Here is a 115,343-nt window from a genome sequence, read left to right as displayed (position 1 = left end):
GACGATTTCCATCTCTATTCCCCAGACTTTACCGGTATTCTCATCATTCTGATACTGTATTGTAGGAAACTCGGGATAAGTAGCTGCCAGTCCGTCTGTTTTTAAATTGAATACCCTGACCAATTGGTTATCAATTTGTTTTCCAAATACCGAGAAAGCCAGTACTTCGCCTGAATTCGGAAACCATTCCCATCTGAAATCCAGGTTTTTCGTATGCTGATTCACCAGCTTTGGATTTCCGATCACGAGTCCCATTTGAAAGGCATCAAATTCAAAAACATTGGTAATTTCTCTCAGTTCCGGCCTTGCTAAAGTCGTATTAAAGGCCGCTCTGAAATTCATATTCTTATGAAGGGAATAGTTTAAGTTCAGGGAGTAATAAGGTTTATAATTGACATTGTGAACAGAGTTTGGCTCCACCAGGATCAATGGAATCTTTGACCCTTCTGCTGTAGGTGCAGACAATGCAGGATCCAGAAAGACATTCGAGGTATCGACCACCGATCCTATGCTCGTCATTTCAAAGCGGACTCCCCCTGCAAGTCTGATCTTTTCCGAAAGGCGGACATCCAGCATGGTATATACCGCATTTGTTTCATAATATCCTTTATAGTTGTTTGGCGATTTCTGGCTGTTGTATAAAAAGCCACCCATAGGCATCATTCCCTCCCCTTGTCCAGACAAGGGAGCATGAACGCCGATCACCTCATTGCTCACCAAACGGTCCAGGTCGCCTTCCACATCATACAGCGGCAATGCCCCGTATTTGGTGAAATTTGAACCCGGCAATAACAAATGGTTCTCTGTAAAACTTCTTTCCCGGAAGAGGTAATTGACCCCTGTTTTAAATTCCTGTTTTTGTCCGAAGAGGTTAAACGGAATGCTTAAGTCGGCTTTATAATTGTAATTCTTTTCCTCCAGTTTACGCCATCTCCGTCCGTTTGGCTCTGCCTGAATAATGCCATAGGCACCAAATCCATTTACATATCCGGAGCTAAGTGCATATAAATGCTTGGAATAAGTTTTTATACCGCCAATACTTGTCTCCCCAATCTGGGGCCTCATGTACCAGCCACCACCTGTTGGCGTATAATTGGCAAGGGTTACAAAACGATAATCCGGTTCATTCTGACTGGAATTTGAAGAAGCGATATTGTAGCTTAGCTGTGGTGCATTTGCTCCTTTAGTAATTTTATGCTCTCCCTGGATGTTAAAGATATTTAAGGTCCGGTAAGATTGTTTAATCGAATAGATATCGCTGGATACCGTTCCCGGTAGTCCTGAATATTGATATCCACCCGCTAAATTTGTCGCCGTACTTTCGCCACCCCAGCTACCCATATACTGTGCACTGATTTCATGCCGTTCATTGAAGCGGTAAGCCAGGCCTCCAAGCACCCCATAGTTTAAAATTTCAGCACCGGTATTCTCTTTATAAGTCTGATATTTACCCATGTACAAACCGTTTGGGGTTACATAGTTGGGGATATTCCGAAAGCTATATACATCCTTATTACCGGTAATTACCCCCTGGTAAATGCTGTATTGGGTTAAATCTCCCTGATAAGTGTCGGTAATGCGACGGTAATAATTCCCTCCGAGGATCAATCCGATTTTGTGTTTTTTAAAGACCTTAAAATTATTGCCATACGTCATGGAATACAATTGATTCAAGGGTGCTTTTTTATACCCCGTTTTTAAAGCAGGATCGAAGCTCTGCATAATGGAATTAATACGGTTTACTTCTTTCTGAGTTTCCAGACTATAATTGGTATTGGCAATCAGCTTCTGGATTGAGCCCAATCCGTCGGGATATTTTTCAGAAAGTGCCAGGAAATCAGGTCTCAGATTTTTATCGTTTATTTTGGTTCCCAAAATCCCCAGATCACTATTGTAGAAACTATTGTAGTTCCCACGATAACCGACATTGGAATTGAATCCTGACTGCGCAACCACCTCAAATGTCTGAGACTCGGGGATAGATTTAGTCTTTAATTCAATAATTCCGGATGCTGCATCTGCCGGCTTATCCGGAGTTACGGTTTTATAGACGGTAATGTTATCCAGCAATGATGCCGGAACAAGGTCTAAAGGAATAGAGGTACGATCCGGATCCGAAGATGCCAATCGCACGCCATTCAGCTGTGCGATGACACTTCGTTCACCTAATCCCCTGATTGCTACAAACTTTTCATCTGTTACCGTTACCCCTGTGACCCTTTGCAGGGCCTGCGTAGTCGTGATACTTGCTGTTCTTTCTATTTGTTGCGCAGAAATCGCATCCTGTACAATACCAGATAATCTTCTTTCATCCAGGACCGCAGCTTCCGTGTTCGCCTTTCTCCTTGCATGTACCGTTACTTCTTTTAAAGCGGTACTCAAAATTTTCAGACCTACATTTTGTACAGATCTGGCATCATCTACACGTACCTCTGCAGACTGGTAGCCTATCGATTGAAATTGCAGGGTTACCCCATAACCCGGAATCTTCAAAGAAAAATTGCCTTGATTGTCAGTGAATGTCGACGCCTGCGCCCCTTTGATCCGTACGGAGACTCCAATTAATGATTCTTTCGTTTTTTCATCGATTACTCTTCCTGTAACCAGAAATTGCGCAGATCTGGTCACGACAGAAACAAAGCCGTTCAGCTCCACATAGGTAAGCGGCGTACCCGACAATACCTGTTCTAAAGCATGTCTGACGGTAATTTTTGGAGAAGAGATGGTTAACTTCTTTTCATAACCTTTGATGAGGTCATCTCTCATTAAAAAGCGAATCCCACTTTCCTTTTCAATTGCAAGTATGCTCTCTTTCATACCCGCATTTTTAACAGATAGCCTGATCGTCTGATCTAAACCCTGGCTATGCCCTTCACGGGCAAACAAGAGACTTACAAATATTAATGTCGTTACCGTTAAAACAAATGAAAATCTCATTAGAAACTTGATTCTATCATTTTTAATTAAAAAAAATCTTACGGATGGATAAGGAATAAATCCTTTTTGCATACTTTTATAGAATTAGAAGGTTACTCTCGGATTTCCGAAAGAATCTGTTAATTAAATAACCAATGTGACGTCCAAATCTTTTGGTTATTGACCCATTTGAAATCGTTCTCCTTAGATGGAGGGCGATTTTTGCGTTTAGTGTAGCATTTTTACATAGTTTTCTGGTTTTAGGTTAATAGATCGTAATTACCTTGTCTTTTACTTTATAGTTGAACCCAAACGAAGCGCTTAAGCCATCCAGGAATTGATAAACCGGCATGTTACCATCCAATGTTACCGTAATAGGAATTTGCTTTAATGTTTCTGAGTTGATGTTTATGGATACATTATACCACCTGCTGATCTGGTTGGTGAGCTCTAAAAGTGGGGTCCCATCAAAAACCAGGTGACCTTGCTTCCAGTTCTTTACATTTTCAATATTGAAACTGGATTTTTGTACTCCGGAATGCTGGTGATAGGATACTTGTTCGCCAGGATTCAGGATGGCCAATTCCTGGGTGTCCTCCTCAGTAAGCCGGTCGACCCTTACTTTACCACTGGTTACAGAAACCAAAATCGGGCTTCCCTGAAATGAGCTGACCTTAAAGGTCGTCCCCAATACCTGGGTTCTTAAATTTTCAGTATAAATCATGAACGGCTTTTCCCTATTCTTTGTGACTTCAAAATAGGCTTCACCTTTCAAGATCACTTCTCTTTTATTTCCGGAGAAATCTGCAGAATAAGATAGCGCACTGCCAGGGCCAAGATAAACTTTGGTTCCATCGGCCAGGCTGAAACTGGAGCGGCGGCCCAAAGGATTGCTTTGAACCAAGTCAAGGGACGTTGGTTGAGTTGATTTATTTTTCCTGGTGGAAATGCTATAAATTCCAACACCTAAAACTAAAGCCGTAAGGACAGCAGCATAACGCAATATCACATTTAGCTTTGTTATTTTCCTTCCGGTATTGATGGGATCACTTTCTATAGGAACAGCTTCGGATGCTGTGCTGAACTTTGAACTCCATTCCTTTTTCCATTCCGAGAGTTTAACCGGATCAACCTCTCCCTGGCTGGCAAAGTCCAAATGTTCATTCAGCAGCTCATCCAATAAATGTTGTCCCATAGCAGTCTTCAGGAATTCATTGATCCTTAAAGATTCTTCACTGGAACATTTTCCATTTAAAAATTGTAATAACTCGGTTTTGTTGATAGGTTGCTCCATTTTTCCTTAAATGTCCGGTGGTGTAATAAGCTAAACACCTATTTAAAGAAGTAGTACTATCGATGATGAAAATATTTTTTATTAACCATTATTTTAGCCATAGACGAAGATGGCAATGTCAGGTCAGGGCAAAGGCAGCTGCATATACAATTTCAAAACCATGATATTCAGATTTCAATTTAATACACAACCCTTTTTCGAAGTTTTCACTGATCAGATTTGCTGCAATACCATATAAATCCAGTCCGGGCGGTTTCACAATCAACGTTAACTGATAACTCAGGATCTCGTCATTCTTTTCCGGCACAGGATAGGTTTCCAGCTTGCTATCCTTAATATAGACTCCAGCCTTATTCAGTGCATCGTTGATCAGATACATCAGGTTATCGTCCCAGGTCACATCTAAATTTGAAGGACCATTATATTCACAAAGTATAGAAACAGGGAATTCTACCCTGATTTCAATTGCCTGTTCGTATAGAACATTGATTTCAAATTTCTTCATCCTCGACAGAGCGGGCCCAGCTTTTCGTTTTCATGATCGCTTTAACTTCATCATAAGATAGCGGATAAAAGTCGTGTGCATCCACGCCGACATCAAAAGAAAGCCGATGAGCCAGGTCAGGCAGATTTCCATGAGAATGTCCATATAGATGCCATGTACCCCTTGAATCCCCTCTCCATACTCTCATGGCATAATGAAAAAGAACAATCCTTTGAACCCCGTTTCCACGTTCCTCGTCTTTGATCTTAACTTCATGATATTCTTTTATCCACTTGAATCTTTTCCGGTATCCTAAAGCCGAACCTTCGTGATTTCCAACGATAAGGTAAATAATGCCGTTTAGTCTGCTGACTATATTTTGAAAATCTTCTGGTGTGGTAATTCCAAAGTCACCAAGATGATAGACCTCATCATTGGGTCCAATCTTCTCGTTCCATCTTGCAATCATGACTTCATTCATCTCTTCCACATTTAAAAATGGCCGATTGCTAAACTTAATAATGTTTGTATGTCCGAAATGATGGTCTGAAGTAAAAAAGATATTGCTCATTAATTAATTACATTAGTATATACAGCTATTTGGCTGCTTCATAAAAAACAGGGCATACAAATCTTGCCTGATCTTAAACTAAGATAGGTTTCTTTAGGAAGAAGCCATAATTTCCATCGGTCATCAACCCGGTTTCCCCGGAAGATTTTCCAGTTTATACTTCAGCACCTCGTATTCCCTTTCCAAATTCCGGAAGGCTTTGGTATTGACGGGATTTCCGTCATTATCTGCCATTTGTTTTAAATAATCGGCTTCCAGTACATCAAACCGCTGCTTTACCAGCGCATATTTCTGTTTTTCCTGCTGTTTTTCCTTACTTTCTACTGCTCCGTTCAAATTTCCAATATAAGCACTGTCTGAAATGGCCTTGCCATTGGCGGATTTAAAGCAGATATAAGCCTCAATCGGTTCCTCAACCCGCTGCTCGTACAAATCGATAAAATAACTCCCGGCATCTCTCCTGCAGGCATTAATCACAGACATTGCCGTTTTTTCCAGCGGGTGATAAAGAAGAATCATCACCGTGTCGTTGTACTGACCACTCGGATCCCAGCTCACCAATACTCCTTTTTCCTTCTTTTCGATTTTAAGATCATTTGCACCTGGTAAATTACCATTGCTGAGTATGACCTTACTATAATCCACAGAAATATTAGGGTATTCCCCCTTTAAAGCGTGTTTTTTAATATAAGAAGTCGCGAGGTTATGGGCATTTCGAACCGTTCCTCTTGCTTCCAGCTCAAAGCTGACATTGGTAAACTCAGAGATCCTGCTCACCATTTCCATAGTCACGGACATCGCCTGACGGTTAGCCAGCTGATTCCTGCTTGGTTTACCCGGATCGCCGATCATACGAACAACAGGCTGTCCGTTCAGCATGTAAAAAACCAGGTTGTGTAATTTTCCATTTAAGGCCCCCAGAGGGCCATTTGGTGCTTTTGCCATATTTAACAGGTTAATTATTCAGTGACATCAGTTAATAAGTTTTATATCAACAATACCAATATAAGCAATAAATTTTATTAAAGTGAATAATAAGCGTACATCAAGTTACCAATTGCTTTTATTTTACAAATAATTTTCACGTGAGAAGAACAAGGGTTGATGGGGCTACAGGCCCTCATAGGCCCTAGCAACCTACCCTCAATAAAGAAACAAAATAGGCGCAACTGGAAGCTTAGTATAGGCCCTTCCAGGATGACGATACCAGTCGGACATGACCAAATGTCTTTTTTACTATAGGATAACAGGTTGTAACAAAACATTTAAAGTTTTTCCTATCTTCAGATTCTCAACAATAACAAATAGGGACGGATATATTTATTATAATGAAACCAAGGGAATTAATCATCAACAGCATTGAGCAGACCTTAGTTGAACCACTAAGTAAACTGGGATTTACGTTTTCAAAAAGTACACTCACGTTTAAACGGAAACTTAAGGAATTCGTTCAGACCATCAGTTTTCAATTGAACAGGCACAATGAAGAAAATACATGTGCTGAATTCTGGACCTCCTACAGCGTTTCCTCAAAGGAATATTCCCGCTGGCACAAAGCAGAATTCGGAACAGGAGACACCAATGATCATTTGAGCACTGAAATGGACTGGAACATCAAAGGCATGACATTTCCTGTCATTGACAACATGCAAGAGTTACATTTTCAGATCATCGCAGAATCACATCGTGAAAGAGTGATGAGTATTTTAAAAGAAAACGTAATTAACGTAGGCATTCCTTATCTGAATCGTCTTTCTGACTGGGAAAATGCAGCGCAGGACCTGGTGGACAAAGATTGGTTTCATGATAAGGCCGCTGATTTCTTCCTGATTGCAAGCAATAAGGAGAAAGCACGATGGGCATTGCAGCAAGGGCTTGATTACTGGGACCGAAATCCAAAAGCTTCTTTCCCTGAAAGTAAAGATGAGCTTCATAAAAGGATTGTCAAATACTTTTCATAGGATTGTCGTAGCTGGCACAATTATTTCTTATCTTTAAGTTGGATAAAACAATTGACCATCATTAAAAAATGCTTTTACCTACTGTCGGTATTGAACAAATTTTCAATCTTCCTTATACCAGGGAGGACTTTAAAGTAGTTCATCACCAACCAATCAACATGCCTTCTATTCCCCATGCCCATAAGCATGATTTTTATATGATTTTACTCATCGAAAAGGGAAGCGGTACACATACCATAGATTTTAAAGCGCATGAAGTAAAGGATAAAATGGTGTTTTTTCTTGCTCCCGGGCAGGCACATCAATGGGAACTTTCAAAAGATACCTCAGGCTATCAGCTGATGTTTTCCCTGAAATTTCTCTTGCCGGGAAGTCAGCGTTTCCCTTATTTCAACCTATCGGCTTCCCCATTTCTTCCCCTCACAGACGACCAATACTTTTCGCTGATCCAGGAACTTGAAAAAATGGAAAAGGAGGTCCTTCATTCTGAAGACTTATATATTGATGTACTTCAATCCCGTTTACAGGTGGCTTTGTTATTGATCAAAAGATGGTACAGCGATAATTTTTCAGTGCAGGAATTCGCTCCGGATCACCGCATTATCAACAGTTTCCTAACGCTTCTGGAAACACATTATGCCACACATAGTGAAGTTTCCTTTTATGCCAATGAGATGAGTGTCACCGCAAATTACCTGAACCAGGTGTGCAGAAAAAAATCGGGGATCACGGCCGGGGATTACATCAGGGAGCGGATTTTACTGGAGGCCAAGCGAATGCTCACCTTCAGCACGCTTGACATTAAAGAGATCGCCTATACACTGGGTTTTAATGATACTTCTTACTTTTCCCGCTTTTTCAGGAAATATACCAACAGCAGTCCACAGGAATTTCGCAAAATGAATAATTAGTACCCTTGATGTGCTAAACAGTCCTACTCCGGTATTTTAGGGAAATATACATTTGCATATGAATTACCGCATTACCTATTTAGTGGCTTTGCTGATCTTCAGCCTATGCACTTTAACCGCATGTTCACAAGAAAAAACCATGGAACCTACGAAAACCGGAGTCTTCGATATCATCGCAGCACAAAACCCAACGAAACTTAAAGAATGGATTTCCAGTCATAAAGACCTGGAGGTACGAAATGAAAAAGGAGAAACGCTACTGATGGCGGCAACCTATTTAAACCAGCTCCCAATGGCCCGTCTATTGATTGAGGCGGGAGCAAACGTAAATGCGCAGGACAAGATGCTAAACAGTCCTTTCCTTTATGCCGGAGCTTCCGGTTACCTGGATATTGTTAAACTTTGCTTAGCAGCAGGCGCAGATTATAAAATCTTTAACCGATACAACGGTACCGCATTGATTCCTGCCTGTGAAAAAGGACATGTGGCCGTCGTTGCCGAATTGTTAAAGGACAAGACCTTTCCTATAGATCACATTAACAGGTTAGGCTGGACTGCGCTGTTGGAAGCGGTGATCTTAGCCGATGGCAACAGCAAACAGGTCCAGATTGTACAAATGCTGGTAGATGCCGGAGCTGATGTAAATATTGCCGACAAGGATGGTGTGACCTCTTTGATGCATGCACGTCAGAAAAACTTCAAAGAAATCGTCAGTATCCTGGAAAAAGCAGGTTCAAAAAAATAATAGATTACAGATGAAAAAAATAACATTTCTATTGCTTGGCCTGTTCTCCATTCAGGTATCATTTGCCCAGAAGAAAGCAGCAGACCTCTTGATTAAGTCGGCCACAATTATTGACGTAAACACAGGGAAAATTATCCCTAAACAGATGATCGCCATTAAAAACGGGCTGATCACCGCTGTTTTACCGGAAAGCCAGCTTGCGAAATATACTGCAGCAAAGACCCTGGATGCCCGGGGTAAATATGTGATGCCCGGCCTTTGGGATATGCACATGCATTTTGGCGGCGGAACGGAAATCATTGAAGAAAACAAGAACCTTCTTCCTTTATACCTTGCTTATGGAATTACCACCATTCGCGATGCAGCAGCCGATATTAGTCCGAGTGTATTGCAATGGAGAGCAGAGATTGAAGCAGGAAAGCTTCAAGGGCCAACAATTTTCACTTCAGGGCCTAAACTGGAGGGCTATAAATCGGTCTGGAAAGGAGACATTGAGGTAGGCAATACTCAGGAGATCAGCCAGGCACTCGATTCTCTGCAAAAGATGAAAGTCGACTTTGTGAAGATCACAGACAATACCCTGAGTCCGGAGCTTTTCTTAGAAAGCATCAGAATGGCCCGCCAGCGTGGGTATCCCGTATCGGCACACATCCCGAATGCGCTGACCATGGAACAGATCGCAGCGGCAGGGCTAAGTTCCGTAGAACACCTTGGTTATGCCCTTAAAGCAGGATCTAAAGTGGAGCAGGAGATTTCCGCAGCAGTGGCAGCAGGGACTTTAAAAGGCAAGGCATTTAACCAAAAGGTGATGGATACTTTTGATGAAACCGCAGCAATGGCGACCTACAGCAATATGGCACAACATGGCATGTACATTACCCCGACCTTATCGCTAAATTACATTCTGACTTATTTCGAGAAAGACAACCATAAGCATGATACTTACCTTCAATACATTGGAAAAGGGCTTCAAAAAACTTACGAAGGAAGGGTAAAAAGAGTAGAACAGGATGATGCTGCAGCCATTGAATTCAGGCATCAGCTATTTGAGAAAACCGTTAAAACCTTGCCATTATTGCAAAAAGCAGGCGTAAAAATAATGGCAGGAACAGATGCAGGATACCTGAATTCTTATGCCTATCCTGGCATCGGTTTACACAAAGAGCTGGAGTTATTGGTAAAATACGGATTAACACCACTTCAGGCATTACAGGCATCCGTAGTCAATTCTCCGGCCTTTCTGAATAAGAAAGCTTATGGGAGCCTGAGTACAGGAAAAAGAGCAGATCTCTTGCTATTGAATGAAAATCCGCTAAAAAACATCAGTGCTACCCAAAAAATATACGCGGTGATTACAAAAGGAGAATTACTGAACAGAGCTACACTGGATCAGATGCTGGAGCATGTTAAAAAGAAAAACAATTTATAACCATAAAACAACTTCGATTAAGTAATTTAGAGATTAATTAACGGTTAACTCAACCCTATGAAGGTCTCGATAATTCTTGCAGATGATCATCCGGCGATTCTGGAAGGCATACAAGCTTACCTTGGCAAAGATGATCAGTTTAACATCGTTGACAGCGTATACAATGGCCTGGCCCTTTTACAATCCGAAGCCATCCACCGGGCAGATTTGATCTTACTTGACTTGAATATGCCTGGTTTGGACGGATTAAAGACACTTGATGAGCTGAAAAACAGGTCACTGAAAGCAAAGATTATCATCATGACCAATTACAATTCTCCGGAGCTGATTAAAGATTGTAAGTCAAAGGGAGCAAGTGGATATGTGGTTAAATCAGGGAAACTGGAGCTGCTTTCAGGAATCATTTTGCAGGTATTGGCGGGTAAACCCTATTTCCCCATCCTTGGGGAAGACCAAAACGAGCAGGGTTCTTTTTCCTATTTTGATGACTTTCTGAAAAAACATAAGCTCACAAAACGTGAGGTGGAAATCATCAGACTGGTTTGCCAGAATCTGAGAACCAGGGAAATTGCGGAACGGTTATACCTTTCTGAATTCACGATTCATACCCACAGAAAAAACATCATGCGGAAATTGGAGATCGGAGATTCTACCGTTGCGCTTTATGATTTCGCGATCAAGAATAAACTCATTATGAACGCATAAAAAAGCCTGCCGGTTTTTCCGGCAGGCTTTATAGCTATACCAGCTTAATACCCCGGATTCTGAGGTCTCAGATTTAAATTGTTTTTAATCTCCACACTTGGCAGTGGGAATAACAGGTGTTTTTCTGCAAGTTTGGTGGATGGACTACCAGCAAATGCATGTCCGACAAAGTTATCAAAGCCATTGGTGGTTTCATTGTACACTTTTCTTAGGCGCACCATGTCAAACCAGGTAATGCCTTCATAACATAGCTCATGCCAGCGTTCGCGCCATACGGCTTCTTCAAATGCCGTCTGGGAAAGACCTGAAAGCTCTGGCAACAGGGCACGTCTTCTGATCTTATTCACCGCTTCATAGGCAGCAGCGTTTGGCGATCCGTCTGCTCGGTTCTGTGCTTCAGCATAAACTAACAGCACCTCTGCAAATCGGATTTGAGGCCAGTTTAAATCACTTTGTGTTGTTCCTTTCGTGCCGAATGTTCCATTGGCAACGATATCAAAGTGTTTAAAAATATAAGGGGCATTTAACGGTTTCAATGCGCCATCTCCACCAGTATAATAGGAGGTGTAGAAGAAACCTTCTCTATCTTTGGCCCTTAAATCTCCCGGTTCAAAAGATTGATAAAACTCGTTTGTCGGAACGGTACTTCCCATTTCATCACTATAGGCAGAAACATCTTTAAAATTTGGCAATAGTAACTGTTGCATTGGATTGCCAGTAACCGATGCCAGGTATTGAATTTCAAAAATATGTTCCCCTTTATTTTCCTGACTTAGACTATGGAGGTCTGCATAAGAGGAAAAAAGGCCATAACCACTACTGGTCATTACTTCCAGAGATTTATCTGCTGCAAGTTTATAATAAGCTGCTCCTTTGTTTAAAGGTTGCCCCGCCATAGTCAGGTATACTTTAGCCAATAGAGACTTTACGGCTCCTTTACTCACCCTGCCACTTGCATCCTGCCATGGAAGTCCAGCCGCTTCAGCAGCAATCAGATCATCAGTAATCTGTTTATAAATTTGCTCTGTAGCTGTTCTTGTCGGATAAAAATCTTTAGAACCCGCACTTTGAGGAGTTGTAATTAATGGAACATCTCCATACAACCTTACCAGGTAAAAGTAAGCCCAGGCACGCAAAAACTTTGCTTCACCGATAATCTGTGCCTTCCGCGTCCCGTCCATAGGTTCAATTCCAGGTACCCTTTCCGTCACCAAATTGGTTTGTGCGATGACATTATATAAACCTGCCCACCAATTTCTAACCAACAGATTTTCCCCGTTAAAAGACAAGCCAAGCAGGTTGTTCAAATCTGAATTCTGTCCGGTCTCCGTTCTTGCTGTTCCTGTCACCAATTCCAGCATAGAAAAATTTGCGGCAAAAATACCTGCGCCACTTCCAATAAAACGGGTTTGTGCATAAGCGGCAGCGACGGCAGCTTCTGCATGTTCCGGAATGGTATAATAGGTTTCCGGGGTTAAGTTGGAGGGATCGCTTTCACTAAGGAATTTTTTACATCCCGCTCCAAGTACCACTAAGGCAACAAGGAGAATTTTTCCGGTATATTTTATATTTAATTTCATAATATCTTTAATTAATGTAGACAACTATTACAACTATAAACCGACATTTAAGCCCAGCATATAGGTTGTTGGCTTAGGATAATCGAAAAAGGTTTGTCCCTGTGCAAAAGCGTTGGAATAAGTAGTTACTTCAGGATCATTTCCGGAGAACTTAGTGGCCAGGAAGAAATTCTGCACACTTGAATAGACCCTAAGTCTGCTTAATTTCAGCTTTTTCGTGATCTTTTCAGGGAAGTTATAACCTAATAAAAGGTTTCTGCCGCGAATGAAAGATCCGTCCTCTACCCAACGGGTATCCACGTTTGTCACATATCCGGCTCTGGTATCACGGATTGCTGCGATCGGTGTATTCTGATTTTGAGGCGTCCAGGCATTTAACACAGAACTGTAGCTATTGGCCAGTCCAACACGATCTTCGGCAGAGTGCTTCGTCATATTGAGCACATCATTACCCGCAGAATACTGAAGCTCTACGGTCAGGTCTACATTTTTGTATTTAAAGGTATTGGAAAATGATCCCCAGGCTTTTGGGCTACCATTTCCGATGATCATACGATCGGCATCATTGATCTGATAATCGCCATTTACGTCCAAATATTTAACATCGCCTGGTAATATCGTTTTTCCTCTGTAGTTGTATTTTGCTGCTTCGGCACGTTCGCTTTCACTCCATGTTCCAAGACGGGTTAATCCCCAGAAAGAGCCTACTGGTTCGCCAACGCGGATAATTCCGGTTTCATTTGTAAAACCAGGGTTTCCTACGCCAAAAATGTCTGCCGGAGTCGCCAGTGAAAGCACTTTATTTCTGTTCATGGAAATATTGAACATGGTATTCCAGGTAAAGTTCTCCGTACGGATGTTCACCGTATTGATGGCAAACTCCAGTCCTTTATTTACCATGCTCCCGATATTCCTCGTAATAGTACCATATCCGCTGGTCAATGGCACTGGTGCATCCAATAACATATCGGTAGTTTTACGGTAGTATACATCCGCCTCGATGTTTATCCTATTGTTAAACAATCCCAATTCTACACCAATATCAGATTGACCTGTTTTCTCCCATTTGAGATCAGGATTCCCGAGTCTGTTCGTTCCCACGCCGGCAAATCTTGTATTGTTGAAAATCGCCGCATATCCGGTTCCTAAAACTCCTAGTGAAGAAAAGCTCGGTATTTCAGAATTCCCGGTTAAACCGTAACTGGCACGAAGTTTCAGGTTAGACACCACCGGACTCCCTTTAAGAAACTCTTCTTCGGAAACTTTCCATGCCACTGCTCCTGAAGGGAAAAACGCATATTTATTGTTTGATCCGAATTTGGAAGAACCGTCCATACGTCCGGTTGCTGTAAACAGATATTTATCTTTAAAGCTATAATTTAAACGTCCGAAGTAAGAGTTAAACGCAAAACGATCCGCTCTGGAACTTCCCGGAATCGGCTTACTCGCCGCTCCCAAATTGTTATACAACAGGTAGTCCGTTGAAAAATTTTCCCCGCCTACTGCGAAGCCAAAAATATTGGTTTCCTGCCATGACAAGCCCAACAATGCGGTGATCGCATGGTCCTTGGCAAAACGCTTGTTATAGGTCAGGTAATTTTCAAAAGACCAATAAGTTTCCCTGTTATTGTCTAAAGTAACACTTCCTTTCTGATCAAAAGAGATGCCATACAAACCACGTCCGTTGTATTCTGAACGACCTCTGGTCACAATATTTGCCCCAAGAACACTGCGGAATTCCAATCCCTCGGCGAGGTTAATATTGGCATAAGCATTTCCAAGTGTATTTTGTGTTTGCAAGATATATTTACGGTCTGTCAGGATATGAACCGGATTGGATCCTCCTTCAGCGCCTGGATAATTCTGATTATCTGCCCAGGATCCATTAGGATATTTAACCGGTAAAAAAGGGAAACTTTCCGTGATCATCCTTACAGAGTTTAATCCTCCTGTGCCTATATCCACCAGGTTTTCTGATTGATTGGTATAGTTTAAGCTTCCACCCACTTTCATCCATTTCTTGATCTGGCTATCCATTGTAAATCTTCCCGAGTAGCGTTTCAGGTAAGAGTTTTTTAACAAACCATTGTCATCGCGGTAATTCAAGAACAAACCATAACTGTTCTCCGCATTACCGCCTGTAAATCCAAGCTGATGATTTTGGGAAAGTTTGTTCTGTGTTGCTTCTTTAAACCAATCCGTATCGTACAAAGGATTGCCATTGGAATCAAAAAGCAGCGGCAGGGTTTTTCTTTTAATTCTTGGGTCGACATATTTTCCTGCGGCAAAGCCTTCAGGATCGTAGATTTTGGAATTTTCGAAAGCCAGGTTTTCTACTTCGATAAATTCTTTGGCATTGAGCATTTCTACTCTTTTTGGTCCAATGGTCGGCACACTAAAATCAACATCATAACTGATTTTACCACCCGTCGTAGACCCTTTTTTGGTGGTTACTAAAATAACCCCATTTGCACCCCTTGCTCCATAGATCGCAACCGAAGAAGCATCTTTAAGCACTTCTACAGAGGCAATATCCCCTGGGTTTAAAAAGTCTATCGCATTGCTGTTCTGTGTTTGTGAACCTACCGGAAGAATAACACCATCGATAACGTACAATGGGTTATTGGTGGTTTTGATGGAACTGAAACCACGGATCCTGATATTGGTCTGACCACCCGGGCGACCAGAATTTGAATTCACCTGTACTCCTGAAATACGTCCGGACAAGGCCTGGTTTAAAGAAGCTGCAGGGCGTTCCTTCAGTTGTTCTTCTTTTACAGATCCTACTGCACCGGTAACATCAGATTTCCTTCTTGTTCCGTAACCTACCACGACCACGTCGTCCAGGTTTACACCTTCAGCAGGCACCAGTTTGATGCTCAAAGGTGTTGCACCAGATCCCGCAGCACGGGTCTGTGTTGTATAACCGATATAACTGAAAGATAGTTGCTCCGCAGCACTTTCTACTTCAATGCTGAAACGGCCTGAAGCATCTGTTACGGTTGATTTATTTGTTTTTAAGGCTTTAATTCCCACACCCGGGACAGGCTGAGACTTTTCATCCAGCACTATTCCGCTGATGGTTATTTTTTGTGATACCCCCTGAAAGAAAAAAGAAGCATGTGAATTGGCACCGGAACTGCTTCCCGCTGCCATCGCAGCAAAGGATCCAATTCCCGTTAGGCAGAACATAGGAAGTCCTGCCAGAACTAAGTGTTTAATTTTCATTTTTGTTGTTTTTAGGTTAGTAAATTATGGGTTGGGCATTTGGGAATGCCTGCTGCTTCAACATCAATGGTTCATGATGGCGGATGCCGAAGCAGGGATTGGTATTGAATGATACTAAACCGTTTTAATAATTTAATATCAATGTTGAGTTGGCTTATTTATTCATGGGCTTTGCGTTAGGGGTGAATACTCGGGTTGATTATTTGGCAAATAGTAATACGTTTTATCAATTCCTCCAAAAAAAGAGTTTGGAGTCAGGTATGCGATTAATTCCAGAAATGCCGGTTGAATTGGATTGCCCATACGTCGGCACTCCTTTGAAGATAAAAGGCTATAAATTGCTGAAAACTAAAGGCTAATACGTTTTATAATTTCGCTAAGGGTATTCTATTAGAAATAGTAAAGACATTCATATTTGGTTATATTTAGGTTAGCTAATAATTTCGGTAAAGCATCAGGCTCGAACTAATACGTTTTACTAAACCAATATTAAAGAATAAATCCTAAATTTCAAACAATATCTGAAACTAAATGTAATTCAGGGTTTTGGTGGATTTAAAGCCCTTTGAGGAAGCGCATGATGAGCTTCGCTGTTCTTTCTGAGGCACCTGCGGTTCCCATTTTACCGGATAATTCGGCATAATCCTGTAGCATTTGCCCGCGTTCGGCACCTTCCAGCAGATTTTTCAGGTTCGTACTGATCTGTAAAGTATTACAATCCTCCTGAATAAGTTCTGTAACGACTTTCCTATCCATGATCAGGTTCACAAGGGAAATAAAACGAATCTTGACCAGCATTCTGGCGATTGCAACAGAGATTGCTCCTCCCCTATAGACCACAACCTGCGGCACATGAAACAGCGCAGTTTCCAGAGTCGCCGTACCTGAGGCCACCACAGCGGCTTTTGCGACATGGAGCAGCTGATAAGTTTGTCCGAAAACAAGGGTCACGTTTGCAGCGTTGATAAACTGCCGGTAATAGGCTTCCTCGAAGCTTGGCGCTGCTGCCACTACAAATTGCTGTTCAGGGAAATCCGCGGTGACGCTTAACATATCCGGCAGCAGGCGTTCGATCTCCTGTTTCCTGCTTCCCGGCAAGAGCGCGATGATGTCTTTATCAAGCTGGTATTTGCTGCGAAAATCCAGATCAGGAACAAATTGTGCGATCTCATCCAATAATGGATTTCCCACATAATCGACCTCCATTCCCCAGGTCTTGTAAAAGTCTACTTCGAAAGGCAGAATGCAGAATAGCTTGTCCACAATTCTTTTTATTTTAAGCACTCTTTTCTGATTCCAGGCCCATACTTTGGGAGAAATATAATAACATACTTTAAGGCCATTTGCTTTCGCAAATTCTGCAATTTTAAGGTTAAAACCAGGAAAATCAATCAGGATCAATACATCAGGATGGTAAGCAAGGACATCCGCTTTACATGCCTTCATGTTCTTGAAGATCGTACGAATGTTGAGCAATACTTCGGTAAAGCCCATAAAGGCCATTTCTGAGTAATGCTTTTTCAATTCCCCGCCTTCTGCCTGCATCTTGTCTCCACCATAGTAACGAAAATCAGCAGACTCGTCTTCCGCTTTAATGGCCTTCATTAAATTAGCGCCGTGCAGATCTCCGGAAGCCTCTCCCGCTACTAGGTAGTATTTCATAATTTATTGGTTAATTTTATAGAAAAAGAACACAAAAGCCCATATGAATGTGGCACTGATAATGCCTCTTCCAAGGTTTTCTTTATTCAATTTAAAGAAATAATGGAGTAATCCTGCATTTACCGCAATACAGGCAATCAGCAGCAGATCTGCTTTCGCAAGGAAAGGGTAACGGTGCATGAGAAACCAGACGATGCTGCCCAGAATTCCGGGGACCATAATTCCGATCCCCAGACCTATAAATACCGAATCTTTAATCTTTTTTAACATCAAATGTCCAGGAGTTTAAAATAGGGATGGCATGGTGTGCAGTCAGGTCAAACTGTACCGGAACAACGGATACAAAGCCATTTTCCAAAGCCCAGACATCCGTATCCTCTCCTTTATCATTGTTCTGGAATACGCCTGTTAACCAGTAGTACGGGCGTTGATATGGATCTTTACGTTCATCAAATTCTTCTGCCCATTTTGCATTTGCCTGTCTGCATATTTTGATCCCTTTCAGCTCTGCTCCTCTTGGAAAGTTGACATTCAATAGCGTCGCCTGTGGCAAACCATGTTTCAGCACCTCTTCAGAAATAGATTTAATGAATTTTTTGCAATGGCTAAAGTCTGCACCTTCAGAAAAATCATCCAGAGAGAAACCGATAGAAGGAATTCCTTCAATCGCTCCTTCCACCGCAGCAGACATCGTTCCTGAATAGATCACATTGATCGAATTGTTCAGGCCATGGTTAATTCCGGAGACACATAAATCAGGCTTTTTGCCTTTAAAAATTTTATTTACTGCCAGCTTTACACAATCTACCGGAGTGCCGGAGCATTTGTACATTTCTACGCCTTCGTAAAGATCAACGTGATCAAAACGCAATGGTTTTCCGATGGTAATGGCATGCCCCATTCCGGATTGCGGGCCATCAGGAGCAACAACAACCACGTTGCCCAGCTCTTTCATCACATCAATCAGGTTTTTAATTCCCGGTGCAGTGATTCCATCATCATTTACCACTAAAATATTAGGTTTAGACTTTTGCTTCATCATGTCTGTAAAAATACAAGATTTCGAGAGAATGTTCAGGAATAATGCACATTCCAAGTATATTTGAATTATAACTTATTAAACATGAAGAAGAAATTATTACTGTTCGCCTGCTTTTTGATTGCAGGAACGAGCATGATGGCTCAATCCGGGTTCCAATGGAAAACGGCCAGTTCGGGCGGGTATACGTATAAATATGTAACCAATGACCCTACTCAATCTCGTTTTTACACCTTAAAAAATGGATTGACGGTTATTTTATCCGCAAACACAAAAGAACCAAAGATTGAATACCGCATGAGTGTCAGAGCGGGTAGTAATACAGATCCCCGTACTGCAACAGGACTGGCACATTATCTGGAACACCTTCTTTTTAAAGGAACCGATAAGTTCGGAACTTTAGATTTTGCAAAGGAAAAACCTTTGTTGGATAAAATTGACGGCCTTTATGAGCAGTATAACAAAACGACTGATCCTGCTAAACGTAAAGCCATCTATGCGCAGATTGACAAAACTTCCGGTGAAGCTTCGAATTATTCTATCGCCAACGAGTACGATAAAATGATGAAAGCGATTGGTGGTCAATCTACCAATGCCCATACCTGGTATGAAGAAACCGTTTACAATGAAGATTTCCCTTCCAATGCAACAGATAAGTTTCTGGCTTTGCAGGCAGAACGTTTCCGCAACCCAATTTTCCGTATTTTCCATACAGAATTAGAAGCTGTTTATGAAGAAAAGAACCGCGGACTGGATGAGGATGCCTGGAAAGTAGAAGAAAAAACAGCAGAGCTGCTTTTCCCTACTCATAATTATGGTCAACAGACCACGATCGGTACCGTAGAGCACCTTAAAAATCCTTCACTGGTAGAAATCAGAAAATATTACAATAAATACTATGTTCCGAACAATATGGCATTGGCCATGGCGGGAGATTTTAATCCGGATGAAATGATTAAGAAAGTAGACCAGTCTTTTTCTTTCATGCAGAATAAACCGGTTGTACTTTATAACCCTGCTCCGGAAAAACCTTTGACAAAAATTCAGAAACTGGACATCTATGGTCCAAGTGCGGAAAGTGTCAGATTATCTTACAGGGGATACGCGGAGAACAGCAGCCAAAGTTTACTATTGGACCTGATCTCCAGCATCCTTGCCAATGGTAAAGCTGGTTTAATCGACATCAACCTGAACAAACAGCAAAAAGTGCTTCGTGCAGGTGCAGGTTATCAGCAAATGAAAGATTATGGGGTCTTTACTTTAAATGCCCAGCCTAAACAAGGACAGACTTTAGAACAGGCGAAACAATTGCTGTTAGACCAGCTCAATATCCTTAAAAAAGGAGAATTTGATGAAAGTCTGATTAAAGCTACTGTGGCCAATCAAAAGTTAAGCTTATTGCAATCTTTTGATAACAATGGCTTCCGTGTAGAGGCGGTAACGAATGAATTTATCCTGAACCGTGCCAATAAATGGGACAAATCTCTAAGCGGTCAGGATGCGATGGCAAAGCTGACTAAAAAGCAGGTAACAGACTTCGCCAATCAATTCTTCAAAGACAATTATGTGGTTACTTACAAGCATAAAGGAGAAGACAAGAGCATTGCGAAAGTGGAGAAACCAACCATCACCCCGGTAAAGACCAATGCGACGGAAACTTCCCCTTTTGCAAAAAACCTATTGGAAATGCCTTCCTCAGAGATTGCACCCAAATTCCTGGATTACCAGAAAGATCTTTCTTTCGGCAAAGCAGGAATCGCTGATGTAATTGAAGTGCAAAATAAAGAAAACCCTATTTTCCGTTTGTCTTACCGCTTTGAAATGGGCGCATGGAACAACAAACTCATGCCTTATGCAGCGCAATACCTTGCATTCCTGGCTACAGATAAATATACTGCAGAAGAGATCAGCAAGGAGTTTTACAACATTGCCTGTAACTATACCTTCACGGTAAGTAACGAGGTGGCTACCATCAATATCAGCGGATTGCAGGAAAATTTCGATAAGGCGGTGACGCTGGTAGAGCACATCTTAGCGAACTGTAAGCCTAACGAAACCGCTTTAGCAGGACTGAAAAGCAGAATTCTGAAGTCCAGAGAAAACAATAAGTTAAATAAAGCGATGATTCTGAATGGATTAATGAGCTATGCACAATATGGCGCCAGTAATCCTTCGAACTATACCCTGACCAATAATGAGGTGAACAACATCACTTCAGCAGATTTACTGGCCATTCTTCACAATGTGAATAACTACGAGCATACGATTACGTATTATGGTCCGCAAAGCTTGCCTGAATTTACCGCAAACATCAGCAAGCTGCATAAACTTCCGGCTACGTTCACACCTGAGCCTCCGGTAAAAAAGTTTGTTTATACCAACAACGCAACAAACCAGGTTTATTTTGCCGATTATGATATGGTGCAGTCGGAAATCAGATGGGTAAGAAATGCCGGCAAATATGAAGCAGACCTTGCGGGTAAAGTAAACCTTTTCAATAGCTATTTTGGCGGCGGTATGGGTTCTATCGTTTTCCAGACCATCAGAGAATCCAAAGCATTGGCATACTCTACTTTTGCCGTTTATTCCGCACCAGACAGAGCAGATAAACAATATGCAATGGTAGCTTACGTAGGTAGTCAGGCTGATAAAATGAACGATGCCGTAAAAGGAATGAATGAATTGTTAAATGATCTTCCTGAATCTGCAAAATCATTCGAAGCCTCTAAGTACAATGCAATGAATGCGATTGAAACCGACAGAATCACCAAAGATGACATCATTGCCAGCTACTTTGCCAATAAAAAACTAGGATTGGATCATGATTCAAGAATTGATGAATACAAGGAGCTGAAGCCTTTAACCTTTACAGATATCAAAGCTTTCCATACCAATAATGTGGCCAATAAGCCCTACAATTATTGTATTGTTGCTTCCGAGAAAAATGTAAAATCAGAGGACATGCAGAAATTTGGAACAGTGAACAAATTGACCCTAGAACAGATATTTGGTTATTAAAAACTGATTTCAGAGGTCTGGTGATGACCTTTAACGAAAAAGCCCTTGCTTGAAAAACCCCCAAAAAGTTAGATACTTATTGGGGGCTTTTTTATTCCATTATTACAATGATTTGATCCAGGTGACCAGTTCATCACGGGTCTTCCCGGTTTTCTGTTGTAACTTTCCATACAACTCCTCATCTTTCCCCTCTTCATATTTCAAATCATCATCGGTAAGATCCGCATAAGCTTGTTTTACTTTACCCTTGATCTCATTCCATTTTCCTTTTAATTCTAACTTATCCATGATCCGTTTTTTTAATGTTTAACAATAAATAGATACCATAATAACAGGTTTTGAAAATATTTGTTTGATTTCATGTAACCTTTGGCCTGTTTTGTTCATCTGGTATATAGGGGACATTCCGATTTTCAACCCATAAAAACCAATAGAACTGATATGAAAAAACTATTTTACGCCTCCCTTATTTTACTTTCCTTGTCTCAAAGTTCCTGCACCATGATGGTCAAGGGTCTGGTCAAAGCAGTAGTGAAAGGATACAATGACCATACCGACATGAACGTTTCTTCTTTTCAGCTAATGGATCAGCAAGGAAAGAAACATACTTTTGCCAGTTTATACGAAGGTAAGACGGTCTATTTCTATGTATGGACCAGTCCGTCAAATCGCCCTCCTGGAGAAAAGGATAAGGATTATACCGCTTTAAAGAAACGTTTTGAAAAGTACCCTGATGTCGTGTTTGCCGATTTCTTTATCGGGACAGATCAGGCAGCCTGGACTGCTGATGATCAAAAAACCAGTGGTCAAAACAATTATTTTCTCGTTCATGACGAAGCATCCAAAAAATTCCTTTCTGCACTAAAAGAATCCACTATGGTTCCCTTTATTGTTGGAAAAGATGGAACCATGCTCGCTTTTAAGGGGCCAAAGCCTTATGACCATACCCTGGTTGATTATGTACTTTATGAAGCGAGAAATGGCATAGACGGGACTGCTTCTGCAAAAGCATTGGTCAGAGGGGTAAACAGCAATGAGAAATTTAAGACACAGCTATTAAAGGACTGGTACCAGGGGCAGTTCAACAAGAATCCTGACAAGGTTAATTTCAGCGTCTCTTCTACGCAGTAAAAAACCTGAATATCCTGATTAATCCCAAAAAAACGGGCCTAATCCATAAAAGAGGCCCCTGTTCTTTTTGAATATTGAAATGCCCCTAATAAGTCTGTTTATTAGGGGCATTTCGCATTAAGGGTTTCTTTCTGAACTACGAAAAAAACTTATTTCTGAGATTTCTCGATGATTTCTTCTACTACAGCGGGATCTAATAAAGTAGTGATGTCTCCAAGATTTGAAGTATCTCCTTCTGCAATTTTTCTTAAAATACGTCTCATAATTTTACCGGAACGTGTTTTAGGCAATCCCGTAACAAAAAGAATTTTATCCGGTTTAGCGATGGCACCGATTACACGGGTTACCGTTTGCAGGATATCTTTGCGGGTAAGTTCTGCATCCTCATGGTGGTTCGGGAAGATGACAAATGCATAGATACCCTGGCCTTTTACTTCATGAGGGAAACCGACCACTGCGCTTTCCACCACTCCGGCGTGCATGTTAATGGCATTTTCCACTTCAGCAGTACCAATCCGGTGTCCGGATACATTGATCACATCATCTACCCTACCGGTGATTCTGTAATAACCATCCTCATCTCTCAAACAACCATCACCGGTAAAGTAAAGGTTTTCGTAAGTAGAGAAATAGGTTTGTTTACAACGTTCATGGTCTCCATAAGTTGTACGGATCATTCCCGGCCATGGAAACTTAATACAAAGGTTTCCGTTTACGCCATTTCCTTCAATCTCATTTCCGTTTTCATCGACCAGGATCGGTTGAATACCGGGCAATGGTAAAGTCGCATAACTAGGCTTGGTAGGCGTTACAAAAGCGATCGGGGAAATCATGATTCCACCCGTTTCCGTTTGCCACCAGGTATCTACAATCGGACATTTACTTTTTCCGATGTTTTCATCGAACCAATGCCATGCTTCTTCATTGATCGGTTCACCAACAGAGCCCAGTACGCGAAGGGAACTCATGTCTATGCCATTTAAAGGCTCTTCTCCGAAGCTCATTAAAGAGCGGATGGCCGTTGGTGCAGTATATAAGATGTTTACTTTATGTTTCTCTACCACCTGCCACATTCTGGAAGCATCCGGATAAGTTGGAATTCCTTCGAACATCAGGGTTGTTGCGCCCTGAGAAAGCGGACCGTATACGATATAAGAATGTCCGGTGATCCAGCCGATATCAGCCGTGCAGAAAAACACTTCGTCTTTCTGGTAGTTAAATACGTTAGAAAAGGTATATCCTGCATAGACCATATAACCACCAATGGTATGTACTACACCTTTAGGTTTGCCGGTAGAACCGGAAGTATATAATATAAACAACAGATCTTCGGCATCCATCTCTTCTGCCGGACAGTTGGTATCTACTAATTTTATTTCATCCTCCCACCAGATATCACGGCCTTTAAGCATGGATACCGGTGTACGGGTATGGGTCAGGACGATTACACGCTCCACTGTCGGGCATCCGATCAGGGCGTCGTCAATCACTTCTTTCAATTGAATTTGTTTATTTCCTCTGAAGGCACCATCGGCAGTGATGACGACCTTACATTCGGCATCATTGATCCTGTCGGCAATAGATTTGGCGGAAAATCCACCGAAAACAACGGAGTGGACGGCGCCAATCCTTGCGCAAGCCAATACAGCTACAGCAAGTTCCGGAACCATAGGCATATATATACATACCCGATCTCCTTTTCTAACGCCGTTTTTCTTTAGCACATTGGCAAACCGGCATACCTGTTCATGTAAAATTTTATAGCTTAAAGTGATGCTATCCTTCTGAGGATCATTAGGCTCCCAGATAATAGCCGGTTTATCTCCATTTTCTGCAAGGTGACGATCAAGGCAGTTCTCGGTAATGTTTAACTTTGCCCCTTCAAACCATTTAATGTTCGGTTCGGAGAAATTCCAGGACAATACTTTGTCCCATTTCTTTCTCCACAAAAATTTGTCTGCTATACCAGCCCAGAATTGTTCGGGCTGCTCAACGCTCAGTTTATACGTTTCCTGATACTCTTCAAAAGAATTAATTTGCATGATTTGGTTTAGGTCAATAACTAAAACTCAAATATACCTTTATTAAAAAGCTAACAAAATTTTAATGACAGGTTTTGGGTGCTTTCCTGAATTTCTTTTTAAACCAAATGCACTCCTGGATTGTCTATTGTTTAACCTCAAACACCGACTTATGAGTAAACAACTATTCGACCAGATTTCCGAAACGCTAAGGCGTGCTGAGCTGGCCAACCAGCATTACCGTACAGATTCTTTAAAATGGAACCTGGATACCCATAAGGCTCAGCATCAACACCTCCGCTCTTTACTCAAGGAGATTTACGAGCTGCTCCTTCCCATTACTATTGTTTCGATGATGAAGGCCATTTCCCTGCCGGGGATTTCGGAGCTGGAGTTACATGAGGTCTTACATCCGCAGCTGAAAACGCCGCATAAGGCTTATGGGGTAACGGCTACGTTGTATCATTTACAAACACATAAACAGGTCTGGCTACAGCAATTGAGCCAGGAAGAAAGGCCGGAACTGGTGCATTATATTAACGAAGCGAGGCGTTATGTGCTGCAATTTGAGAATCTTTTAGGTGATTTGGAAGAGGCAGTGGTCGTTTAATCCGTTTAAATGTTGTATATTGCGCCCCGGGAGCGTCCTCAACAGGAATCTAAGCTACAGTTCGCAACGTGCTGTAAATAAATTGAAAATATTTTAGATACCTACTTGATGATTACAAATATTTTATTGATATTTGCACACTCTTAAAAAATTAAGAAAGAACAATTAACACACTATATTTAAAGGCATGTCTAGAGTTTGTGATTTAACCGGAAAAATGGCAATGACAGGTTTTAATGTTTCTCACTCAAACGTTAAAACTAAGCGTAAGTTTTATCCCAACTTACAACTTCAGAAATTTTATATTCCTGATGAGGATCGTTGGATAACACTGAAAGTTTCTACTTCAGCTATCAAAACCATTAATAAAATTGGTATTACTGAGGCGATTAATCGCTTCATGAAAAAAGGATATTTGTAAATAACAATGGTTGATGTGAATCGACCTTAAGATTAATAAAATGGCAAAAAAAGGTAACAGAGTACAAGTTATTTTAGAGTGTACGGAGCATAAAACTAGTGGCATGCCTGGTATGTCTAGATATATCTCTACTAAAAACCGTAAAAACACTACTGAGAGATTAGAATTGAAAAAATTCAATCCAGTTTTGAAAAAGGTAACTGTACATAAAGAAATTAAGTAATACATTTAGTATTTAACTAAATACAATCTATTTAGATCATGGCAAAAAAGGTAGTTGCAACCCTTAAAACGGGAAAAGGAAAAGAATATTCAAAAGTTATTACAATGACTAAATCACCAAAAGGTGCTTATTCTTTCAAAGAAGTTATTGTTCACAACGATCACGTTCAAGATGCTATTTCTGCATCTAAAAAATAATTTTAATATTTAATTATATTAAAGCCGTCCCTTTTAAATGGGAGGGCTTTTTTTGTTTAGTTATACATTCGTATGGGTTTATTCGATTTTTTCAAGAAAAAGGAAACCGCTCCGGAAGCGCAGGAAGCTCTAGACAAGGGATTAGAGAAAACTAAAGAGGGCTTTTTGAGTAAGATCACCAAAGCAGTTGCCGGTAAGTCGACTGTGGATGATGATGTACTCGATAATCTGGAAGAAGTTTTGGTTACTTCCGATGTTGGAGTAAGTACTACCTTAAAAATTATCGACCGGATTCAGAGCCGTGTAGCTAAGGACAAGTATTTATCAACATCAGAATTGCACCGCCTTTTGCGCGATGAGATTCAATTGATGCTTTCCGAAAACAACAGCAATGATTTCCGTAAATTTGAATACGGACAACATAAGCCATATGTAATTATGGTGGTTGGCGTAAACGGTGTTGGTAAAACGACGACGATCGGAAAGCTGGCGCATAAGCTGAAGGCAGAAAACCTGAAGGTAGTTTTAGGTGCAGCAGATACGTTCAGAGCGGCCGCTGTAGAACAGATTAAACTCTGGGGTGAGCGTGTTGGGGTACGTGTGGTTGCACAGGCCATGGGTTCAGACCCGGCTTCTGTAGCTTTCGATACTTTACAGTCTGCGGTAGCCAATGGCGAGGATGTCGTGATTATCGATACTGCCGGACGTCTGCACAATAAGATCGGTCTGATGAATGAATTGGGCAAGATCAAAAATGTGATGGAAAAGGTAATCCCTAATGCACCACATGAAATATTATTGGTACTAGATGGTTCAACCGGGCAAAATGCCTTTGAACAATGCAAACAATTTACAGAGGCGACCGATGTAAATGCATTGGCCATTACCAAACTGGATGGCACTGCCAAAGGCGGTGTGGTGATCGGAATTTCTGATCAGTTTAAAATTCCGGTAAAATACATAGGCGTTGGCGAAAGCGTAAACGACCTGCAATTATTTGACAAAAAAGCTTTTGTGGACAGTTTATTTAATTAAACATTATTTAAAGATCCGCTTCAAGATAAAAAACACACATGAATACAAAAACCACATCTAAGATTATCCCTGTTAAAAAACCTAAAATCAATGTAATTACTTTGGGTTGTTCCAAGAACCTATACGATTCAGAAGTTTTAATGGGTCAGCTTCGCGGCAATAGCATGGATGTGGTTCATGAGTCTGATAAAATGGGTAAGGATGATATTGTAGTCATCAATACCTGCGGTTTTATTGACAATGCCAAACAGGAATCTATCGATACGATCCTGCAATACAGCGAACTTAAAGAGGCTGGAAAAATAGGAAAAGTAATCGTGACCGGCTGTTTGTCTGAAAGGTACAAACCAGAGCTGGAAGCAGAGATTACCAATGTAGATGCTTTCTTTGGTACCAACGATTTAAATAACATCTTACATTCCTTAGGTGCGAATTATAAACACGAACTGATCGGGGAAAGGTTATTGACCACTCCTTCTCATTTCGCGTATTTCAAAATCGCAGAAGGCTGTAACCGCCCTTGTTCTTTCTGTGCCATTCCGTTAATGCGTGGAAAACACGTTTCCCGCGACATGCAGGAGTTGGTGAACGAAGCAAAGATCCTCGCAGCTAACGGAACAAAAGAATTGATCCTTATCGCTCAGGACCTGACCTATTACGGTTTGGATATTTATGGAAAACGTAACCTTGATGAATTGTTAAGACGTCTTTCTGATGTTCCGGGAATTGAATGGATCAGGTTACAATATGCCTACCCTTCCGGCTTCCCTATGGAGATCCTGGATGCGATGAACGAACGTGAGAACATCTGTAAATATCTGGATATGCCTTTACAGCACATCACAGATAACATGTTAAAGTCGATGCGTCGTGGGATCACGAAACAGAAAACGATAGACATTGTGAACCAGATCAGGGATAAAGTACCTAATATCGCCATGCGTACCACTTTAATTTGTGGATATCCTGGTGAAACGGAACAGGATTTTGAAGAAATGCTGAGCTGGGTAGAAGAAACAAGATTCGACAGGTTGGGATGTTTCACTTATTCTCATGAAGAAAAAACACATGCTCATAATCTGGTAGATGATGTACCGGATGAAGTGAAACAAGAACGTGTGGATGCGATCATGGAATTACAACAAGGAATTTCATTTGACATCAATCAGGAAAAAGTAGGAAATACCTATAAAGTTCTGGTCGATAGAAAAGAAGGGGATTTCTTTATCGGACGTACAGAATTTGACTCTCCGGAGGTTGATAATGAGGTTTTAATTGATGCTGCAACGGGTTATGCCGCCAATGGAAGCTTTGTTAATGTGAAGATTGACAGGGCCGAAGACTTCGATCTATATGGACAAATTGTAAAATAAAAGCGGGATGTAAGGAGTTCTGGTTTATTAACTTAAATTCGTGGCAATGCAGGCCAAATACATCTCTTACCAGGAAACAAATGCCTTCTCCTCCGCTGTATTGGATTACATCAGTGGGAAGGATCAGTTAAGTGCTTTTTATAAGTATACACCGGATTTTGAAGGCTTTGCAAAGGCCATCGCCAACCGTAACTTTAAAGGAAACAGGTCTACATTGACCCAGGTTCTCCAAAAGCAATATTCAACTATTGAGCCCTCGGCTTTAGTAGCACAAAACATTAACCTTCTGGCTGATGACCGGACTTTTACCATTACGACCGGTCATCAGCTCAATATATTTACCGGACCCCTTTATTTTATTTATAAGATCGTTACTGCCATCAATCTTGCAAAGGAGCTGAAGGAGAAATTTCCGGATTATAATTTTGTGCCCGTGTACTGGATGGCGACCGAAGATCATGATTTTGAAGAAATCAATCATGTGAAGATCGAAGACAGAATGCTGACCTGGAATAAGAAGGCAGCAGGTGCTACCGGAAGATTGAGCACAAAGGACATCACGGAAGTGTTGATCGCTTATAAAGGTTATCTCGGCATTACTGAAAATGGCTTACAGCTTTCTGAAATTGTAGATCATGCTTATACTCATCATGAAAAACTTTCTGATGCAACACGCGAGCTGGTGGATGCTTTATTTGGAAAGTACGGATTGGTTTGCGTAGATGCAGACGAACATGAGCTTAAAAAGCAATTTGCGTCTGTTATTGAAGCCGATATTATCGGGCAACACAGCTTTAAGCATATTTCTTCCAGCAATGCTTTACTGGAAGAAAGAGGATATAAAACACAGGTCAATCCCAGAGAAATCAATTTCTTTTATATGACCGATCAGCTTCGCGAAAGGATCACTGAAGAAGACCAGGTTTATAAGGTGATGAATACGGACATCCGTTTTACGGAAGCGGAGCTGCGACAGGAGATCCTTGATTTTCCAGAGCGGTTTAGTCCGAATGTAGTGATGCGTCCGGTATATCAGGAAATCATCCTTCCCAACCTTGCGTATATCGGAGGTGGTGCCGAACTCACTTATTGGTTACAATTGAAAGCCAATTTCGATTATTATCAAATAGATTTTCCGGTATTGCTGCTTCGTAATTCGGCCCTGGTGATTGATAAACGCAGTCAGACAAGGATGCAAATTCTGGGAATTAACCATACCAATCTGTTTAAAGATCCTTTGACGCTGAAGAATGACTGGATAAAAGCCCATGTCACTTTACAGTTGTCGCTGGACGATGAACAGCGTGCCATCAGCGCCGTTTTTGATCAGATCAAGCTCAATGCTTATAAAATTGACAAGACGCTGTCTCAATCCGCCGATGCGGCTAAAACAAGAGCCTTAAAGCTCATCGCCAATCTGGAGAAAAAAATGCTGAGGGCAGAAAAGCGCAAGCATGATACTTCACTCACACAGATTGACAATTTAAAAGAAAAGTTATTCCCTACCGGAGTTTTACAGGAACGTGTATTGAACATTGCTCCTATGTATGTACAGTATGGAGATGACTTTATCAATTCGCTGATTCTTAATTTTAAACCACTGGACCATCAGTTTACGGTTCTCTTTGCTACATCATAATGATTTTTCACACTTTTACCGAACAAAAACTACGTCAGTTTACAGAAAGTGTATTCCTGAAAATGGGATGCCCTGTTACTGATGCACGACTGGCTGCAGATGTCTTGTTAAAATCTGACCTGAGGGGAATAGATTCCCATGGGGTAGCCCGTCTGAGTGGCTATGTGAGGTTATGGGAAAAAGAACGGATCAATGCGATACCAGAGGTCAGGATAGTCCATGAGACAGCTACTACCGCTACCGTAGACGGAGATGCAGGACTAGGTTTAGTAGTTGCTCCCTTTGCAATGAAGGTAGCGATTGAAAAGGCAAAAATTTATGGAAGCGGATGGGTGGCCGTTAAAAATTCCAATCATTTTGGGATTGCCGGGTATCATGCCTTAATGGCGGTAGAGCAGGACATGATCGGGATCAGCATGACCAATGCAAGTCCGCTTGTAGCCCCTACTTATGCCAATGAAAGGTTGTTGGGAACCAATCCGATGTGTTATGCTTTTCCTGCAGGGAAGTATCCTCCACTAGTGGTAGATATGGCAACCGCAGCGGCAGCAAATGGGAAACTGGAAATCGCCCAAAGGGCAAACCAACCTATTCCTGAGGGTTGGGTACAGGATAAAGATGGAAATTCTTCAACGAGTGCACATCAGTTAAAAGATGGAGGTTCCCTCCTACCCTTAGGTAGTGATAAAGACCATGGAAGTCATAAGGGTTATGGTTTGAGTGCGACAGTTGACATTTTATCAGCAGTGCTATCCGGTGCCAATTATGGACCCTGGGTACCACCGTTTGTTGCCTTTCTGGAACCTTCGGCAAATCCTGTTGGGGAAGGTATCGGCCATTTCTTTGGTGCCATGCGGATAGATGGTTTCCGTCCGGCGGATGATTTCAAGCAACACCTGGACAACTGGATTGAGCGGTTTAAGTCTGCTAAGACGGTTGATCCGGATAAAAAGGTGATCATTCCAGGTGAGCCGGAATATGCTTTTGAACAGGAACGGAAAATTCAGGGCATTCCTTTGATCGATGTCGTAGTGAATGACCTGAATGAACTTGCTGTAAAGCTTGGGATTGAAGGACTTTAATTCTTACTTGTCCAATTCGAGATTTTCATCCCCTTCTTCATATTTAAGAAAGACCATCAGCATGGTCATCATCTCATCTGTTGTTTTCATGTCGTTGGCAGAAAACACCATTTTTGGAGGGTGATTGGGATTGTTGGGATTCTCTTTGGTATTGTCGTAAAGTGCTTCGATAGTTAAAATTGATCCTTTTGGAATCTTTATCAGTTTTTTATACCTGTAAATTTCCTGCCATTTGAAATCCCATGAAGGAATAGAAACCAATTTAATGGTATCGCCCTGCGGGGTTACCGCATACGCTTTAAAAGTCTTACCCAGCAAATGCATGTGTGGCCATACGTATAACAGAGATTGATCCTGAGGCGTTACAATTTTAAGGTTAAAGGCTTTCGTCGTATCCGCAGGAATCATAAAATAAGGCTCAATGGAGCTTTCTCCAACTCCTGCTGAACCCAGGCTAATCACATCGACCTTTCTTTTAACCGGGGATTTGGTGAAGAAAAAGTTGATGCCAGACATTTCCTCTTCATCTTTACCTGTAGGGGCATAGTGAATGGTTAGTAAGATCACACCACGTTTGGGCATTATCCAGCCAAAATCTTTAGGATAGGACTCAAATGAAGTTCCGGGAATCCAGCCTCCATAATAATCCATTTTCTTTTTGAAAGGCAGGTATTGATCGTATTGGCTCCGGTCTGATCCACTGAGGTCAACATAATCTGCTCCCTGAAGAATGTCCACATCGTTTTCCACAGGATGAACGGCAAAGTTTGCATGGTGGATTACTTTTTTATTACTCGAAACAAACTCCACTGCCTCTACATTTTGATCCTTAGCCAGGTCAAAAGGGATTTTAAAGACCAGGAATCTTTCTTCATTATCGCCCTTAATAAAAAACGGTTTAGTTACTTTCAGTACTGTATCTGGCTTTCTATGGTATTGTGTCCCACTAATAAAAGCCGTTGCTGAGGTTTCTTTCGCTGTTTTTTTTGCAGATCCTTCGGGCATTTTACTGTCTACCCACTTTACAATCAATTCCTTTTCTGCTTTACTCAGAGAGCGGTCATTATGGAATGTTCTGTAATTGTTGTCTGGTTTCCAGGGTGGCATATAGCCAGACTGTACGACGTCCTTAATAAAGGTTCCTCTTTTAGCCACATCCTGATAGGTTAGCAAGGAAAAAGGTGCGGCTTCTCCAGGTCTGTGACAGGGCGCGCATTTTTGCTGAATAATAGGGGCAATATGCGTCGAAAAGGTGATTTTTTGAGCGACGATTTGATTGCAAAAAAAGAAGGAAAGAAAAGTAAAAATCAGGGTTCTCATAGCTATAAGAAATGTAGGAATTATATGTCGTTTATCAAACAGCCTATGGGCTTGGTTTGTGAGGTGGTGGGGATTCTTTGGTTTAAAACATCTTCGATGGCATTTTCAAGAAATTTCTCGGTAGTGATCTTTCTTTTTTGCCCCAGGCCGCTTGCCCAGTTGTCGATCAGTCCTCTATAGGGGATGGCACCCTGTTTAGAGATGAGGATACTTTCGGGTGTTGTCGTGGCTTTTAAATAATGCGTCAGTTCTTTTTTTCTGTCGATAAGCAGGTTAAAGCTGACCTTATATTCCTTTTGAAAATCATTGATCTGCTTTGCAGTATAGGCAGTGCCGGGGAATATTCCGCAGACCCGTACCTCTGCGTATTTTTTTTGAAGGGCATTGAGCACCTGGATATAGTTTCGGCAAAGCGGACATTCCGGAGATAAAAACACCAGCACAGTTAGTTTTGTCGGAGGTATCGTTTCATTTTTCCCGTGATCATTTTGCAAGGTGATGCTGTTTATTTTTTTCCAGGAAACAGTTTTTAACTGCCCTTTTACGGAGACCGATAAGAGTAGCAGGAGCAGCAGGTTTAAGTAATATGATTTCATGTCCGTATAGCTCTTTAATAAATAAGGGTGCCACAATGGGCACCCTTAATATAATTATTATAATGTTATTTTTTATCCCACCATACGCGGCCGAAGATATCACTTGGACCCTGTCCGAAGTCAGGATCTTTTTTCATATCATTATAAGCATCCATGATATTTTTATAATTCAGGTTTGAAACTGTAGGGAAAGGTAAAGCAGCTCTTCTTGGAATTGCCTGTTCTGTACCCTGAGCGATCAATTTCTCTAAAGGAAGTACGCTTGTGGCATTTGGATAACCTGTTCTTTTATACAAAGCCCAAGCTTCACTTGGTTGCTTAAAGAAGTGCAGGTAAGCCTGGCAAGCGATCTGGTCTATTCCTTTCGCAGGATCGTAAGCCACTGAAGGCATAGCCAGATAGGCTGTAATTTCCGAAGGCGTAGCCGCTACATAGTTACTTTTGTTTTCTCTATCTACAATTTTAGCTCTTAGCGCCATATCATCATACATCATGATTGAAGCGGTAATTCCTTTATCATACCAACCTTTTGCTGATTCGCCTGTTACTCCACGTGCGGCTAGTTCAGCTCTCATGAAACAGAAATCAGCATACGTAACCATTGGGAAAAAGTTAACACCTGTCCCACTATTTTCACCTGCAGCGAATAATTTAGGCTGAAGATTGGAAAGTGTATCCAGAACAAGAGTTCCTGGAAGACCGTTGGCCTGTGTGACGTTAATAGTTACACTATTGAAAAATTTCGCAAAAGCAGGAGCTGCAGAAGCGTCAGGACTAGTTGCTACACCATAATAGCGTTTAGCATCGTATACTGAATTTGCAGGAATTTTCCCTTGTGCTTTAGCAGCGTCAAAATTGGCTTGAGAAAAGTAGTTTGGCTGATAAAAAAATCTGATCCTTGGATCCGCATTGGTGTACATGAAATCCACTACCGGTCTCGGTGCTCTGATGCTTAATACTGACCAGTCGCCGCCTTCAGCCATATTTGAATTTGTTTCAAATGTCCAGCTATCTGCATTTTCAACCATAAGGTTAGCAGGAGTAGCTAATATTTCCTGAACCTTTGTTGTCATTTTAGTTGGATTTCTTTTCATGAGGCGCATCGCCATTCTCAAACGGATTGCATTTGCCGTTTTTACCCATTTCATGCTCGATCCTTTAAAGAATAAATCTTGAGCTCCATAGGAGGTCTGACCAGCTTCCGGGGTACTGGTTAGCTTCTGAATTGCTTCTTTTAACTGTCCATCTAATACATCAAATAATACTTCCTGAGTATCATATTTAGGCGTAAACGTACCTCCATATTTACCTTGGAAAGCCTCTGTATAAGCAATACTTCCATTGATATCAGAAACATAAAATGCATAATATGATTTAATAATTGATGCAATTGCAACCTGATGTACACGTTTAGCCTGTTCTTCAGCTGACATTTGTGAAATGATATGCACCACATCTGTGAAAGAAGCCCCTATTCCAGGATAAAACATATTGTATCTTGTGTTCTTCAGGTTACCTGACTCCGTCACAAAGGATACACCATTTCCGTTTAGCGGTGTCGCCATCTGCATCCACGGCATTATCCCACGAACATTGTCATAATACCATTCTGAACGTTCGTTGTTCATCCTGATAGAAGCATTCATGAACTGTTGTTCAGGAGTAATTTTATCAAGTAAGGACGGATCATTATTCAGATCTACAAATTTCTCCTTCTTACAGGATGATATTGAGATGCACGCAAAGGCTACTAAACCTATCCATGCTTTATATTTTGTTTTCATCTTAATTTCTTTTTAAAAATATTTTACAAACTCCGGTTCTATAGACTTGCTTTAAGTGATAGCGCAAATGTGCGGGTATATGGAGCTCCTCCATATTCAGCAAATGCTCCCGGGCTATTTGAGAATAACGATTCCGGATTGATATGATCTGGAAGGCTGTTATAAATGTAGGTTAGGTTTCTTGCAATAAAGCTCAGATTAACTCGGTTGAATTTCATTTTATCTGTAAATCTTTTTGGCAAGGTATACCCTACTGAAACTTCTCTTAATGCCACCCAGTTATTCTCGAATGTAGAGTACTCTCTGATTCCTGTAGCCCACTGCGTTAATCTTGCATAGTGAACACGTGCACTAACTGGTTGAATTAGTCCTTTACCAACCGCATCAGCAAATGTGGTACCACCAACATTTACATTATTGATGATTGTTCCGTCAGCAAAAATACCTTCAGGAATAACACCATCATTAAATGTATTTCCAGCAGCATCTTTTCTTACTACTCCTCCATGATCTGCTGAACGGCCAGGTAGCGTGCTTTCAAACACCCCAAAGTTTGAGCCATACTGATGAGTTCCGGAAGCCATCAAGCCACCTACTTTTGCATCAATCTGGAAACCAAAGTTAAAGTCTTTATACCTGAAGCTATTGATGGAACTGGCAGTGAATTTCTCCATCATACTACCTAATTTTTTATTCCCCTGACCTGCATCACCACTTCTCCAGTAGCTGCCATTGGCTTTTAACATCTTTTGTCCATTACGCGGATCATCAATATTATTCCCCTGTGCATCTTTGGCCTGGTAAGCAGCAAAACCATATCCTGTGTAAATGGTACCATATTCTTCTCCTTCAATAGCTACAGAAGACATATCTGCACCAAAAGCGTTCGCTAATGTTACGCTCGTCACACCCGGCGCAAGTTTGATGACCTTATTTCTGTTGCGGGCAAAATTCAACGTACTGTTCCACTCAAAATCTTTGGTTTTAATAGGTGAACCATTGATTAAAAGTTCAATACCCTGATTCTGTATATTTCCGGCATTAATTAATTGTCTGTCTACACCACTTTCTCCAGGAACCTGTAGAGCCAGGATCTGATTGTAAGTATTTTTTCTGTAGAATGAAGCGTCAATACCGATACGGTCATTCAGGAAACGCATTTCTGTACCAATTTCAAATTCTTTGGTCAGCTCATTTTTAAGATTGCCATTTCCTTTAATGAATTCCGGATATCCATAACGTGGCATTTCAATATCCTTCTCATTTTTATAAGTACCAAGGAATTTATATATACCTCTACTCGTTTCGAAAGGGCTAGTTCCAAGGCCGGTATGGCCATAGTTGGCCCTAAGCTTTCCATAAGAAAGGAATCCTAATCCCGGTACATTTTTCAATGACTCAGAGAAGATATAGGCCAAACCTACTGATGGATAAAGGTAGCTATAGTCGCCAGTACCATTTGGATAGGTCAAAGTTGAAGACCAATCGTTACGAAGACTGACATTCAATGTCAACATATTCTTATAAGAAATGTCCCCATACGCATATATCGCGTCTGTACGCTGACTACCATCAAGCGTGTTGTTGGTTATTAGCGTCTTTACAGAATTACCCAAGAAGAATTTACCTGGATCTTTCAGACCACCATCGGTTCTGGTATAAGTTGTGTTCTTTCCGAAATCACTTGTTGTTTCTCCACCCAAACTAAGATTAAAATCAAAATTATCATTGATTTTACGGCTTGCATTCAACAAAAATTGTAATCTGGTGCTTCTCTGATCAGATTGTCCTATCCCGTATTCTCCACCTACAAATCCTACTCCATCTCCGATATTTTTTACCTCGTTTATGATGTTCACCTGGTTAAGTGTTCCTCTAACCATTGCATTCAACCAAGGTGTAATGTTAGCCGTAACCTCTACATTTCCCCTGAAATTGTTTTCTTTTTGTCTGTTCTTTTTAGTGTATAAATCATACCAGAAAGACGATAGTCCATAAGCATCCGCATCATCTCTTAAACGACCACCATTTACTTCATCTCTATAATGGTTCATCCAATATTTGGTATCATAGCTTCTAGGATTTGCATAAGTTAAAGCAAACAAAGGACTGCTGTTATTAGACTGGTTAATTGGATTTAGCACATTACTAACGGTATAGTTTACCCCTGCATCAACAGTAAAAATCTTCCCGATTTTTCTTGATCCTCTAAAATCTACCGCATCACGGTCAAACTTATTGTTAGGCAAGACTCCTTTGTTCAACATCTTTGTATAAGACAATCTAAAGTTTCCATCTTCATTAGCACCTTGAAATGCAAGATTTGAATTGCTATAGATTCCATTATTATAAGCATCTAAAATATTATTAGGCTGCGCATTCCATTTAATGATACGTCCATCGATATCCCTAACTTCAGATCCATCATATTTTGGACCAAAACTCCAGAAATAATTGGCTTTATCAACTTCCTGCATTCCATTTGCATCCTTGGTAAAAGTCGGAGCTAAACCTCCACCAAATTCATTTTGAAGATCGAAAGTACGGTAAACTTCCTCTACAGTTTGTGTGTGAGAAAAGGAAATACCCAGGCCTTGTCCTGATTTACCCTTCTTCGAAGTAATTAAAAGCACACCATTTTGAGCTTTTGAACCATACAATGAACTTGCCGCGGCACCTTTTAATACGGTAATGCTTTCATAATCATCCGCATTTAAGTTTTTCATGATGTTACCAAAATCCTGAGGGCTGTTTCCATAAGAATCCGCACCTGTAACTCCAGGTTGGATTAAAACCCCATCAATCACTACTAATGGCTGAGTATTGCTACTTAACGATGCATTTCCTCTGATCCTGATTCTTGAAGAAGATTGAGGTCCACCTGCTCCTATGTTAATCACCACACCTGCAACCTTACCATTTATCGCATTTACCAAATTCGGCTCATTTGCACGGGTAAGATCATCACCTTTAACTTCCTGAATAGAATAACTTAGTTTTCTCGTTTGTTTTCTAACACCAAAACCCGTTGTTACTACAACTTCATTTAAGGTTTGGTTGTCTTCTTCTAAAGTAACACTGATACTTTTCTTATCTCCAATGGTAATTTCCTGAGTAACATAACCGATCAGGGATATTCTTAAAACACTTGCAGGTCCCACAGAAATAGAGAAATTTCCGATTTCATTAGTTGCGGTTCCATTTTTGGTACCTTTTTCATTCACAGAGACCCCTGGCAATGCCTGTCCCCGATTGTCTTTCACAGTCCCCGTAAAAGATTTTTGTGCGTAAGACCCTATTGCAGAACAAGTCAGCAACAGCATCCAAAAACACTTCAGGTAAAATTGTTTCATCTTTTTTGATTTAATTGTTAGAATTTAAGTTAATTGATTGGTTTGCGTGTATTCTTTAAAAGGTTTTAGCTTATCCCTAGACTAAAACACTTTTCTATATTTTAATTAAAATTACAGTTCTCTACGACCAGTGTTGCTGCCCCTAACAGCCCTGATTCTGTTGATATTTCCGAGACCTGAATATCTGTGTACTCTGCCAGTCTTGGAATACAAAACTCATTGATTGCCTGCTGTATAGGGGCCATTAATATTTTCCCTGCAGTGGCTCCCCTGCCACTTAACACAATTAGTTTTGGATTAATGATGTGGATCAAGGTCGCCAGTCCTTTTCCAATCAGAAAAGCAGCATCTGCGAGAATTGAAACCGCTAAAGGATCCCCCGCCTTGGCTGCTTCGAGAAAATGATCACCCGGCAACTTTGTTTCATCAAGGAACAGGTGCTCAAGACTTGAGCTTACCCCTGAAGCAATTTGCGATTTTGCCCTCTCGACCAAAATCAACAAGGAAGTATCTACCTCCAGACAGCCTCTTTTACCACAAGAGCACAATTTGTTACTTTGAGAAAGTGGTATATGGCTAAATTCACCCGCATATCCACTATGGCCTCTGAACAAACTCCCATTGATTACCATTCCAAGTCCAATTCCCCAGCCAATATTGACAACCATTACATCTTTCAGCCCTTTTCCTGCACCAAATTTCAACTCGGCTAAGGCTATAATACTGGAATCATTGTCTATAAATACCGGAAGGCCAAGTTCCTTGGTCAGGTGATTTTTCAGATTCCCCTCTCCTTTTATCTTAAAAAAGGTATGGTTGATTCCATGTTCAGCATTGACGAAGCCAGGCATTCCTATGCCGACCCCAAGTATTTCCTCGTTTGAAATGCCAGAACTTAAAATATATCCCTTTAAGAATTCCACCAGAGCTTTTGTACTTTCCTGATCATCCCTAAGTGATAGTCTTCGGATTTCAGGCTCTGTTTTCACCTGATTCAGCAAGTCATATATCACCACCTGAGTCACCAGTTGATCCATTGCGACTGCGATTATGTATCTTTGTTTTTGTTGATTTAAAAGGAAAGTAAGCGCCCTTCGACCTCCTGTGGAAGGGGCAAGACCGTGCTCAAGGACATAGCCTTCAGCCATCAGGTCGTTTACGGTCGTCGTCACTAAAGGAAGGCTCTTATGAGTGAGCTTACTTAACTCCATTAAGGTGAGCATGTCATTATAATACAGATGCTTAATCACCTCTCTTCGGAGTTGATGGTATTTTTTCTTTGTGGCGGTCACATGATTAGGTTTGTTAATCAAACTTAAAATATTTTTATGACAAATGCGAGTAACTTATTAATTTTTTTTTTAAGTATACCAAAGAAACATTAAATAATAAAAATCAAAGTATACCAAAAAGAGGCTTAAGAACCCCGGATCGCATATTTTGGATCCGGGGTTTTTAAGATTATACTAAGGCATCCAGTACACCTTATTTAGCGCCTGGGCATTTTGATCCGCGCCACCAGTTGCATTTTTCCAGTTTGCGTTGTTATTCACGCTTTCTTCATTTGGGTATGGAAGTTTATTCACTTTGAATGTAGGATTAAACGAAGGATCTTTTGGTGTCAGGCCCGTCCGTCTTACAATCGACCAAGCCTCTGCAGGCTGGAACATTGTGGCCAACCAGGCTTGTGTTGCAATTTTAGTCAATGCATCATTATCATTTGCACCATTATAAAGCACCGCAGGGTTGGTTAAAAAGGCCGTCATTTGCAGGGCTGTTGGTGGTACAGGTTTGATCAGCCATGCTTTAGAATTATTTGCGTAAGCATACCAGAAATTAACGGAAGAAGTAATTCCTGCTTCATACTCTGTTTTAGCCAAAGCAATATTTTTGCCTACCCCCATTCCTCTTTGATAAATTTCCGCTTTCAGGAAGTGGACATCAGCTTCCGTAATGATCAGATAAGGAAAATAGACCTGATCATATATCGTAAAGAAATTAAAGCTCGCAAATTTATTCCCAGGATCAGATCCAATTGGCCTTCGGCTCGGACTTCCGTCATTTTTGTAAGGTTCACCGCCTTCACTTTCAGAACCATTTTGAAGCTGCGGAACCCACTGATCTGCATTATTGGTTTGAAAGAAAATAAAACATCTCGGATCATAAATTCCTGCTCCGGACGGCGCATCAGAACTTGACATTCGACTCCAAACATTTTTACTCATCCGGATATTGGAAACAGAAGTTTCTCTGAAAGTATACCACTGACGCTCTGTTGATACTCCCGGAGAAACAGATCCCGGCCAGAAACCAAAATTGCTTTTCTCCAGTTTAGTGAGGTCCTGATTGTTAGGCAAAGGTTGGTTTCCGCCGATGATATCATTAATAACCTCAGAAGCCAGGGCCTGTTCTTTATTATAAAGGCGAACAGCGTAGCGTAATCTCAATGAATTTCCGAATTTCTTCCAGGCATCAAAATCACTGTTTAAAAAAGATTCAGAGGCACCAATACTTGTTTGGCCCCCGCTGCTATTCATTCCATTTACCGCAGTCTTCAGATCTGCGAGGACACTTGTATAAATATCCGCCTCTTTGTCGTACGCAGGACGATAGAATTCTATACCTGTATCTCCCAGACCCGCTTGAGTATAGGGAATACTTCCGTAATAGTCGAGCATGTGTAAAGTCTTTGAAGCGATCAGAATGGTCGCCATGTGTTTCACATTATCAAATTCTGCCGGATTAGCTTCCTGAGTAATCCTTTTTAGCAAAGAGCGATAATTTTTTAAACTTGGATAGTATTTATTCCAGAAGCTGGAGCTATAATTCAAATACGGTGTATTTTTATTTTGCACCGCCTGCTGGTTCGTTGAGGAGTAAAATAAACTGATGTAAAGTGTATTGTCCTCATCAGTTACTGATTTCGCCAGTCCATTAAAGAGCCCCGCAACAGTTTGGGTTTCAACACCAGCCTCATTATATGGCCTGTTGATTTCTTCAAATCCTTTTTTGCAGGCCAGGTTACCAGTGATCGTCCAGAAAACCAGCATACCATATATTATTTTTTGATTAAGTTTCATTTTGAATAAGTTTAAGACTAGAATGATGATTTAACAGATAATCCAAATGACCGCACGCGTGGAATAGATGAAAATTCGATCCCCTGCATGTTACCAATACCATTTACGCCTTCGGGATTTAATCCTTTAGGGATGCTGGTATAGATATACAATAAATCACGACCGATTAACGAGACACTCAGGTTCTGAATAAACTTTGTTTTTTGAATCAATGTCTTTGGCACCTGATAGGTTAGCGCCACTTCCCTCAATTTTACCCAGGTATTTTCAAACACTGAGGCTGAACGCGGGACTCCCAGATGATTCCATGAAGCATAGGTGCCTAAATAATACCATGCCGGATTAACCACATTTGTATTTGGTGTTCCATTGGCATATACGCCTCCAAAGCTAATACCGGTATTGGCGGTTGTGCCATCCGGATAAGTCAATGGCAGCCCCCCGCCATTACGTTCTTTTACCGTCTCTTCGAGCAATCCATTTCCCATCGCTGCAGCATAGGTTCCAAAAAAAGTATCCCCACCAATTTTTGCGTCAATCATAGCATACAAGGAAAGGTTTTTATAACGGAATGTGTTGCTGATCCCGCCAGTTAAAAAGGCCTGAGAATTGCCGATCGGAACTTCGTCAGGGGTTAAAACCCATTGCGTTCCTGCTACTCTTTCCACCCCGTTTACCGTATAAGTCAGCACCTGTCCATTTGCCCCCACTGCATCTTTAACTACTTTTTGTCCATCCCTATAGGTAAAGTCTTTACCATAGAGCGTTCCATAATTATCTCCGACATTCACCCTTTGAGAGATCCCATTTCCACCAAAAAAGGTACCCAATTGGAGGTTGTCATTTCCCGGATCCAGGGCCAGCACTTTAGTTCTTGAATGTGCTCCGTTCATAGCTATGCTCCAGGAGAAATCCCTGTTAGCGATAGGCCTGGCATTGATGATGAATTCCAGTCCTTTATTACCCAATGAACCTCTATTGATCTGAACCTCATTAAATCCTGAAGAAATAGGAAGGGAATTGGTTAAGATCTGATTAAAGGTCTTCATACTGTAAGCAGAAAGCTCTACATTAATCCGGTTCTTCAAGAAACCTAAATTTAAGCCCAATTCATATGCTCTCGAACGTTGGGGTTCAATGTTATTCGCTTTTAATTTCAATGGATAGGTTTGTGCAGCCTGCCCGTTATAGGCTTCAGTAGTGATGATATTATGAATGGAATAAGGATCCGTATCGCTTCCGGTCTCCGCATAAGAGAAGGTGATTTTCCCCAGACTCAACCAAGGTGCTGAAGTATCCAAGCCTTTAATGCCCTCTGAGAAGACATAGCTTAAATTTGCAGAAGGATAAAAGTAAGAGTTTGAGCCATTCTGAAGTGTCGAAGACCAGTCATTACGGCCCGTTACCTGCAAGAAAAGATAATCCTTATAGGAAAGATCAAGGAAACCAAATGCAGAATTTATTTTTCTTTTGTACCGTAGCTCAGGGACATAACCGTCAAAATTCTCGAATTTAGATCCATTGTTGATCGCAAAAACAAAAGGTTTAATAAAATCCCCATTTGTACGACTACTGACCATATAATCATTTCTGTAGTAAGATTCAACTCCTCCGGTTAAACTTCCATTGATAGATTTATCGAATAAGTTCTCCTTATGCAATCTGAAAAGCGCGCTTAAATTCCTGTTTAGACTTTTGGCCATGGATTCTTTATACGCCCCAACTGTACCCTGAATGTTCTTTGGATACTCCCTAATCTCTGTTACATCATTAGAGTTGTCTAATCCCCCCTGAGCAGTAAGGTTAAGCCAATCCGTAAGATCAGCCGTTACCTTAATTCCCCCTGTTAACTGGTTTCTATTAAAATTGGTATTGTTCTTATAAATGTTCCAGAAGGAATTGGCCATATAAGAATAATAAGGATATTGAACAGTACTTCCTGGAAAATTAGCTTTAGAATTCACGTCTCTCTGAGAGCCGTTTAATGCAAAATTATTCATTTCTTCCACGTCCGATCTGAAATCACGGGTAGCTGCGTAAGAAAATCCTGCAAGATAATTACCGGAGCCTACCGGGGGTGTATTCAAGCGTTCAAAATTCACATAACTACCAGTAACCTCCGCAGAGACTTTTTTACTCACCTTTATGGTTGAACCGATATTAAACGTATTTGATCCGAAATTACTATTCAGGATATTTGCTTTGGTATAATCACGGGTATAGGAGAAACGAGCGGTTCCAAAATCCCCGCCACCTGATAAAGCCACATTATGTTGTGAGACATTTCCATCTGGAAAATAAGGCTTCCAGTTGTCCGGTTGCGCAGAGTAAGGCCTCAGCACGCCGTCATACCACAAAATTGGCTGATTATCAAACTTTGGTCCCCATGACAATCCGCTAGGAAAAGAAAACAAGTCCCATGCTTGTACACTATTGTTGTATGGTAGCATTCCATATGCTCCTGTCTTATAATCCCCTGCTGCATAGGTTCCGGTGTAAGTTCCGATCTGATAACGCTGTCCGGCTCCATTGGTTGGAAATTGTTTTCCCTGATCAGCGGTCCACAATGAACCCACCAGACCAGAACCATATTCGTTCTGAAAATTCAGAAATTCATAGGCTTTAGTTGACCTTACCGCATAAGAATAATCTACTCCAAGTCCATCTCTCTTTTCCCCTTTTTTTCTGGTGATGAGGATCACGCCATTGGCCCCCCTTGCACCGTAAAGCGCCGCCGCTGCCGGTCCTTTCAAAACGGTAATGTCTTCGATATCTTCAGGATTAATAAAATTCATTCCAGTACCCCAGTCGTTATAAGCAGCTACATCCGAACCTTGTTTCGTTCCCGAAGCGCCACCTCCTCCATTATTCGGACCACTGTTGAGCGGATCATTATTAATCGCAACTCCATCCACAATGATTAAAGCACGGTTTTCTCCGGTAAGCGATGTATTTCCACGAACAACGATTCTTGAGGAACCGCCTTCGACGCCTCCAGAAGCCTGGCTAATGTTTAGACCAGCTACTTTACCCATTAAACCCTGTGCGATAGTTGGCGCCTGAGCAACGGTCAGATCTTTGCCCTTTACACTCTGCGCAGAATAGCCCAGAGATTTCTTATCTTTTTTTAGTCCTAATGCGGTCGTAATGGTGACCTCTGTCAGCGTAGTCTCGTCATTTGCGAGTGTCACGGTTACCACTCCTGAGCTACCTATAGTGATTTGTTTCGTCACCAGCCCTATTGAACTGAAGCTTAATACTTCTCCAGCGCTGGCAGCAATCGCGAAATTACCACCTGCATCTGTAGAAGTTCTGACCTGAGTTCCTTTGACAGTAACGGTTACCCCTGGTAGGGGTTGGCCCTGCTGATCCATTACCTTACCGGTAATCTTAGTCTGGGCATAAGTTGTTGCTGCCATGAGGCAACACAACAAAATGCAGAAGCATTTTAAGTACAATTGTTTCATAATGGTTTAGGTTAGTTGAAAGACTGCGTTCTAAATAGTTGATACTTTATGTTATTAATTGAATTCACAATTTTCTAAATACAAGCACACCGACCTGTCGGCAACATTTCCTCAAACTCCACACATTAATGCTTGTAGTTCCCTTAATCTGTTCAATGTGGTAAGCATCAGCGTCCTACCTTCCCCAGAAAAAGATGAGATTCCCGTTTCTCATCTTAACATTGTAACACGATTGTAATATTTGGTTATATAAACTTAATTTTAATTTTTCAAAAAAAATAGAACTTTTTAATTTTATTTTTAAGTTTAACCAACTTTTATTTTAAAAAACCAAATAATAGCCATTTTATATAGTGATAATGAAGTTATTCACTAAAATTTTCATCAAAAAAAAGCGGATGATGCAACTGCATCATCCGCTTTTAACCTGATAATTAAGGGTTAATGTATTCCTTTAAGCAATCTGTTCCACCTGATTTTACTGAAGAAAGAGCCATTAGTATCATAACTCATCCAGATGAATAAAGCTTTTCCAACAATATGATCTTCAGGAACGAAGCCCCAATAGCGTGAATCCGCTGATTTATGGCGGTTATCTCCCATCATCCAATAGTAGTTCATTTTAAAGGTATAGCTATCGGCAGGAACGCCATTAATCAACCAGCCTTTACCTGACTTCTCTACTTTATTTCCTTCGTAAATGCGGATACTTCTTTCGTAAAGTGGCATCGTTGCACTATCCAGCTTCACTGTCCAACCTTTCTTAGGAAGAATGATCGGACCAAAGTTATCTACATTCCAGTTTCTATTCGGATCATAAGGAAAAATATCTCCATCTCTTTTTTGATCAACTTCCGTCAATTCTTTTACAGATTGAACAAAGTCCAGTTTGCGAACTTTTTCCATCATCGGTTCTGTACCTGTAAACTGGTAAGAATTCTGACTCATAGGAGCGATATCTTCAGAAACATTAAAACCGATCTCCTCAAAGACGCCAAAATTAACATCCTGAGTTTTAAATACAACTTCATAACCGATCTGTCCGGTATTTTTTAACTTTTCTGGTTTTCCATTCAGGTACACCAATCCGTTTTTCATACTGACCGTATCACCTGCGATTCCGATGCATCGCTTAATATAATTCTCTCTTTTATCCACCGGGCGACTAACAATGGTAAACTGACTGTTTACCTGCTTCCAGCCTAACGATCTAACCATTTGGTAATAATCCTGATCCTGATATTCCAGTGCTACTGTATCTCCCTGGGGATAGTTGAACACAACAACATCATTTCTTTTAATATCGGATAATCCTGGTAGCCTGCGGTATTTCCATTCAATGCCATCCCAATAAGCTTTTGTGCCGGTGATTGGCATGGTATGGTGCGCAAAAGGAAAAGCAACCGGAGTCATAGGAATTCTCGCTCCATAGTTCACTTTACTGACAAACAAAAAGTCGCCCACCAATAACGACCGTTCCATGGAAGCGGTAGGGATGGTATAGGCTTCAATAAAAAACACCCTGATGATCGTGGCAGCTATTACCGCAAATAAGATGGCATCAAACCACTCACGGCTTTTAGTTTTTTTCTTTCTTGGCTTGGCATCATTGTTTTTTTGCCAGAATTTCCAATTCATAATCTTTATTTAAAATTAAATATATCGGCTATGTTATAAAAGCCTTGTTTATTTTGCAACCACTCCGCTGCAACTATAGCACCCAAAGCAAAACCCGCACGACTATGTGCGGTATGTTTCAATTCGATATCATCTACCTCAGAACTATACACTACGGTATGCGTTCCAGGGACATTCTCAATCCGGTGTGACTCGATCAACACCTGTTCTTTTTTAATAACATCTTCAAAAGGACTTCCGACCAATTCGTTCACCCATTCTGTCTTACCATCCAGCTCTTCTATGATTCCTTCTGCAATTGTCATTGCGGTTCCACTTGGAGAATCCAGTTTTTGTGTATGGTGAATTTCCTCCACCTGCACATCATAAGCAGGAAAGTTGCTCATCAATTTTGCCAACACTTTATTCACATGAAAAAAGATATTCACCCCTATGCTAAAGTTTGATCCATATAGCAAGGTATTGTTACTGCTCAAGCATTGGTCTTTTACTTCCTGTAATTGTCCATACCAACCTGTAGTTCCTACGACAATTGGAAGGTTAGCCTCAAAACAAGCGTAAATATTACTTATAGCTGCATCAGGAGCACTAAAGTCAATCGCAACATCAGCCTTAGATAGATTAGCCTTGTTCAGATCATCCAGGTTATCTGCATTAATTTTTAAAACCACTTCGTGGCCTCTTTCCAGTGCAAAACGTTCAATAATTTGCCCCATTTTACCATAACCCAATAATGCTACTTTCATCGTTGCTTCTATTTGTATTTTCGTCTTTATTTTATAAAATCTTTTTTTAAAAACTAAGGGTAACCTTGAATCCCGGTGCAGGTGTATTTAGACCATACATCGTATTGGTATTCATATTGATCACCGTTGGTGAAAATTTAACCGCCACATCCCCAACATCAAAATATTTTAACCGTGCATCAATATACGCTTCCACAACATTTAGGAGGTATAAGCCGGCAAAAGAGAAGATGATGATTTGCTTGTTTCTCTTAAATAGATCTTTGGCACTCACCATTCCTTGTTCTTCTACTGATCTATAAAGTTGATTCCTACGTTGGCCCGGATTTGCCAAACGGAAATTAAGTTCATCCAGAACTTCATGATAACTCTTATTGTTGTCTATATAAGAAAGGGTGAGTAAAGTTGCGCCCGTATAAATTCCGGCTACTTTTAGTCCTCTATAGAAGGTAAATCCATTCCTGATCTGCCCCAAACCGGGCAGCATTGCAGAACGAAGCATTGCCCGGCGGCCTGCGATTTTACCAGGATTTACATATTTTGGTTTTAAGGTATCTACTTTTTTTGCAACGGGCTGCAAAGTTGTGCTATCCTTTTTATTGACCAATACTTCCTGCGATTTCGCCCCAAAAGAAGAAAGGAACAATAATACCGATAACAGAAAAATCTTTGACATTACCAATCCAATAATTCTAAAATTCTGCTCAGATCATCCTCAGACATGAAAGGAATTTCAATTGCTCCTTTACCATTCTCTCCTACTTTGAGTTTGACTTTAGTTGCAAATTTAGAAGCCAGGTCCCTTTGCAACTTCTGATATTCGAAAGACACCCCTTTAGGTTGTCGCTGAAACTTAGATTTTACTTCAACACTGTTAATGCTTCTTACCAATTCCTCGACCTTTCTGACAGAAAGACCTTTATCAATAATTTCCTGATGGATAAAAAGTTGTTTATCGACTTCTTCAACATTAATCAATGCACGGGCATGTCCCATAGAGATCTTCTGATCGCGGATAGAGATCTGAATTACAGGTGGCAATTTCAGCAAGCGAAGGTAATTAGTCACTGTAGTCCGGTTTTTACCGACACGTTCTCCTAATTGCTCCTGTTTCAAATTACACTCCTCCAGCATTCTTTGAAAACTCAGTGCTACCTCAATGGCATTCAGGTTTTCACGCTGGATATTTTCTATAAGTGCCATCTCCAGCATTTGCTGGTCATTGGCGCTTCGTACATAAGCGGGGATTTCGGTCAGACCTGCAAGCTTGGAAGCCCGTAATCTTCGTTCACCTGAGATCAGCTGATATCTGTTTCCAGTCTGTTTCCTCACCGTAATTGGCTGGATCAGTCCCTGAATTTTGATGGATTCTGAAAGTTCAATTAAAGCAACCTGATCAAACTCCGTGCGCGGCTGGAAGGGGTTGGTATCAATATCAGAGATCTTAATATTCCCGATAGCACTGTTATTGCCGGTTTCCTGCCTGGTTTCGCTGACAGGGTTAACTCCATTTTTCGGTGGATTAACCGAGTCGCTGTCATCTAAAAGCGCACTCAACCCTTTACCTAAACCTGTTTTTCGCTGAAAAGATGTCATTAAGATAATTTTATATAATTGCTGTATTTACATCCTGCACTTCTTTTACCAATCCGTTTTTACGGACGATTTCCCGTGCCAGGTTCAGATAGTTAATCGCCCCTTTACAATTTGCATCGTGCATAATTACAGAAATTCCATAACTAGGCGCTTCACTCAAACGTGTATTTCTTTGGATGATCGTTTCAAAGACCAGATCCTGAAAATGGGTTCTTACTTCCTCTACTACCTGGTTTGACAAACGTAAACGAACGTCATACATGGTTAGTAAAATACCTTCAATTTCCAGTTCAGTATTTAAACGATTTTGAACAATTTTAATTGTATTCAATAATTTCCCTAATCCTTCAAGAGCGAAATACTCACACTGAACAGGAATAATCACCGAATCCGCAGCAGTAAGTGCATTAATGGTAATTAGCCCCAGAGAGGGTGAGCAATCAATGATGATAAAATCATACTGATCCTTGATTTTCTCCAGAACGGCCTTCATTTTATACTCCCTGTTGTTCAGATTGATCATCTCAATCTCCGCACCGACCAGGTCGATGTGTGCAGGCAATAGGTCTAAATTTGGGGTTTCGGTTTTCTGTATGGCATCCATCGGTTCGATATCATTGATGATACACTCGTAGATGCTGTTTTTTATACTTCTTGGATCAAAGCCAATACCAGAGGTAGAGTTCGCCTGAGGATCTGCGTCAACCAATAAAGTTCTGTATTCCAGTACGGCTAAACTTGCGGCTAAGTTTATAGATGAAGTAGTTTTACCTACACCACCTTTTTGATTTGCCAATGCAATAATTTTACTCATTTATCTTTTTAATAATTACCAATTATTTACTGAAGGCTTGCTGTTTACTTGATTTAAGTCTATAAAAAATGCTATTTTTGTATTGATTCAGGCACATTTTAATGATTAGCTAAGATACAAACAATTTGACACATACGGCATATAGGTCATAAGTGTTTTACACATCTTATTAACAATTTATACATGGTAACTATCATCTCAGGAACAAACAGACCTGGAAGTAATACGCTGAAAGTAGCAAAATATTATCAGAAAGTACTATCAGAAAAAGGATTACAAGCGAATATATTTAGCCTCGAGCAGTTACCCGAAACCCTGATTTCTTCCGATTTGTATGGAAAAAGAAGCCCTGAATTTGAGCCTATTCAGGAACTCATGACCAAAACAAGTAAATTTTTATTCATCATTCCAGAGTACAATGGCAGTTTCCCCGGAGTTTTGAAAACTTTTATTGACGCCTGTCAGTTTCCGGAGAGTTTTTATGATAAAAAAGCTGCTTTGGTAGGCATCTCTTCCGGCAAATATGGCAACATCAGAGGAATTGACCATTTTGGCGGAGTGTGCAGTTATCTTCACCTGAACGTATTGCCTTTAAGGATTCATATTTCTACCATTAAAATGGAGCTAAATGAACTGGAAGACTTTATCAAAGAAGACACTATAAAGTTCACGAATCAGCAAATGGATAAATTTATCGCGTTCTAAAATGTATTAAACCCCAAAGCTACTCCAGTTTTTCCCTTCATTTCCAAAAACAAAATATCCCGGATATAACATCTCTGCAATATCTTCGAGTAAGGAAACCATTTCCTGAGGATCTTTAGCTGCTGCTGCCTGATCATCTAAGAGATAAACTCTATTGTATTCCACCGCCGGCCATTCTTTACTCAGGAGAGAAGGTAAAAGCCCCATCATCTCCAGCATACTCGCCTCCTTTTCTGCGTAAATCAAAACTCTTGCCTGATTAACATCCTCCTGTAAAACGCCTCCAGCATCATTAATGATCCCTTCAAGGTCAGGGTTTAAATGGTTCTGCGTATCCAGACAAGCAACAGTTACGGGCTCCATAAATTTTATTTTATGCTGAATAAGATCCACACGCTCCTGAAGTTCTTCACTCAACGCTTCATTCTCCACCTTATTTATAACCGCATTTAAAAAAGACATATTGATTTATTTATTACTTTGTGCAAAATTAGTATTCCTACACTGATGCATCGTATTATAACACATATTTTTTGCGGATTATTACTTCTGGGCGTTATATCTTGTGCACACCGCAGCTCTGAAAAAGAGAAAAAGGTGTTTAACATGAATCTTGATCAAAACCTTACCTCACTTGATCCGGCATTCGCACGGAACCAGAATGCACTCTGGATGGTCAACCAGATTTTCAATGGATTGGTACAGATAGACAGCAATTTAAATACGCTTCCCTGCATTGCAAAAAGCTGGAAAATATCTGATGACGGTCTGGACTATACCTTTAACCTCAGAGCTGATGTTTATTTCCACGATGACCCTACTTTTCCCGGCGGAAAGGGAAGAAAAGTAATCGCTTCTGATTTTGTATACAGTTTTAACCGGCTGATAGACCCTAAGGTCGCCTCTTCAGGAAGCTGGATCTTTAGTGATAAGGTAAAAGACATTCATAATTTTATAGCCATAAACGATACGACCTTTCGTATTAAACTAATTAAGCCATTCCCCCCATTCCTCAGTTTACTTACGGCGCAATACTGTTCTGTAGTTCCGAAAGAAGTGGTAAGCCATTACGGAAAAGATTTCCGCAGTCATCCGATAGGTACCGGTCCTTTCAAATTCAGGTACTGGAAAGAAGATGAGGTCCTGGTAATGGTAAAAAATGAAAAATACTGGGAGAAAGAAGCAGGTCAGGCTTTACCCTACCTGGATGCCGTAAAGGTCACTTTCATTAGCGATAAGCAGAGTGCATTCATGAATTTCATCAAAAAAGAACTTGATTTCTTCGATAAAGTCGATGGCAGCTACCGTGATGACATCTTAACCAAAAGCGGGAATATGACCCGCAAATACCAGGGGAAATTCAAGCTTCGAAAAGGTGCCTACCTGTGCACTGAGTATGCTGGATTTCTGGTAGATACATCGAAATCTATCGCTAAAAACTCTCCATTGAAATACAAAAAAGTACGGCAGGCAATTAACTATGCCATTGACAAGCCCAAGTTGATTAAATACCTAAGAAATAGCATCGGAATTCCTGCGACTTCAGGCTTTATTCCTCAGGGGATGCCTGGTTTCGACAGCACCGCTGTAAAAGGTTATCACTATGACCCGGATAAGGCTGCAAGATTACTGGCCGAAGCTGGATTTCCAAATGGAAAAGGTATGCCACAGATTACCCTGAGTACTTCGACCACTTATAAAGATCTGATGGAGTTTATCCAGGGAGAGTTGAATGCGATTGGAATAAAGGTAAAAGTTGATGTGAGCCCTAATGCCAGTTTAAGGGATATGATGTCCAAAAATGCAGTAAACTTCTTCAGAGGCTCCTGGATTGCAGATTACGGTGATGCAGAGAACTACCTTGCGATGTTTTACTCCAAGAATAAAGTTCCTGACGGCCCTAACTACACCGGTTATTTCAATAAAGATTTTGATCGCTTATTTGAAAGCAGCTATTATGAAAATGATCCAAAGAAACGATTCCTTCTGAATCAGAAAATGGATAGAATGGTGATCGAATATGCGAATATTGTTCCTATACTATATGATCAGTCCATTGTTATGACCCAAAATAACATCAGCGGATATCCGCTAAATCCATTAAATCTGATGATTCTAAAGACAGTAAAGAAGAAATAAAAAGGCCTTCCCGGCATAACCGAAAAGGCCTTTCAAAGCTTCACTCAGGTCGTTCTTTAGTTCTGAACGCCTCCCATTCCACCTTGGTCTTCTTTCTTCAAATCGTCATTCTTAACACCTTTCTTAGGCTGGGTGAATTTCAATTTACCGAAATTATAGCTCAGGTTGATTCCGAAGGAGCGCAATGGGTAATGGATGTTTGTTTTCTGCTCATAGGTGTCCCCCTGAGCGTTCTTCCCATTGTTTACGGTATTGATCACCAGGTCGCGGCTGAATGGATTCAACACATTCAAACCAATGGTAGCCTTTTTCTTCCAGATTTCTTTCTTCAATGCTCCACCGTAGAAATACATTGCATCCGTTTTCCCCTGGAATGTGCGGCGTGGAGAATTGATGACTCCCCAGATCTCGGTATTCCAACCACCCGGGAACGCATAGGCAGAACGCGCAAAGGCGGTATAATTCAGGAATGTACCCGTATTTACTTTATTCGTTGAACTGCCATTATTTACGTTATAAGTATTCAAACCAACATTTGCCATTAAGGTCCATTTTGGTTTTGGGTTATAACTTCCAAAGATGTTCATCCCATAGGACTCACTTCTTCCGACGTTAGTATAACTGGTTAGAAATGCTTGCGGTGTTCCTGGAACAGTAGGAAGAGGGGTCACAATGCTTTCAATCACATTTTTTGTTGAACGGTAGAATACGGAAGCATTGATCACAGATCCTTTGATAAAAGTAGAGTACCCCATTTCTATATTATCGCTTAACTCAGGATTCAGATCAGGATTACCTTTCAGGATATTAAACTGATCACTTTTGTTTTCAAATGGATTTAAGTAGAACAAACTCGGACGTTGAATCCTTCTATTATAGCTAACTTTAATCGTACTCGCTCCTTTTAAAGATTGAGAGAGGATCAAACTTGGGAATAAGTTAAAATAGTCATTATCGAATTTTTCTCCAATGCCAGATAATCCATTGATCTTGGTATATTCGGTTCTTAATCCTGCTTTAGCTGTAATTTTTTTGGTCAATTTAAAACCAAGTACCCCATAAGCAGATGCAACATTCTGGTCATAATCGAAATCCTGTATAGCATTACCATAGTTACTGATGATATTTCTGAAGATTCCTTTTACACCTGTCTCAAGTGTGGTTGTCTTGCTAAATGGATAAGTATAATCTGTCTGTACCGTATACTCATTGTTCTTTCCTGTATTTGAGCCAATGTCTAAAAGGTCCGGCCTCCCGTCACTAACCGTTTTATTGGAATAATCACTGGTGTTTCTTCCTGTAGATAACTGAGCAGAGACGCTAAACTCCTCACCCTCCTTTTTGCTTGTTTTTCTATAGTCCACGCTCCAGTCCAGGTTATTAAAACCCATATCCATATCTCTGGTTATAAAAGCAGCAGGATTTCCGTTCGCCTCGCTCGTGGTAGTTCCCGGACCTCCGTTAGAGAACCTATTGATTTTCAAATTGGTACTGATGTTATGGTAATTATTAAAATCATAGTCTATTCCCGCACTACCATTATAACCTACTCTTGACCAGTCAGAAAAACCCTTATTTAGCAAACTCGTCCCTCCTCCTGCCTGTAAGGCAACCACATTTGAAGAGACTACTTTTGAATTTTGAGGATAAGCGTGATTTACACCCAGACTCCCCGTTAAAGACAAACGTCCTGTTTTGGCATTTAAGTTAAAAGCACCGTTGTTTGAACGTGTTCCAACAGAAGTATTTACGCTTCCACTGGTGCCTTCTGCTGATTTCTTTTTAGTAATGATATTGACAATTCCCCCTGAACCTTCTGCGTCGTATTTTGCCGAAGGACTGGTAATCACCTCCACACTTTTGATCTGTTCCGCAGGAATCATTTTAAGCGCATCTGCAACACTATTCGCCATCGTTCCCGAAGGCTTACCATTGATCAGTACTCTTACTGAGCTCCCTCTCATTTGAAGGTTACCATTTACATCGACAGATAACATTGGCACCTTACGCATCACATCAGTAGCATCTCCACCTGCATTGGTAATGTCTTGTTCTGCATTATAGACCAACTTATCCACTTTATTTTCAATCAAGGCTTTTTGCCCACTGATTTCCACCTCTTTCAGGTTACTTGCTGTTGAACTCAGGTAAATTGTTCCCGCATTTAAATCAGGTTTTTCAGGTGTGGTTTTTACGATTATCACTTTTGTTTTATAGCCCATAAAACCAATAGACAATTTGTATTCTTCAGGACTAACATTAGACAATGTTAGCTTTCCACGTTCATCAGTTACGGCTCCGTTTACAGACTTATTATCTTTGGTTTTGAGTAAGGATACTGTTGCGTAATCGATTGGTTTTTTGCTAGCCGAATCCAGGATTATTGCGGTAATCCTCCCTGTAACCATCTTTTTTGCTGGTCCTCCCATCGGAAACTGCGCCTTCGCCCCGAACATTAAAATTATCCCAGCAAATAATAGTATAGATTTTTTCATAATAGTTTTCATTTCTTCAATTAGTCTACGCAAGGTAAATTTTGTTACACGTTTAGACTATAGATTTTGGGCTTCGCGCAATTATTTGACGGCGAACTACGCTTTTTGATCGGTGAAAGGAGTTGCAGAACTTTTCGTAAAAAAATCGATACAACCCAGGCGTATCTTTTATTTTATTGAACCGTAAAATCTCCTTTCAGCCGGACATCATCAGATGAGCTACCCAACATTAAGGTAAAATCTCCAGGCTCAAGCACCCAATTCATCCGTTGGTTAAACAGTTTCAAATCTTCCGCATTCAATTCAAACTCCAGTTCTCTTTGTGCCCCGGATTTTAATGAGAAACGCTTGAATTTCTTCAGCTGTTTTACAGGAGTTACGACAGAGCTCACTTTATCTACCAGATACAACTGAGTCACTTCATCGCCATCTCTTTCTCCAGTATTCTTAACATTCAGTTTTACTTTAACCAATAAGTTATCTTGTGCTCCCGAAACCACAATATTCAAATTGCTATATTCAAAAGTGGTATAGCTTAATCCATATCCGAAAGGATATAATGGCCGGTCATCCACTTCTACATAACTATGATTTGCAGGTTTCTTAAGGTTGTAATATACCGGAAGCTGTCCTACTGATTTTGGAATAGAAAGCGGTAATCTTCCAGAAGGATTGTAAGCTCCGAACAAAACATCGGCAACTGCATTTCCGCCTTCTTGTCCAGGATACCAGGCATCTACAATAGCATCCACATGATCCGCAGCCCAGTTCAGGTTTAAAGGCCGACCTTTGATCAGTACCAGGACTACCGGAGTCCCTGTCTTTACGATGCGTTGAAGCAACTCCATTTGCCTCCCCATCAGATCCAGAGTAGACCGGTCAAATCCTTCTCCGCTTTCCATGTCACTTACACCAACATCGGCAACCTTTACCTGTGCTGCACCGGTATTCAGGTATTCCGTTTTAAAATCTCTCGCACTTGATCCACCCAAAACGACAACTGCGACCTCTGCATTCTTCGCCAGTTCGACTGCCTCAGTCATACCAGCTGAGCTCGTATCTCTGATGGCACAACCTTTCGCATAGTCAACCTGAACTCCCTTTCCTACCTGTGCTTTGATCCCTTCCAGAACGGTCACTACTGCATTTTCATCCTGGGGGGCGGTATAATCGCCCAACTGATTATATAGGTTATCGGCATTGGGTCCAATTACTGCAATCTTTTTAAGGTTATGATTTAGCGGAAGGATATTGTTCTTGTTTTTAAGTAAGACCAGAGATGCACTCGCCACTTTTCTTGCCAAGGCCACATGCGCCTCATTTCTCACTATTTTTACTGCTTTTTGAACATTCACATAAGGGTTTTCGAAGAGCCCCATTTCAAATTTAATCCGGAGCACCCTTGCTACTGCGGTGTCCAAAGCACTTTCGGCCACTTGTCCTTTACGAAATGCATCGACTAATGCCGGCCCATAACCATAGCCACTCAGATCAGCATCTAGTCCGGCATTGATCGCCATCGCCGCCCCTTCCGTTGCATTCGCAGCTACATGGTGACTGCTCACTAGACCAGATATGCTTCCTAAATCTGAAACAACAAAGCCATTAAAGCCCCATTGTTTCCTCAACACATCGGTAAGGAGAAAGTGATTTGCAGAGCAAGGAATTCCATCGATAGAGTTGTAGGCCGTCATCACTGATTGTGCCCCCGCCTTTACCGCCGCTCTAAATGGGGGCAAATAAGACTGAAACAACTCTCGTGCTCCAACCGCTACACTACCGCCATTATGACCTCCTTCAGGAACTCCATAAGCCGTAAAATGCTTCAGTGTGGCCGCGATATTGATTCCACTCTTTAAATCATTTCCCTGAAAGCCTTTCACCATTGCTTCACCCATTCGACTATTGAGTACTGGATCTTCTCCATAAGTCTCCTCTACCCTTGACCACCGTGGTTCGCGGGCCAGATCCAGAACCGGACCATAGCCGATATGAGCACCCTGAAGACGTGCTTCCAGTGCTATGGCAGCCGCCATTTCCTGAATCAGATCAGGATTCCAGGTACTGCTTTGACCTATAGAAGTAGGAAAAACGGTAGTTCCAATGGCCATATGTCCATGCGGACATTCTTCTGCCAGTAGCATTGGAATATTTAGCCGGCTATTTTCTATTGTATATTTCTGAATGGCATTGGTTGCTTTGGCGGCCAATCCAGGAGTCAATCCGGTTAGTAACGTCTTTTTCGTCCAGGGATCAGCTCTCAACGTCGCCCATAACATTCCGGTATGTTGCACCGCTAATGCTTTTTTAAATTGATCGCTAACCGTGACGGTACTTCCGGCCTTACTGTACATATCCCAGCCGAGCAATACCGAAACCTGGCCCACCTTTTCTTCAAGGCTCATCCTTCCAAGAAGGTCTTTAATTCTTAACGCCGTCGGAACTGTTGCATCTTTATAGATCGGTTTTTTCTGAGCAATGGCGGATTCAAAACAGATTATTGTCAGGGCTACAGAGAGCAGTCCTATTCTGGAAACTTTGTTCATGTGTTTAAGGTTTGCTGGAAAAAGAAAAGGCAAGCGCCGGTGATCCTGCAGGAACACCTTTTGGCAAGAACACTTTAATTGTCGCATTCTCTTTTATCCACTTTACATTTTCACCAGTTTGCAAAAATTTAATCTTACTTCCTTTTATAGGTTCATTACCAGTCCAGGAAACGGTAGATGGCAAAGATTCGCCTTCCTTTATGCAAATCAACGCGTATTTTGTTTTAGCGTCCTTGCTCTGTGTAAACCAGACATTGCCATTGTGATAATCTTTAGTGATTCTCGTTTCATAAATTGCCTTGCCATTTTTGTTGACCCAGGTTCCGATTTCTTCCAAACGGTTAACTACCTCATCGGGCATCGTACCATCTGGTTTCGGTCCTACGCCAAGCAAGAGACTCCCTCCTTTGGCAGTAATTTCAATCAGGGAATGAATGACAGTTGCAGCCGACTTGTACTGATCATTTGCAACAAATCCCCAGGCACCACCCAGCGTCATACAACTTTCCCAGGGATGATCCAGTTGTTGTTCCGGAATCCGTTGTTCAGGAGTCTGATAATTTTCATAAGGACCATGAACCGTCCGGTCTACGATTAGCAATCCAGGCTGCGCTTTACGTCCCATTGCGGCAATCTTTGGCATGTCGATGTCCTGGCTCCAGGCTGGGATTGCAGCTCCCCAGGCCCGCACTTCATCGTTTACGGTTTCCAATGGACGCACCCATCCTCCGTCAAGCCAAAGGATATCAACAGAACCATAGTTGTTCATCAATTCAGAGATCTGATTAAAGGTTTGTGTTTTGAATTTATTCCATCTCCATGGGTTCTTTTTAATGTCGTAATTATTATTACGATCGGCAGTTGCATATTTAGACCACCAATAGTATTGGGAATGCCAGTCTGGTTTAGAGAAATAAGCACCGATCATAAAGTCCTGCTTTCTGAAGGCATCAAAAACAAATTTTGCAGCGTCCGCTTTTGGATTTCCTTTAAAAGGACCATTGGAAATTTTGAAGTCACTCTCTTTTGTATCAAACATATTAAAGCCGTCATGGTGTTTTGTGGTAAACACCAGATATTTCATACCTGCAGATTTACCTGCTTTTGCCCATTGATCAGGATTAAAGTTGACCGGATTAAATTGTTCACTTAAGCCCCAATACCATTTCTTATAATCTTCATAAGCAATAGTACTGTCTCTGGAAATCCAGTCTTCCGAACAAAGGTTCCAAGACTCCATAATTCCGGGTACAGCATATAATCCCCAATGGATGATCATTCCAAATTTCTGGTCCTGCCATTTTTCAAGTTTTTTCTTCACCAAAGGATCCGAAGGCCATTCATAGGTGCTGGACTGGCCATGAACATTGGGTTGGCCAAAAGCAGTCATTTTTAACAATAAAACGACTGCAATAAGTAAGATAGGTTTATTCATTTTGTGTGGTTGTATCTGGTTTAAGATTGATTACCGGAAAAGTTCGGCCTAACAACGATTGCGACATAGCATTGAGATAAACCCTTTTAGTCGTCCATTACTAAGCTGTCCGGGAAACAAAAGTCCTAAGATATGTAAATTTATTATACATCTGAAGAATGAAAACAGTGCTCCTGAAAGGATAAATTTATCCAGATAAAAGAAAAGCTCCGAACAAATTGTCCGAAGCTTTTCTTTAGATCAAAATAATCTGTTTTTAAGGCTAGATCACAATGTTTACGATACGGCCTTTCACCACGATTACCTTTTTAGGTGTTTTTCCTTCCAGGTATTTTTGAACCTGTTCATCAGCCAAAACTGTTTCTTCAATTTCCTTAGGCTCTAAAGTCAGACTTAAGTTCAGGTTTAAACGTGTTTTACCATTAACCGATACCGGGTAACTAAACTCATCCTCCACCATATAGGCAGGGTTGAATTCAGGATATTTCACGTATGATAAGCTACCCGCCTCATGTCCCAGATTCGCCCAAAGTTCTTCACAAATGTGAGGAGCATAAGGTGACAACACAATTACAAGATCTTCCAATACCTGACGATTTTTACATTTCAGGTCAGTCAGCTCATTCACTGCAATCATAAAGCTGGAAACAGAAGTATTAAAGGAGAACCTTTCCACATCATCCTGCACTTTTTTGATGATTTTATGCAAGGCTTTCAATTCCGCTTTTGAAGGCACAGAATCGCTAACGTTAAATACCCACTCTTCATTGTGGAACAAACGCCAGAATTTGCGAAGGAACTTAAACACGCCTTCGATTCCATTGGTATTCCAAGGTTTGCTTTGCTCCAATGGTCCCAGGAACATTTCATACATCCTTAAAGTATCGGCGCCATAGCTAGAGATCAACACATCCGGGTTCACTACATTGAACTTGGATTTTGACATCTTCTCTACTTCCACTCCGCAGATGTATTTCTCGTTTTCCAGGATGAATTCTGCATCTGCAAATTCAGGTCTGAAAACTTTAAACTTTTCAATATTTAAAATTTCATTCTCTACAATGTTTACGTCAACATGCAGTGCTGATGTTTTGTATTCTTTTCTTAGTCCATAAGACACCAAAGTATTTGTTCCTCTTCCCTCTTCGTCTACCACACGGTATACAAAATTACTTCTGCCCTGGATCATTCCCTGATTGATCAGTTTTTTGAAAGGTTCTTCTTCAGTTACATGACCAAGGTCTTTCAGGAATTTATTCCAGAAACGGCTATACAATAAATGTCCGGTCGCATGTTCTGCACCTCCGATATATAAATCAACATCTTTCCAGTATTCGATAGCCTCTTTAGAAGCGAAAGCCGATTTGTTTTTCGCATCCATATAACGATACCAGTACCAGCTCGACCCGGCCCAACCTGGCATAGTGCTCAGTTCATATTCATATTGATCATCATAGCTCCAGTCTTCGGCTCTTCCCAATGGTGGTTCGCCGCTTTCGGTAGGTAGGTATTTGTCAATTTCAGGAAGCATCAAAGGCAATTCTTCTTCATTGATCAGGTACGGCAACCCATCTTTAAAATATACCGGAATTGGCTCTCCCCAATAACGTTGGCGCCCGAAAATAGCATCCCGCATGCGGTAATTCACTTTCGCTTTACCTACTTCCTGTTCTTCCAACCAGACATTTAAAGTCTGTGTTGCTTCTGCATAGTTCATTCCGTTAATGAAACCGGAATTAATGTATTTACCCTCTTTCGTTGAATCCGCCTGGGTATCGATGTCTTTCTGACTATCCAGGATCTGTACGATCGGTAATTTGAAATTAGTAGCAAATAACCAATCGCGCTGATCTCCACTAGGTACTCCCATAACCGCTCCGGTTCCGTATCCTGCCAATACATAATCGGCAATCCACAACTGGATTCTTTCTCCACTTACCGGATTAATCACATAGCTTCCGGTGAAAGCACCAGAAACTGCTTTAACATCCGCCATACGGTCGAGTTCAGACTTCTTCTTAGTTTGGGCAATGTAATGATTCACATCATCCAATTGCTCAGGAGTAGTCAAACCGATTACCAGCTCATGTTCAGGAGCGAGTACAAGATAAGAAACGCCGAATATCGTATCCACACGGGTGGTAAAAACTTCAATATAATCCTGACTAAGCGCAGCTATCTTTTCTGAAGGCTCGATCTTGAAACGAACGCTGGCCCCTACACTTTTGCCAATCCAGTTGCGTTGCATTTCTTTTACCGGTTCCGGCCAGTCTACTGTATTTAAGCCTTGCAACAAGCGCTCTGCATAAGCAGAAATCCGCATGCTCCATTGCATCATTTTCTTTTGCTCTACCGGATGGCCACCACGTTCTGAATAGCCGTCTTTCACCTCATCATTCGCCAATACCGTTCCCAATGCAGGGCACCAGTTGACGGTACTTTCTCTTAGATAAGTTAAGCGGTATTTTAGTAATTCTTCCTGTTTCTCCTCATGGGTCATTGTTGCCCAGTCTGTTGGTAAGAAAGACTTTGTATCTTCATCACAAACGGCTTTCACATCTGCACTTCCTGAAGCATTAAACTTTTCTAACAGACTAGTAATGTCTTCTGCACGATCTGTTTCCAGGTTATACCAGGAATTGAAAAGTTGCATAAAAATCCATTGCGTCCATTTATAATATTCGGGATCACTGGTCCGCACTTCTTTAGACCAGTCGAATGAGAACCCGATTTGGTCTAATTGTCTCCTGTAAGTATTGATGTTTACTTCTGTAGTCAGGGCCGGATGTTGTCCTGTTTGTATGGCATATTGCTCTGCAGGCAAACCGAAGGAGTCGTATCCCATTGGATGCAATACATTATATCCTTTTAATCTTTTATATCTGGTAAATATATCCGAAGCAATATAACCTAGTGGGTGACCAACATGTAAACCTGCTCCGGAAGGGTAAGGAAACATATCCAGTACGTAAAACTTAGGTTTAGAAGATTGCTCTTCTGCTTTAAACGTTTGATTTTGAGCCCAAAACTCTTGCCACTTTTGTTCTATTTCTTTAAATTGATAATCCATTACAGCTATGCCTTATATATAGCGCGAAAATAAGGAAATAAAGATGGGATCAGAAACCCTTTCTTAAATACCTAATTTACCGAACAAAAAATGGCGTGGTGATTTGTTTTCCGGGGCATTATAAATGCTGTGACGACCAGAGACCAGGAACGCAATCACACAGGCAATACTTACATAAACCCAACAGGAAACACCAAACAATTCAAATGCCATGATACAACAGGCAAGAGGTGTTTTTGCAGCTCCGGCAAATACTGCGACAAATCCCATTCCGGCGAGTAAACCAACCGGTAAAGGCAGAAAAACAGATAGTGCGCTGCCCAATGTCGCACCGATAAAAAATAATGGCGTCACTTCTCCTCCTTTAAAGCCTGCGCCAAGTGTGATGGCCGTCAACAAGATCTTCAAAGCGAAATCTTCCGTTTGGGAGGCCTGACTAAAAGCATCCACAATTACCCGAATTCCTAATCCAATATATTGACGTGTTCCCAATAAAAGTACAAGAAGCAGCACGATTAAGCCCCCGATAAATGGGCGTAGCGGTGGATAATTTAGCTTTTTGAAAGCAGTCGAAAAAAAGTGAGTAAGCCTGACAAATAAAACCGCAGCAACACTAAAAGCGATCCCGGAGAGGATGCTGTAGACAATACCCATCAGTGAAATGGAAGGGATTACAGGGATTTGATAATGCGTATGGCCCACTCCCCATATTTCCGTTACATAGGCACCTGTAAAAGCTGCAAAAAGGGCGGGGAATATGGCCTTTTGAGGAATTTGACCAAGTAACAATACTTCAATTCCAAAAACTGCTCCCGCCCAGGGCGTTCCAAAAACAGAAGCAAAGCCTGCACTCAATCCTGCAATCAGTAAGATGCTACGGTCAGCAGAGGACAACTGAAAAGGTTTGTGCAATTGATCAGCAGTTGATGCAGCCATTTGCAAGGCCGTCCCCTCTCTTCCAGCCGATCCCCCAAACAAGTGAGTGATGACGGTGCCTAATAAAACAAGTGGTGTCATTTTAAAAGGAATTACATCTTTGGGGTTATGAATCGTATCGAAGATGAGGTTATTTCCCCGCTCCACATTTTTTCCGCGATGGTGATATAATAACCCAACCAGCAATCCGGCTACAGGCAGGAAATAAAGCAAGTAAGAATGAGCCTCCCTAAAATCTGTGGCCAGGTTTAATAAAGTCAGAAACAACGCAGATAGTGTCCCCGCAGCCAAACCAACTAATAAGCTGAGAACAGTCCATTTCAGGAGATAATGCAATATTGAATTTCCATTGAGAAACGCTGGTATAGTCGTCAAAAAATTAGAGTTGCTATCTTTTTCTCCCATAAAAAAGCCTGAAACAATGGGCACAGGCTGAGGGCAAATATAGAAAAGGCTGTCCATAATATCGTTGAAACATTTGAACAGCCTTTTCGTATGGGCTATCTCGTTAAGAAATATTTCCTTGTTTCTTTCGGACTGGCGCCGTTCACCGTAGCTGTAAATTCAAACTTATTGTCGGTAATGGTGTTCACCTCAGCATTAAGTAATTTTCCAGACAACAATAGATTAATGTTAGCAGTTACTAAAACAGCATAAGTTCCCAACGTACGTTCTGTACCAATATTTACCTCTACCTGGTCATTTTCATCGTTTCTGAATTCAAAAAAATCAGCAGCAATACCGGTATAGCTCTCCATCGGGGCCCCTTCAATAGTTGTTTCTACTTTGGCTACCTGCCACTTCCCTTCTATTTTCTTTTTCAGTGATCTTTCTGCCCCTGTTTCTTTCTTACATCCGGTTCCAATTCCTGCGATGATCAATAAAACCATAGCAACTAAAGTAATTTGTTTTTTCATAGGTGATTCTTTGTTTTGTAACTATTTATTCACATTATTTTCTCCAAAAGTCATGGTAGCTTCCTCCGGATACTTGCGTTTTCACATAAAAACAACGCTCAAAATCGCCTTTTGGTACAAAAATGTTACACAACACTTACTTAAAGAAGATAATTAAGCGTCTTAAATTGGACTTAAAGTATCTTCAATAAACTATTTTTAACGATAATGCGTTGTAGCATTAAAGATTAAAAAGGGATAAAGGGCCATAATTTTAAATTAGTTGCTTATATTTTTTTATTTTCGCAAAACATAAAAACAAATACATGGAAGAATTTGAAGTAAGCGATGCTTCTAAGAAGACAAAAACCATTTATATTTCTACTATTTTCAGCATAGCATTGGTACTACTAATGTTGGGCATGTTGGGATTGATATTAGTTCATGCTAAAAATCTTTCCAACTATGTTAAAGAAAATATTGTGTTGAACATTATTGTAGACGAGGGCGCAAAGGAAGCAGATGTGTTGGCTTTTCAAAAAGAGCTGAACGCCACCCCTGCCATTAAAACCACACAATATGTAAATAAGGAAATGGCGGCAAGAAATCTGACTACTGACCTGGGTGAGGATTTTGTGAACTTCTTAGGTTATAACCCTTTACTTTCAACCATAGATGTTTATCTAAAAGCGGATTATGCCAACAACAAAAGCATTGATGCCCTGAAAGCTAATATCAGTAAAAACCCGGTGGTAAAAGAAGTCATCTATCAAAGTTCCTTAATTGATATGGTGAATAAGAACATCAATACCATTGGCCTGATCATTTTAGCCTTTGCAGCGATTTTACTGATCATTTCTATTGCATTGATCAACAACACCATCCGTCTTGCTATTTACTCTCAACGCTTCTTAATTAAGAGCATGCAACTGGTAGGTGCTACCCGGAACTTTATTCGCAAGCCTTTCATTTTGCTTGCCGCATTACACGGGCTGATCGCGGCTTTTATTGCCATCTTAATCCTTTTGGGGATCTTATATTATGCTCAGAGAGAGATTCCTGAAATCGTCATCTTAAGAAATTACACTGAATTCGGCATCGTTTTACTAGGCTTAGTAGGTGTCGGTATCTTTATAACGGCCATCAGCACCTCCTTTGCTGTCAGCAAATATTTACGTTTAAAAATTTACGACCTTTACAGATAATGATAGAGAAAAAAAACACTCCTGTAAATCAGGAAAGCAAATCGGAACTTGTATTTACTAAAAAGAACTATCAATTGCTATTGATTAGCATTGCGATTGTTGTGCTTGGTTTTATCCTGATGATCGGTACAACAGACATTTACGATTTCAGAAAAACCTTATTGGCACCAATGACCGTTCTATTTGGATTCGGATTTGGCGTTTATGCTATTCTAAAAAAATAAAGCTTTAATGAATTATTTACAAGCCTTTATTCTCGCAATCATTGAGGGGATAACTGAATTTCTACCGGTTTCATCAACCGGCCACATGGTTATTGCAAGTGCGATCATGGGAATTGGGAAAGATGAGTTCGTTAAACTGTTTGAAATCGCAATCCAGCTAGGCGCAATCCTTGCGGTTGTCGTGCTTTACTGGAAAAAGTTTTTTGACTTCAGTAAGTGGCAATTTTATGTAAAACTGATTATTGCTGTAATTCCAGCACTTATTTTCGGCAAATTGCTAAATGATTTCATTGATGAAAAATTGGGTAATCCAATATTTATAGCTGTAATTTTATTAATTGGAGGTGTTATTCTCCTGTTTATTGATAAAGTATTTACAAAGCCAGAAATTCACCATGAGGCAGAAATCACCAATATGTCTGCTTTCAAGATTGGCTGTTTCCAGGTTTTAGCGGTTGTATTTCCAGGATTAAGCAGAAGTGCTGCTACTATTATCGGAGGAATGCAACAGAAATTAAGCAGACATGCTGCTGCTGAATTTTCATTCTTTTTAGCCGTACCTACAATGTGCGCAGCAACGGGGTATAAACTATTTAAAGGATATCATTTACTAAATGCGGAGAATGTTAAAATCCTTCTTTTCGGTAACCTGATTGCCTTTATCGTTGCAATTATTGCGATTAAATCATTTATCGGATTTTTGTCTAAACATGGATTCCGTGTTTTTGGCTGGTATAGAATCATTATAGGTGTGGTGATCCTTGTCTTATATTATTCAAATATTCCGCTGCACGTATCCTGATACAAAAACCATTGTGCTTCCCAGGTTACCATTAAATCTTACAAAGAAAACGTATTAAAAAGCGTGTACTGAAATGACAGAGAGTGAAAACATATTAAATACGAAAACCTTTCCAGACTTTAATTTTGCTGAAGGCGAATTATTACTCATCAATAAACCCTATAAATGGACCAGTTTTGATGTAGTAGGAAAAATTAGAAACTCCCTAAAACCACTGAAACTTAAAGTGGGACATGCGGGGACATTAGATCCTTTAGCTACAGGCCTTCTAATTCTCTGCACAGGCAAATTAACCAAGCAAATTGACACCTTTCAGGCAGAAGAAAAAGAATATACAGGAACCATGATTCTGGGTGCTTCAACACCTTCTTTCGACATGGAAACCGTTGTTGATCAGGAATATCCTCTGGATGGCATTACAGAAGAAGCCATTCATGCAGCCACTGCACCTTTTACTGGCGACATCCAGCAATACCCACCGGCTCATTCTGCAGTAAAAGTAAATGGAGAGCGCCTGTATGTAAAAGCACGCCGTGGAGAAGAAACGGAACTACGTTTAAGGTTTGTCTCAGTACCAACCTTTGAAATCACAAGGATTGCACTTCCAGAAATAGACTTCAGAATCGTTTGCAGCAAAGGCACCTATATCAGGTCTTTAATTTCAGACTTTGGAAAACACTTAAACAATGGTGCCTACCTCTCCAAATTAACCCGTACCCGCAGTGGAAATTTTCTTCTTGAAAATGCATTTGAAGTAACAGACTTAGTCAACTATCTTCGCAATAAAAGAGAACTGGCAAATCCGACTGAACCTCAATCTTAATTCCTATGCAAAGCCACTTCAAAAGCAAAAATGCAAGGTCGTTAAAAGACTTCCTTTTGATTACATGTGGCATTGTTTCGGCCTGTTTTGGCTTGAAAAGCTTTTTAATTCCAAATCATTTTATTGATGGAGGCGTTACTGGTATTTCACTACTGATCAGTAGCCTGACAGGATTAAAACTATCCTATCTGATCATTCTGATTAATATTCCATTTATTATACTTGGGTTTAAACAGATCGGTAAAGGGTTTGCCATAAAGACCGCTATCGCCATTTTAGCACTTGCGGTATTCTTAATCGTATTGCCTTTCAAACCAGTTACCGATGTACCGTTATTGATTGCCTTTTTTGGTGGGTTTTTCCTTGGTGGAGGCATTGGCCTGGCCATGCGTGGTGGTTGCGTTATTGACGGAACAGAAGTACTTGCGCTTTATATCAGTAGAAAAAGCATGCTTACGGTAGGCAATATCATCCTGATATTAAATATCATTATCTTCTCTTTTGCTGCCATTTTTCTTGGCGTAGAAACTGCAATGTATGCGATTCTGACCTACCTCTCTGCTTCCAACACCATAGACTTTGTGGTGAATGGACTGGAGCAGTACACCGGGGTAACGATCATTTCTGATAAAAACGTAGAAATAAAAGAATACATCATCGAGAAGATGAAGCGTGGCGTCACCATTTATAAAGGAGAGGGTGGCTATGGAGTAAAGAAAGACATTGACATTTTATATACGGTACTGACCAAGCTGGAAATGGGGAAACTACAAACTGAAATCCGAAACATTGATCCGGATGCTTTTGTAGTCCAGCAACAAATTGCAGACATAAAGGGTGGAGTGGTATTAAAGCGCCAGTCCCTGCATTAGTCAAATTTTAAAACCGATAAGGTTAACGCTAAAAGAATTAACAGCTCAAATCAATTGCTCATTTAAATGGGGAAATGGTCTGGGTATATTTACGAAATATTGATTTTCTAATGAAAACATATCATCATTTTTCTGAGTTTAAAAAACTAGACAATGCCGTTGCTACCATAGGAACTTTTGACGGGGTTCATTTCGGCCATCAGAAGATCATCAAAAGGCTTTGTGAATTAGCAAAATCAACCGGAGGAGAAAGTGTGATCCTCACTTTTTTCCCTCATCCAAGGATGATCATCGATCCAGAAAACCAAGACTTGAAGCTGATCAACACCGTTGCAGAGAAAATGGCAATTTTGGCAGAGCTGGGCGTCGATCATTTGATCATCACCCCCTTTACCCGGGATTTTTCCAACCTCAGCCCCGCTGAATATATAAAAAACATCCTTGTAGATACTATCGGTATTAAACAACTGATTGTTGGCTATGACCACCGCTTTGGGAAAGACCGCAAAGGAGGCATGCAGGAACTGGAAATGTATGCTAAGCAGTTCGATTACCAAATTGAGGAAATTGCCAAGCAGGACGTCGACGATGTGGCTGTCAGCTCTACCAAAATCCGGAAAGCATTGCTCAATGGGGAAGTTGCTCTAGCAGCCAACTATCTGGGCTATCATTTCTCTTTACATGGAAGGGTGATCAAAGGAGATAAAATCGGAAGAACAATTGGGTTTCCTACAGCAAATATCTTTTTGGAAGAAACCTATAAATTAATCCCTTCAGATGGCATTTATGCCGTGACGGTGGATATGGGAGCAGAATCTTATAAAGGGATGGCTTATATCGGACAAAGGCCAACTATCAATGGCATGACCAGAAATATTGAGGTCAACATCTTTGATTTCAATAAAGAAATCTATGGTCAGTATATCACCATGACTTTCCTTGAATTTCTACGGCATGATGTTAAATTTACCGGACTGGAAGCACTGAAAATTCAGCTACAAAAAGACAAAGAGGATACCCTCAGCTATTTCAGCAAAATAGGTTAAACCACATTTAAATGCCTTTTTTCTCTAAAAAAAGGCATTTTTTTGTTATATTTACCTCAATGAGGTTTCTATTATCTGCTATTCTTTTCTTTTTCAGTCAGGTAATTTCCTTGCAAAATGTACAGGGAAAGGTGCTCAATACGGTCAGTCCCTATGTCAGTAAATCCAATTTCAATACGAAGAAGCTTTATTTCAATCCTCCTTCGAAAGCCCGGACTTCCTTAAAAAAAGCCTTTTTAGAGGACCTGACCTTCATCAGCCACGCGACAAACAAACAGGGAAGTAATCCCTGGTTCTTCCTGCGCAGCCCCGAAAGGGCGCCATACGTTCCACTTATACTAATCCGGTATTATCAGGTATTCCAAAACTTTGGATATGCCTATATATTTGACTTTTTGTATCCTAAACATGTCTTCTGGTAGTTGTAAATAATCGAAATCCGATGAATACAATTTTATAACTTTAAAAAAAGACATTATCTATGATACATTTACCCGTATTAATCACTGATTTAGGTTTAATACTTGCCGCTGCCGGAATTACCACTTTACTATTTAAAAAAATAAAGCAACCATTAGTTTTAGGCTATATTCTTGCCGGACTACTGGTTGGACCACATATCAAATTTATCCCAACTGTAACAGACAATGCCAGCATCCATATCTGGGCAGAAATCGGAGTAATCTTCTTACTTTTCAGCCTGGGGCTGGAATTCAGTTTCAAGAAACTCGTTAAAGTAGGTGGCTCGGCCTCCATTACCGCAATTGTTGAAGTTGTCTTTATGCTCTTAATCGGCTTTGTCGCCGGTTTAGCCATGGGCTGGTCTACAATGGACAGCATTTTCCTCGGTGGTATTCTATCCGTTTCCTCCACAACAATTATCATCAGGGCCTTTGAAGAGCTTGGCGTAAAACATAAAAAGTTTGCAGGATTGGTTTTCGGCGTTCTTATCGTAGAAGACTTGGTAGCCATCTTATTATTGGTATTACTTTCCACCCTTGCCGTGAGCCAGCAGTTTGCGGGCGCCGACATGCTGATTTCGATTCTTAAGCTTTGTTTCTTCCTCGTTTTATGGTTCATTGGGGGGATATTCCTGGTACCAACTTTCTTGAAGGCGACAAAAAAACTCATGAATGATGAGACTATGCTGATCGTATCCATCGCTTTATGTTTGCTAATGGTATTACTGGCTGTAAAAGTTGGATTCTCTCCAGCTTTGGGCGCTTTTATCATGGGGTCCATCTTAGCGGAAACCACTCAGGCTGAACGGATCGAGCATTTGACCAAATCTGTCAAAGACCTCTTTGCAGCCATCTTCTTTGTTTCCGTCGGAATGATGATCAATCCGAGCATTTTAATCGATTATTCCGTTCCTATCCTGGTCATCACCATCGCGACCGTCTTAGGTAAATTCCTAAGCTCCGGAATGGGTGCATTATTATCTGGACAGCCCTTAAAAACATCCGTTCAGACAGGTTTAAGTCTGGCACAAATCGGAGAGTTTTCTTTTATCATTGCAACACTAGGTTTGACGTTAAAAGTAACCAGCGATTTCCTCTACCCGATTGCGGTAGCTGTATCTGCCATCACCACCTTTACCACGCCATACTTAATTAAGGCCTCAGAGCCCTTTTATCTCTTCCTGGAACGTACATTACCAAAACGGTGGGTTGAGGCCATCAACAGATATAGTTCCAGTACAGCGGGCATTACCACACTTAGCGATTGGAAAATTCTATTGAAATCCTATACTTTTAATACCATTATCCACTCGGTGATCATCATTGCGATTGTCTTTCTGGGTTCCAGGTACCTGCAGCCCTTTATGACGAAAAATATCATCAACGGGAATAATGGGATTATCATCAGCCTAATACTTACCTTGATTTTCATGACTCCTTTCTTATGGGCACTGGCCATCAGAAAAATAGAAAAGAAGGCCTATTCTCATCTGTGGTTAAATAAAAAATATACCCGCGGGCCACTGGTGGCGCTGGAAGTTTTAAGGATTTCCCTGGCACTTTTCTTTGTTGGCTTCCTCATTTATCAGTTCTACAGCACCTGGATCGCAGTTGTTATTGCCATTGTTCTGATGATTGTGGGGATGTTCATCTTCTCCAGAAAGCTACAGGGCTTCTATAACAAGATGGAGAGTCGTTTCCTGCTGAACCTCAATGCACGTGAAGCCCAGAATGCTCAGCCGGAAATACTGCCCTGGGATACCCACCTAGCCGAATTGGTCGTTGCTCCGGAATCGTCACTTGTTGGAAAAACACTTATTGAACTCTCCGTAAGAGAAAAGTATGGCGTAAATATCGCCCTGATCGAACGTGGGAAAATCATGATTCCTACCCCGGGACGTGATGAAAGGCTATATCCAAATGATAAAGTATTGGTGATTGGTACAGACAATCAGCTGGCTGCAATTAAGGAATTGTTTGAAGGTGCCAAGGAGGAAATTCCTGAAGAATCCAGCTTCCCTAAAAAAGACATGACGCTTCAGAAAATCGTCATCAATAGCAGTTCTCCGGTCTATTTACAAAGCATCCGCAGTTCCGGTATCCGGGAAAAAACCCAGGGGCTCGTGGTAGGTATTGAACGAAAAGGAGAACGCATTCTGAATCCGGACTCTAACCTCATTTTTGAGAACGAGGATGTGGTATGGATCGTGGGCAATAGTAAAAAAGTACCTGATCTATTGAAATAATTCCAGAAAAATATCTAATCTTACTAATGCAATAGAACCCTGCCGACAAGCTGCCGGCAGGGTTTTACCTGCAAACAAACATAAAAGAACCACCACCAGTCAGCGAAAAATGAAGATAGATTCGGAAAAGAGTGAATTTTTAGACGAAATGCTTGAGCATTGGCAGGAAGAAAAGTTGCTCACCGAAGCGGACGTTCAACGTTTACGCGGAAGCTATGAAACTAAGGATTTCGACTGGCGAAGGTTGGCTCAATACTCCTTTTGGATCGCAATGGCCTGTGGTGTAATCTCTCTTGGCGCTTTACTCATAGACGATACCATTTTAAAATACCTGGAACGTCTTTATGATACTTCTGACGGCGTGATCAGCATTCTTTCGATCTCTGCCGCAGCCTATCTCTTTTACCTGAGCTTCAAAAGAAAGCAAACAAAATCACATCAGGTCTTCAGTAATGAGGCGCTGATCTTCACCGCAGTGATGCTCACGGCCAATGCCATCGCTTATCTGGGCAAGGCTATCGGCACCAGCAGCGGTCATTTTTCTTTGCTACTGCTCCTGGCTGTTTTGATTTATGGCATTCTGGCTTATGTTTTCAGGTCAAGGCTGATTTGGGTTTTCGCTTTAATTTCCCTTGGTGCCTGGTTTGGAACAGAAACCGGCTATCTGTCGAGATGGAACTGGTATTTCGCAGGGATGAATTATCCTTTACGTTTTGTCTGTTTTGGAGCAGTCCTCACCGGATTGTCTTTCTTCATGAAAAAACATAAAAAGATTGACTACTTTTTTCCGGTAACCTATATCAGTGGAATGGCATACTTATTTGTATCACTCTGGCTACTTTCAGTATTTGGAAATTTCGGCACCTTAGAAGCCTGGTATGGGGTAAGACAAATCAGTTTGTTTTACTGGGCCATTATCTCTGCAGCAGCCTGCATCATCAGCATCTTTGCCGGCTTAAAATACCGGGATGATATTGCCCGGGAATTCGGAATCACCTTTCTTTTCATCAACCTTTACACCCGTTATTTCGAATATTTCTGGGACAACTGGCATAAAGCACTGTTCTTCTGCGTTCTTGCAGCCTCCTTCTGGATTATCGGACGAAGAGCAGAAAAGATCTGGAATGTAGAGTTTCTAAAGAAATAACCTGCCTATTTAATAAAATGGACGTAAACGATTTTACAGATGTGATAACCTGACAAAGCAAAAAACAAAAGTGCAATTCCTTTATTCACCAGATAACTGCTCAGCGCAAATTTTTCCTGTATGTACTGGGCAAAACGGGCAAAACCGTATAAAGCAACCGCTGCCCCGATACCTGAACCAATACTGAAAATCGTCAGGGAAAGGTAGCCAATATCTATCCACTCATGAGAAATCAGGTACGTACCTACAAATAACCAGTAAGGGATTTGCATCGGATTAATTACTCCCAAAAGCATTCCATATCTGATGCTGTCTTTTTTAGAATAGTCTGCTTTTGGCATTTCTTTCCTGGACTTCCAGGTGATGAAACCTAAAACACCAAACATCAGCACCATAATCACATCAATGATGTCTCCCAATTTGATTTCACTGGAAAGCCATTGCACAAAACGCATCACGCCAAAAGTGAAAAGTATTTCGATTGCCGAGAAGGCGCCTATAAAATATAGCGCCTGTCTGATTCCCCTGGTGATGGTAATCTGAACCACAGTAAGGTTAATATTTCCCGGAGGGATATATCCCACCATATTCAGTATTACCCCTAAAAAGAGTGTTAAAAAAAGCATTTGCGAAGATACAATTATTTCATGTGTGCAGTTAAATACTTAGCAGTATAAGAAGAATTTGAGGAAACCAGGTCTTCTGGTGTTCCTTCAAAAACAACATTACCGCCTTTGTCTCCACCCTCAGGGCCGATATCAATGATCCAGTCTGCTGATTTTATCATATCCATATTGTGCTCAATCACCAGGATCGTATTTCCCTGCTCAATCAGCGTATTCAGTGCAATTAGTAATTTTTTAATATCGTGAAAATGTAAACCTGTAGTAGGCTCATCAAAAATGAACATCGTTTTGTTGGCATTGTTCCCTTTGATCAGGAACGAAGCCAACTTGATCCGTTGTGCTTCTCCACCCGATAAAGTATTGGAAGACTGGCCAAGATGTACGTAGCCCAAACCAACATCTACCAATGGCTGAAGCTTAGCCATGATTTTAGGTTCCCCTTTAAAGAAATCAACCGCCTCATCAATGGTCAAATCCAGGATATCGGCCACATTCTTATCCTGATAGGTGACGTCAAGTACCTGCTGCTTAAACCTTCTGCCTCCGCATGCTTCACATGGAAGGTAGATATCCGCCATAAACTGCATTTCAATTTTCACTTCTCCCTCGCCCTGACAAACGTCGCATCGCCCGCCCTCTACGTTAAACGAAAATGCAGCTGGTTTTAATCCGGCAGCCTTTGCACCTGGCAAAGCTGAGAAGAGTGCCCTTACATCATCCCAGGCCTTCACATAAGTTACAGGATTAGACCTCGAAGACCTTCCAATCGGATTTTGATCCACCATCTCTACCTGGCTTACCAGATCGTAATTTCCATAGATTCCGTCATAAGCCCCGGTTTGTTCTCCGGCATAGTTACCTATTGCTTTTTGCAAAGCAGGATAAAGAATCTTTTTGATTAAACTGGTTTTTCCACTTCCTGAAACACCACTTACGACAGTGAATACGCCCAAAGGGAATTTCACATCAATATTTTTAAGGTTATTCTCCCTTGCCCCTTTTATGAGTACATGGTCTTTCCAGCTCCTTCTTTTAGTCGGTATCGCAATCTTCTCTGCTCCAGAAAGATAGCGTCCGGTAAGGCTTTTCTTGTCTTTTATAATTTGATCATAAGTACCACTGAATACCAGGTTTCCCCCATGTGTTCCAGCCTCCGGACCAATATCTATAATATGATCAGCAGCCTTCATCATCTCTTCTTCGTGCTCCACAACAAGTACCGTATTTCCTACATTACGAAGCGAAAGCAATACCTCTATCAGCTTATTGGTATCTCTCGGGTGTAAACCTATACTCGGCTCATCCAGCACATATACCGAACCGACAAGACTGCTCCCTAATGAAGTTGCCAAATTAATTCTTTGCGATTCTCCACCAGATAAAGTATTGGAAAGCCTGTTTAACGTCAGATATCCTAACCCTACATTGTTAAGATACAATACCCGGTTGACAATCTCAGCCAACAATCTTTTTGCGATCTTCTCATCATTTGGCGAAAGCTTCAGGTGCTCAAAGAAATCCAGGATCGTCGCCAATGGCATCAATACCACATCTATGATAGATTTATCATTGATCTTCACATAGGCCGCATCTTTACGAAGCCTGGAACCTTTGCAATCCGGACAAATGGTTTTTCCGCGGTATCTGGATAACATCACCCGATATTGTATCTTGAAGGTCTGCTCTTCCAGTTCTTTAAAAAAAGCATCTAAGCCTTCAAAATATTTATTCCCCGTCCAGACCAGTCTTTGTTCTTTCTCTGTCAGCTCGTTAAAAGGGCGGTGAATAGGGAAATTAAACTTATCTGCATTTTTAATCAGCTTGTTTAGCCATTCCCGCATCTTTTCGCCACGCCAAGGCGCAATGGCATTGTCATATAAACTTTTACTCTTGTCCGGAACGACCAGATCTTCATCTATTCCAATTACATTTCCATACCCCTCACATCTTTTGCATGCTCCGTAGGGATTATTAAAGCTGAAGAAATTTGGAGTAGGTTCGTCAAAACGAATCTCATCCAATTCAAAACGATCACAAAAATGAGTGGACTTTCCTTCCTGCTCTATATATAGGTCACCCTTACCCTCAAAAAATGCCGTTTGTACAGAATCTGCGATACGGCTCAATGTTTCCTCCTCCTTGTTCAGCACAATCCTGTCGATTAAAATCCTTACGGTATCCGCATCAGCCAGCTCAAAATCAACAAAGGACTCATCTTCCAGAATATTTTCAATCTTTAGAATCTCTTCTTTATAAAAAATCCGAAGAAATCCTTTCTGAAGTAAAACTGCCAGTTCTTCCTTTATAGACCTGTTGTTGTGAGGAAATAAACGACAGAAGATCGTTACGACACTCTCCGGTTCAAGGCCCGAAATGAAATCCACCACCGTGCTTACGGTATCCTTCTTAACAATATTTCCTGATACAGGAGAGTAGGTTTTCCCTATTCTGGAGAATAAAAGTTTCAGATAATCGTAAATCTCTGTAGAGGTGCCTACAGTAGATCGTGGATTAGAAGTAATCACCTTTTGTTCTATGGCGATGGCGGGTGCAATTCCTTTGATATAATCTACATCCGGCTTATTCATTCTTCCCATAAACTGCCTTGCATAGGACGACAAACTTTCTACGTAGCGTCGTTGACCTTCGGCGTATAAAGTATCAAAAGCTAAAGAAGATTTGCCGGATCCTGACATTCCGGTAATGACTACCAGTTTATTTTTGGGAATTGCAACGTCTATATTCTTCAGATTATGGACTCTGGCACCTTTTATGATTATATGTTTATGTGGATCTTTATTGATTTCGTTATTCATTGACTTCTGGATAGAATAGTGCTAATATAACCCAAAAAATGCAATATTACCGTTTTTGGGAGGATGCAAAAATAAGGCTCTCAGCGCAGTTTTAATTTTTTTTAACACTTTTTATATTGTATTGTAATAAAAAAATGCTTCTTTTGGAGATTCAACAGACAAACTAAACCACTAACTAACAGGAGAAAGATATCGAAAAAAACATCTACTAAGTATTTTATAGCAATTAGCAGGGAACTTTTTAGTACGGATACTCCTATGAAATTAGAATTATATAGTGACCAAGACTTGGTGAAGTTATATCTTACCGGTGATGAATCGGTTTTGGAAGAACTTCTGAGAAGACATAAGTCGAAAATATACACATCTATCTATTTATTAGTAAAGGATCAATACCTCGCAGAGGATATTTTCCAGGATGCATTTATAAAAGTCATCAATACGCTCAGGTCTGGGCGTTACAATGAAGAAGGTAAATTTTTACCTTGGGTGATGCGGATCGCACACAATCTGGTGATTGATTATTTCAGGCGTGAGAAACGCGCTCCGGTCATTACCAGTGCAGATGGAACAGACATCTTTAACCTCCTTCAGATCCATGAAGAAAGCGCGGAAGAAAAAATGCTGAGAGAACAAACACATTTTGACCTTCGTGCGATGATTCATTTGTTACCGGATGATCAGAAGGAAGTTTTAATCATGCGTCATTATGCTGACCTCAGTTTTAAAGAAATCGCAGACCTAACCGATGTAAGTATAAACACGGCATTAGGAAGGATGCGTTACGCTTTAAGCAATCTTCGGAAGATGATGAAAGTGAAAGAAATTTCCTGATTTTTAGTTGGATAAAATGTCCACAAAAAATTGTAGTTTAGGTTAAAATAAATTTATAACAATAACGTTTACATTAGTAAACATATATTTCTTTATTGCTTATGATGGAAACCTCTACTTCACTTAACCGACTAAATTGCACACAGCCAAAGCAGGAAAAACCTGCAGTTGATGCAGTTATAGAACTCGATATGATGTTCTATGACCACATCAGGCCGCAACTGGACCGCTTAACAAGAAATCCTTCCGATGAAACCATCGAGAAAATTTTAGCCTACTCCAGAGCGAAGTAATTTAAAAACGAATTGAAGCTGCCTCTAAAGGGCAGCTTTTTTATGTCCTTATTTTTCGGTTAACTGGTTATCATTCGGACTTTAGCCCTTCTTTTCTTTTTTTCCTGCCGTTTTTTTTAACCTTGTGTTAGTTCTTCTCTTTATATTTGCCCATGCTCAAAAAAGACAGATACAAACTTTTTGTTGCCCACTTCTCTGCAAAACAGCCTGATGCTGAGACAGAATTACATTACAATAACCCCTATCAATTGTTAGTTGCTGTGATCTTATCGGCACAGTGTACAGACAAGCGCATTAACCAGGTCACCCCTGCACTGTTTCAGCGATTTCCAAATGCAAAAGCACTGGCTGATGTTACACCTGATATCGTTTTTGATTACATCAGAAGTGTAAGTTATCCCAATAATAAAGCGAAACACCTGGTTGGAATGGCAAAAATGCTGTTGAATGATTTTAACAATGAAGTGCCTTCCGATATTGATCAGTTACAAAAGATGCCAGGTGTTGGACGAAAAACAGCAAATGTAATCGCTTCAGTGATTTATAATGCTCCGGCAATGGCGGTAGATACCCATGTATTCCGGGTCTCCAGAAGAATTGGTCTATCTTCCGGAAAGACACCTTTAGCAGTCGAGAAGGAATTGGTAAAGAATCTTCCGGAACAAACGATTCATGTGGCACACCATTGGCTGATCCTTCATGGCCGTTATGTTTGCCTGGCCAGATCACCAAAATGCAACATTTGTGAAATAACCAATATTTGTAAATATTTTCAACAAAATAATAAAATAACTAAAATAATTAGCGAAAAACAGGGCTAGTCAAAAAAAATACTTTTATTTCTTGCATTAGAATAAACATTAGCTATATTTGCTAATATAATTAGCATGTAAGTAAAAGTTATTGATTCTTCCAACGGTAATATTTTATCTTACTCCCAGAATTTAATAATATGAGCGTAAACGCAGACAAATTAAAAGCATTACAACTTACTTTAGATAAGTTAGAGAAATCGTATGGTAAAGGTACCGTAATGAAACTAGGTGATAATGCTGTAGAGCCTATTGAATCGATTTCTACAGGATCAATTAGTTTAGATATTGCCTTAGGCATCGGTGGTGTTCCGAAAGGAAGGGTAATCGAAATATATGGCCCGGAATCCTCAGGTAAAACGACTTTAGCTACTCATATTATTGCAGAAGCACAAAAACAGGGCGGAATTGCAGCATTCATAGATGCGGAACATGCTTTCGATAAAAATTATGCAAAAAAACTGGGTGTTGATGTAGATAACTTGTTAATCTCTCAACCAGACAATGGAGAACAAGCATTGGAAATTGCGGATAACCTGATCAGATCAGGAGCGATAGACGTGATTGTTATTGACTCCGTTGCGGCACTTGTTCCTAAAGCAGAGATTGAAGGTGAGATGGGTGATTCCAAAATGGGATTACAAGCCCGCTTAATGTCACAAGCCCTTCGTAAATTAACAGGAACCATTGCTAAAACAGGCTGCTGCTGTATCTTCATCAACCAGTTACGTGAAAAGATTGGTGTGATGTTTGGAAACCCTGAAACAACAACTGGTGGTAATGCATTGAAATTCTATGCTTCTGTACGTTTAGATATCCGCAGAACCTCTCAGATTAAAGATTCCGATGAAGTTTCAGGAAACAGAGTGAAAGTCAAAATTGTAAAAAATAAAGTTGCCCCTCCATTCCGAATTGCAGAATTCGACATCATGTTTGGTGAAGGTATTTCTAAAACCGGAGAAATCATCGATTTAGGTGTAGATTTCAACATCATCAAAAAAGCAGGTTCATGGTTCTCTTATGGAGAGACTAAACTTGGTCAGGGAAGAGACGCCGTTAAACAATTGTTATTGGATAACCCAGAACTTTCCGAAGAAATTGAAGCTAAAATCAGAGCCGAAGTAACTGGCGAAAAATTAGAAGAAAGAGCTTAATTCCTATATACAAAAAGGCCTGTTTAGTAATTACTAAACAGGCCTTTTTGTATATGCTTAAATTTTGTGCGATTACATCTTCATATATTTCGCATCTACATAGATGGCCACAATTACTGCAACTATAATCGCAGCAAGCAACACTGCTAACCCAAGATAGTTCCGCTTCTTATCCTGTTTGATCAACCAAACGATAAAAACGATAAAAGGAATCAGCATTAAACCGAAAAAAATAAAACTCGTTGCACTCATAATTCGCTGTTATTATATTAAAAATTCATCCTGGATATCGGAGCAACATCCTGTTCCACAAAATCTCCTTTTAAATACTTTTGGTATCCCGCAATGGCAATCATTGCAGCATTATCCGTACAGTATTCAAAAGCGGGGATATATACATTCCAGCCAGATTCCTCTGCTCTCTTCTGCAATGCAGCTCTAAGACCACTATTGGCCGAAACTCCACCGGCAATCGCAATCTCTTTAATTCCATACTCTTTTGCTGCCTTTCTCAACTTATTGAGCAAGATATGCACAATGCTATACTGAACAGAAGCACAAATATCATTCAAATGTTCCGATATAAAGTCAGGATTTTCCTTTTCTTGCTTTCTGATGAAATATAATATCGAAGTCTTCAAACCACTAAAACTATAATTCAAATCTTTGATCTGAGGTTCCGGAAATTTAAATGCCAATGGATTTCCCAGTTTCGCATGTTTATCGATCAACGGACCACCAGGATAAGGAAGATTGAGAATTTTAGCAGTTTTATCGAAGGCCTCCCCCGCTGCATCATCCAGCGTTTCTCCAACGATCTCCATGTCAAAGTAATCCCTAACCAGGACAATCTGCGTATGGCCTCCGGAAACTGTCAGGCATAAAAAGGGGAATGCAGGCTTGGGCTCGTCGATAAAATGAGCCAAAATGTGCGCATGCATATGATTTACAGACACCAATGGCAGATCCAATGCCAGGGCAAAAGACTTAGCAAAAGAGACCCCAACCAACAAAGACCCCAATAAGCCCGGGCCTTGGGTAAAAGCAACCGCATTTAGCTCCTTTTTGTCTACATTAGCATCTATTAAGGCCTGTTGTATCACAGGCACTATATTTTGTTGGTGTACTCTCGAAGCTAGTTCAGGAATTACACCACCATAATTTTCATGAATTGTTTGGTTTGCAATAACATTGGCAGTAATTTTGCCGTTGTTACAGATAGCAACCGAAGTTTCATCACAAGAAGATTCAATAGCGAGTATTACTGGCACAATGATTATAATTAAGCTACAAAACTATTAAAAAACTATTAAAAATACTTCTTTGGTTTGTTGCATCAGTGTTATTACTAGTTGCGATCCTGTTATTCGCGCTTCAATTCAAGCCCGTGCAGACTTTTGTAGCAAAAAAAGCGGCTGCCTATTTATCTAAAGAACTCAATACCACCATTTCCTTAACCGGAATATATATCAAACCGTTCAAATCCCTTGTTCTTGAAAATCTGCTCGTCCTAGACCAACAGAAGGATACGCTTTTGAGTACACCAAAACTTCTGGTAGACATCAATCAACTCTCGCTGGAGAAGAGAATTATCGATGTAAATACCGTTCAGCTAAATGACGGAACATTTTTCCTGAAGTCTTATAAAGATGAATCAACCAATCTTGATTTCATTATCGACTACTTCGATTCAGGCACACCAACGGTAAAGAAGAAGAAAAAACCTTATGAAATTACTTTTGACCGCGTCATTCTGAACAATATCAATTTCAAATATAAAAACCTTAAAATTGACACGGTCATGAAAGGGGTAAATTTCGAGGATGTCCACCTGAGCAATCTTAATGGAATCTTTGAGAAACTCAATACGACTGATCACATCATTCAGGCGGATATTAAGAACCTGACTTTTAAAGAGAAAAGTGGTTTTTATCTTAAAAACTTAACCGCCTTTACCACCGTCGACACCAATAAGATTGAGCTTCAAAGATTGTTATTGGAAACAAACCACAGCAAGCTTCAGGATTATTTCAAAATGAGCTTTAATAAGTTCAGGGATTTTAATGATTATGTGAATAAAGTAAGGATGAAGGCCAACTTTAAAGATAGCCATATTGCTTCCCGCGATGTATCATTCTTTACTTCCGAACTGGACCAGATGAATTTAAACCTGGATGTTGATGGACAGATTACCGGTCTGGTGAATAACCTTCGGGCTAAAAAACTAGCCATAAAAGCGGGAAAAGCAACTCATATCAAAGGAGATTTCATCCTCAAAGGACTCCCTGTTCTAAAAGAGACCTTCATGGACCTCAAGATTGAGATGGCGGGAACCAATAAAAAAGACCTCGACCAATTATTAACAGGTATTACCGGAAAAAAAGCAAAGACCATACCCGAGGTTGTTTCCAAATTTGGGAATGTAAATTTTAACGGTTCCTTTACTGGTTTTCAAAATGACTTTATTGCTTATGGGGAATTCAAAACCCAGCTAGGACGCGTGGTGTCCGATGTAAATATGAAAATCGACAAGAAAGGCGTGCCTTCTTATTCCGGAAATGTAAAGACATACGACTTCAACCTGGGGAGTCTGATCGATGAAAAAACGCTTGGAAGGATTACTGCCTCTTTAAATGTGAAAGGCCGTGGTACAGAAATCAAAAGCCTTTACGAAAAGCTAAATGGGGATATTGATTACATCGATTTCAACAATTACAGATACACAAATGTTAACATTGATGGAACTTTTGAAAAAAAGTATTTTGATGGAAGCTTAAAAATAAACGATAAAAATCTGAAGCTTAACTTTGACGGAGGAGTAAATCTAAATGGCAAACTTCCTGAATTCAACTTCAAAGCCGACATTAAAAAAGCAAGGCTGAGGGCACTTAAATTATACAAAGATTCCCTTCAGGTAGATGCCGTGTTCAGTACAAACTTTTCCGGAACCAATCTGGACAATATTCAGGGAAACCTACTGGTGCAACACGTACAACTTAACAATGTAAAAGGGATTTATCATATTGATTCCATACAACTAAGTGCCAATGGGATAGGAAGAGACAGAAGTTTAACCATCAACTCCGACATTTTAGATGCCAGTATAAAAGGTCAGTACGACCTGAATACATTGCCGTCCTATTTCAAGGCGCTCGCTAAAACCTATATTCCTTCGCTAAAGGCGGAAATCATGAATTATAAGGAGCAGATTTTCCAGTTTAATTTAAAAATTAAAAAGTTTGAGCCAGTGGCCCAGCTCCTTGTGCCAGGTCTGGAAATCGAAGATCAGGCCATTTTCATTGGAAATTTTGACTCCCAAAAGAAGACCGCTACTGTAAACGGCTTCGTCAAAAAGCTCAAGTATGATGGAATTGTGGTCAACAATATTATTGTCGATGAGAATACTTCCGTCAACCAGCTTCAGGCCATCATTACCTCAGACCGTGTGGACATCAATGACAGTTTATATATCAAAAATGTCAATATTTCAAATATTCTCCGAAATGACAGTCTGACCTTAAACGTTAAACTTGCGAACGCTGACGATGCCAATTCACTCGATTTGAATGGTCTTGTTGAATTTGCGACAGACACTGTAGGACGGATTACTATCCTTCCTTCTATTTTAAAAATCAATAATGAAGACTGGAAAATTCAGGAAAAAGTAAGAATTAGCTTTCATGATGGCAAAACACAGATCAATAACTTCGACCTGAGCAATGGCCATCAGCTCCTCAAGATCGATGGGATTCTTTCCAAAGATCCGGACGACCTGATTCTTGTTGGCTTTGAAAAATTTGATCTGGAAACCTTAAATCCTTTTGTTAAAGGCCTTGGTGTTAAACTATCCGGACACCTGAATGGAGAAACCAAACTCTATCAGGTATTAAAATCGCCCAGAATTTCTGATAACATTACGATAGATTCCCTCAGCTTCAACAATACTTACATTGGAAGTTTGACGGATACCTCTTCCTACCATAAGGCCAACAATGTGGCCAACATCTACACCACCATTATTGCGCATGACAAAGAAACATTGAGAGCGAGAGGAAGCCTTGATCTGGAGAAAAAAGAATTAGACGTTCATGTGAAGCTGGATGAAACGGAACTAGCTGTTCTGGAGCCCTTCGTAAAAAAACTCGTTTCCAAACTAAAAGGGAATATCTCGGCCGACCTGACGGTTAAAGGTCCTTTCGAAAAACCAGCGATCAATGGAGAAGTGGCATTTGATAAGGGAAAAATGACGATCAATTACCTTCAAACAGCCTATACACTCAATGATCAGGTGGTAATTGACAATAGTGTGATTAGAATTCATGACCTTAAACTAATTGACGTAGACAATAACCAGGCAGTGGCAAACGGAACTGTCGACCTGAATGACATTGACAATCCAACAATTGATGTCATTGTGAAGGCCAAAAACTTCATGGCACTCAACACGACCGAAAAGGACAATCCGGTTTACTACGGACAGGCCTACGGAACCGGAACATTTATATTCAAGGGACCTACCAACCGGATGTTCATTGATATTGATGCAAAAACGGAGAAAGGAACCGTATTTAACCTTCCGCTAAATAGTTCTGAAACGGTTTCGAGTAAGGATTTCATCACATTTGTAAGTAAGGACACGACTAAAACAGTGAAAAAGCAAACCAGTTTTGACGGGCTTACCATGAATCTGAAACTGGATGTGGACGCGAACAGTGTGGCCAATATTTTCACCAGTCTGGGAAACCTCAGCGGAAGAGGAAATGCGACTGACCTGACTTTAAAGATCAATAGTCTGGGTGATTTCGATATGTCTGGAGATTATATCATTGAAAATGGTAGTTTCGATTTCACCGCACAGGAGGTGATCAACAAGAAATTCAATATCAGGCAAGGTGGCACCATCCGCTGGACAGGCAACCCTACTGCTGCCCAAATACAATTAAAGGCGATATACGCGCTTAGAACAAGCTTGAGAGACCTTTATACTGCAGCCAACAGAGATCCAGGCAGCAGTAAAGATGAGCGGGTATTAACCGAAGTGGAAATGGGACTCTCAGGGCTATTGTTAAAACCTGATATTAAACTGGATATCTTCTTCCCATCGAATCCTGCAATCAAGGAAGAAATGCAAGCTTACTTCAACGATTCCAATAACCTTAATTTACAGGCATTGAGCTTAATCATCAGAAGAAGCTTTGCTCCCGGCACAGGAAATGAGGATTTAGGAAAACAGTTAACCAACGGGGTAACCAGTACTGCAACAGAACTGTTATTCAATCAGCTGAATAATGTGCTTTCTTCTTTAAACCTGGACTTTGTAGACTTCAATGTTCGCTCGTTAACGGAAGCTAATGCCTCGTTCAGACTTTTTAATGACCGCATCATTCTGAATGCCGGTATTGTAAACAGAGGCAGCACAAATGATTTATCTCTTTCAGGTTTCACAAGAAATAATGTAGGAGGTGAGGTAGAAATTCTCGGTTTGATCAAAAAGGATGGGACATTGGTTGGCAAGGTATCCAATAAACCGCCCACACAACAAACGATCTTTACAACGTCCGGCATCAATCAGAACAACAATGTGACCTCATTAGGTCTGGTTTATACCCAACAGTTTGACAGCTTCAGGGAATTCCTTCAGAAAATAACAGGAAAGTACAAAAGAGATCAAAAGAAAAAAGCCCAGCATGGAGAAATCCCCAAAACCAGGCAGTTAATTAACAAAGAGGCCATTCTTAACGAACAGCAAAAGAATAACCCTAAGAAATAGGTTTTCTTCTTATCCCTTCATGATCTGATGTCCCATTTTATCACGTTTGGTTCTCAGGTATTGCTCATTGTGAACGTTGCTTTCAATTTCGATAGAGATATTCTCTAAAATTTCCAATCCATACCCAATCAGACCGGCACGTTTTGTCGGGTTGTTAGACATCAACCTCATTTTAGAAATTCCCTGAGCCCTTAAGATCTGAGCACCTACTCCATAATCTCTTTCATCCCCTTTAAAGCCCAGTTTAATATTTGCTTCAACGGTATCTAAACCAGCATCCTGAAGATTATAAGAACGTAATTTATTAACCAGTCCAATACCTCTGCCTTCCTGGTTCATATATACAATAAGTCCTTTACCTTCTTTATCGATCATTTCCATTGCTTTATGCAACTGCGGTCCGCAATCGCAACGGCAGGAGCCGAAAATATCACCAGTCACACAAGAACTGTGTACCCTTACCATCACCGGTTCATCCGGAAGCCATTCTCCTTTGCTGATCGCCAGGTGAGTTGCACCAGTATCCAGCTGCGTATAAGCTGTCATTTTAAAATCTCCCCAATCTGTAGGAAGATTAACGGTTACTTCTTCTTTTATCAAACTTTCTTTGCTCAACCTATAAGCAATCAGGTCTTTTATAGAAATGATTTTCAATTGGTGCTGAGCTGCAATTTTAATCAAATCAGGTAATCTGGCCATCTCTCCATCATCTTTCATGATTTCGACTAAAACCCCTGCAGGTTCCATTCCAGCCAATCTCGCCAAGTCTACAGAAGCTTCCGTATGTCCGGATCTTCTTAAAACCCCTCCATCTTTGGATCTTAACGGAAAAATATGTCCGGGTCTGCCCAATTCGGCAGGGTCAATGTTAGGATTAATCAGGGCCTGAATAGTTTTAGACCTATCAGAAGCAGAGATTCCGGTAGTACATCCATAACCAATTAAATCAACAGAAACGGTAAAGTTTGTTTCATAAGCTGCAGTATTCTTTCCTACCATCAGCTCTAATCCAAGTTCATCACATCGCTGTTCCGTTAAAGCAGCGCAGATCAGCCCTCTGCCATAGGTAGCCATAAAGTTAATCACTTCAGGTGTTGCATTTGCAGCAGCTGTCAGGAAGTCACCTTCATTTTCTCTATCTTCATCATCAACAACAATAACTACTTTACCAGCTTGTATTTCAGCAATAGCTTCTTCTATTGCATTTAGTTTGATTTCCATTTTTTGAAATATATCGATAAACAAACACTAGGATCAGCTGCTTGTTCAGCTATTAAGATTAAGTACAAAGTTACAACCTTCCCATTCAAATCCATGTGTTCAAATATCATAAATAAGTAAGGAATAATTGTCTATATCAGCCCTGCTTCTTAACTGATCAAAGCTTTGCCGGCAGGTTCTTTTTTTTCTTTTTAAATAGGTTTACCACCAATTGCTTAAGGTTGTTTACATCAAATAAGGCAGAGTCAACTGTGGCTTTATAAGTAAGGAATGCCCCTACGGGAGATAAGATAATGATCGCCAGCCAGGGTCCGAAAAACGGAGCAAGCGTACCGGTTATGGCCGATTTCTCCGCAACAGTCGCAATAATATGATAGATCAGAAAGAAAACGATGGCCATCACGACAGGTAAGCCTAAGCCTCCTTTTCGAATGATCGCTCCTAATGGCGCTCCAATGAAAAACAAAAGAAGACAAGATGCAGCGAGTGTAAATTTTTTCTGGTATTCGATCTGAACCTTTATGATGTTTCTTATCCTGTCGCCATAATCAGTCATTCTTCCCGAAGTCGTTTGTTTGATAGAATTTGCCTGGTCTAAGGCACTTTGGATGATGCTCAGCTTTTGTTTTTCAGGCAATAGGTTCAATAAAGGCTTATTGATTACTTTTTCAGCGGCTTTAACCTTGGTATAACCTTTCACGTAGTTATTCTGCTTAAAGTAACTTGAAACCGTCATGGCAGCAAATTTATTCACACTATCCAGCTCTTTACTTAAAGAGTCTTCTTTTTTGACAAGCCCTTTAAGATTGAGCATTTGGGTATTGTTTCTAAAACCCTGCTCATCTGTCCTGTTCATCTTAAAACTGGAAATATCGAATTTTTGATCTGTTTCTTTAAACCTCATCCGGGTGAACTGCTGTCTGGGGTTATAAGATGAATTCTGCCCACTGGATTCTTCATACCGGACTCCATTCTTCAGCTTCAAAAGAAGGTTTTTCTCATCACTGGCCATTTTTCCTTCTTTGGCAATAATGATCTTCGCAATTCCATTGTTACTGGTATGGTCATAGATCATGACCCCTTCAAGTGAAACGCCGTCTGAACCTTTCTTATCTACCCTGATAGAGTATCCCGGAATGCTATTATTGAATACCCCTTCTTTAATCAGAAAGGACAATTTTTTATTTCTGATATCCCAGAGCAGAGAGCCGAACTTTAAATTGGCCTTTGGCAGCATCACATCCGAGAATAAAAAAGAGCCAATTGCAATGAAGACGATCAGCACCAGTAATGGCATCATTGCTTTTTGCAGCGATACCCCTGCAGATTTTATGGCTACCAGCTCATAGTTTTCCCCTAAAGTCCCAAAAGTCATAATGGAGGACAGTAAAATAGAAAGTGGCAGGGCCATAGAAACATTTGCAGCCGAAGCATAATACATCAGTTCCAGGATCACATACCATTCAAAGCCCTTTCCTATTAAATCATCCACGTATTTAAACAGGAAAAACATCAACAAGATGAACATCACAATAAAAAATGTGACGAAGAAGGGCCTAATAAATGCTTTGAGCAGAAGTAAATGAAGCTTTTTCAATATACAAAGGTAATCAAAGCAAGCGAAAAACTATGCGCCAAGTACACTATGCAAATAGGTAATCTGATTATCCCAAATCAAAGTACGTTCTGCAAGTGTATCTTCAGTAGCAAAATCGGTGATGGATAAAGCTACATCATTTGTTAATTCGTCCTGAACGATTTCCATTTCAAAATAACAATGAGGTTCATCATCAATCCATTTAAACTTTACCAGTTTATTCTCTTTAATACTTAAAAGCTTCGCTTTTTGTATTTCGTCGTCCCATGTAAATGTATACAGCTGATCACGGAAAATCACATCATCAGCAAACCATTGAGATAAGCCATTAGGCTCACTAATGAAGCTAAACAAAATACGTGGAGACGATCTCAATTCATATTCTAACGTAAACTTTTTCTTTTCTGACATCGATGGATCCTTATATTTTGAACTATTAGACTATTTTTTTTAATATTTATTTCTAAAGAAAAGTAATTTATTCTATATTTGCAACTCTTTAGAAAAAAGACGCCCGGCGGGGTAGCTCAGATGGTTAGAGCGCAGGATTCATAACCCTGAGGTCGGCAGTTCGATCCTGCTCCCCGCTACTTGGTAAAAGCTCATCTTCGGATGGGCTTTTTTACGTTTAAAGAATTATTAATCAACATCTTACGACATTGCACAGCAAGTATCTGCTTCATCCAAATATCACACCCCCTCTTTTAAATTTCTGGAAGGATTCATCTCAAACCTTAGACATTTGACGTACTTAACGGCACAGATTTTCTGCATCCATATTCCTTATCAAATGATGATGCTCCGAATAACTCTCCTCTTTTTAATCCTCTTTCGAGCATTTTAACCTAAAAAATCACAGTTTCAATATACAATTTTTAAATTAATCCCTTAAGTTTATTAAAAGAAGTTGCCTGATAATGGACAAGGGTTCGAACCCCTCCTGCTCCACAAAAAAAAGGGAGAATTTTCAATTCCCCCTTTTTTCATATAAAAAACACAAACAAACCAACTCATGGCTCCTGAACAGCTTTTATAACATAGTCAGTGGTGTAGACACTGCCTTCCGCCTGAAATTGTATCCAGCCTCTGTAAATACCTGGTTTGGTAAAAGAAGCATGTAATTTATATCTTCCATTCTTCACCTCAGGATGGACATGGATATATTCTTTATCATCAACGCTGATGAATACCACATGCGCCTTTGCACCTAAATAATTATCTAATGTGGAGGGATCAATCTCTTTTCCATCCTTTTTCAAAATGCCATCTATCATCATGTGACCGTTTGTAAACTTACCCTGATCAGAAACAAGGGAAATAGAATAAGCCTCTGAACTGCCAGTTAGTTTCTCTTCACTGTAGTCCGGAGGAGATGGAGCTTTACCTGGGACATTTACTTCCAATTTATTTACCACCTGTCCAGTTCCGTAAGGTTTGTAATCAGCAAAGAGGTAAAATTTACCACTGGAAGGGAACTTTGTTTTAACCGCATAACCTATTTCGGTTTCAACCGGATGAATATGATTAAAATACGAAAGATCTTCGTTCACGACAATCAAATGAATTTTCTTTTCATGCGATAGCTCTAATTTCGACGGCTTTTGAAGCACTAAGGTTAACCTCATTTCCTGTTCCGGAACAATATTCGCTGGCACTATTGTCAGTTCCATATTGTATTCGCTATTTTCCATATCATTATAATTTATAAAATGATTACAATTCGAAAAGAAGAAACTCCTGCGTAGAGGAGCTTCTTCCATAATTTTCTATCGTTAATTTATACTGTCTGCAGTAAAACCAGCTTCATTAACTGCAAAAATGATTGCGCGTTCATCTGCCTCACCGGAGATCACTGTCAGCGTTTTTTCCGGGGTGTTGATGTCTACTTCCCAATTGTCTTCTCCTGCGATTTCATTGAGGCTTGGAGAAACTTTTGCCAGGCATCCGGCACACTTGATGTTCGTTTTAAATTTTAATGTTTTCATTGATGCTAATATTTGTGTTAATGAATCTTGTTGAACTAATTTTTTAATCTTGTATCCCAGTCGCGTCACAGAAGTGATTATTTTGTCGACAGATGTGACCAGCGGTTCATAGGAGATGACCATAATACCAGGTAGTACAACAATCAGGTATGCTCCCGGAGTATTTAATACTGAAAGTGTTACCGTTGAAATGCAATAACCATCTTTCAGGTTGCTGATGTCCAAACCAAGTAGTTTCATTTCAGGAACAATTTATTGATCGACTTTATACCCCATCTTTTCAATCTCCTGAATAATGGCTTCTGGTTTGACTTTCTCCGGATCATAACTGACAGTTGCTTGTCCGAATTCTATATTTTCAATAGCTGCACCATCCTGTTTAACTATTATATTTTTTACTACCCCAACACAATGGGCACTTCCCATTCCGCTGATCTTTAAATTAAGTGTTTCCATAATCATTAGTTTTATAGTTCAAAGTTATTCATACCGACTGCTCCCGGAATTATACAATTGCCGCATTCTTTTATAAAATTTCAGTCGAACTCAATGGTGATATCCTCACTTAAAGGATAGCTTTGACACAGCAAAATCATACCTTGTGCGACTTCGCTTTCCGTTAGCGCATAATTTTTAAGCATGCTTACTTTGCCTGACGTTAGCAATGCAACGCAGGAACCACAGGTCCCTGATTTACAGGAATACCCAAAAGAAATGCCCTCTTTCAGTGCTGCGCTCAACAGAGATGTTGCCGGAGGAATTTCGATCAGGTGAGTCTGCTCATAAAAATGAACGAGGACTTCATGTGTGACCTTAGGCAGACTTAGCTGTTCCAAAATCTCATCGCCAGCGGTAAATCGTTCCATGAAAATATCTGTTTCAAAAACCTGTAAAGACTTCAGCACGTCATAATATATTTTCATCAGCCCGGACGGCCCACAAATAAAGTAGCAGGCTCCTGATGGTTTTTCCGCAATTGTCTGTTTCAATAGCTTTTTGACAAGCAGTTTGCTCAACCTATCCTCAATTAAAGTACCTGAGAACACCGGTTTTCGTCCCTCTTGCTGTGATAATGCATGAAACACGGTCAGTCTATCCTTATATTCCTCGACCAATGCTTCGATCTTCTCTGCGAAAATAGTGTCAGACCAATTGCGGTTGGCATAGATTAAGGTAAGCTGAACATCAGCTGATTTACCTAATAAGGATTTGGCAATAGAAAGTAACGGTGTTATTCCACTTCCCCCCGACAATAAAACAACATGTCCGCTTTGATAACTGTTTTCAGAGGGGATAAAAGAACCATATGGTCCTTCTATTTCCAATTCAGAAATTTGTTCAGCGTAATCTACCAGGTAATTACTCATCAACCCATCTGTTACCCGTTTTACAGTGATGGCAGGATAAAGATCCAAATCAGGTGAAGAAGACAAAGAATAAGAACGGGTTATTTTTTCTCCATTGATCATCATGCTGACATTGATAAATTGCCCGGGTAATTACTTGAATCCTGATCCACCGATGTCAAATACAATGGTAACCGCATCCTTTGTCTCCCTGATTACTTTAAGGGTCGGACAGATCATTTTATACTTCTGCATTCTTCAATGTTCTGATAGAAAAAATAGCGATTAAGGTCGCAATGCCACTTACCACAGCTGCAGATTGGAATGCGGTTTGGAAACTTTCATTCAGTGCTGCCAACTCCGTTGCACCATCAATTTGTAACCTATCGTTTTTTGCGGCTACGATAGCAACTATGATTGCCAGTCCGAGGGCCGACCCAATCTGATAACTGGTATTCACCAGACCAGAAGCCAGTCCGGTCTCTTCCGGTTTGGCTCCCGACATGGAAGCGATGGTTCCGGGAATGTAAGCCAGCGACATTCCTACTGCGCCCAACAGCGATGCGGGTAATACGTGGATCATAAAAGATCCATCTACCTGAACATTACTAAAAAGAACCAGGGAAGCTGTAAGTGCTATAAATCCCGCGATCATGGTTGCTTTAAAGCCAAATTTTGCGACCAGCTTTCCGGTTACATTTACCATCAAAACCATGATCATAAAAGTCATCGGTAGTAAGGCAAGGCCGCTATTGAAAGCTGAATAATTCAATACCTGCTGCAAATAGAGGTTGAGAAAAAACCATAGGGGAATCCATGCTGCTGCCATCAGGCCCATCACCAGATTGCCTGCTGAAAGGTTAGGTACCTTGAAAATTGATAAAGGTACAAGTGGCTCCTTCTTATTTTTTTGCATGATCAGGAAGACAATAAACAACGTTACAGCTAAGCCCAGTAGTCCAAACGTTTGAAGTGAACCCCAGCCCGCACTTTCAGCTGATACAATGGCATATACCACCAGAATAAGTGCTGCCGTGGCCAGGATCGCACCAATAACATCTACTTTTCCTTTTCGGGTTGTTCCTTTTAGTAATAATCCAGGGCTCAAAACCAGAACGATCAGACCTAAAGGGATATTGATCAGAAAAACCCATTGCCAGGAAAGCCATTGGGTAATGGCACCGCCGAAGAATACACCAGCAGAACCACCTGCGGCAGCGGCAGCCCCCCAGAAGCCCAGGGCTTTATTTAGCTCTTTGGGGTCGGTAAACTTCGTTAAGACCAGCGTTAAGGCTGCTGGTGCAATGAAAGCCGAGCCCAGCCCCTGCAATGCTCTGCCGGCATTTAAACTTATTTCTGACCAAGCCATCCCTGCTAAAAGAGAAGCCCCTGTTAAAATGGCGAATCCCCACATGAAAACCTTGCGTGAGCCAAACAGGTCAGACAGGCGGCCACCTAAAAGCAGGAAACCGCCGAAAACAATTACATAGGCATTAAATATCCATTGAAGGCCTGTTTGCGAATAACCCAGATCAGTTTTTATCGCAGGTAACGCGACCCCTATAATGGACGTATCCATAATCACGATGAACTGGGCCATACATAGCAAAGAAAGCGCTGCCCATCGCTTAGCGTAAGGCACCGCCTTTTCTATTGGTTGTGTTGTATCTTTAGACATAAATTTTTATTTTTTTATACGATTACCGGAATATATCAGCGCGTTTTAGCTATAATTTTAATAAACCTAACGATCGCTGTAGTTCAACATGCAGCACCTTAAGATGGTATACTGCCTGTAAATAATTGAGTTTACCCTGCGTTAATGCCAATTCGGCATCTGTCAATTCAAGTCTGGAACTTAATCCATTCCTGTAACGGTCGTTCATCATGACATAACTTAATTCTGCAGCTTCTACCGTTGTTTTTTGAACACTTAATTGTGCATTGGCTTCCTTCCACCTGCTGATGACGGCCGCTAGTTGTGCATTCGTTTCTTCCTTCAGATCATCCAATCTGATTTTTTCCTGCTGTAGCTTAATTCTGGCCTGATTGATTTGAGAGTTGGTCCGATTTCCGTTAAAAATCGGAACCGTAAACTGAATTCCCAGAAATGAAGTGCGTGGCCAGGTATAGCTCCCCAGGCTCAGGTGGTCTGCCTGTGCCTGTAACTGGTACTGACCTACAATAGAAGCCTGGGGCAGGTGCTCGGCTTTACTGACAGACAATTGCTTTTCTCCCTGTTCTATAGAAAGCCTTTGCAATTTTAGATCGTGACGGTTCAGTTCAGCGGTTTTCAAAGCCTGTTCCAGTGTATAAAATTCGGCCTGATCGGACTCAATATTGAGGCTGTCGCCCGGCTTTATCTCCGCCCGCTCATTTAAGCCAATCAGCCTTTTTAACTGAATGCCACTTACTTCAATATTATTGCTTAAATAAGATATGGAAGACTTTAAGTTTTCTACGACAATATAGCTCCTTAAGGTATCTACTTTCAGACTTCTTCCCTGTGCAAATAAGGCCCTGGTATCCTCCAGTGCTCTTGTGTTCCGCGACAAGCTTTGTTGCTGTAAACTGAGCTGGTTATTCATCAGCAACAGATTAAAATAACTGGCTGAGATCTGAAACGCCAGTTGGCTTTGCAGGTCAGTAGTCTTTTCTTTCTGAATTTTTTCATTGATCACCGCTGCCTGTCTTTGGCGACGCGCATTTTCCAGGAACAACGGTTGATTTAACGATAAAAACCCATTGAAAACATTTTTTCCTCCCACTGCAATATCCTGTACCGCTTTATCTGTGCCGGCAAATGACCCCGGAAGAAAGATCACCTGACGGTCAAAGTAACGGGAATAGGCCGCGTTTGCAGAGATATTGGGCAGCAGGCGGCTCTGTGCTTCCCGGGTAATCTCTTTATAGCGAATTTCTTCCAACGTTTGCACCTGCAATTCCTTATTGCCATTTGCAGCCATTGCCAATGCTTCTGCAAGACTTAATTCTCTTTTCTGGGCATGCAAAACCTTGCCGGAAAACAGCAGCAGCAAAGCCAGCAGTATATTTAAAAATTTCCTTTTCATCTATTTATTATTTTTTCAGTGGTTTTATTTTTTTCATTTGTCTTCAAGCTGCCTTCGGCGGTTTATTTGTCAGATGGAGTCCGGTTCTTCATTTTCTTCTTCCATCACTTCTTTACGTTTTGTTCCCGACAGGTAAGAATAAACCGCAGGAATAATAAAAAGGGTTAGAATCCCCGCAAAGGTTAATCCCCCGGCAATTACAATCCCAAGCGACTGACGGCTGTTAACAGTCATGGCAATTGGCAACGCACCGAATATCATCGCCAGAGAGGTCATGAGAATTGGCCGGAAGCGTTGTACTGCTGCTTGTATAGCCGCATCATATTTTGAAAGCCCCTGTTCTTTTAAATGATTGGCAAATTCTACGATCAGGATCCCATTTTTAGTGATCAATCCCACAAGGGTGATGATCCCTATCTGACTGAAGACATTTAAACTCTGGTTAAACCAGTATAAACTAAGGATTGCACCTGTTACCGCCATCGGCACAGTGAGCATGATGATGAGCGGATCACGAAGGCTTTCAAATTGTGCAGCCATGATCATGTAAACCAGTAATAAGGCTAAAATGAGTGTTGAAGCAATATTGCCCTGACTTTCTTCGTAATCTCTGGATTGCCCCGCTAAACTCGTTTTAAAGTTTTCATTCAAGACCTCCTTTTTGATGCGTGCCATTTCTTCAATCCCCGCTGCCAGACTTACGCCCGGCGCCAGCCCTGCAGAAATGGAAGCCGAAGTATATTGGTCATAGCGATAAATCGCAGCCGGACTGATCCCCTCTTCAATCGTCACCAGGTTATCCAAAGAGATCATCTGATTGTCCGAAGAACGAACATAGATGGAACGCAGATCGCTAATGTCATTCCTATTTTTACGTTCTACCTGACCAATCACTTCATACTGCCTGTCCGATCGTAAAAAATAGCCATAGCGCTGACCGGAGAACGAAAGCTGTAATGCCCTGGATACTTCCTGTATAGAAACACCCATTAATGCTGCTTTTTGCCTGTCTATATTTATTTTTAACTCAGGTTTATTGATTTTCAGATCGGCATCTACAAACATGAGTTTTTTACTCTGGCGTGCTGCAGCCAAAAATTTCGGGAGCACTTGTTTAAGGCTATCCAGCGTTGGCGCCTGAAGCACATACTGCACCGGCATACCACCTCCATAACGTGTACCTATTGTAGGCGGCATGTAAGGAAATAAAAGAAAGCCCTTGAACTTAGCCGATGCCATTCCATATTGATTGTATAAATCCTGTGCACTGGCCTGACCTTTTTCAGGATCTTTCAGATAAATACTCTGCACAGCGATATTAACCGGTGCCGGCGCTGGAATAAAAGAAATGCCTACCATAGAATAGGTTTGATACAACCTGCTACCCGTAGAGTCGTTCACATATTTTCCTACTTCGGTCATTCGCTTTTGCATGTATTCAAATGAAACACCTTCGGGGGCGATAGCGATCAAACTCATGTTGGACCTGTCTTCTATCGGTGCAAGCTCGGAAGGAAGCTTTTTCCCAACAAAATAAATGAGACTGGCAGTGCCGATTAAAAATACAGAAGCTAACCAACGGCGTTTCATAAAGGCGGTTAGTAAATTTGCATATCCTGCATTTAAGCGGATAAAAAAGGGCTCTGTGTTTCGGTACAACCAGTTTGGCTTTTCACTCTTTTTTAACAACAGCGCACTCAGCATTGGCGAAAGCGTCAAGGCAACAAAGGCAGATACCAGTACGGAACCCGATACCACAATGGCAAATTCTTTAAACAACTGTCCGCTGATCCCACCCATAAAAATAATTGGCATAAATACAGCAGCCAGGGTAATGGTTGTGGAGATTACCGCGAAGTAGATTTCTTTAGAACCTTTGAAAGCAGCCTGGATTGGCGACATGCCCTCTTCAATTTTTTTATAGATATTCTCCAACACTACGATCGCATCATCAACCACTAAACCTATCGAAAGCACCAGGCCCAGCAGGGTGAGCACGTTGATGGAAAACCCCGCCACATACATAATGAAAAATGCAGAAAGAATAGAGACAGGAATGGCCAGCACCGGTATAATAGTAGAGCGCCAATCCCTGAGGAAAAGAAAGATGATCAGCACGACTAGACCAAAAGCTATGAACAGGGTTTCTTCCACTTCCTTAATGGATTTACGCACGGGACTGGTGAAATCGAAACCAACAATCAACCGATATTCCTTGGGAACTTCCTTCCGCAATTGTTCTAATCTGACGTAAAACTCATCCACTACCTTAATTGCGTTGGCACCCCTTTGGATCTGGACGGCAATGCCCACTCCAATCCGGTTTAAATTGCCGGTTTCATTGATAATTGCGGTTCTCTCATTTTCTTCTCCCAGTTTCGCTGACCCAATATCCTTTAACCTAACTACGGTGTTCCCCTCGCGTTTAATGATCATTTCATTGAAATCTTCTACGGTAGTTAAACGGCCCAGCGTACGCACACTTAGTTCATTGTTTGCACCTTCTATTCTTCCGGAAGGCAGATCAAGGTTTTCTCTTGACAATGCCTGTCGGATGTCTTCGGGTGTCAGCTTGTAAGCAGCCAGCTTAGTGGGATCAAACCGTAGCCGCATCGCATACTTATGCTCGCCAACCACTGCTACACTGTTTACTCCTGGAATTGACTGCATTCTGTCTTTTATCATGGTAGCCGCAAGATGGCTTACTTCTCTGATGTCCTTGGTATCGCTTTCTACCTCTAAAAAGGCAACCAGGTTATCAGGTGAGGAAGCCTTTTCAACAACAGGTGGATCTACATCTGCAGGAAGCTGCTTTCTGGATTTAGCCACCTTATCACGAACATCGTTCAGTGCATCTTCCAAATCGATATCCCGATTAAATTCTATGGAAATCACACTCACTTGCTCCCTGGATTCAGAAGAAATTGTCCTAACTCCATTGGATTCAGCAATGGATTCTTCCATCGGCTTGGTAATCTTGGAAGCAATCACATCAGGGCTCGCACCCGGATAATAGGTGACCACCGAGATCACCGGTGGTTCTGTTAAGGGGTATTCTCTGACCCCTAAATAGTTCCAGCCAACGATGCCCATAATAACGATAAAGGCAGAAAACACACCCGCCAGAACCGGTTTTTTTATACTTAATGATGATAAACTCATGATTTTAAATTTGAAATAGATTATTTGGAAACAACAGCCTGAACCGGCATGCCATCACCAAGACGAAGAAGATTAGATACAATGACACTATCGCCATTATTTAAACCAGAGGTAATAATCGCTGAGGTTTCCGTTCTGTTGCCAATGCTGACAGGCTTTGATTTAGCAAGACCATTTTGAAACACAAAGACACTATACCCCTCTCCGCTGGGAATGAGTGCTTCGGTTGGTAAGCTAATCGCTTTTGCATTTTTTGCCGATGTCGGAAAATGGATCTTGACAGACAAACCTGCCCTGAACTTTCCTTCAGGATTAGCTGCATTAGCCTGTACCCTTAGTGACCTGTTTTGGGCGTTAAGTCCTGGTTCTGTCGCTTGAATGGAGGCTGTCTGTTGCTGATCGGAAAGCGCTGTTGTAAAATTAATTTTATTGCCTGTTTTAACGAGTGGAAGGTACTTTTCCGGTACAGAAAAATTGATCTTAACAGTCTCCTGGTCCTGCAGGCTAACCAGCGCTATACCCGGTGATACAAAAGAACCCGGATCCAGATTTGAAATGCCGATCTTTCCAGAGAAAGGGGCTCTGATCTCGGTCTTGTTCAATTCCACCTGAAGCAATTCCCGCTGCGCTTCCAGGGCTTGTAATTTTACTGCCGTCTCATCATATTGCTGTTGATTTACAGTTTCCGTTTTCAGTAGATTGCTGATCCTTTGTTCATTCAGGCGGGCCAATTTCAACTCCGAATTCAATCCCTTTAACCTGGCTTTCAGGTCAGCATCGTTTAACTTATAAAGCAATTGCCCTTTACTTACATGTCCACCTTCCTGAAAAGAGACCTGAACAATCTTCTGGGCGATTTCGCTAACGATCTCAACTTCCCTGTAGGGGGCCATGGAACCTACAATCACTTCTTCCTGATCCAGATTCTCTTCACTTACGACAATTGCATCCACTTGTAATTTGCTCACATTGGCACCTGCCGCGGCTGCCATTTTTTGTTTTTTTTCCTGATTACTATCGCAGGCAATCAGCAACATACTGCAGAATACAGGGAGGAAAAAAACTTTTAGTTTATTGGTATCTTTTAACATGATATGATGAATAATGGTGGAATAAATAGTTGTTTTTAATGGGTATAAAATTAGGAGGCATCACTACCTTCGGCTTTATACTATTGCAGGTAAGAGTTATAGAATTTCTGTGGGAATATTTAAAAAAAATGCCCGGCTAAAAGCCAGGCATTTGAAAAATGAGTAAATCGATTTTACAATTTTGCAGTCTTTAACCGAAGGCTATTACTGACCACAGAAACCGAGCTTAACGCCATTGCTGCACCAGCAATCATCGGATCCAGTAAAAATCCATTTATGGGATACAATACACCGGCTGCAATCGGAATGCCGATGAGGTTATAAATAAAGGCCCAGAATAAATTCTGCTTGATGGTGTTTACCGTTCTACCTGAAAGTTTTAAGGCTTTGGGTACCATATTCAGATCGGAAGTGATCAAAGTCATTTTTGCCACATCCATTGCAATGTCAGAACCCTTGCCCATCGCAATGCTCACATCGGCCTGTGCCAGCGCATGGCTATCGTTAATCCCATCCCCAACCATTGCTACCGTTTTTCCCTGCGATTGCAGTTCTTTTACAAAGTTGGCCTTGTCTGAAGGCATTACTTCTGCTTTATAATGTTTTAACCCAACTTGTTTAGCTACAGCGGCGGCCGTTTGTTTATTATCTCCGGTGAGCATATAAACTTCGATCCCCCTGCTTTGGAGTGTTTCAATCGCCTCTTGCGAAGTGGTCTTGATTTTATCTGCAATGGCAATGGCCGCAAGCCCGCTTTTTTCATTCGAAAAATAAATGACGGTTTTCGCTTCTTCCTGCCATATTTCAGCCTGAATAAGCAAATCATGGCTCACAGAAACTCCATATTCATCCATTAATGCTTTATTGCCAATAAAATATTGCATACCCTGCTGAACGGCCTTTATTCCTTTGCCAGTAATGCTTTCAAAATACGCTAAGCGAACTGTTGTGACCGATTCTTCTTTTAAACGATTGATTACCGCTTCTGCAAGTGGATGCTCAGACTGGGCTTCCATAGTGTATAAAATCTGTTTATTCAGCACCTGATCTGTCGTTGTATTGTTCCAGATCATATCCGTCACCACAGGTCTGCCTTCTGTAATCGTACCTGTTTTATCTAAGATAATTGCATTTACTTTATGGCCAAGCTCCAGGCTTTCTGCGTCTTTGATCAGGATATTATTTTCTGCGCCTTTTCCAACGCCAACCATAATCGCGGTCGGCGTGGCCAATCCCAGCGCACATGGACATGCGATAACCAATACGGTAACTGAAGTCAGTAAAGCATGGGTGAACGCTGCTTCACCACCTGCCAGCATCCAGATGATAAAAGTAAGTATAGCAATACTAATCACGATCGGGACAAATATCCCTGCAATTTTATCCACCAGTTTTTGTACAGGAGCCTTACTTCCCTGAGCGTCCTGTACCATCTTAATGATCTGGGCGAGGATGGTATCACCACCAACTTTTTCAGCTTTAAACTCAAAACTGCCTTTCTGATTGATCGTGCCGGCAAACACTTTTTCGCCCTTTGTTTTGGCAACAGCAATAGGTTCCCCGCTGATCATACTTTCATCCACATAAGAACTTCCTTCACTTACCATACCGTCTACAGGTATTTTTTCTCCTGGCTTTACCACAATGATATTTCCAACCTGAACCTGCGAAACAGGAATTTCCTGCGCGATGCCGTCGATAATGACGTTCACCGTCTTTGGCTGCATCCCCATCAATTTCTTAATGGCTGATGAGGTATTAGACTTGGCTTTTTCCTCCAGTAATTTGCCCAGAGAGATGAAAGCAATAATCACAGCTGCTGCTTCGAAATAAACATGTGCATGGAGGCCTCTTTGGTGCCAGAACTCCGGATAGATGGTATTAAAAGCACTGAAGAGGAATGCTATTCCTGTACTCAAAGCAACCAGTGTATCCATATTCGCTTTGCGATGCCTCGCCTGCTTAACGGCATTGATAAAATAACTGCGCCCTAAATAGAAAACCACCGGTATGGCCAGGGCCATCATGATCCAGTTACCATAAAGCAGATCCATAAAGAACATACCTATCACCACTATAGGAATGGAAAGAATCACTGCCCAAATGGTTCTTTTTTTCAATTCTTTATAATGCCTGAGCTGGGCATCCTGTTGGATTTGTTGAGGATCTTCAGCATCCACAATAAGGTCATATCCGATACCGCGAATCACATTTTGTAATTCTTCCTCTTTGACCGTTTCGTCATATTCAGCCCAGGCCGTCTGATTGGCATAATTAACACCTGCATTATGGACACCTTTCGCCGACTTAAGCATACTTTCCACACTTACTGCACAGGCGGCGCAAGTCATCCCTAAAACCGGGAAAGTTTTTTTTATATAACTATTTTGTAAATGTTTCTTTTTGTGTTTTTGATCTAAAGTGGGTGCTTCCATTTTCTTTTTTTATAGCACAAAACTAAAGAGACGGAGTACCTTGCTTATTATACAATTGGCGGAATAATGTATATAATTATAAGATTATCGGCTCTTGCTTCTCTTCATAATCACAAGTTTGTCCTGCCTGATTCTTTTATAATAAGCAAAATCGAAGCCTGTCTGTTTCTTTAATTGCCGCGAAAGATAAGCCACACTACTATAGCCCAGAACATGGGCGATATCCGTTAACGACTTATCTGTATAGACCAAAAGCGCCTTTACTTCCTCTATTTTCTTTTGTATAATATACTTTTCCAGTGTATCACCCTGGGTGAGGGAAAATATGGCACTCAGTGAATCATAATCTTTGTGTAATTCCTCACTAATCCACTTTGAAAATTTAACCGGCTCTCCGGTTTCAGACTGTTCATTGATACCGCGTTCGACGGCAAGTTTAATCTGACTGACCAGTTGCTCATTCTTATCATAGAGCAGGTCGAATCCATTCTTTTGTAAAACCACCTTTAAGGTTTGTTCATCAACAGGAGTTTTGTTACTCTCTTTTAAGATGACCTCCCCCAAATTTATACTCGAAATATCTAAACCGAGTTTGAATAGCTCATCGCTTAATACGGTAATGCAGCGATTACAAACCATCCCTTTAATTAGTAACGTATTGTTCTTTTTCATAACAAAAAATTTATACTCAAAAGTAAAATGGCATGTTAAAGTTGGGGTTACACTATTCAGGGAAACATGTATAGAATTTACAACTGGTCTAATGGCTTGCGCGGATTTTCTTTTATATTTTTAAAATGAGAGGGAGTAAAGCCGGTTGCTTTTTTAAACTGAGTAGAAAGATACTGGACACTACTGTAGCCTAATTTATGAGCGATCTCACTTAATGTAAGCTCATTGTACGCTAGAAACTCCTTGGCTCTTTCTATACGCTGAAGAATAATATATTGTTCTATTGTGATGCCTTCCGTATTTGAAAAAAGTGAACTGATATAATTATAATCTACCTTAAGTTTTTGCTGAATGAGGTAGGATAATTTAATGCTTAAATCAATTCTATCAGCCCCATGAATAATTTCAATAATGAGGTTCTTGACCCTTTCTACCAACACCATTTTACGGTCATCTAATAACTCAAACCCATTTTCTGATAGCCAATTTTTTAAATAACTCAGTTGCATCATAGAGAGCTCTCTTTCCAATTCAACTTCTCCCAACTGTACCCGAACAGGTAATATATGCATCTTTTCAAACACTTGTTTTACCACAACAATGCATCGATAACAGACCATATTCTTGATTGACACCTTCATTAAAGCCTGCTAAACTGTTGAACTGATCATAAAGTGTCCATTATATTATAGATTTATCTCAATCATTAACTCATTGAGTAGTTTTATCAAATCATATTAAGCAAACATAGCCTACTTCCTGTATTTGAAAATTATATAATTACTGAAAAAACTTATAAAATTTCAGTCCAAAAAAATCAATCCCGTTTATCTTTTAAATTTTTCCAATGAGCCATTTTTAGGGAAAAGAGGCGATTGCCGTTTTTTATTTTAAATCATTTATGTGCGGGAGTTTCTATGTATTACTTTTACCGGATCGTAACGAAACAACCTAAAGAAATGTCTTACCCCATACAACAGGAAGAAGCGAAAAGTTTTGAGAAAAACTTATTCTCCATGAGGGGTGTTTTCTGATTGCTGTTCTTACTGAGTTTCTTTTTATAGCCAATGTCCAAACCCTATTTATGAAATCAATTTTATTCCTGTTACTATTAACCTCCACATTCGTTAATACTTCTTATGCCCAAAATGACGATGAGGATCTAAAAAAGATTACTGTCAGTGATACCATATTAAAGACCCGTAATCTCCTCATTCCCGGGCCATTTGACGCGCAAAAGGCGCTGCTAAAACTATTCCCGGGTAAATACTATAATCTCACAAAAAAGTCAGGATATCAAAATGAGTTGATCAATTGGGACCTCAAAACACCTAACAGAAAATCTTATAGCGATGTAAATGGAGAACAGGGGGATCTCTTGTTCCCTTTTGAAAGAGGGGTAGCCACCCGCTTAATGAATGTCATGGACTTCAAGGATTCTACAGGATTACAATATAAGGTCATCAGCTTTAATCATTCCGAATATGATGAGGAAGGGCTTCAGACCTCCAGATTTACAGGCGGATTATTAGGATTAGCCAAATTTGCTTTAACAAAAGAAGGATGGAAATTAAGGATATTTCAACCTGCTATCGGAGGTTACGGCGCATTTTCAAATTGTCCGGTTCCCAAGCCTTTATTGATTGGGGAAGATCAATATGCTTTCATGATTGAACACCTGAATGGTGGCGGTGGAGGGCCCTTTTTTGGCGCGTTATTCCTCATTGCGGGAACCAATGGTACTTATCAGCAGATCATGTCCGCATATGGCGTTAAAAAGACAACGGGAGTAGATGAGGAAGTACCTACTTCCTGGTCAAGTGAGTATTCAGTTCCCCCCAGTAAGAAAAAATACTTTCGGGATATCATAGTTACAACTAAGGGAACTTATACCTCATCAGATCGTGAAGGCCTCCCTGAATCCGTTTCTGCCAAGATCAAACCAGGCAAAAAAGGAAAGTATAACATTACAATGCGGTATATCTATAAAGGTAGCAAGGGGTATGAAGCTCAACTCCCTGCTACAATTGTTGTGAATTAAGCCGAGGCATTATTTCTTTTTAGCATAGGTTGCAGCCAATTTCAGCGCTTCGTAAGCATTCACAATACCGCCACTCACACAAAGTTCAGAGAATACCGCTCTGGTGTTCTCTCCTCTTTCATTGGTTAACTTCACTTTCTGTACGACTTTAGTAACCGATTTCATGATGATTTCCCTTACTTCCGGAGCAGTTAATTCTGGATAATAGCTTAAAATAAGTGCCGCTAATCCGGAAACAACCGGAGCAGCCATACTTGTACCGTCCAACTCTTCATATTTAGAATCAGGAACGGTAGAGTTAATCATGAATCCCGGAGCAAAAACATCGACATTGTATTTTCCGTAATTTGAGAAAGAGGCTTTCAATGTGGCATCGTTCTTATAAGCACTTGCACCTACCTCGATCCAGTTTGTTGCATGGGGGAGTTTAAACTTAACAGAATCAATAACCGGCTTTACATTTGGACGTATACTCGGACGGCCCATTCCCTGATTTTGCATTTGGCTATTCAAAGGTCTGAACGGAATAGGTTTTGGTGCCAATTTTTCCATTTTTTTCTTATGTGCAATCGCTTCAGGGCTGTCATAATATTTATTAGGATAATTCTCTTCCACATCAACGTTTAAGTTGTCATTACCAGCGGCATGAACCAATAATACGCCTTTTTCTTCCGCATACTTTACGGCTTCATCCACGACCTCTTTGTTCCATTTATAACTCTTACCAAAACTCATGTTAATTACTTTGGCTCCATTGTCGACAGCATATCTAATCCCATTGGCAACATCTTTATCTCTTTCATCCCCTTCTGGTACTACCCGAACGCCCATTATACTGACATAATCCGCAACCCCGTTAATGCCAATCGTATTCTTCCTATTGGCGCCTATAATTCCCGAGACATGCGAGCCATGCTCCGCATTTGGCCCCATGATGTCGTTATTTCCATAGAACTTCTCCCTCGCATTTGAATAATCATCACCTACAAGTTCGGCCCTTTGATCATATTTAGGATTAAGATTGTATTTTAACATGACGTCATACTGCTTATAGGCATCTTTTATTTCCTTATGAAATTTCTCGATACTTCCGCTTTCTTTAGCGCCAGATCTAATGATCTTCTTAACCTGCTCCTCCATTTCATCATCCGCCTTATACCCATTTATGTCCTCAAGCGAAGGGATTGTCTTTTTATGAATGAGCGCAACAGAATCCAATAATTTATTAATTGCAAACACCACACTGAACGTCTGATCTGCTTCATTGTATTTCTTACCGAACTCTGCCGTCACTTTAGTATATAGTTCAAACTCCTTCTTTTGAACACTGTCAAGCACAGTAGATTTTATCGTAGAGCGGTATCTTGGCGCATATTCTCTATAAATCCTAACCAATTCCAGATTATCATAAGCCAGGTTTCCTTTCTTAGACCCGATAAAATTCCAGCCATGTACATCATCAATGTATCCATTTCCGTCATCGTCAATACCATTTCCGGGAATCTCTTTCTTATTCGTCCATAAGATATCCTTTAGATCCTCATGATTCACGTCAATACCACCATCAATTACGGCTACAATAATCTTTTGTTTAGGTTTTTTATCCTTAAGTAACTCCTTATATGCTTTTTCAGTACTTATTCCAAAGTAACCATCCTGAACAAGGTCCAGATTGAACCAATTGGCAGGAAGCTTAACATCTTTACTCTGAGCATAAACAGCAGCATTGGCTGATAAAAGGAGTGCTGTAAAAAATAATTGCCTGAATCTCATTTGAAATTGCTTTTATAAATTAACGTAAAATACAATAATACGGTTTTATTGTATCAGGGATCAAGTTTTAGCATATTTTAACAATAAATAAGGATCAGGCCCTGACCTGAATACGGCTGACCAGGTATTCTTTCTCTGAAGTTCTTCTGTTAAAGGACATGGAAAGCTAAAGGGAAAGCAAGACGACCCGCCTTCTGAGGCTACTGAAGAAATATGAGACGCTGATCGTATTAGGCTTCATTAAATACGAGGAATAATAGTTGAAATAAAAGGTTTCCATATAGCATGAGCACCATCTTTCCAGGGGATACCCGAAAATCCTATAAACAAGAAAAGCCTGTAGTTTTCACTACAGGCTTTCTTTAAGATTTGGCACCGACCTACTCTCCCACGTGTTACCGCAGTACCATCGGCTCTGGTGGGCTTGACTTCTCTGTTCGGAATGGGAAGAGGTAGACACCACCGATATAGGCACCTAAATATTTTTATTGTTTTCTTGCTCCTTATTGGTGCGGTCAAACAATGACATATTATTGAAAGAAGTTAAGTTAGGAAGAACAAACAACAGTTTATTGCTCTTGAAAGCTTCGGATTATTAGTATTACTCGACTTTGATGTCACCACCTTTACATCTGTAACCTATCAACGTAGTAGTCTGCTACGGTCCTATATGGAATTCTCATCTCGTGGCTAGTTTCGCACTTAGATGCTTTCAGCGCTTATCTATTCCCAACGTAGCTACTCTGCAATGCCCCTGGCGGAACAACAGATTCACTAGAGGTTAGTCCAACCCGGTCCTCTCGTACTAAGGTCAGCCCCACTCAAAATTCCTACGCCCACAACAGATAGGGACCGAACTGTCTCGCGACGTTCTGAACCCAGCTCGCGTGCCACTTTAATCGGCGAACAGCCGAACCCTTGGGACCTTCTCCAGCCCCAGGATGTGACGAGCCGACATCGAGGTGCCAAACCTCCCCGTCGATATGAGCTCTTGGGGGAGATCAGCCTGTTATCCCCAGCGTACCTTTTATCCTTTGAGCGATGGCCCTTCCATGCAGAACCACCGGATCACTATATCCGTCTTTCGACCCTGCTCGGCTTGTCTGCCTCACAGTCAAGCAAGCTTATGCTATTGCACTCCTCATACGGTTACCAAGCGTATTGAGCTTACCTTTGAAAGCCTCCGTTACCTTTTTGGAGGCGACCACCCCAGTCAAACTACCCATCAAACAATGTCCCCCCCAGAGAGGGGTTAGACACCGAATACAAAAAGGGTGGTATTTCAACGTTGACTCCACAACACCTAGCGATGCCACTTCATAGTCTCCCACCTATCCTACACATCTTGTATCCAATGTCAATGTTAAATTGTAGTGAAGGTGCATGGGGTCTTTCCGTCCCGTTGCGGGTACCCGGCGTCTTCACCGGGACCACAATTTCACCGAGCTCATGGCTGAGACAGCGCCCAGATCGTTACACCATTCGTGCAGGTCGGAACTTACCCGACAAGGAATTTCGCTACCTTAGGACCGTTATAGTTACGGCCGCCGTTTACTGGGGCTTCGATTCAATGCTTCTCCTTGCGGATGACATCCCCTCTTAACCTTCCAGCACCGGGCAGGTGTCAGGCCTTATACTTCATCTTTCGATTTTGCAAAGCCATGTGTTTTTGTTAAACAGTCGCCTGGGCCTTTTCACTGCGGCTGATATTGCTACCAGCGCCCCTTCTCCCGAAGTTACAGGGCCATTTTGCCGAGTTCCTTAGCCATGATTCACTCGAGCACCTTAGAATTCTCTTCCCGGATACCTGTGTCGGTTTGCGGTACGGGTTTTTATAACCTGAAGCTTAGCGGTTTTTCTTGGAAGTCTGATTACCTGCGCTATCTACGCCCCCGAAGGTTTGCAGTACTATCGGGTTTCAGCTAAGTCTGCGGATTTACCTACAGTCCTAATACCTACGCCCTTTAACGATCTATTCCGTCAGATCGCGGCAGTGTCACTACTCCGTCCCCACATCGCAGTTATAAAAAGTACTGGAATATTAACCAGTTGTCCATCGAATATCCCCTTCGGGTTCTCCTTAGGCCCCGACTAACCCTGATCCGATTAGCGTTGATCAGGAAACCTTATCCTTTCGGTGGGCGGGTTTCTCTCCCGCCTTATCGTTACTTATGCCTACATTTGCTTTTCCAGAAGCTCCACCACAACTTACGTCATAACTTCGCTGCCGCTGGAATGCTCCCCTACCGTAATATTAATATTACCCATAGCTTCGGTGTATAGTTTAATGCCCGTTTATTATCCATGCCCGATCGCTCGACTAGTGAGCTGTTACGCACTCTTTAAATGAATGGCTGCTTCCAAGCCAACATCCTAGCTGTCTATGCAATCGGACCTCGTTAGTTCAACTTAACTATAACTTGGGGACCTTAGCTGATGGTCTGGGTTCTTTCCCTCTCGGCCCGTGACCTTAGCACCCCGGGCCTCACTGCAGTGTATATTATATAGCATTCGGAGTTTGTCTGGATTTGGTAGGATTTGACTCCCCCGCACCCAATCAGTAGCTCTACCTCTATATAACTTAACCACCACGCTGTTCCTAAAAACATTTCGGGGAGTACGAGCTATTTCCCAGTTTGATTAGCCTTTCACCCCTACCCACAGATCATCCGGAAACTTTTCAACGTTTATCGGTTCGGTCCTCCAGTACGTGTTACCGCACCTTCAACCTGTCCATGGGTAGATCACAAGGTTTCGCGTCTACCTCCCCTGACTATACGCCCTATTCAGACTCGCTTTCGCTTCGGCTGCGTGTCTTAAACACTTAACCTTGCCAGAGAAGAGTAACTCGTAGGCTCATTATGCAAAAGGCACGCCGTCACGCCACCTGGACGCTCCGACCGCTTGTAAGCACACAGTTTCAGGTTCTATTTCACTCCCCTGTTCGGGGTTCTTTTCACCTTTCCCTCACGGTACTGGTTCACTATCGGTCTCTCAGGAGTATTTAGCCTTACCGGATGGTGCCGGCAGATTCCCACAAGGCGTCTCCGACCTCGCGGTACTCAGGATACTACTAGGCTAATGTTACTTACGTGTACGCGGCTCTCACGCTATATTGCCAGGCTTCCCATCCTGTTCCACTTCATTTCATTAATACCATATCGTAGTCCTACAACCCCACATATGCCGTAACATAAGTGGTTTGGGCTCTTTCCCTTTCGCTCGCCACTACTTAGGAAATCATTATTATTTTCTCTTCCTCTGCTTACTTAGATGTTTCAGTTCGGCAGGTTTGCGTACATTGTACGACTAGTCTTCAACTAGCCAGGTTTCCCCATTCGGAAATCTCCGGATTAATTCATATTTGCTAATACCCGAAGCTTATCGCAGCTTATCACGTCCTTCATCGCCTCTGAGAGCCAAGGCATCCCCTGTGTGCTCTTATTTACTTTCTTCTCTCCATAGCCTTTTGCGCCTATGGAAATGCTTTTTTTGATTGTTGTTATCTCTACGGATTGAATAATTGCTTATTCCTTCCTTCAAGCTAACAACGTCTCTATTGTTGTTTGCTCTTCTTTTTTAACTTCTTCCAATATGTCAAAGAACTTTAGTTCCCCTGATCACAATCCGTAATCATATTTATCAGCCTTTTGTATTAGGCATGGGTAATGGTGGAGAATAACGGAGTCGAACCGTTGACCTCCTGCGTGCAAGGCAGGCGCTCTAGCCAGCTGAGCTAATCCCCCTTAGAATATATCTGTAGTCCCGAGCAGATTTGAACTGCTGACCCCTACATTATCAGTGTAGTGCTCTAACCAAACTGAGCTACGGGACTATTTGTTATTCGAGCAGATTGTATTTGAGTATTGATTTCTCAGTTCACAAATCCTTGTCTTACTCTGCAAATACCTTCTCTCAGTATGGAACACTATTATGATGTTTCATCCTATGGGTTTTTCTTTTTGAGATTTTTTGTCATTTATATCATTTACGTAGCGAGTAGTCTGAACTACTCCAGAAAGGAGGTATTCCAGCCGCACCTTCCGGTACGGCTACCTTGTTACGACTTAGCCCCAGTTATCGGTTTTACCCTAGGACGCTCCTTGCGGTTACATACTTTAGGTACCCCCAACTTCCATGGCTTGACGGGCGGTGTGTACAAGGCCCGGGAACGTATTCACCGCGTCATTGCTGATACGCGATTACTAGCGAATCCAACTTCAAGAGGTCGAGTTGCAGACCTCTATCCGAACTGTGAATGGCTTTTTGAGATTTGCTTGCTGTTGCCAGCTTGCTGCCCTCTGTACCATCCATTGTAGCACGTGTGTAGCCCCGGACGTAAGGGCCATGATGACTTGACGTCGTCCCCTCCTTCCTCTCTGTTTGCACAGGCAGTCTGTTTAGAGTCCCCACCTTAACGTGCTGGCAACTAAACATAGGGGTTGCGCTCGTTGCGGGACTTAACCCAACACCTCACGGCACGAGCTGACGACAGCCATGCAGCACCTAGTTTCGTGTGATTGCTCACTGACCTATCTCTAGATCATTCACTAACTTTCAAGCCCGGGTAAGGTTCCTCGCGTATCATCGAATTAAACCACATGCTCCTCCGCTTGTGCGGGCCCCCGTCAATTCCTTTGAGTTTCACCCTTGCGGGCGTACTCCCCAGGTGGAATACTTAACGCTTTCGCTTAGCCGCTAACTGTGTATCGCTAACAGCGAGTATTCATCGTTTAGGGCGTGGACTACCAGGGTATCTAATCCTGTTTGATCCCCACGCTTTCGTGCCTCAGCGTCAATAACACCATAGTAAGCTGCCTTCGCAATCGGTGTTCTGTGACATATCTATGCATTTCACCGCTACTTGTCACATTCCGCCTACCTCTAGTGTATTCAAGCTCATCAGTATCAAGGGCACTGCGATGGTTGAGCCACCGTCTTTCACCCCTGACTTAATAAGCCGCCTACGCACCCTTTAAACCCAATAAATCCGGATAACGCTTGGATCCTCCGTATTACCGCGGCTGCTGGCACGGAGTTAGCCGATCCTTATTCCTTCGGTACATTCAGCTACTTACACGTAAGTAGGTTTATTCCCGAATAAAAGCAGTTTACGACCCAGAGGGCTGTCTTCCTGCACGCGGCATGGCTGGTTCAGAGTTGCCTCCATTGACCAATATTCCTTACTGCTGCCTCCCGTAGGAGTCTGGTCCGTGTCTCAGTACCAGTGTGGGGGGTCATCCTCTCAGATCCCCTAGTCATCGTGGTCTTGGTGAGCCGTTACCTCGCCAACTAACTAATGACACGCATGCCCATCTTAATCCTATAAATATTTGATCATTGTACAATGCTGTACTGTGATTTTATGCGGTGTTAATCCGAATTTCTTCGGGCTATCCCCCTGATTAAGGTAGGTTGCATACGCGTTACGCACCCGTGCGCCACTTTCGTGAAGAGCAAGCCCTTCACTATCGTTCGACTTGCATGTATTAGGCCTGCCGCTAGCGTTCATCCTGAGCCAGGATCAAACTCTCCATTGTAAAATGTGTTGTTTGAACGCTGACCATTCTTAACTTGTTAATAATAGTCTTTATTCTTTTTTTTGTATTGTCTGTCAGATTCTGACTTGAAAAAATAGCTTTGGTTTTCATGTACTTTGAAACGGTACTATCTTACCTCGCTACGCTATAAATGACATCTCTTTAATGAACTTTTCGAATCTCCTCGCGGTTCTTCTTTTATGTTGCAATCTTTGTTTCTCTGTTTCCTCCAGGTCTTAATGTTCCTGGTGTCAGTTTCAAACTTCTGATCGTTTCAGTCTTTTTGTTTTTGTTATCAAACTCCGTTTGGTAACCCCCGTTTTTGTTGGGACTGCAAAGGTAGAAATCTTTTTGTTATTGTCAAGCTTTTTCTTAAACTTTTTTACTTTGTTTTATTTGGTTATTAAACCGGTCAAAACAACCTCTGACATCTCTCTACTGCAATCTTTCAAATCCTTCTCTCTTTTCACTTTCACTGTTTCTCTTCCTCCGAAGCGGGATGCAAAAGTAGGATTATTTTTGCTCCCTGCAAACTTTATTTACATAAAATTGTATTTATCTTAACATAAGGCCAAATATCTGCAACAATTCCCCCGCTGATCAATCCTCAACACACTAAGCCTTAGTTGTATTGATCAATGTATTCCAGGAAACGGGGATTCAGTTTTATTTTCATAGGAATCCCTTAAATACCAGGATTAAGCCTTAAAATGATTAAATCACCAGATAGTCTGCGCCGATCCAGGTAACGGGCAGGCTCCTTTCTCTCTTATTCCTGAGAAGAAAAGAAACAAACAGACTTCTTTTCCTCCATTATATTAACGAAACCTTTAACGATTAATAAACAAGAGTAGTCGAAACTCTTAGTAACAACGTCATCAGTGATGATATCTCCGCTCAAACTATCATTCCTTATCAAGTCGCTTCAGTGCTAACATAGCTTCCTCATTGCCACTATCCAATTCAATTACCATCTTATAATCAGCAACTGCCGATCTCGTTTCATCTAGCTCTTTATATGCCTCTCCTCTGAGGTAATAGGTATAAGATGAGCGAGGATACTTTTTTATCACCATACTACCAAGTTTCAATGCTTGCTCAGGTCTATCAATCCCGATAAGAAATTGGATGGCCTGATTCCAGTCCTTTTCCGTAAACTTCCTTTTTATATAAAATTTTCTTAATTCCTGGCGATTTCTTAAAAAATAGAAACAAGGCAAATTTTCTTTCCATTCCGGATTTTCATTAATTGCTTTCAGAATAGTTCTTATTGCATCTTGTTCATTTCCTGCCAACAATAGTCCCATAATTAGCTTGCTATAAATTCCATTCCATCCTTCCACCAATTTACCCGCTTCATTTAAAAGGTTAAGACCTTTTTTCCTTTCCCCATTTTTCAAAAGTTTGATGGCTTGATTTAATCTTATACGTCCGTAGTGAAAATACAAAAGGCGTTGTAAATCAAAAAGTGCCTGCTTAGCATTGTCAACTCTTAAATCGATTTGGTTATACCACTCCTGCTGCGAGCCTTTTACCACTAAAGCTGCAGATTGTTTTCCCGTAATTTGTCCCCCGGCATTCTGACCTGCTAAAATGCTTTTTAACAAGCGCTCGGCTAAAGTACCTTTACTATGCTTAAAGCTTGCAGCCATGCAAGACAGTACACCCTCCGCCAATTGATTTCCCAGTACTACATAATCCTTCCCTGTCAAGTGTGAAGCATCATCTTTCCAAAATTTCAAGGCTGAACCCGTATACGCATAAACATTTCCAATGGAGTCAATACCAGCAACCTGTCTGAAATTCGCATCTTCATCACGGTCTCTCGTATATTCAATTGCCTTTTTAATAGATCTGCCTTTCTTTAATTCTACAAAACCATTTATTGCGTAATCGGGTTTTGTTTCCGCGATCACAGAAAACGCAGCCAATCCTGGCTGTACATACACAGTAGAATTACCCACATAAATATTATTTGTAGCCACAGCTACCCCCCATTCCTGAGCACTGCTATCATATGCTATAATAGAAAAGGTTGAATTAATATTACGGATAAGCAGTAAGCTGGGAAGATTTTGAGCAGAACAATATAAAGCAACAAGTTAAAAGGTCGCAAAGAAGACTATTTTTTTACACATAAGTTTAGCTTTAAAGATGAAGACAACATAAAAAATGATTCGTTGCACCTCAAGTCCTAAACATATTTTCAATGGTCAATCAGGAAGTATATTTCTATTATAAAAAGAGGTATGATCCCTGCAATGTTCATGTGCAAAGGTCAAAGATGGAGATGGCTGATTCCAGTATAGCATGGAGCTTGATCTCAGAAAGGTTTATCAGTGATTCCTGGAAGAGGAATCGTGTAGGCAGTTCATGTCAATTCCCGAAAAGCTTATAATCGCTCTGCAGCATAGCATGAAATCAATGGTTTCAAAAACCCTGTAAACAAGAAAAGCCTGTAGTTTCCTACAGGCTTACTTTAAGATTTGGCACCGACCTACTCTCCCACGTGTTACCGCAGTACCATCGGCTCTGGTGGGCTTGACTTCTCTGTTCGGAATGGGAAGAGGTAGACACCACCGATATAGGCACCTAAATATTTTTATTGTTTTCTTGCTCCTTATTGGTGCAGTCAAACAATGACATATTATTGAAAGAAGTTAAGTTAGGAAGAACAAACAACAGTTTATTGCTCTTGAAAGCTTCGGATTATTAGTATTACTCGACTTTGATGTCACCACCTTTACATCTGTAACCTATCAACGTAGTAGTCTGCTACGGTCCTATATGGAATTCTCATCTCGTGGCTAGTTTCGCACTTAGATGCTTTCAGCGCTTATCTATTCCCAACGTAGCTACTCTGCAATGCCCCTGGCGGAACAACAGATTCACTAGAGGTTAGTCCAACCCGGTCCTCTCGTACTAAGGTCAGCCCCACTCAAAATTCCTACGCCCACAACAGATAGGGACCGAACTGTCTCGCGACGTTCTGAACCCAGCTCGCGTGCCACTTTAATCGGCGAACAGCCGAACCCTTGGGACCTTCTCCAGCCCCAGGATGTGACGAGCCGACATCGAGGTGCCAAACCTCCCCGTCGATATGAGCTCTTGGGGGAGATCAGCCTGTTATCCCCAGCGTACCTTTTATCCTTTGAGCGATGGCCCTTCCATGCAGAACCACCGGATCACTATATCCGTCTTTCGACCCTGCTCGGCTTGTCTGCCTCACAGTCAAGCAAGCTTATGCTATTGCACTCCTCATACGGTTACCAAGCGTATTGAGCTTACCTTTGAAAGCCTCCGTTACCTTTTTGGAGGCGACCACCCCAGTCAAACTACCCATCAAACAATGTCCCCCCCGAAAGGGGTTAGACACCGAATACAAAAAGGGTGGTATTTCAACGTTGACTCCAGAACGCCTAGCGACGCCCCTTCATAGTCTCCCACCTATCCTACACATCTTGTATCCAATGTCAATGTTAAATTGTAGTGAAGGTGCATGGGGTCTTTCCGTCCCGTTGCGGGTACCCGGCGTCTTCACCGGGACCACAATTTCACCGAGCTCATGGCTGAGACAGCGCCCAGATCGTTACACCATTCGTGCAGGTCGGAACTTACCCGACAAGGAATTTCGCTACCTTAGGACCGTTATAGTTACGGCCGCCGTTTACTGGGGCTTCGATTCAATGCTTCTCCTTGCGGATGACATCCCCTCTTAACCTTCCAGCACCGGGCAGGTGTCAGGCCTTATACTTCATCTTTCGATTTTGCAAAGCCATGTGTTTTTGTTAAACAGTCGCCTGGGCCTTTTCACTGCGGCTGATATTGCTACCAGCGCCCCTTCTCCCGAAGTTACAGGGCCATTTTGCCGAGTTCCTTAGCCATGATTCACTCGAGCACCTTAGAATTCTCTTCCCGGATACCTGTGTCGGTTTGCGGTACGGGTTTTTATAACCTGAAGCTTAGCGGTTTTTCTTGGAAGTCTGATTACCTGCGCTATCTACGCCCCCGAAGGTTTGCAGTACTATCGGGTTTCAGCTAGATCTGCGGATTTACCTACAGTCCTAATACCTACGCCCTTTAACGATCTATTCCGTCAGATCGCGGCAGTGTCACTACTCCGTCCCCACATCGCAGTTATAAAAAGTACTGGAATATTAACCAGTTGTCCATCGAATATCCCCTTCGGGTTCTCCTTAGGCCCCGACTAACCCTGATCCGATTAGCGTTGATCAGGAAACCTTATCCTTTCGGTGGGCGGGTTTCTCTCCCGCCTTATCGTTACTTATGCCTACATTTGCTTTTCCAGAAGCTCCACCACAACTTACGTCATAACTTCGCTGCCGCTGGAATGCTCCCCTACCGTAATATTAATATTACCCATAGC

At 41.1% G+C, this 115,343-nt stretch carries 83 protein-coding genes, 3 tRNA genes and 5 rRNA genes (2 of these 91 cut by a window edge); 33 read left to right on the top strand and 58 right to left on the bottom strand.

The window, feature by feature from the left end; all coding sequences use genetic code 11:
* From AAFF35_RS02075 to AAFF35_RS02055, 5 genes are all read right to left on the bottom strand, one after another.
* Positions 1-2,937: the 5' portion of a carboxypeptidase-like regulatory domain-containing protein gene (locus tag AAFF35_RS02075; RefSeq protein ID WP_342330655.1), read on the bottom strand. Its footprint begins 501 nt before the window's first position; 2,937 of the gene's 3,438 nt are visible here — the first part of the coding sequence; it begins with the start codon at positions 2,935-2,937; its stop codon lies off the left edge, out of view.
* A 244-nt stretch (positions 2,938-3,181) separates the two neighbouring features.
* Positions 3,182-4,210: a FecR domain-containing protein gene (locus AAFF35_RS02070; protein WP_342330654.1), complete on the bottom strand. Its 1,029-nt coding sequence runs from the start codon at positions 4,208-4,210 to the stop codon at positions 3,182-3,184.
* A 118-nt stretch (positions 4,211-4,328) separates the two neighbouring features.
* The gene (locus AAFF35_RS02065; protein ID WP_342330653.1) at positions 4,329-4,715 is read right to left on the bottom strand and encodes a hypothetical protein; all 387 of its coding nucleotides are present in this window, start codon (positions 4,713-4,715) and stop codon (positions 4,329-4,331) included.
* Positions 4,702-5,265, bottom strand: coding sequence for a hypothetical protein (locus tag AAFF35_RS02060; RefSeq protein WP_342330652.1), 564 nt, complete (start codon positions 5,263-5,265; stop codon positions 4,702-4,704). Before AAFF35_RS02060 ends, AAFF35_RS02065 begins: the two co-directional genes overlap by 14 nt.
* 123 nt (positions 5,266-5,388) lie before the next feature.
* Positions 5,389-6,210 carry a DUF6266 family protein gene (locus AAFF35_RS02055; RefSeq protein ID WP_342330651.1) on the bottom strand — a complete coding sequence of 274 codons (822 nt, stop codon included), beginning with the start codon at positions 6,208-6,210 and terminating at the stop codon, positions 5,389-5,391.
* Positions 6,211-6,593: 383 nt separating this feature from the next.
* Between AAFF35_RS02055 and AAFF35_RS02050 the strand changes: the two genes are divergently transcribed.
* From AAFF35_RS02050 to AAFF35_RS02030, 5 genes are all read left to right on the top strand, one after another.
* Positions 6,594-7,226: a DUF4304 domain-containing protein gene (locus AAFF35_RS02050; protein WP_342330650.1), complete on the top strand. Its 633-nt coding sequence runs from the start codon at positions 6,594-6,596 to the stop codon at positions 7,224-7,226.
* Positions 7,227-7,294: 68 nt separating this feature from the next.
* Positions 7,295-8,137 carry a helix-turn-helix domain-containing protein gene (locus AAFF35_RS02045; RefSeq protein ID WP_342330649.1) on the top strand — a complete coding sequence of 281 codons (843 nt, stop codon included), beginning with the start codon at positions 7,295-7,297 and terminating at the stop codon, positions 8,135-8,137.
* Positions 8,138-8,276: 139 nt separating this feature from the next.
* The gene (locus AAFF35_RS02040) at positions 8,277-8,882 is read left to right on the top strand and encodes an ankyrin repeat domain-containing protein (protein WP_342330648.1); all 606 of its coding nucleotides are present in this window, start codon (positions 8,277-8,279) and stop codon (positions 8,880-8,882) included.
* A gap of 10 nt (positions 8,883-8,892) precedes the next feature.
* A complete protein-coding gene (locus AAFF35_RS02035) occupies positions 8,893-10,311 on the top strand; it encodes an amidohydrolase family protein (RefSeq protein WP_342330647.1) in 1,419 nt (472 codons plus the stop codon).
* 57 nt (positions 10,312-10,368) lie between these two features.
* A complete protein-coding gene (locus tag AAFF35_RS02030; protein WP_342330646.1) occupies positions 10,369-11,016 on the top strand; it encodes a response regulator transcription factor in 648 nt (215 codons plus the stop codon).
* A 44-nt stretch (positions 11,017-11,060) separates the two neighbouring features.
* On the opposite strand, the gene AAFF35_RS02025 is transcribed toward AAFF35_RS02030, so the two are convergent.
* The 5 genes from AAFF35_RS02025 to surE all read right to left on the bottom strand — a co-directional run bounded on the left by AAFF35_RS02025 (position 11,061) and on the right by surE (position 18,528).
* Positions 11,061-12,596: a RagB/SusD family nutrient uptake outer membrane protein gene (locus AAFF35_RS02025; RefSeq protein WP_342330645.1), complete on the bottom strand. Its 1,536-nt coding sequence runs from the start codon at positions 12,594-12,596 to the stop codon at positions 11,061-11,063.
* Positions 12,597-12,629: 33 nt separating this feature from the next.
* The gene (locus tag AAFF35_RS02020; RefSeq protein ID WP_342330644.1) at positions 12,630-15,824 is read right to left on the bottom strand and encodes a TonB-dependent receptor; all 3,195 of its coding nucleotides are present in this window, start codon (positions 15,822-15,824) and stop codon (positions 12,630-12,632) included.
* Between the two features lie 555 nt (positions 15,825-16,379).
* On the bottom strand, positions 16,380-17,486 hold the full coding sequence (gene lpxB, locus AAFF35_RS02015; protein WP_342330643.1) for a lipid-A-disaccharide synthase: 1,107 nt from the start codon (positions 17,484-17,486) through the stop codon (positions 16,380-16,382).
* Positions 17,487-17,489: 3 nt separating this feature from the next.
* Complete coding sequence (locus AAFF35_RS02010) at positions 17,490-17,756, bottom strand: stationary phase survival protein SurE (RefSeq protein WP_342330642.1); 267 nt, start codon at positions 17,754-17,756, stop codon at positions 17,490-17,492.
* Positions 17,740-18,528 (bottom strand): 5'/3'-nucleotidase SurE, encoded by a 789-nt coding sequence (surE, locus tag AAFF35_RS02005; protein ID WP_342330641.1) that lies wholly within the window; start codon positions 18,526-18,528, stop codon positions 17,740-17,742. Before surE ends, AAFF35_RS02010 begins: the two co-directional genes overlap by 17 nt.
* 81 nt (positions 18,529-18,609) lie before the next feature.
* Between surE and AAFF35_RS02000 the strand changes: the two genes are divergently transcribed.
* On the top strand, positions 18,610-21,543 hold the full coding sequence (locus AAFF35_RS02000) for an insulinase family protein (protein ID WP_342330640.1): 2,934 nt from the start codon (positions 18,610-18,612) through the stop codon (positions 21,541-21,543).
* A gap of 102 nt (positions 21,544-21,645) precedes the next feature.
* Here AAFF35_RS02000 and AAFF35_RS01995 read toward each other — a convergent pair whose 3' ends face one another.
* Entirely contained in the window at positions 21,646-21,831 is a 186-nt protein-coding gene (locus tag AAFF35_RS01995; protein ID WP_069378916.1) for a CsbD family protein, read from the bottom strand.
* 153 nt (positions 21,832-21,984) lie between these two features.
* On the opposite strand from AAFF35_RS01995, the gene AAFF35_RS01990 reads away from it, so the two are divergent.
* Positions 21,985-22,674 (top strand): hypothetical protein, encoded by a 690-nt coding sequence (locus AAFF35_RS01990; RefSeq protein ID WP_342330639.1) that lies wholly within the window; start codon positions 21,985-21,987, stop codon positions 22,672-22,674.
* Positions 22,675-22,823: 149 nt separating this feature from the next.
* On the opposite strand, the gene acs is transcribed toward AAFF35_RS01990, so the two are convergent.
* Positions 22,824-24,716 (bottom strand): acetate--CoA ligase, encoded by a 1,893-nt coding sequence (acs, locus tag AAFF35_RS01985; RefSeq protein WP_342330638.1) that lies wholly within the window; start codon positions 24,714-24,716, stop codon positions 22,824-22,826.
* A 151-nt stretch (positions 24,717-24,867) separates the two neighbouring features.
* Here acs and AAFF35_RS01980 point away from each other — a divergent pair, with 151 nt between their 5' ends.
* The 8 genes from AAFF35_RS01980 (at position 24,868) to AAFF35_RS01945 (ending at position 31,275) form a co-directional block, all read left to right on the top strand.
* Complete coding sequence (locus tag AAFF35_RS01980; RefSeq protein ID WP_342330637.1) at positions 24,868-25,305, top strand: hypothetical protein; 438 nt, start codon at positions 24,868-24,870, stop codon at positions 25,303-25,305.
* Positions 25,306-25,492: 187 nt separating this feature from the next.
* Positions 25,493-25,726, top strand: coding sequence for a 50S ribosomal protein L28 (gene rpmB / locus AAFF35_RS01975; RefSeq protein WP_039866682.1), 234 nt, complete (start codon positions 25,493-25,495; stop codon positions 25,724-25,726).
* Positions 25,727-25,766: 40 nt separating this feature from the next.
* Positions 25,767-25,949, top strand: coding sequence for a 50S ribosomal protein L33 (gene rpmG / locus AAFF35_RS01970; protein WP_008242799.1), 183 nt, complete (start codon positions 25,767-25,769; stop codon positions 25,947-25,949).
* 38 nt (positions 25,950-25,987) lie between these two features.
* On the top strand, positions 25,988-26,146 hold the full coding sequence (locus AAFF35_RS01965; protein WP_073229713.1) for a DUF4295 domain-containing protein: 159 nt from the start codon (positions 25,988-25,990) through the stop codon (positions 26,144-26,146).
* Positions 26,147-26,218: 72 nt separating this feature from the next.
* Positions 26,219-27,181, top strand: coding sequence for a signal recognition particle-docking protein FtsY (ftsY, locus tag AAFF35_RS01960; RefSeq protein WP_124587522.1), 963 nt, complete (start codon positions 26,219-26,221; stop codon positions 27,179-27,181).
* Between the two features lie 38 nt (positions 27,182-27,219).
* Entirely contained in the window at positions 27,220-28,554 is a 1,335-nt protein-coding gene (gene rimO / locus AAFF35_RS01955; protein ID WP_342330636.1) for a 30S ribosomal protein S12 methylthiotransferase RimO, read from the top strand.
* 46 nt (positions 28,555-28,600) lie between these two features.
* The gene (gene bshC / locus AAFF35_RS01950) at positions 28,601-30,193 is read left to right on the top strand and encodes a bacillithiol biosynthesis cysteine-adding enzyme BshC (RefSeq protein WP_342330635.1); all 1,593 of its coding nucleotides are present in this window, start codon (positions 28,601-28,603) and stop codon (positions 30,191-30,193) included.
* Positions 30,193-31,275, top strand: coding sequence for an Ldh family oxidoreductase (locus AAFF35_RS01945; RefSeq protein WP_342330634.1), 1,083 nt, complete (start codon positions 30,193-30,195; stop codon positions 31,273-31,275). The genes bshC and AAFF35_RS01945 overlap by 1 nt, the downstream gene beginning before the upstream one ends.
* 3 nt (positions 31,276-31,278) lie before the next feature.
* Here the strand turns inward: AAFF35_RS01945 and AAFF35_RS01940 are convergent, their stop codons facing one another.
* From AAFF35_RS01940 to AAFF35_RS01885, 12 genes are all read right to left on the bottom strand, one after another.
* Positions 31,279-32,595, bottom strand: coding sequence for a cytochrome c (locus tag AAFF35_RS01940; protein WP_342330633.1), 1,317 nt, complete (start codon positions 32,593-32,595; stop codon positions 31,279-31,281).
* Between the two features lie 20 nt (positions 32,596-32,615).
* Positions 32,616-33,191, bottom strand: coding sequence for a redoxin domain-containing protein (locus AAFF35_RS01935; protein ID WP_342330632.1), 576 nt, complete (start codon positions 33,189-33,191; stop codon positions 32,616-32,618).
* A gap of 65 nt (positions 33,192-33,256) precedes the next feature.
* Positions 33,257-34,975 carry a SusD/RagB family nutrient-binding outer membrane lipoprotein gene (locus AAFF35_RS01930; RefSeq protein WP_342330631.1) on the bottom strand — a complete coding sequence of 573 codons (1,719 nt, stop codon included), beginning with the start codon at positions 34,973-34,975 and terminating at the stop codon, positions 33,257-33,259.
* Positions 34,976-35,013: 38 nt separating this feature from the next.
* On the bottom strand, positions 35,014-38,328 hold the full coding sequence (locus tag AAFF35_RS01925; RefSeq protein ID WP_342330630.1) for a SusC/RagA family TonB-linked outer membrane protein: 3,315 nt from the start codon (positions 38,326-38,328) through the stop codon (positions 35,014-35,016).
* A gap of 101 nt (positions 38,329-38,429) precedes the next feature.
* On the bottom strand, positions 38,430-39,641 hold the full coding sequence (locus AAFF35_RS01920; protein WP_342330629.1) for an ROK family protein: 1,212 nt from the start codon (positions 39,639-39,641) through the stop codon (positions 38,430-38,432).
* 153 nt (positions 39,642-39,794) lie between these two features.
* Positions 39,795-41,408, bottom strand: coding sequence for a SusD/RagB family nutrient-binding outer membrane lipoprotein (locus tag AAFF35_RS01915; protein ID WP_342330628.1), 1,614 nt, complete (start codon positions 41,406-41,408; stop codon positions 39,795-39,797).
* 17 nt (positions 41,409-41,425) lie between these two features.
* Complete coding sequence (locus AAFF35_RS01910; RefSeq protein WP_342330627.1) at positions 41,426-44,827, bottom strand: SusC/RagA family TonB-linked outer membrane protein; 3,402 nt, start codon at positions 44,825-44,827, stop codon at positions 41,426-41,428.
* Between the two features lie 489 nt (positions 44,828-45,316).
* A complete protein-coding gene (gene lepB / locus AAFF35_RS01905) occupies positions 45,317-46,513 on the bottom strand; it encodes a signal peptidase I (RefSeq protein ID WP_342330626.1) in 1,197 nt (398 codons plus the stop codon).
* A 5-nt stretch (positions 46,514-46,518) separates the two neighbouring features.
* A complete protein-coding gene (dapB, locus tag AAFF35_RS01900) occupies positions 46,519-47,259 on the bottom strand; it encodes a 4-hydroxy-tetrahydrodipicolinate reductase (RefSeq protein WP_342330625.1) in 741 nt (246 codons plus the stop codon).
* A gap of 46 nt (positions 47,260-47,305) precedes the next feature.
* A complete protein-coding gene (locus tag AAFF35_RS01895) occupies positions 47,306-47,935 on the bottom strand; it encodes a DUF5683 domain-containing protein (protein WP_342330624.1) in 630 nt (209 codons plus the stop codon).
* Positions 47,935-48,855, bottom strand: a complete 921-nt coding sequence (locus AAFF35_RS01890) for a ParB/RepB/Spo0J family partition protein (protein ID WP_074611964.1) — start codon at positions 48,853-48,855, stop codon at positions 47,935-47,937. The genes AAFF35_RS01895 and AAFF35_RS01890 overlap by 1 nt, the downstream gene beginning before the upstream one ends.
* 10 nt (positions 48,856-48,865) lie before the next feature.
* The gene (locus AAFF35_RS01885) at positions 48,866-49,669 is read right to left on the bottom strand and encodes an AAA family ATPase (protein ID WP_074611965.1); all 804 of its coding nucleotides are present in this window, start codon (positions 49,667-49,669) and stop codon (positions 48,866-48,868) included.
* Positions 49,670-49,852: 183 nt separating this feature from the next.
* Between AAFF35_RS01885 and AAFF35_RS01880 the strand changes: the two genes are divergently transcribed.
* Positions 49,853-50,374, top strand: a complete 522-nt coding sequence (locus AAFF35_RS01880; protein ID WP_342330623.1) for an NAD(P)H-dependent oxidoreductase — start codon at positions 49,853-49,855, stop codon at positions 50,372-50,374.
* 6 nt (positions 50,375-50,380) lie between these two features.
* Here AAFF35_RS01880 and AAFF35_RS01875 read toward each other — a convergent pair whose 3' ends face one another.
* A complete protein-coding gene (locus AAFF35_RS01875) occupies positions 50,381-50,836 on the bottom strand; it encodes a hypothetical protein (protein WP_342330622.1) in 456 nt (151 codons plus the stop codon).
* Positions 50,837-50,980: 144 nt separating this feature from the next.
* Between AAFF35_RS01875 and AAFF35_RS01870 the strand changes: the two genes are divergently transcribed.
* The gene (locus AAFF35_RS01870; protein WP_342330621.1) at positions 50,981-52,513 is read left to right on the top strand and encodes an ABC transporter substrate-binding protein; all 1,533 of its coding nucleotides are present in this window, start codon (positions 50,981-50,983) and stop codon (positions 52,511-52,513) included.
* Between the two features lie 56 nt (positions 52,514-52,569).
* Here the strand turns inward: AAFF35_RS01870 and AAFF35_RS01865 are convergent, their stop codons facing one another.
* From AAFF35_RS01865 to AAFF35_RS01840, 6 genes are all read right to left on the bottom strand, one after another.
* A complete protein-coding gene (locus AAFF35_RS01865) occupies positions 52,570-55,008 on the bottom strand; it encodes a TonB-dependent receptor (protein WP_342330620.1) in 2,439 nt (812 codons plus the stop codon).
* A gap of 173 nt (positions 55,009-55,181) precedes the next feature.
* A complete protein-coding gene (locus AAFF35_RS01860; RefSeq protein ID WP_342330619.1) occupies positions 55,182-57,554 on the bottom strand; it encodes a glycoside hydrolase family 3 N-terminal domain-containing protein in 2,373 nt (790 codons plus the stop codon).
* A gap of 4 nt (positions 57,555-57,558) precedes the next feature.
* Positions 57,559-58,989, bottom strand: coding sequence for an alpha-L-fucosidase (locus AAFF35_RS01855; RefSeq protein WP_342330618.1), 1,431 nt, complete (start codon positions 58,987-58,989; stop codon positions 57,559-57,561).
* Between the two features lie 262 nt (positions 58,990-59,251).
* Complete coding sequence (leuS, locus tag AAFF35_RS01850) at positions 59,252-62,059, bottom strand: leucine--tRNA ligase (protein WP_342330617.1); 2,808 nt, start codon at positions 62,057-62,059, stop codon at positions 59,252-59,254.
* 63 nt (positions 62,060-62,122) lie between these two features.
* Entirely contained in the window at positions 62,123-63,370 is a 1,248-nt protein-coding gene (locus tag AAFF35_RS01845; RefSeq protein WP_342330616.1) for a chloride channel protein, read from the bottom strand.
* 125 nt (positions 63,371-63,495) lie between these two features.
* Entirely contained in the window at positions 63,496-63,912 is a 417-nt protein-coding gene (locus AAFF35_RS01840) for a hypothetical protein (protein ID WP_342330615.1), read from the bottom strand.
* Positions 63,913-64,217: 305 nt separating this feature from the next.
* On the opposite strand from AAFF35_RS01840, the gene AAFF35_RS01835 reads away from it, so the two are divergent.
* The 9 genes from AAFF35_RS01835 to AAFF35_RS01795 all read left to right on the top strand — a co-directional run bounded on the left by AAFF35_RS01835 (position 64,218) and on the right by AAFF35_RS01795 (position 72,717).
* The gene (locus tag AAFF35_RS01835; RefSeq protein ID WP_342330614.1) at positions 64,218-65,096 is read left to right on the top strand and encodes a permease-like cell division protein FtsX; all 879 of its coding nucleotides are present in this window, start codon (positions 64,218-64,220) and stop codon (positions 65,094-65,096) included.
* Positions 65,096-65,320, top strand: a complete 225-nt coding sequence (locus AAFF35_RS01830) for a DUF3098 domain-containing protein (RefSeq protein WP_073229664.1) — start codon at positions 65,096-65,098, stop codon at positions 65,318-65,320. The genes AAFF35_RS01835 and AAFF35_RS01830 overlap by 1 nt, the downstream gene beginning before the upstream one ends.
* Before the next feature lie 7 nt (positions 65,321-65,327).
* Positions 65,328-66,122, top strand: coding sequence for an undecaprenyl-diphosphate phosphatase (locus AAFF35_RS01825; protein WP_342330613.1), 795 nt, complete (start codon positions 65,328-65,330; stop codon positions 66,120-66,122).
* A gap of 73 nt (positions 66,123-66,195) precedes the next feature.
* On the top strand, positions 66,196-66,945 hold the full coding sequence (truB, locus tag AAFF35_RS01820; protein ID WP_342330612.1) for a tRNA pseudouridine(55) synthase TruB: 750 nt from the start codon (positions 66,196-66,198) through the stop codon (positions 66,943-66,945).
* A gap of 5 nt (positions 66,946-66,950) precedes the next feature.
* Positions 66,951-67,817, top strand: a complete 867-nt coding sequence (locus tag AAFF35_RS01815) for a YitT family protein (protein ID WP_342330611.1) — start codon at positions 66,951-66,953, stop codon at positions 67,815-67,817.
* A gap of 110 nt (positions 67,818-67,927) precedes the next feature.
* Positions 67,928-68,863 (top strand): bifunctional riboflavin kinase/FAD synthetase, encoded by a 936-nt coding sequence (locus AAFF35_RS01810; RefSeq protein ID WP_342330610.1) that lies wholly within the window; start codon positions 67,928-67,930, stop codon positions 68,861-68,863.
* Positions 68,864-68,922: 59 nt separating this feature from the next.
* A complete protein-coding gene (locus tag AAFF35_RS01805; RefSeq protein WP_342330609.1) occupies positions 68,923-69,285 on the top strand; it encodes a hypothetical protein in 363 nt (120 codons plus the stop codon).
* A 59-nt stretch (positions 69,286-69,344) separates the two neighbouring features.
* Positions 69,345-71,570 (top strand): cation:proton antiporter, encoded by a 2,226-nt coding sequence (locus tag AAFF35_RS01800; RefSeq protein ID WP_342330608.1) that lies wholly within the window; start codon positions 69,345-69,347, stop codon positions 71,568-71,570.
* A gap of 109 nt (positions 71,571-71,679) precedes the next feature.
* A complete protein-coding gene (locus AAFF35_RS01795; protein ID WP_342330607.1) occupies positions 71,680-72,717 on the top strand; it encodes a DUF2157 domain-containing protein in 1,038 nt (345 codons plus the stop codon).
* A 5-nt stretch (positions 72,718-72,722) separates the two neighbouring features.
* Here AAFF35_RS01795 and AAFF35_RS01790 read toward each other — a convergent pair whose 3' ends face one another.
* A complete protein-coding gene (locus AAFF35_RS01790) occupies positions 72,723-73,343 on the bottom strand; it encodes a lysine transporter LysE (protein WP_342330606.1) in 621 nt (206 codons plus the stop codon).
* Between the two features lie 14 nt (positions 73,344-73,357).
* On the bottom strand, positions 73,358-76,159 hold the full coding sequence (gene uvrA, locus AAFF35_RS01785) for an excinuclease ABC subunit UvrA (protein ID WP_342330605.1): 2,802 nt from the start codon (positions 76,157-76,159) through the stop codon (positions 73,358-73,360).
* A gap of 258 nt (positions 76,160-76,417) precedes the next feature.
* Here uvrA and AAFF35_RS01780 point away from each other — a divergent pair, with 258 nt between their 5' ends.
* From AAFF35_RS01780 to recA, 4 genes are all read left to right on the top strand, one after another.
* Positions 76,418-76,993 (top strand): sigma-70 family RNA polymerase sigma factor, encoded by a 576-nt coding sequence (locus tag AAFF35_RS01780; RefSeq protein WP_073229645.1) that lies wholly within the window; start codon positions 76,418-76,420, stop codon positions 76,991-76,993.
* 101 nt (positions 76,994-77,094) lie between these two features.
* Positions 77,095-77,286 carry a hypothetical protein gene (locus AAFF35_RS01775; RefSeq protein WP_074611986.1) on the top strand — a complete coding sequence of 64 codons (192 nt, stop codon included), beginning with the start codon at positions 77,095-77,097 and terminating at the stop codon, positions 77,284-77,286.
* A 152-nt stretch (positions 77,287-77,438) separates the two neighbouring features.
* Entirely contained in the window at positions 77,439-78,107 is a 669-nt protein-coding gene (gene nth, locus AAFF35_RS01770) for an endonuclease III (protein WP_342330604.1), read from the top strand.
* Positions 78,108-78,238: 131 nt separating this feature from the next.
* Positions 78,239-79,252: a recombinase RecA gene (recA, locus tag AAFF35_RS01765; protein ID WP_074611988.1), complete on the top strand. Its 1,014-nt coding sequence runs from the start codon at positions 78,239-78,241 to the stop codon at positions 79,250-79,252.
* Positions 79,253-79,324: 72 nt separating this feature from the next.
* On the opposite strand, the gene AAFF35_RS01760 is transcribed toward recA, so the two are convergent.
* Together AAFF35_RS01760 and tsaD are read right to left on the bottom strand one after the other, a co-directional pair.
* Positions 79,325-79,504, bottom strand: coding sequence for a hypothetical protein (locus AAFF35_RS01760; RefSeq protein ID WP_124587557.1), 180 nt, complete (start codon positions 79,502-79,504; stop codon positions 79,325-79,327).
* Positions 79,505-79,521: 17 nt separating this feature from the next.
* Positions 79,522-80,523 carry a tRNA (adenosine(37)-N6)-threonylcarbamoyltransferase complex transferase subunit TsaD gene (gene tsaD / locus AAFF35_RS01755; RefSeq protein ID WP_342330603.1) on the bottom strand — a complete coding sequence of 334 codons (1,002 nt, stop codon included), beginning with the start codon at positions 80,521-80,523 and terminating at the stop codon, positions 79,522-79,524.
* Between the two features lie 116 nt (positions 80,524-80,639).
* Here tsaD and AAFF35_RS01750 point away from each other — a divergent pair, with 116 nt between their 5' ends.
* Entirely contained in the window at positions 80,640-85,022 is a 4,383-nt protein-coding gene (locus AAFF35_RS01750) for a translocation/assembly module TamB domain-containing protein (RefSeq protein WP_342330602.1), read from the top strand.
* 9 nt (positions 85,023-85,031) lie between these two features.
* Here AAFF35_RS01750 and AAFF35_RS01745 read toward each other — a convergent pair whose 3' ends face one another.
* From AAFF35_RS01745 to AAFF35_RS01735, 3 genes are all read right to left on the bottom strand, one after another.
* Positions 85,032-86,243: a bifunctional 3,4-dihydroxy-2-butanone-4-phosphate synthase/GTP cyclohydrolase II gene (locus tag AAFF35_RS01745; RefSeq protein ID WP_342330601.1), complete on the bottom strand. Its 1,212-nt coding sequence runs from the start codon at positions 86,241-86,243 to the stop codon at positions 85,032-85,034.
* Positions 86,244-86,400: 157 nt separating this feature from the next.
* Positions 86,401-87,840, bottom strand: a complete 1,440-nt coding sequence (locus AAFF35_RS01740) for an LptF/LptG family permease (RefSeq protein ID WP_342330600.1) — start codon at positions 87,838-87,840, stop codon at positions 86,401-86,403.
* Positions 87,841-87,870: 30 nt separating this feature from the next.
* Positions 87,871-88,251, bottom strand: coding sequence for an START-like domain-containing protein (locus AAFF35_RS01735; RefSeq protein ID WP_073229621.1), 381 nt, complete (start codon positions 88,249-88,251; stop codon positions 87,871-87,873).
* A 105-nt stretch (positions 88,252-88,356) separates the two neighbouring features.
* Here AAFF35_RS01735 and AAFF35_RS01730 point away from each other — a divergent pair.
* Positions 88,357-88,430: transfer RNA gene (locus tag AAFF35_RS01730), tRNA-Met, on the top strand.
* A gap of 420 nt (positions 88,431-88,850) precedes the next feature.
* On the opposite strand, the gene AAFF35_RS01725 is transcribed toward AAFF35_RS01730, so the two are convergent.
* The 11 genes from AAFF35_RS01725 to AAFF35_RS01675 form a co-directional block, all read right to left on the bottom strand.
* A complete protein-coding gene (locus tag AAFF35_RS01725) occupies positions 88,851-89,531 on the bottom strand; it encodes a hypothetical protein (RefSeq protein WP_342330599.1) in 681 nt (226 codons plus the stop codon).
* Positions 89,532-89,612: 81 nt separating this feature from the next.
* Positions 89,613-90,065: a heavy-metal-associated domain-containing protein gene (locus AAFF35_RS01720; RefSeq protein WP_342330598.1), complete on the bottom strand. Its 453-nt coding sequence runs from the start codon at positions 90,063-90,065 to the stop codon at positions 89,613-89,615.
* Between the two features lie 12 nt (positions 90,066-90,077).
* Positions 90,078-90,281 (bottom strand): heavy-metal-associated domain-containing protein, encoded by a 204-nt coding sequence (locus AAFF35_RS01715; protein WP_342330597.1) that lies wholly within the window; start codon positions 90,279-90,281, stop codon positions 90,078-90,080.
* Positions 90,282-90,361: 80 nt separating this feature from the next.
* Positions 90,362-91,297 (bottom strand): iron-sulfur cluster-binding domain-containing protein, encoded by a 936-nt coding sequence (locus AAFF35_RS01710; RefSeq protein ID WP_342330596.1) that lies wholly within the window; start codon positions 91,295-91,297, stop codon positions 90,362-90,364.
* A gap of 115 nt (positions 91,298-91,412) precedes the next feature.
* Positions 91,413-92,849 carry an MFS transporter gene (locus tag AAFF35_RS01705; RefSeq protein ID WP_342330595.1) on the bottom strand — a complete coding sequence of 479 codons (1,437 nt, stop codon included), beginning with the start codon at positions 92,847-92,849 and terminating at the stop codon, positions 91,413-91,415.
* A 49-nt stretch (positions 92,850-92,898) separates the two neighbouring features.
* Entirely contained in the window at positions 92,899-94,242 is a 1,344-nt protein-coding gene (locus tag AAFF35_RS01700; protein WP_342330594.1) for a TolC family protein, read from the bottom strand.
* A gap of 69 nt (positions 94,243-94,311) precedes the next feature.
* Entirely contained in the window at positions 94,312-97,404 is a 3,093-nt protein-coding gene (locus AAFF35_RS01695; protein WP_342330593.1) for an efflux RND transporter permease subunit, read from the bottom strand.
* Positions 97,405-97,424: 20 nt separating this feature from the next.
* On the bottom strand, positions 97,425-98,495 hold the full coding sequence (locus AAFF35_RS01690; protein WP_342330592.1) for an efflux RND transporter periplasmic adaptor subunit: 1,071 nt from the start codon (positions 98,493-98,495) through the stop codon (positions 97,425-97,427).
* 173 nt (positions 98,496-98,668) lie between these two features.
* The gene (locus tag AAFF35_RS01685; RefSeq protein ID WP_342330591.1) at positions 98,669-100,930 is read right to left on the bottom strand and encodes a heavy metal translocating P-type ATPase; all 2,262 of its coding nucleotides are present in this window, start codon (positions 100,928-100,930) and stop codon (positions 98,669-98,671) included.
* Positions 100,931-101,014: 84 nt separating this feature from the next.
* Positions 101,015-101,602 (bottom strand): AraC family transcriptional regulator, encoded by a 588-nt coding sequence (locus tag AAFF35_RS01680; RefSeq protein ID WP_342330590.1) that lies wholly within the window; start codon positions 101,600-101,602, stop codon positions 101,015-101,017.
* A 77-nt stretch (positions 101,603-101,679) separates the two neighbouring features.
* Positions 101,680-102,174: a helix-turn-helix transcriptional regulator gene (locus AAFF35_RS01675; protein WP_342330589.1), complete on the bottom strand. Its 495-nt coding sequence runs from the start codon at positions 102,172-102,174 to the stop codon at positions 101,680-101,682.
* 512 nt (positions 102,175-102,686) lie between these two features.
* Between AAFF35_RS01675 and AAFF35_RS01670 the strand changes: the two genes are divergently transcribed.
* Positions 102,687-103,643: a hypothetical protein gene (locus AAFF35_RS01670; RefSeq protein WP_342330588.1), complete on the top strand. Its 957-nt coding sequence runs from the start codon at positions 102,687-102,689 to the stop codon at positions 103,641-103,643.
* A 9-nt stretch (positions 103,644-103,652) separates the two neighbouring features.
* Here AAFF35_RS01670 and AAFF35_RS01665 read toward each other — a convergent pair whose 3' ends face one another.
* The 9 genes from AAFF35_RS01665 to AAFF35_RS01625 form a co-directional block, all read right to left on the bottom strand.
* Positions 103,653-105,416, bottom strand: coding sequence for a S8 family peptidase (locus AAFF35_RS01665; protein WP_342330587.1), 1,764 nt, complete (start codon positions 105,414-105,416; stop codon positions 103,653-103,655).
* Positions 105,417-105,783: 367 nt separating this feature from the next.
* Positions 105,784-105,895 (bottom strand): 5S ribosomal RNA (gene rrf, locus AAFF35_RS01660).
* A 97-nt stretch (positions 105,896-105,992) separates the two neighbouring features.
* Positions 105,993-108,871: ribosomal RNA gene (locus AAFF35_RS01655) — 23S ribosomal RNA — on the bottom strand.
* A 214-nt stretch (positions 108,872-109,085) separates the two neighbouring features.
* Positions 109,086-109,162, bottom strand: a tRNA-Ala gene (locus AAFF35_RS01650).
* 14 nt (positions 109,163-109,176) lie between these two features.
* Positions 109,177-109,251: transfer RNA gene (locus tag AAFF35_RS01645), tRNA-Ile, on the bottom strand.
* A gap of 183 nt (positions 109,252-109,434) precedes the next feature.
* Positions 109,435-110,956 (bottom strand): 16S ribosomal RNA (locus AAFF35_RS01640).
* Together the 16S, 23S and 5S rRNA genes with 2 tRNA genes alongside form the textbook arrangement of a ribosomal RNA operon.
* 905 nt (positions 110,957-111,861) lie before the next feature.
* Positions 111,862-112,941 carry a DUF1028 domain-containing protein gene (locus tag AAFF35_RS01635; RefSeq protein ID WP_342330586.1) on the bottom strand — a complete coding sequence of 360 codons (1,080 nt, stop codon included), beginning with the start codon at positions 112,939-112,941 and terminating at the stop codon, positions 111,862-111,864.
* Between the two features lie 499 nt (positions 112,942-113,440).
* A 5S ribosomal RNA gene (gene rrf / locus AAFF35_RS01630) occupies positions 113,441-113,552 on the bottom strand.
* 97 nt (positions 113,553-113,649) lie between these two features.
* A 23S ribosomal RNA gene (locus AAFF35_RS01625) occupies positions 113,650-115,343 on the bottom strand; it runs 1,184 nt beyond the window's last position.

It is taken from the genome of Pedobacter sp. FW305-3-2-15-E-R2A2, assembly GCF_038446955.1.
GTDB lineage: Bacteria > Bacteroidota > Bacteroidia > Sphingobacteriales > Sphingobacteriaceae > Pedobacter.
This window is presented reverse-complemented; position numbering and strand designations above follow the sequence as displayed.

Coding starts and splice junctions, on each gene's coding strand:
- AAFF35_RS02070 (WP_342330654.1), bottom strand. CDS start 4,210: ATGGAGCAACCTATCAACAAAACCGAGTTATTACAATTTTTAAATGGA.
- AAFF35_RS02065 (WP_342330653.1), bottom strand. CDS start 4,715: ATGAAGAAATTTGAAATCAATGTTCTATACGAACAGGCAATTGAAATC.
- AAFF35_RS02060 (WP_342330652.1), bottom strand. CDS start 5,265: ATGAGCAATATCTTTTTTACTTCAGACCATCATTTCGGACATACAAAC.
- AAFF35_RS02055 (WP_342330651.1), bottom strand. CDS start 6,210: ATGGCAAAAGCACCAAATGGCCCTCTGGGGGCCTTAAATGGAAAATTA.
- AAFF35_RS02050 (WP_342330650.1), top strand. CDS start 6,594: ATGAAACCAAGGGAATTAATCATCAACAGCATTGAGCAGACCTTAGTT.
- AAFF35_RS02045 (WP_342330649.1), top strand. CDS start 7,295: ATGCTTTTACCTACTGTCGGTATTGAACAAATTTTCAATCTTCCTTAT.
- AAFF35_RS02040 (WP_342330648.1), top strand. CDS start 8,277: ATGGAACCTACGAAAACCGGAGTCTTCGATATCATCGCAGCACAAAAC.
- AAFF35_RS02035 (WP_342330647.1), top strand. CDS start 8,893: ATGAAAAAAATAACATTTCTATTGCTTGGCCTGTTCTCCATTCAGGTA.
- AAFF35_RS02030 (WP_342330646.1), top strand. CDS start 10,369: ATGAAGGTCTCGATAATTCTTGCAGATGATCATCCGGCGATTCTGGAA.
- AAFF35_RS02025 (WP_342330645.1), bottom strand. CDS start 12,596: ATGAAATTAAATATAAAATATACCGGAAAAATTCTCCTTGTTGCCTTA.
- AAFF35_RS02020 (WP_342330644.1), bottom strand. CDS start 15,824: ATGAAAATTAAACACTTAGTTCTGGCAGGACTTCCTATGTTCTGCCTA.
- lpxB (WP_342330643.1), bottom strand. CDS start 17,486: ATGAAATACTACCTAGTAGCGGGAGAGGCTTCCGGAGATCTGCACGGC.
- AAFF35_RS02010 (WP_342330642.1), bottom strand. CDS start 17,756: ATGTTAAAAAAGATTAAAGATTCGGTATTTATAGGTCTGGGGATCGGA.
- surE (WP_342330641.1), bottom strand. CDS start 18,528: ATGATGAAGCAAAAGTCTAAACCTAATATTTTAGTGGTAAATGATGAT.
- AAFF35_RS02000 (WP_342330640.1), top strand. CDS start 18,610: ATGAAGAAGAAATTATTACTGTTCGCCTGCTTTTTGATTGCAGGAACG.
- AAFF35_RS01995 (WP_069378916.1), bottom strand. CDS start 21,831: ATGGATAAGTTAGAATTAAAAGGAAAATGGAATGAGATCAAGGGTAAA.
- AAFF35_RS01990 (WP_342330639.1), top strand. CDS start 21,985: ATGAAAAAACTATTTTACGCCTCCCTTATTTTACTTTCCTTGTCTCAA.
- acs (WP_342330638.1), bottom strand. CDS start 24,716: ATGCAAATTAATTCTTTTGAAGAGTATCAGGAAACGTATAAACTGAGC.
- AAFF35_RS01980 (WP_342330637.1), top strand. CDS start 24,868: ATGAGTAAACAACTATTCGACCAGATTTCCGAAACGCTAAGGCGTGCT.
- rpmB (WP_039866682.1), top strand. CDS start 25,493: ATGTCTAGAGTTTGTGATTTAACCGGAAAAATGGCAATGACAGGTTTT.
- rpmG (WP_008242799.1), top strand. CDS start 25,767: ATGGCAAAAAAAGGTAACAGAGTACAAGTTATTTTAGAGTGTACGGAG.
- AAFF35_RS01965 (WP_073229713.1), top strand. CDS start 25,988: ATGGCAAAAAAGGTAGTTGCAACCCTTAAAACGGGAAAAGGAAAAGAA.
- ftsY (WP_124587522.1), top strand. CDS start 26,219: ATGGGTTTATTCGATTTTTTCAAGAAAAAGGAAACCGCTCCGGAAGCG.
- rimO (WP_342330636.1), top strand. CDS start 27,220: ATGAATACAAAAACCACATCTAAGATTATCCCTGTTAAAAAACCTAAA.
- bshC (WP_342330635.1), top strand. CDS start 28,601: ATGCAGGCCAAATACATCTCTTACCAGGAAACAAATGCCTTCTCCTCC.
- AAFF35_RS01945 (WP_342330634.1), top strand. CDS start 30,193: ATGATTTTTCACACTTTTACCGAACAAAAACTACGTCAGTTTACAGAA.
- AAFF35_RS01940 (WP_342330633.1), bottom strand. CDS start 32,595: ATGAGAACCCTGATTTTTACTTTTCTTTCCTTCTTTTTTTGCAATCAA.
- AAFF35_RS01935 (WP_342330632.1), bottom strand. CDS start 33,191: ATGAAATCATATTACTTAAACCTGCTGCTCCTGCTACTCTTATCGGTC.
- AAFF35_RS01930 (WP_342330631.1), bottom strand. CDS start 34,975: ATGAAAACAAAATATAAAGCATGGATAGGTTTAGTAGCCTTTGCGTGC.
- AAFF35_RS01925 (WP_342330630.1), bottom strand. CDS start 38,328: ATGAAACAATTTTACCTGAAGTGTTTTTGGATGCTGTTGCTGACTTGT.
- AAFF35_RS01915 (WP_342330628.1), bottom strand. CDS start 41,408: ATGAAACTTAATCAAAAAATAATATATGGTATGCTGGTTTTCTGGACG.
- AAFF35_RS01910 (WP_342330627.1), bottom strand. CDS start 44,827: ATGGCAGCAACAACTTATGCCCAGACTAAGATTACCGGTAAGGTAATG.
- lepB (WP_342330626.1), bottom strand. CDS start 46,513: ATGAATTGGAAATTCTGGCAAAAAAACAATGATGCCAAGCCAAGAAAG.
- dapB (WP_342330625.1), bottom strand. CDS start 47,259: ATGAAAGTAGCATTATTGGGTTATGGTAAAATGGGGCAAATTATTGAA.
- AAFF35_RS01895 (WP_342330624.1), bottom strand. CDS start 47,935: ATGTCAAAGATTTTTCTGTTATCGGTATTATTGTTCCTTTCTTCTTTT.
- AAFF35_RS01890 (WP_074611964.1), bottom strand. CDS start 48,855: ATGACATCTTTTCAGCGAAAAACAGGTTTAGGTAAAGGGTTGAGTGCG.
- AAFF35_RS01885 (WP_074611965.1), bottom strand. CDS start 49,669: ATGAGTAAAATTATTGCATTGGCAAATCAAAAAGGTGGTGTAGGTAAA.
- AAFF35_RS01880 (WP_342330623.1), top strand. CDS start 49,853: ATGGTAACTATCATCTCAGGAACAAACAGACCTGGAAGTAATACGCTG.
- AAFF35_RS01875 (WP_342330622.1), bottom strand. CDS start 50,836: ATGTCTTTTTTAAATGCGGTTATAAATAAGGTGGAGAATGAAGCGTTG.
- AAFF35_RS01870 (WP_342330621.1), top strand. CDS start 50,981: ATGAATCTTGATCAAAACCTTACCTCACTTGATCCGGCATTCGCACGG.
- AAFF35_RS01865 (WP_342330620.1), bottom strand. CDS start 55,008: ATGAAAAAATCTATACTATTATTTGCTGGGATAATTTTAATGTTCGGG.
- AAFF35_RS01860 (WP_342330619.1), bottom strand. CDS start 57,554: ATGAACAAAGTTTCCAGAATAGGACTGCTCTCTGTAGCCCTGACAATA.
- AAFF35_RS01855 (WP_342330618.1), bottom strand. CDS start 58,989: ATGAATAAACCTATCTTACTTATTGCAGTCGTTTTATTGTTAAAAATG.
- leuS (WP_342330617.1), bottom strand. CDS start 62,059: ATGGATTATCAATTTAAAGAAATAGAACAAAAGTGGCAAGAGTTTTGG.
- AAFF35_RS01840 (WP_342330615.1), bottom strand. CDS start 63,912: ATGAAAAAACAAATTACTTTAGTTGCTATGGTTTTATTGATCATCGCA.
- AAFF35_RS01835 (WP_342330614.1), top strand. CDS start 64,218: ATGGAAGAATTTGAAGTAAGCGATGCTTCTAAGAAGACAAAAACCATT.
- AAFF35_RS01830 (WP_073229664.1), top strand. CDS start 65,096: ATGATAGAGAAAAAAAACACTCCTGTAAATCAGGAAAGCAAATCGGAA.
- AAFF35_RS01825 (WP_342330613.1), top strand. CDS start 65,328: ATGAATTATTTACAAGCCTTTATTCTCGCAATCATTGAGGGGATAACT.
- truB (WP_342330612.1), top strand. CDS start 66,196: ATGACAGAGAGTGAAAACATATTAAATACGAAAACCTTTCCAGACTTT.
- AAFF35_RS01815 (WP_342330611.1), top strand. CDS start 66,951: ATGCAAAGCCACTTCAAAAGCAAAAATGCAAGGTCGTTAAAAGACTTC.
- AAFF35_RS01810 (WP_342330610.1), top strand. CDS start 67,928: ATGAAAACATATCATCATTTTTCTGAGTTTAAAAAACTAGACAATGCC.
- AAFF35_RS01805 (WP_342330609.1), top strand. CDS start 68,923: ATGAGGTTTCTATTATCTGCTATTCTTTTCTTTTTCAGTCAGGTAATT.
- AAFF35_RS01800 (WP_342330608.1), top strand. CDS start 69,345: ATGATACATTTACCCGTATTAATCACTGATTTAGGTTTAATACTTGCC.
- AAFF35_RS01795 (WP_342330607.1), top strand. CDS start 71,680: ATGAAGATAGATTCGGAAAAGAGTGAATTTTTAGACGAAATGCTTGAG.
- AAFF35_RS01790 (WP_342330606.1), bottom strand. CDS start 73,343: ATGCTTTTTTTAACACTCTTTTTAGGGGTAATACTGAATATGGTGGGA.
- uvrA (WP_342330605.1), bottom strand. CDS start 76,159: ATGAATAACGAAATCAATAAAGATCCACATAAACATATAATCATAAAA.
- AAFF35_RS01780 (WP_073229645.1), top strand. CDS start 76,418: ATGAAATTAGAATTATATAGTGACCAAGACTTGGTGAAGTTATATCTT.
- AAFF35_RS01775 (WP_074611986.1), top strand. CDS start 77,095: ATGATGGAAACCTCTACTTCACTTAACCGACTAAATTGCACACAGCCA.
- nth (WP_342330604.1), top strand. CDS start 77,439: ATGCTCAAAAAAGACAGATACAAACTTTTTGTTGCCCACTTCTCTGCA.
- recA (WP_074611988.1), top strand. CDS start 78,239: ATGAGCGTAAACGCAGACAAATTAAAAGCATTACAACTTACTTTAGAT.
- AAFF35_RS01760 (WP_124587557.1), bottom strand. CDS start 79,504: ATGAGTGCAACGAGTTTTATTTTTTTCGGTTTAATGCTGATTCCTTTT.
- AAFF35_RS01745 (WP_342330601.1), bottom strand. CDS start 86,243: ATGGAAATCAAACTAAATGCAATAGAAGAAGCTATTGCTGAAATACAA.
- AAFF35_RS01735 (WP_073229621.1), bottom strand. CDS start 88,251: ATGTCAGAAAAGAAAAAGTTTACGTTAGAATATGAATTGAGATCGTCT.
- AAFF35_RS01725 (WP_342330599.1), bottom strand. CDS start 89,531: ATGGAAAATAGCGAATACAATATGGAACTGACAATAGTGCCAGCGAAT.
- AAFF35_RS01720 (WP_342330598.1), bottom strand. CDS start 90,065: ATGAAACTACTTGGTTTGGACATCAGCAACCTGAAAGATGGTTATTGC.
- AAFF35_RS01715 (WP_342330597.1), bottom strand. CDS start 90,281: ATGGAAACACTTAATTTAAAGATCAGCGGAATGGGAAGTGCCCATTGT.
- AAFF35_RS01710 (WP_342330596.1), bottom strand. CDS start 91,297: ATGATGATCAATGGAGAAAAAATAACCCGTTCTTATTCTTTGTCTTCT.
- AAFF35_RS01705 (WP_342330595.1), bottom strand. CDS start 92,849: ATGTCTAAAGATACAACACAACCAATAGAAAAGGCGGTGCCTTACGCT.
- AAFF35_RS01700 (WP_342330594.1), bottom strand. CDS start 94,242: ATGAAAAGGAAATTTTTAAATATACTGCTGGCTTTGCTGCTGCTGTTT.
- AAFF35_RS01695 (WP_342330593.1), bottom strand. CDS start 97,404: ATGAGTTTATCATCATTAAGTATAAAAAAACCGGTTCTGGCGGGTGTG.
- AAFF35_RS01690 (WP_342330592.1), bottom strand. CDS start 98,495: ATGTTAAAAGATACCAATAAACTAAAAGTTTTTTTCCTCCCTGTATTC.
- AAFF35_RS01685 (WP_342330591.1), bottom strand. CDS start 100,930: ATGGAAGCACCCACTTTAGATCAAAAACACAAAAAGAAACATTTACAA.
- AAFF35_RS01680 (WP_342330590.1), bottom strand. CDS start 101,602: ATGAAAAAGAACAATACGTTACTAATTAAAGGGATGGTTTGTAATCGC.
- AAFF35_RS01675 (WP_342330589.1), bottom strand. CDS start 102,174: ATGCATATATTACCTGTTCGGGTACAGTTGGGAGAAGTTGAATTGGAA.
- AAFF35_RS01670 (WP_342330588.1), top strand. CDS start 102,687: ATGAAATCAATTTTATTCCTGTTACTATTAACCTCCACATTCGTTAAT.
- AAFF35_RS01665 (WP_342330587.1), bottom strand. CDS start 105,416: ATGAGATTCAGGCAATTATTTTTTACAGCACTCCTTTTATCAGCCAAT.